The sequence below is a fragment of the Coprococcus sp. OM04-5BH genome (genome assembly GCF_003482105.1).
Taxonomy (GTDB): Bacteria; Bacillota; Clostridia; order Lachnospirales; family Lachnospiraceae; genus Coprococcus.
The window spans coordinates 173,015-288,357 of sequence record NZ_QULM01000001.1 but is presented as its reverse complement, the minus strand read 5'-3'; the positions used below and the strand labels follow the sequence as shown (position 1 = coordinate 288,357).

Annotated in this window: 95 protein-coding genes, 1 other RNA gene and 1 pseudogene (2 of these 97 running past the window's edge); 81 read left to right on the top strand and 16 right to left on the bottom strand. The window is 42.8% G+C overall.

What is annotated here, in order from left to right; all coding sequences use genetic code 11:
- The 12 genes from DXB54_RS01240 to DXB54_RS01190 form a co-directional block, all read left to right on the top strand.
- A protein-coding gene (locus DXB54_RS01240; protein WP_021938189.1) for a type II secretion system protein crosses the window boundary here: on the top strand, positions 1–415 show its 3' portion. It extends 206 nt beyond the left edge of the window; only the last 415 of its 621 coding nucleotides appear in the window; its start codon lies off the left edge, out of view; it ends in the stop codon at positions 413–415.
- A gap of 229 nt (positions 416–644) precedes the next feature.
- On the top strand, positions 645–1,121 hold the full coding sequence (locus tag DXB54_RS01235; protein WP_330426327.1) for an RNA polymerase sigma factor: 477 nt from the start codon (positions 645–647) through the stop codon (positions 1,119–1,121).
- Positions 1,114–2,130 carry a zf-HC2 domain-containing protein gene (locus DXB54_RS01230; RefSeq protein ID WP_021938187.1) on the top strand — a complete coding sequence of 339 codons (1,017 nt, stop codon included), beginning with the start codon at positions 1,114–1,116 and terminating at the stop codon, positions 2,128–2,130. Before DXB54_RS01235 ends, DXB54_RS01230 begins: the two co-directional genes overlap by 8 nt.
- A 211-nt stretch (positions 2,131–2,341) precedes the next feature.
- Positions 2,342–3,679, top strand: a complete 1,338-nt coding sequence (locus DXB54_RS01225; protein WP_118694019.1) for an acetyl-CoA hydrolase/transferase family protein — start codon at positions 2,342–2,344, stop codon at positions 3,677–3,679.
- Positions 3,680–4,137: 458 nt separating this feature from the next.
- Entirely contained in the window at positions 4,138–4,614 is a 477-nt protein-coding gene (locus DXB54_RS01220) for an Hsp20/alpha crystallin family protein (RefSeq protein WP_021938184.1), read from the top strand.
- 47 nt (positions 4,615–4,661) lie between these two features.
- Positions 4,662–4,784 carry a hypothetical protein gene (locus DXB54_RS12140; RefSeq protein WP_021938183.1) on the top strand — a complete coding sequence of 41 codons (123 nt, stop codon included), beginning with the start codon at positions 4,662–4,664 and terminating at the stop codon, positions 4,782–4,784.
- A gap of 417 nt (positions 4,785–5,201) precedes the next feature.
- A complete protein-coding gene (locus tag DXB54_RS01215) occupies positions 5,202–6,755 on the top strand; it encodes a protein kinase domain-containing protein (RefSeq protein WP_118694018.1) in 1,554 nt (517 codons plus the stop codon).
- A 194-nt stretch (positions 6,756–6,949) separates the two neighbouring features.
- Positions 6,950–7,957 (top strand): hypothetical protein, encoded by a 1,008-nt coding sequence (locus tag DXB54_RS01210; protein ID WP_147360996.1) that lies wholly within the window; start codon positions 6,950–6,952, stop codon positions 7,955–7,957.
- A 129-nt stretch (positions 7,958–8,086) separates the two neighbouring features.
- Positions 8,087–9,253 carry an SLC13 family permease gene (locus DXB54_RS01205; protein WP_021938180.1) on the top strand — a complete coding sequence of 389 codons (1,167 nt, stop codon included), beginning with the start codon at positions 8,087–8,089 and terminating at the stop codon, positions 9,251–9,253.
- Positions 9,247–10,077: a DUF6734 family protein gene (locus DXB54_RS01200; RefSeq protein WP_118694016.1), complete on the top strand. Its 831-nt coding sequence runs from the start codon at positions 9,247–9,249 to the stop codon at positions 10,075–10,077. Before DXB54_RS01205 ends, DXB54_RS01200 begins: the two co-directional genes overlap by 7 nt.
- A gap of 333 nt (positions 10,078–10,410) precedes the next feature.
- A complete protein-coding gene (gene fabF, locus DXB54_RS01195) occupies positions 10,411–11,649 on the top strand; it encodes a beta-ketoacyl-ACP synthase II (protein WP_021938178.1) in 1,239 nt (412 codons plus the stop codon).
- Positions 11,650–11,651: 2 nt separating this feature from the next.
- Positions 11,652–13,394, top strand: coding sequence for an acetyl-CoA carboxylase carboxyl transferase subunit (locus tag DXB54_RS01190; RefSeq protein ID WP_021938177.1), 1,743 nt, complete (start codon positions 11,652–11,654; stop codon positions 13,392–13,394).
- Between the two features lie 108 nt (positions 13,395–13,502).
- On the opposite strand, the gene DXB54_RS01185 is transcribed toward DXB54_RS01190, so the two are convergent.
- Complete coding sequence (locus DXB54_RS01185; RefSeq protein ID WP_021938176.1) at positions 13,503–14,495, bottom strand: TrmH family RNA methyltransferase; 993 nt, start codon at positions 14,493–14,495, stop codon at positions 13,503–13,505.
- A gap of 745 nt (positions 14,496–15,240) precedes the next feature.
- On the opposite strand from DXB54_RS01185, the gene DXB54_RS01180 reads away from it, so the two are divergent.
- The 7 genes from DXB54_RS01180 to phnX all read left to right on the top strand — a co-directional run bounded on the left by DXB54_RS01180 (position 15,241) and on the right by phnX (position 25,384).
- Entirely contained in the window at positions 15,241–16,203 is a 963-nt protein-coding gene (locus DXB54_RS01180; RefSeq protein WP_118694015.1) for a beta-ketoacyl-ACP synthase III, read from the top strand.
- 243 nt (positions 16,204–16,446) lie between these two features.
- Positions 16,447–17,157 (top strand): ABC transporter ATP-binding protein, encoded by a 711-nt coding sequence (locus DXB54_RS01175; RefSeq protein WP_118694014.1) that lies wholly within the window; start codon positions 16,447–16,449, stop codon positions 17,155–17,157.
- A 48-nt stretch (positions 17,158–17,205) separates the two neighbouring features.
- Positions 17,206–19,497, top strand: coding sequence for an ABC transporter permease (locus DXB54_RS01170; protein WP_118694013.1), 2,292 nt, complete (start codon positions 17,206–17,208; stop codon positions 19,495–19,497).
- A gap of 298 nt (positions 19,498–19,795) precedes the next feature.
- Positions 19,796–20,587 carry an ABC transporter ATP-binding protein gene (locus DXB54_RS01165; protein WP_118694012.1) on the top strand — a complete coding sequence of 264 codons (792 nt, stop codon included), beginning with the start codon at positions 19,796–19,798 and terminating at the stop codon, positions 20,585–20,587.
- Positions 20,588–20,599: 12 nt separating this feature from the next.
- Positions 20,600–23,242 (top strand): extracellular solute-binding protein, encoded by a 2,643-nt coding sequence (locus tag DXB54_RS01160; RefSeq protein ID WP_118694011.1) that lies wholly within the window; start codon positions 20,600–20,602, stop codon positions 23,240–23,242.
- A 139-nt stretch (positions 23,243–23,381) separates the two neighbouring features.
- Positions 23,382–24,482 carry a 2-aminoethylphosphonate--pyruvate transaminase gene (gene phnW / locus DXB54_RS01155; protein ID WP_118694010.1) on the top strand — a complete coding sequence of 367 codons (1,101 nt, stop codon included), beginning with the start codon at positions 23,382–23,384 and terminating at the stop codon, positions 24,480–24,482.
- Between the two features lie 71 nt (positions 24,483–24,553).
- Positions 24,554–25,384: a phosphonoacetaldehyde hydrolase gene (phnX, locus tag DXB54_RS01150; protein WP_330426325.1), complete on the top strand. Its 831-nt coding sequence runs from the start codon at positions 24,554–24,556 to the stop codon at positions 25,382–25,384.
- A gap of 176 nt (positions 25,385–25,560) precedes the next feature.
- Here phnX and DXB54_RS01145 read toward each other — a convergent pair whose 3' ends face one another.
- On the bottom strand, positions 25,561–25,776 hold the full coding sequence (locus tag DXB54_RS01145) for a cold-shock protein (protein ID WP_021938172.1): 216 nt from the start codon (positions 25,774–25,776) through the stop codon (positions 25,561–25,563).
- A 377-nt stretch (positions 25,777–26,153) separates the two neighbouring features.
- Between DXB54_RS01145 and DXB54_RS01140 the strand changes: the two genes are divergently transcribed.
- The 3 genes from DXB54_RS01140 to DXB54_RS12135 all read left to right on the top strand — a co-directional run bounded on the left by DXB54_RS01140 (position 26,154) and on the right by DXB54_RS12135 (position 30,234).
- Positions 26,154–27,329 carry a SpoIID/LytB domain-containing protein gene (locus tag DXB54_RS01140; protein WP_118694009.1) on the top strand — a complete coding sequence of 392 codons (1,176 nt, stop codon included), beginning with the start codon at positions 26,154–26,156 and terminating at the stop codon, positions 27,327–27,329.
- 198 nt (positions 27,330–27,527) lie between these two features.
- Positions 27,528–28,283 carry a M23 family metallopeptidase gene (locus tag DXB54_RS01135; protein WP_118694008.1) on the top strand — a complete coding sequence of 252 codons (756 nt, stop codon included), beginning with the start codon at positions 27,528–27,530 and terminating at the stop codon, positions 28,281–28,283.
- Positions 28,284–28,455: 172 nt separating this feature from the next.
- Positions 28,456–30,234: a YARHG domain-containing protein gene (locus tag DXB54_RS12135; RefSeq protein WP_118694007.1), complete on the top strand. Its 1,779-nt coding sequence runs from the start codon at positions 28,456–28,458 to the stop codon at positions 30,232–30,234.
- 191 nt (positions 30,235–30,425) lie between these two features.
- On the opposite strand, the gene DXB54_RS01125 is transcribed toward DXB54_RS12135, so the two are convergent.
- Positions 30,426–32,909: a GH36-type glycosyl hydrolase domain-containing protein gene (locus DXB54_RS01125; RefSeq protein ID WP_118694006.1), complete on the bottom strand. Its 2,484-nt coding sequence runs from the start codon at positions 32,907–32,909 to the stop codon at positions 30,426–30,428.
- 410 nt (positions 32,910–33,319) lie between these two features.
- Here DXB54_RS01125 and DXB54_RS01120 point away from each other — a divergent pair, with 410 nt between their 5' ends.
- Positions 33,320–34,006 (top strand): hypothetical protein, encoded by a 687-nt coding sequence (locus tag DXB54_RS01120; RefSeq protein ID WP_021938167.1) that lies wholly within the window; start codon positions 33,320–33,322, stop codon positions 34,004–34,006.
- A 144-nt stretch (positions 34,007–34,150) separates the two neighbouring features.
- Here DXB54_RS01120 and DXB54_RS01115 read toward each other — a convergent pair whose 3' ends face one another.
- Positions 34,151–35,152, bottom strand: a complete 1,002-nt coding sequence (locus DXB54_RS01115) for an aldose 1-epimerase (RefSeq protein WP_118694005.1) — start codon at positions 35,150–35,152, stop codon at positions 34,151–34,153.
- Between the two features lie 259 nt (positions 35,153–35,411).
- Between DXB54_RS01115 and DXB54_RS01110 the strand changes: the two genes are divergently transcribed.
- From DXB54_RS01110 to DXB54_RS01060, 11 genes are all read left to right on the top strand, one after another.
- Positions 35,412–36,425, top strand: coding sequence for a GDSL-type esterase/lipase family protein (locus tag DXB54_RS01110; RefSeq protein WP_021938165.1), 1,014 nt, complete (start codon positions 35,412–35,414; stop codon positions 36,423–36,425).
- Between the two features lie 28 nt (positions 36,426–36,453).
- Positions 36,454–36,933, top strand: a complete 480-nt coding sequence (locus tag DXB54_RS01105) for a DUF4358 domain-containing protein (protein WP_118694004.1) — start codon at positions 36,454–36,456, stop codon at positions 36,931–36,933.
- Between the two features lie 309 nt (positions 36,934–37,242).
- The gene (locus DXB54_RS01100) at positions 37,243–37,809 is read left to right on the top strand and encodes a flavin reductase family protein (RefSeq protein WP_021938163.1); all 567 of its coding nucleotides are present in this window, start codon (positions 37,243–37,245) and stop codon (positions 37,807–37,809) included.
- A gap of 2 nt (positions 37,810–37,811) precedes the next feature.
- Complete coding sequence (ispE, locus tag DXB54_RS01095) at positions 37,812–38,675, top strand: 4-(cytidine 5'-diphospho)-2-C-methyl-D-erythritol kinase (protein ID WP_118694003.1); 864 nt, start codon at positions 37,812–37,814, stop codon at positions 38,673–38,675.
- Between the two features lie 28 nt (positions 38,676–38,703).
- Complete coding sequence (locus tag DXB54_RS01090; protein WP_118694002.1) at positions 38,704–39,366, top strand: GntR family transcriptional regulator; 663 nt, start codon at positions 38,704–38,706, stop codon at positions 39,364–39,366.
- 99 nt (positions 39,367–39,465) lie between these two features.
- Positions 39,466–41,013: a spore germination protein gene (locus tag DXB54_RS01085; protein WP_118694001.1), complete on the top strand. Its 1,548-nt coding sequence runs from the start codon at positions 39,466–39,468 to the stop codon at positions 41,011–41,013.
- Between the two features lie 359 nt (positions 41,014–41,372).
- Positions 41,373–42,635 carry a hypothetical protein gene (locus DXB54_RS01080; protein WP_147360995.1) on the top strand — a complete coding sequence of 421 codons (1,263 nt, stop codon included), beginning with the start codon at positions 41,373–41,375 and terminating at the stop codon, positions 42,633–42,635.
- 117 nt (positions 42,636–42,752) lie between these two features.
- Complete coding sequence (locus tag DXB54_RS01075; RefSeq protein WP_118693999.1) at positions 42,753–43,394, top strand: hypothetical protein; 642 nt, start codon at positions 42,753–42,755, stop codon at positions 43,392–43,394.
- A gap of 161 nt (positions 43,395–43,555) precedes the next feature.
- Positions 43,556–44,617, top strand: coding sequence for a D-alanine--D-alanine ligase family protein (locus DXB54_RS01070; RefSeq protein WP_021938157.1), 1,062 nt, complete (start codon positions 43,556–43,558; stop codon positions 44,615–44,617).
- Complete coding sequence (locus DXB54_RS01065; RefSeq protein ID WP_021938156.1) at positions 44,614–45,039, top strand: DUF1934 domain-containing protein; 426 nt, start codon at positions 44,614–44,616, stop codon at positions 45,037–45,039. Before DXB54_RS01070 ends, DXB54_RS01065 begins: the two co-directional genes overlap by 4 nt.
- 193 nt (positions 45,040–45,232) lie before the next feature.
- A complete protein-coding gene (locus DXB54_RS01060) occupies positions 45,233–45,871 on the top strand; it encodes a class I SAM-dependent methyltransferase (RefSeq protein WP_118693998.1) in 639 nt (212 codons plus the stop codon).
- A 24-nt stretch (positions 45,872–45,895) separates the two neighbouring features.
- On the opposite strand, the gene DXB54_RS01055 is transcribed toward DXB54_RS01060, so the two are convergent.
- Genes DXB54_RS01055 through malQ form a run of 4 tightly spaced genes read right to left on the bottom strand, consistent with a single transcriptional unit; the run spans position 45,896 to position 49,653 of the window.
- Positions 45,896–46,777 carry a CPBP family intramembrane glutamic endopeptidase gene (locus tag DXB54_RS01055; protein ID WP_118693997.1) on the bottom strand — a complete coding sequence of 294 codons (882 nt, stop codon included), beginning with the start codon at positions 46,775–46,777 and terminating at the stop codon, positions 45,896–45,898.
- Positions 46,774–47,340 (bottom strand): hypothetical protein, encoded by a 567-nt coding sequence (locus DXB54_RS01050; RefSeq protein ID WP_021938153.1) that lies wholly within the window; start codon positions 47,338–47,340, stop codon positions 46,774–46,776. Before DXB54_RS01050 ends, DXB54_RS01055 begins: the two co-directional genes overlap by 4 nt.
- Positions 47,341–47,361: 21 nt before the next feature.
- A complete protein-coding gene (locus DXB54_RS01045; protein WP_021938152.1) occupies positions 47,362–48,105 on the bottom strand; it encodes a lysophospholipid acyltransferase family protein in 744 nt (247 codons plus the stop codon).
- A 12-nt stretch (positions 48,106–48,117) separates the two neighbouring features.
- The gene (gene malQ / locus DXB54_RS01040; protein WP_021938151.1) at positions 48,118–49,653 is read right to left on the bottom strand and encodes a 4-alpha-glucanotransferase; all 1,536 of its coding nucleotides are present in this window, start codon (positions 49,651–49,653) and stop codon (positions 48,118–48,120) included.
- A gap of 253 nt (positions 49,654–49,906) precedes the next feature.
- On the opposite strand from malQ, the gene DXB54_RS01035 reads away from it, so the two are divergent.
- Both DXB54_RS01035 and pncB read left to right on the top strand, forming a co-directional pair.
- Positions 49,907–50,782, top strand: coding sequence for a DegV family protein (locus tag DXB54_RS01035; RefSeq protein WP_021938150.1), 876 nt, complete (start codon positions 49,907–49,909; stop codon positions 50,780–50,782).
- A 915-nt stretch (positions 50,783–51,697) separates the two neighbouring features.
- The gene (gene pncB, locus DXB54_RS01030) at positions 51,698–52,912 is read left to right on the top strand and encodes a nicotinate phosphoribosyltransferase (RefSeq protein WP_021937398.1); all 1,215 of its coding nucleotides are present in this window, start codon (positions 51,698–51,700) and stop codon (positions 52,910–52,912) included.
- Here the strand turns inward: pncB and DXB54_RS01025 are convergent.
- Both DXB54_RS01025 and DXB54_RS01020 read right to left on the bottom strand, forming a co-directional pair.
- The gene (locus tag DXB54_RS01025) at positions 52,909–53,556 is read right to left on the bottom strand and encodes a Maf family protein (RefSeq protein ID WP_118693996.1); all 648 of its coding nucleotides are present in this window, start codon (positions 53,554–53,556) and stop codon (positions 52,909–52,911) included. The genes pncB and DXB54_RS01025 overlap by 4 nt on opposite strands.
- A gap of 13 nt (positions 53,557–53,569) precedes the next feature.
- Positions 53,570–54,757 carry a pyridoxal phosphate-dependent aminotransferase gene (locus DXB54_RS01020; protein WP_021937400.1) on the bottom strand — a complete coding sequence of 396 codons (1,188 nt, stop codon included), beginning with the start codon at positions 54,755–54,757 and terminating at the stop codon, positions 53,570–53,572.
- Between the two features lie 862 nt (positions 54,758–55,619).
- On the opposite strand from DXB54_RS01020, the gene DXB54_RS01015 reads away from it, so the two are divergent.
- The 9 genes and pseudogenes from DXB54_RS01015 (at position 55,620) to DXB54_RS00975 (ending at position 62,898) form a co-directional block, all read left to right on the top strand.
- Positions 55,620–56,942, top strand: a complete 1,323-nt coding sequence (locus DXB54_RS01015) for a hypothetical protein (RefSeq protein ID WP_199708716.1) — start codon at positions 55,620–55,622, stop codon at positions 56,940–56,942.
- A 23-nt stretch (positions 56,943–56,965) separates the two neighbouring features.
- Complete coding sequence (locus DXB54_RS01010; RefSeq protein ID WP_118693994.1) at positions 56,966–57,730, top strand: TatD family hydrolase; 765 nt, start codon at positions 56,966–56,968, stop codon at positions 57,728–57,730.
- Positions 57,731–57,751: 21 nt separating this feature from the next.
- Positions 57,752–58,627, top strand: coding sequence for a 16S rRNA (adenine(1518)-N(6)/adenine(1519)-N(6))-dimethyltransferase RsmA (gene rsmA, locus DXB54_RS01005; RefSeq protein ID WP_118693993.1), 876 nt, complete (start codon positions 57,752–57,754; stop codon positions 58,625–58,627).
- A gap of 118 nt (positions 58,628–58,745) precedes the next feature.
- Positions 58,746–59,861 (top strand): DUF6128 domain-containing protein, encoded by a 1,116-nt coding sequence (locus tag DXB54_RS01000; protein ID WP_118693992.1) that lies wholly within the window; start codon positions 58,746–58,748, stop codon positions 59,859–59,861.
- A 35-nt stretch (positions 59,862–59,896) separates the two neighbouring features.
- A pseudogene (locus DXB54_RS00995) lies at positions 59,897–60,379 on the top strand (nucleoside deaminase); the annotation flags it as partial.
- A gap of 181 nt (positions 60,380–60,560) precedes the next feature.
- An RNA gene (ffs, locus tag DXB54_RS00990) (signal recognition particle sRNA large type) lies at positions 60,561–60,824 on the top strand.
- Between the two features lie 200 nt (positions 60,825–61,024).
- Positions 61,025–61,615, top strand: coding sequence for an HD domain-containing protein (locus tag DXB54_RS00985; RefSeq protein ID WP_021937406.1), 591 nt, complete (start codon positions 61,025–61,027; stop codon positions 61,613–61,615).
- A gap of 35 nt (positions 61,616–61,650) precedes the next feature.
- Positions 61,651–62,115, top strand: a complete 465-nt coding sequence (locus DXB54_RS00980) for a hypothetical protein (protein WP_021937407.1) — start codon at positions 61,651–61,653, stop codon at positions 62,113–62,115.
- Between the two features lie 222 nt (positions 62,116–62,337).
- Positions 62,338–62,898 carry a TetR/AcrR family transcriptional regulator gene (locus tag DXB54_RS00975; RefSeq protein WP_021937408.1) on the top strand — a complete coding sequence of 187 codons (561 nt, stop codon included), beginning with the start codon at positions 62,338–62,340 and terminating at the stop codon, positions 62,896–62,898.
- A 57-nt stretch (positions 62,899–62,955) separates the two neighbouring features.
- Here DXB54_RS00975 and DXB54_RS00970 read toward each other — a convergent pair whose 3' ends face one another.
- Positions 62,956–64,023 carry an undecaprenyldiphospho-muramoylpentapeptide beta-N-acetylglucosaminyltransferase gene (locus DXB54_RS00970; protein ID WP_118693990.1) on the bottom strand — a complete coding sequence of 356 codons (1,068 nt, stop codon included), beginning with the start codon at positions 64,021–64,023 and terminating at the stop codon, positions 62,956–62,958.
- 23 nt (positions 64,024–64,046) lie between these two features.
- Complete coding sequence (locus DXB54_RS00965) at positions 64,047–64,298, bottom strand: TIGR03905 family TSCPD domain-containing protein (protein WP_021937410.1); 252 nt, start codon at positions 64,296–64,298, stop codon at positions 64,047–64,049.
- A 266-nt stretch (positions 64,299–64,564) separates the two neighbouring features.
- Between DXB54_RS00965 and DXB54_RS00960 the strand changes: the two genes are divergently transcribed.
- The 19 genes from DXB54_RS00960 to DXB54_RS00870 all read left to right on the top strand — a co-directional run bounded on the left by DXB54_RS00960 (position 64,565) and on the right by DXB54_RS00870 (position 84,945).
- A complete protein-coding gene (locus DXB54_RS00960) occupies positions 64,565–65,311 on the top strand; it encodes a hypothetical protein (protein WP_118693989.1) in 747 nt (248 codons plus the stop codon).
- Positions 65,312–65,455: 144 nt separating this feature from the next.
- On the top strand, positions 65,456–66,481 hold the full coding sequence (locus tag DXB54_RS00955) for a polysaccharide deacetylase family protein (protein ID WP_021937412.1): 1,026 nt from the start codon (positions 65,456–65,458) through the stop codon (positions 66,479–66,481).
- 135 nt (positions 66,482–66,616) lie between these two features.
- Positions 66,617–67,972, top strand: a complete 1,356-nt coding sequence (locus DXB54_RS00950) for a glucose-6-phosphate isomerase (RefSeq protein WP_118693988.1) — start codon at positions 66,617–66,619, stop codon at positions 67,970–67,972.
- Positions 67,973–68,159: 187 nt separating this feature from the next.
- On the top strand, positions 68,160–69,167 hold the full coding sequence (locus tag DXB54_RS00945; RefSeq protein WP_118693987.1) for a glycosyltransferase family 2 protein: 1,008 nt from the start codon (positions 68,160–68,162) through the stop codon (positions 69,165–69,167).
- A gap of 58 nt (positions 69,168–69,225) precedes the next feature.
- Positions 69,226–70,467, top strand: a complete 1,242-nt coding sequence (locus tag DXB54_RS00940; RefSeq protein WP_118693986.1) for a nucleotide sugar dehydrogenase — start codon at positions 69,226–69,228, stop codon at positions 70,465–70,467.
- 84 nt (positions 70,468–70,551) lie between these two features.
- On the top strand, positions 70,552–71,499 hold the full coding sequence (locus DXB54_RS00935) for a glycosyltransferase family 2 protein (RefSeq protein WP_118693985.1): 948 nt from the start codon (positions 70,552–70,554) through the stop codon (positions 71,497–71,499).
- Positions 71,500–71,532: 33 nt separating this feature from the next.
- Positions 71,533–72,663 carry a glycosyltransferase gene (locus DXB54_RS00930; protein ID WP_021937417.1) on the top strand — a complete coding sequence of 377 codons (1,131 nt, stop codon included), beginning with the start codon at positions 71,533–71,535 and terminating at the stop codon, positions 72,661–72,663.
- Between the two features lie 74 nt (positions 72,664–72,737).
- Entirely contained in the window at positions 72,738–73,835 is a 1,098-nt protein-coding gene (glf, locus tag DXB54_RS00925; RefSeq protein ID WP_021937418.1) for a UDP-galactopyranose mutase, read from the top strand.
- Positions 73,836–73,871: 36 nt separating this feature from the next.
- Positions 73,872–74,936, top strand: coding sequence for a glycosyltransferase family 2 protein (locus tag DXB54_RS00920; protein WP_021937419.1), 1,065 nt, complete (start codon positions 73,872–73,874; stop codon positions 74,934–74,936).
- Position 74,937: 1 nt separating this feature from the next.
- Positions 74,938–75,894: a glycosyltransferase family 2 protein gene (locus DXB54_RS00915; RefSeq protein WP_118693984.1), complete on the top strand. Its 957-nt coding sequence runs from the start codon at positions 74,938–74,940 to the stop codon at positions 75,892–75,894.
- A 256-nt stretch (positions 75,895–76,150) separates the two neighbouring features.
- A complete protein-coding gene (locus DXB54_RS00910) occupies positions 76,151–76,423 on the top strand; it encodes a helix-turn-helix domain-containing protein (protein WP_118693983.1) in 273 nt (90 codons plus the stop codon).
- A gap of 54 nt (positions 76,424–76,477) precedes the next feature.
- Positions 76,478–77,263, top strand: coding sequence for a LytR/AlgR family response regulator transcription factor (locus DXB54_RS00905; RefSeq protein WP_118693982.1), 786 nt, complete (start codon positions 76,478–76,480; stop codon positions 77,261–77,263).
- Entirely contained in the window at positions 77,260–78,090 is an 831-nt protein-coding gene (locus tag DXB54_RS00900) for a sensor histidine kinase (RefSeq protein ID WP_118693981.1), read from the top strand. The genes DXB54_RS00905 and DXB54_RS00900 overlap by 4 nt, the downstream gene beginning before the upstream one ends.
- Positions 78,091–78,185: 95 nt before the next feature.
- A complete protein-coding gene (locus DXB54_RS00895; RefSeq protein WP_118693980.1) occupies positions 78,186–80,273 on the top strand; it encodes a DHH family phosphoesterase in 2,088 nt (695 codons plus the stop codon).
- A gap of 1 nt (position 80,274) precedes the next feature.
- On the top strand, positions 80,275–80,727 hold the full coding sequence (gene rplI / locus DXB54_RS00890) for a 50S ribosomal protein L9 (RefSeq protein ID WP_118693979.1): 453 nt from the start codon (positions 80,275–80,277) through the stop codon (positions 80,725–80,727).
- Positions 80,727–82,058 carry a replicative DNA helicase gene (dnaB, locus tag DXB54_RS00885; RefSeq protein WP_021937552.1) on the top strand — a complete coding sequence of 444 codons (1,332 nt, stop codon included), beginning with the start codon at positions 80,727–80,729 and terminating at the stop codon, positions 82,056–82,058. The genes rplI and dnaB overlap by 1 nt, the downstream gene beginning before the upstream one ends.
- Positions 82,059–82,099: 41 nt before the next feature.
- Positions 82,100–83,254: an enoyl-ACP reductase FabV gene (fabV, locus tag DXB54_RS00880; protein ID WP_021937553.1), complete on the top strand. Its 1,155-nt coding sequence runs from the start codon at positions 82,100–82,102 to the stop codon at positions 83,252–83,254.
- A gap of 30 nt (positions 83,255–83,284) precedes the next feature.
- Positions 83,285–83,935 (top strand): HAD hydrolase-like protein, encoded by a 651-nt coding sequence (locus DXB54_RS00875; protein ID WP_118694476.1) that lies wholly within the window; start codon positions 83,285–83,287, stop codon positions 83,933–83,935.
- A 212-nt stretch (positions 83,936–84,147) separates the two neighbouring features.
- Entirely contained in the window at positions 84,148–84,945 is a 798-nt protein-coding gene (locus DXB54_RS00870) for a contact-dependent growth inhibition system immunity protein (protein ID WP_243104717.1), read from the top strand.
- Positions 84,946–85,143: 198 nt separating this feature from the next.
- On the opposite strand, the gene DXB54_RS00865 is transcribed toward DXB54_RS00870, so the two are convergent.
- Both DXB54_RS00865 and DXB54_RS00860 read right to left on the bottom strand, forming a co-directional pair.
- Positions 85,144–85,749: a transglutaminase-like domain-containing protein gene (locus DXB54_RS00865; protein WP_021937556.1), complete on the bottom strand. Its 606-nt coding sequence runs from the start codon at positions 85,747–85,749 to the stop codon at positions 85,144–85,146.
- 101 nt (positions 85,750–85,850) lie between these two features.
- Entirely contained in the window at positions 85,851–87,050 is a 1,200-nt protein-coding gene (locus DXB54_RS00860; protein WP_021937557.1) for a class I SAM-dependent rRNA methyltransferase, read from the bottom strand.
- Positions 87,051–87,314: 264 nt separating this feature from the next.
- On the opposite strand from DXB54_RS00860, the gene DXB54_RS00855 reads away from it, so the two are divergent.
- The 5 genes from DXB54_RS00855 (at position 87,315) to DXB54_RS00835 (ending at position 96,333) form a co-directional block, all read left to right on the top strand.
- Positions 87,315–88,937: a CAP domain-containing protein gene (locus tag DXB54_RS00855; RefSeq protein WP_118693978.1), complete on the top strand. Its 1,623-nt coding sequence runs from the start codon at positions 87,315–87,317 to the stop codon at positions 88,935–88,937.
- 12 nt (positions 88,938–88,949) lie between these two features.
- Positions 88,950–90,449 carry a DNA/RNA helicase domain-containing protein gene (locus DXB54_RS00850; RefSeq protein ID WP_118693977.1) on the top strand — a complete coding sequence of 500 codons (1,500 nt, stop codon included), beginning with the start codon at positions 88,950–88,952 and terminating at the stop codon, positions 90,447–90,449.
- 121 nt (positions 90,450–90,570) lie between these two features.
- Positions 90,571–92,559 carry an excinuclease ABC subunit UvrB gene (gene uvrB, locus DXB54_RS00845; RefSeq protein WP_118693976.1) on the top strand — a complete coding sequence of 663 codons (1,989 nt, stop codon included), beginning with the start codon at positions 90,571–90,573 and terminating at the stop codon, positions 92,557–92,559.
- Positions 92,560–92,579: 20 nt separating this feature from the next.
- Positions 92,580–95,423: an excinuclease ABC subunit UvrA gene (uvrA, locus tag DXB54_RS00840; protein ID WP_118693975.1), complete on the top strand. Its 2,844-nt coding sequence runs from the start codon at positions 92,580–92,582 to the stop codon at positions 95,421–95,423.
- Between the two features lie 235 nt (positions 95,424–95,658).
- Complete coding sequence (locus DXB54_RS00835; RefSeq protein WP_118693974.1) at positions 95,659–96,333, top strand: zinc ribbon domain-containing protein; 675 nt, start codon at positions 95,659–95,661, stop codon at positions 96,331–96,333.
- Positions 96,334–96,583: 250 nt separating this feature from the next.
- On the opposite strand, the gene fba is transcribed toward DXB54_RS00835, so the two are convergent.
- Positions 96,584–97,453 carry a class II fructose-1,6-bisphosphate aldolase gene (gene fba, locus DXB54_RS00830; protein WP_021937563.1) on the bottom strand — a complete coding sequence of 290 codons (870 nt, stop codon included), beginning with the start codon at positions 97,451–97,453 and terminating at the stop codon, positions 96,584–96,586.
- Positions 97,454–97,833: 380 nt separating this feature from the next.
- Here fba and DXB54_RS00825 point away from each other — a divergent pair, with 380 nt between their 5' ends.
- From DXB54_RS00825 to DXB54_RS00790, 7 genes are all read left to right on the top strand, one after another.
- Positions 97,834–100,479: an ABC transporter ATP-binding protein/permease gene (locus DXB54_RS00825; protein WP_118693973.1), complete on the top strand. Its 2,646-nt coding sequence runs from the start codon at positions 97,834–97,836 to the stop codon at positions 100,477–100,479.
- Positions 100,472–100,687, top strand: coding sequence for a hypothetical protein (locus DXB54_RS00820; protein WP_021937565.1), 216 nt, complete (start codon positions 100,472–100,474; stop codon positions 100,685–100,687). Before DXB54_RS00825 ends, DXB54_RS00820 begins: the two co-directional genes overlap by 8 nt.
- Positions 100,688–100,880: 193 nt before the next feature.
- Complete coding sequence (locus DXB54_RS00815) at positions 100,881–101,939, top strand: iron-containing alcohol dehydrogenase family protein (protein WP_442872129.1); 1,059 nt, start codon at positions 100,881–100,883, stop codon at positions 101,937–101,939.
- Between the two features lie 1,386 nt (positions 101,940–103,325).
- The gene (locus DXB54_RS00805) at positions 103,326–104,780 is read left to right on the top strand and encodes a 4Fe-4S dicluster domain-containing protein (protein ID WP_021938439.1); all 1,455 of its coding nucleotides are present in this window, start codon (positions 103,326–103,328) and stop codon (positions 104,778–104,780) included.
- Positions 104,781–105,175: 395 nt separating this feature from the next.
- Positions 105,176–106,849, top strand: coding sequence for an AMP-binding protein (locus tag DXB54_RS00800; RefSeq protein ID WP_118693971.1), 1,674 nt, complete (start codon positions 105,176–105,178; stop codon positions 106,847–106,849).
- Between the two features lie 4 nt (positions 106,850–106,853).
- A complete protein-coding gene (locus DXB54_RS00795) occupies positions 106,854–107,321 on the top strand; it encodes an acyl-CoA thioesterase (RefSeq protein ID WP_021938436.1) in 468 nt (155 codons plus the stop codon).
- Between the two features lie 179 nt (positions 107,322–107,500).
- Positions 107,501–107,971, top strand: coding sequence for a GNAT family N-acetyltransferase (locus DXB54_RS00790; RefSeq protein WP_021938435.1), 471 nt, complete (start codon positions 107,501–107,503; stop codon positions 107,969–107,971).
- Between the two features lie 52 nt (positions 107,972–108,023).
- Here DXB54_RS00790 and DXB54_RS00785 read toward each other — a convergent pair whose 3' ends face one another.
- Positions 108,024–109,370, bottom strand: a complete 1,347-nt coding sequence (locus tag DXB54_RS00785) for an MATE family efflux transporter (RefSeq protein WP_118693970.1) — start codon at positions 109,368–109,370, stop codon at positions 108,024–108,026.
- Between the two features lie 314 nt (positions 109,371–109,684).
- Between DXB54_RS00785 and DXB54_RS00780 the strand changes: the two genes are divergently transcribed.
- From DXB54_RS00780 to DXB54_RS00760, 5 genes are all read left to right on the top strand, one after another.
- Positions 109,685–110,161 carry an LURP-one-related/scramblase family protein gene (locus DXB54_RS00780; protein ID WP_118693969.1) on the top strand — a complete coding sequence of 159 codons (477 nt, stop codon included), beginning with the start codon at positions 109,685–109,687 and terminating at the stop codon, positions 110,159–110,161.
- Between the two features lie 305 nt (positions 110,162–110,466).
- Positions 110,467–113,052 (top strand): DUF4430 domain-containing protein, encoded by a 2,586-nt coding sequence (locus DXB54_RS00775; RefSeq protein WP_158578141.1) that lies wholly within the window; start codon positions 110,467–110,469, stop codon positions 113,050–113,052.
- Position 113,053: 1 nt separating this feature from the next.
- Complete coding sequence (locus DXB54_RS00770) at positions 113,054–114,004, top strand: DUF4430 domain-containing protein (protein WP_021938431.1); 951 nt, start codon at positions 113,054–113,056, stop codon at positions 114,002–114,004.
- 26 nt (positions 114,005–114,030) lie between these two features.
- Positions 114,031–114,915: an energy-coupling factor transporter transmembrane component T gene (locus tag DXB54_RS00765; protein ID WP_021938430.1), complete on the top strand. Its 885-nt coding sequence runs from the start codon at positions 114,031–114,033 to the stop codon at positions 114,913–114,915.
- On the top strand, positions 114,903–115,343 hold the 5' end (the start) of the coding sequence (locus DXB54_RS00760) for an ATP-binding cassette domain-containing protein (protein WP_021938429.1). It continues 2,595 nt past the right edge of the window; the window shows 441 of its 3,036 coding nt (coding positions 1–441); the start codon lies at positions 114,903–114,905; the stop codon falls past the right edge of the window. The genes DXB54_RS00765 and DXB54_RS00760 overlap by 13 nt, the downstream gene beginning before the upstream one ends.

Genomic DNA, 115,343 nt, shown 5'->3' with positions numbered 1-115,343 from the left:
AGAACTTCCGGCAGGAATGAGAAAGCAGGGCTATGGTCTCTGGGTTATGATGTGCCGGGGATCCAAGGCAAATGCACCGGTTCCATATCATGGTAAAAATCTTGGAACTGTATGGTGTGGAGCTGATAAGGGTATCTCCTTTGATGGTGTTGTATCAGACAATGACGGGTCATATTGTCAGGCTCTCGACGATTTTCTTAGAAAAGAAGGTATAGATCTGGATAGTGTGAAGACCCTTAGCAATGGCAGTGAAGGTGGTTGGGACTGGATCATCATTCAGATATGTTACGATAAGAATGGACGTCTGTGTTCAAGAGTTTATTCAGGCTTTAAAAATCAGGATGGTGGTATCAACAAGACACCTGTAACCAACATAGAGAAGAGAATGGGTCGAGGCTGGATCGATATTGAATAGTGTGTAAGTAGATATTGATTATAGAGTATGAAAAAGAGAACGTGATTTTGTACAAAACCACGTTCTCTTTTTCACTATATTATTTTAAATGCTCATAAACTTTAACGTTAAATTATTTTGAAAATATTTGTAACGAATACCCTTAAGTGGCGTCTAATCTATAGGAAGGTCCAAAACATGAAAAACAACAGACAAATTATAGGAGGTGACAGTTCTGGATTATGAAAAATTGTACAATTCATATTACCTTCAGGTTTATTCATATGTAATGACCATTGTGAAGAGCCGTAGTGTCGCCGAGGAAGTTACCCAGAATACTTTCTTTAAGGCAATGACAGCCAGGCGGTCATATGAAGGTAAAGCCAGTGAGCTTACATGGCTATGCAGCATAGCTAAAAATCTGGCAATCGATGAATGTCGCAAAAATTCAAAATTTGCAGAGCTGGATGAGGATACTCCTGAGACGTCAGAGGGTATGGCGGATACCGTAGAGGACAAGGTAGAAGATCAGGACACGGCACTCAGGATACATCTGGTACTGCATGAACTGCAGGAGCCTTACAAGGAAGTATTTCAGCTCAGGGTATTTGGCGAGTTGCCATTTTCACAGATCGGCATGATATTCGGCAAATCAGAAAACTGGGCAAGGGTAACTTACCATAGGGCGAGACTTAAAATAAAGGAAAGGATGGATGATAATGAGTAATACAAATATAGATAATTGTGATATCGTGCAGGATCTCCTGCCATTATATTATGACGACGCCTGCAGTCCTGCCAGCCGTAAAATGGTGGAAGCACATCTGGCAGAATGTGAGAAATGCAGACGTACATACGAGGATCTGAAAAATGACACCCTCGATGAGATACTGAAAGAGGACTCCAGGGGGGTGCTTGAAAGGCATGAGAAAAGTGAAAAGACAGCCGCCTACAAGGCGGGAGTTATCATAGCGGGGCTGTTGCTGATCCCGATACTCATAACATTTATAGTAGGGCTTGTGGGCGGAGTAGGGCTTGATGTGTCTGCTGTGGTCACAGCTTCCATGCTGCTTGTTGCGGCACTTACTGTGGTGCCTCTTGTATCAAAAGAGCGGAGACTTGTGAAGTGTATATTGACAGGCGTTATTGCAATCCTTCTTATATACTTTTTCGTGGATCGTATGAATGGACAGGGTGAATTTATATTGTGGACAGTTCCTACAATATTCGGATTGTCTGTGGTGTTCTTCCCATTTGTCATCCGTGGGGTGGAACTGCCTGCGGTATTGGTTGACAAGAAGGCACTCGTCACCATGCTGTGGGATACCCTGTGGCTATTCCTTACTATAGTTGAGGTGTGCGGACACTCAGGAGATTTCGAGGGCATGAGAGAGGGCTGCATAGTTGCCGCAGTTTTAATGGTTCCTGTGTGGCTTGTATTCTTAGTTGCCAGATATCTCAATATCGGTGTTCTTGCCAAGTCGGGGATCATTGTGTGGATATGCGGCGTCTTTACAGCATTTGCAAATGATATATGCCTGTTCTTCGTATATGGCACTAAGCAGCTCACCATCAGCCACGCTGATCTTTCAGTATGGATCACCGGGGAAAATGTCAATTCAAATGTGTATGTGATCGCATTGATAGTCAGTGGGATAGTGGGTACGGCATTGCTTGTTGCAGGGCTGGTGAGAAGAACTGTTGAAAGAACTAAAAAAGGAATATCAGGCAATTGAATCCGTGCTACTAAATAGACAAGGGGCTGAACAGCAAAGAATGCCATTCAGCCTAGAAATTAAAATGAAGTAAGAACTGGAAACTTTTTCATTGAGATTTACAGAATATCTCTAAAAATGTTGAAATGATATTTGATTTATTTGATAATAGTGATTGAGACTGTTGATGGCGGACAAGTGGTGAAACGTTATTCAATAAAGGGGGATTTATATGTTCGATTTTCAGCAAATGTATAGAGAAAAGCTGCGTACACCGGAGGCTGCGGTGGAGTGTGTCAAGGATGGAGACTGGGTCGACTACACTTCATCCCTTGGAAAGCCTGTACTACTTGACAGGGCACTGGCAAAGCGGAGAGATGAGCTGCACGATGTGAAGATCAGGGGTAATCTGATGGCTGGTCCTATAGAGGTTGCAGAGTGCGATGACAGTCAGGAGCATTTTGTGTATCATAGCTGGCACTGTTCGCAGTACGAGAGAAAGCTGTGCGATGAGGGCAAGTGCTACTATATACCGATGGTATTCCACAACAATGCGGCTTACTATGAGTATTTCCTTCATGTGAATGTGGTCATGGTGTCAGTGGGACCTATGGACAAGCATGGCTATTTTAACTTCTCGGTGAATACCGGTGTGGCTGCCCCTATTGCCAGGAAGGCTGACATAGTCATAGTTGAGGTAAATGAGCACATGCCTAAGATACGCGGTGGATATGACGAGTGTATTCACATATCGGATGTGGATATGATCGTGGAGGGGGATCACGAACCATTTGCCGATGTGAAAACACAGGCACCGCGGGAGGTTGACCGGAAGATAGCGGAGCTGCTCATTCCATATATAGTGGACGGCTCAACGCTGCAGCTCGGTATCGGAGGAATGCCAAATGCGGTGGGTGAGATGCTGGCCCAGTCTGATCTCAAGGATCTCGCCATGCATACAGAGCTCTGCTCGGATGCATATCTAGCCTTGTACAAAGCGGGCAAGCTGACAAATAAATATAAGAACATAGACCGAGGAAAGGGCGTATTTGGCTGTGCCATCGGTTCAAATGAGCTGTATGAGTGGCTGGATGACAATCCGGGAATCGCCGCATATCCCCTTGAGTATGTGAACAGGCCATATGTCATATCGCAGATAGACAACATGGTATCCATAAACAGCTGCGTGGCGGTGGATCTGTACGGACAGGTTGCAGCAGAGAGCAGCGGTTCACGTCAGATCAGCGGAACCGGCGGACAGCTCGATTTTCTGATCGGAGCATCGGGCTCCCGTGGCGGCAAGGCATTTATATGTATGAGTTCCACCCATACCGACAGGAATGGAGTGAAACACTCCAGGGTAAAGCCACAGTTCAATGGAGATATCATCACATCGCCGAGAAGTCAGGTGTATTTCCTGGCTACAGAGTACGGCGTGATAAATCTTGAGGGACGTTCCACATGGGAGAGAGCGGAGGCGCTGATATCCATAGCCCATCCTGATTTCCGGGACATACTGATAAAGGAGGCCCAGGAGAGGAAGATCTGGCGGAGGTCGAATAAGAGATGAGAAGGTTATTTGACATAGACATAAAGGACTACGAAGCGGGCGGGAGCACTATTACAAATTTCCGGGTGGCGGTATTCAAGGCGCAGATGAAACTATAGAGACTTTTGACGAGGCATCTGATTTTATGTGGGATGATGTCATGGGATAGGGGATGCATGTATAGATGCCCGGTATACTATGTCACAGGCAATCATGAATATTGGCTTGAGAAATCTGCATGGCTCGTAACGTTCACACAATTTTCACAAAATAATTAGCACTCACCCCTTGACAGTGCTAATAACTGGTGCTATAACATAGTTAAAGATGAAGGAAGGGATTAGGAAAAGGAAAGAAAGATCCCGGAACTTATCTTAGGAAAACAAAAAGTCTAAGTGCCTTGAGCCATCATAGGATGGCGCAATTTCCGACATTTGACTCAGGTTGAGTTTCATTGAGATTGAAAGGAGAAATGACTTATGTTACCTAGTGTTTTTGGAGAAGATTTATTTGATGATTGGATGGACTACTTCCCATTTGGAAGAGATTTTGACAAGGAATTTAGTAAAGCAATGGCTCCTGCAGAGCATGCACTTTACGGTAAGCATGCAAAGAATATGATGAAGACCGATGTTCGTGAGACCGATGATTCTTACGAAGTAGATATTGATCTTCCTGGATTTAAGAAAGACGAAGTTAAGATCCAGCTTGCAGATGGTTATCTGACTATCGAAGCTGCCAAGGGTCTTGATAAGGATGAAAAGGATAAGAAGAGCGGCAAGTACATCAGGCGTGAGCGTTATGCGGGCAGCATGAGCAGGTCCTTCTACGTTGGCGAAGATGTAAAGCAGGAAGAGATACATGCTAAGTATGATAATGGTATCCTGAAGCTCTCAGTTCCTAAGAAGGAAGCTAAAAAGGCTGTCGATAGCAGTAAATACATTGCTATTGAATAGTTAATATAAAAGTCATCATACGATATAAAAGGAAGGAAGCGATTGTTATGGATAAAAATCCAAAACATCCATTAAAGAAAAAGAAAGCTCATGAAAAGGTAAATGTTGCAGATCACAGCTCAGAAGAGCAGGTATCAACAGGAAAGCATAAGAAGCATGTTTATGAATAGCGTGCGGAATATGCTTCAGATATCATGAACAGTATAAATTACTAAGAGAAGGCGTCATGGCATTAGCTGTGGCGCCTTTTGTTTATTGTAATGATGTCGGAGACATCGTTACGTTGCAGCAACCCTTGCCGTAGGCAATTTTTAATGGTTGCTGCTCCACAGGATGTAATGATGTCGGAGACATCGTTACGTTGCAGCAACCCTTGCCGTAGGCAATTTTTAATGGTTGCTGCTCCACATAAGTTTAGTTGCCCAATTAATTGAAAAAGTATATACGTTATTTCTTATTTATGTTACATTTATAGTGTATAGGCTTATGTCTGTAATGAAGAGTGAAGAAGAGGGAGATAAACCAGGCATAGGCGTGATCATAAAGCAGGGTGTTACAGGCACACTTATTTTAACATCGAGGACAGAATGGGAAACGACAGTTATAAATATCAGGTTGATGAAAGAAAAAAATATCAGAAGATAGAGGCGGTAGAGGATAAATGGATCAGGATACACAAGGATTTTTCACCTTATGTGGACGAGCATATCCTGTTTCGCTGCATGAAAGAGGCATTTAATCTTGTGGATATTGTTATGGGCAACAAGATTTATGGTTTCAAGAATGCAAATACTCCTGCGAATACAGAGAAGACCGATAAGGGAGAACTGTATTTCTACGATAACTTAAAAGACCCCATAAATTATACAGAAGCGAGAACCTTCTACGGCAAGGTGACGATCCTGAAAAGACTAGGATATGCCATACCTGATGAGATAAATGAAATAAGGAAGTTCAGAAATTTCATAGAGCATAATACGGAAACCTTCAATCTTCAGTATTTTGCAGAGACTTATAATTATGACAAGGCAATGGAGCTGATCGCCAATCTGGGCTACACTCTTTATGTGCTTGGAATGTTAAGATATGAGTATATAATCCCGGCAGGAGATATACTTCTGGCTCACAAGGGAGACTATATAGGGAATGGAAATGAATATTATCTCCATGAGATTATATCCTCTTCCGTGTTTTGCAATGTTTTTCTTGGCTATGATGTGAAGAAGAAAAAATATGTCGCTATTAAGGAGATAAAGCAGTACGAGACTCTGGACAATGACAAGGATCTCCTTATGCATATGAATTGTGACAATCTGCCACATGTTTTGGATATAATCAATTACAACAGAACATTTTACATTGTAATGGAATACATCGAAGGCGTATCACTTACAAAGGTGTTGAACGAAGGCGTAGTAACTTATGATTGTGCGGTGTACATGATAAGACAGATTGCCAAGGTCATAGATTATCTCCACAGCCAGCACAGAATGGTGCATGTGGAATTAAATCCCGACAATTTCCTGGTGGATATGAACTGGAAGGTGTATCTGGTGGATTTCGGTGTTACAAAGTCCAAAGAATATATAGCTGCAAATGATCCTTCCTCCATATATATTGCTCCTGAGGTGCTTGAGGGGGGAGTGTATGATCAACGGGCGGATATTTATACATTTGGCATGATGGTACAGGTGATACTGAGGAGGGTTCAGGATTCTGCGGAACATGAGGAAGAGATCTCAGGGTTATTTGACATTACTCGCAGGTGTGTCGGCATTAATCCCTACAGCAGGTATTCCTCTGCAAATGAAGTATGTGGCATGTTATACGAGATCGGTCACAGCCGTACGGCACAGTATGAGAACATGCAGTACGGAAGAGATCAGAATGGCGGATTTCAGACCGGAAAGCCATGGCATGAAAAGACAAATAGTGGGAATACTAACGTTGAAAACACCGAAGGTGGTCAATATCGGCATATGAAGCCACAGTCCGGAAAGACTGGAGAAGAGGGCGGAAATATGACGGTTCAGCAATCTCAAGGGGCTAAATGTCCAAGAAAGATTATTCTTGGTATAATAGTTTTTCTGGTGGCAGCAGCATTATTTGCAGGAGGCATGTTGCTGGGCAGATTTTTATAAAAATAGTGTGCAAAAATATATGAGATAGAGATTTTGATTTGTGGGAAAAACGATCGGAACATGCTTCTTTTGGTTGCAGGATCATGCCAAATAAGGTATCATAGATACAGGTATTTTTATTTCTAAAGACTGTATTTTCATGATAGTAGGAGACAGCCGAATGCCTGCATATTACAATAGATTGGGGACACTGAATGGGCATAATTTATTCATCTCTGAAACGAAAAACAGAAGAGGAACAATCACATTTTGATAGAAGAATTTCACAAATGCTTCCGGTTATGGCAGGATACTGCTATTTTGACATAAAAAATTATGACACTTTTTCGGGTGAATATAATCTGTATATTGATTGGGACATGGAGTTGATGGAGTACCTTGCGTACCCACTTCCTTCTGGTGGATATTTTGTTAAGGTAACATCGGAACAGGCTGATGATTTTAATGAGCTTGGAGAAGGCGTGCCTGTATATATGAAGCTTATTGGGAAAAATGGACAGATTTATTCCTACAGAACCTATCTTGTGTACAGAGGAAGACCCTACAGTATCGAGTTCAGCGGTGCAGAGCTTATCCCATTTGAAGAAAAAATACAGAAGTGCATGATCGGTGGCAGCCAAAGACCTGGCATGAGCATAACCGGCAGCCAGAGATTTAGCATAGGCGGAAGCCAAAGACTTGGCATGGGAGTAACCGGCAGCCAGAGATTTAGCATAGGCGGCAGCCAAAGACCTGACATGAGCATAACCGGCAGCCAGAGATTTAGCATAGGCGGAAGTCAGAGACTTGGCATGGGAGTAACCGGCAGCCAGAGATTTAGTATAGGCGGAAGTCAAAGACCTGGCATGGGAGTAACCGGCAGCCAGAGATTTAGCATAGGCGGAAGCCAAAGACCTGGCATGAGCGTAACCGGCAGCCAGAGATTTAATATGGGCGGAAGTCAGAGACATGGCATGGGAGTGACCGGCAGCCAGAGATTTAGTATAGGCGGAAGTCAGAGACATGGCATGGGAGTAACCGGCAGCCAGAGACATGTTGGCAGTCAGAGACCTACAATTATGGGAAAGCTTCCGGAGGTGTACACGCCGACAGAGGATTGGACCATGATACCTAAGGAGTGGCAGCTTATTAACAGGACAAGAAGACCGGACACAGATAAGGGCGGCAACGCCAGACTTGGATACGGACTTGATTTAATATAACAAAGAGCGGACGGCAATTCTTATGTGATATGTTGTCTGCTTTTTTTTCGCTGTGTATAATAATATTTTAAGGGATAAGGGCATGCCGGTATTTTGTGGGGTATGCAATAAAAACATGGATGGATGATCATGAGACTCAAAAATAGCTTGATAAGTATAATAAAAAAGGAAACGGTACTGTCAATAGCAGTAATTCTGGCAATGATTTCTATGTTTGCAGTACATCCGGACAAAAGGTATCTGGAGTATATAGATTTCAGAACCATATGCATACTATTTGCACTTATGGTAATAGTTGCAGCATTTAAAAGTGTAGATTTTTTTGTGGTGTTGGCGGATAAGCTTACAGGTGCGGTAAAGAAAAAGTGTACTCTTGCCCTTGTTCTTGTGCTTCTATGTTTTTTCGCGTCAATGCTTATAACGAATGATGTGGCGCTCATTACTTTTGTGCCATTTGGTATTATAGTATTTGGAAAGCTGCCGGAGGGAGAGAAAAGATCCTGGATCATTAGGGTGGTAATCATGGAGACTATTGCAGCAAATCTTGGAAGTATGCTTACACCTATAGGTAATCCGCAGAATTTATATCTGTTTGGCATATCGGGAATGAATATAACCGATTTTCTTGAATTGATGCTTCCTTATGCAGTAGTTTCTCTTGTATTATTGCTAGTCTGGATTGCCATATCCGGGTTAAAAGATAAAAAGAGTAAAGGGGCAAATGCGGAAATAAAGCCGATTGGTTCGGTTGGTAGCATGCAGAAAAATAAAGAAATCCTTATAGTGTATCTGGCGCTATTCATGGTTATGCTTCTGGTGGTGGGAAGGATAGTTCCATATCAGGTGGCATTTATCATGGTTTTGTTGTATACGGCTATAAGGCAGAGAAAGCTGCTTCGAGAGGTTGATTATTCTCTGCTTGGGACATTTGCAGCCTTGTTCATATTCATAGGAAACCTTGGGAGAATACCCGATTTGGCTGGCTTCATAGAAAAAATAATGGCTGGGCATGAAGTGCAGTGTGCTGTGGCAGCAAGCCAGGTGATGAGTAATGTTCCGGCGGCAATATTGTTGTCAGGATTCACAGGTAATATAAGGGCTCTTATTGTGGGTACAAATCTCGGAGGACTTGGAACACTTATAGCCTCAATGGCAAGCCTTATAAGCTTCAGATATATTGCGAGAGAGGACAGAAGCATGAAAGGTTCGTACTTTCTTTGGTTCACTCTTGCCAATATAATTTTTCTCTTTATACTCATGATTTTCTATATTTGCAAGGAGAAGGGTATATGTTAGGGTTTCATACACTTTGGACAGCACCATTTTACGTTAAAAATAGTGAGGATACACCATATTCCATGCAGGATTATGAGGTACTTACCATGATACTTTCCGCAATTATGTGGAGGAAGAACAATGGACCTATTGTTCTTTATGGAGATCGCAAAGCATTGGAATATATTGATAGCCTGGGGCTTAGTTTTATCTGGAACGGAGGAATTAAGGAGATAAAAGTTTCGGAGAAAATAGACCCGGGAGTTTTCTGGGCAGCAGCCAAGTTGTTTGCCCTTAAGGAGGTGGAGACACCGGCAGTGATGGTGGATCTGGACCTTATTATATGGAAGCGGATAGTGGACTATGTTGCCGGAACTGATCTGTGTGCCATACACAGAGAGGGATTGTTCCCGGAGGTTTACCCGGATACACATACCCTGAATATGAAGCCCGGATATTCATTTGACCCGGAGTGGAGCGAAGAAGTCATGCCTGTGAATACCTGTATGCTTTATATGGGGGACGGCGATCTCAAGAAGTACTATGTGGATTCAGCTATAGACTTTATGGAGAACTGTAACGAGCACGAGGATAACCTGCACCATATGGTATTTGCCGAGCAGAGACTTCTTGCCATGTGTGCGGAGAAATATGGCAAGGTTGTGTCATCATTTTTTCCTGCTTCAATGGATATTGCAAATCAGGATATATTTACTCATCTGTGGGGCTATAAGAATATCCTCAAGTTCAATTACGAGGAGCGGGAGAAGTTCGTGAAGAAAATGAAGGACAGGATCGTGGCTGAGTGCCCGGAGTGTGGCAACATGATCGCAGATATTAAATAGGATGATCCAATTTCCCGAAAAGTAAAATCTTCAGAATTTGAGGTATATGATAAGAGAATAAATTTGTGAAGTTTATGCATACAGATGTGAAAAAAAGTCTATTTGTACATCATTTTATAAACAAGTGTCTATTAAAATGTAGACTTTTTATGGAAAATTAATAAAAAAAGCCAAACTTTACTTTTAAACCATTTGCAAATGAGGTATAATCATGCTGTTATACTGTCATTTTAAATACAGATTTGGAAGATGTATTGATGTGGCGGAAAAACGATGAAAGAGATAATCCGTATTTTTTGATATAAAATGTAATAAGTAGTAAGGAGAAGATGGATGAAAAGAAGAGTAGTTATTACAGGTATAGGCGCAATAACACCTATTGGTAACAATGTGGAGGAGTTCTGGAATGGACTTAAGGAAGGGCGTCATGGATTTGGTCCTATTACCCAGTTTGACGCTTCAGCTTACAAGTGTAAGGTTGTAGGTGAGGTTAAGGACTTTAAGGCAACAGATTATATGGATCCTAAGTCAGCAAGAAGAATGGCAAGATTTTCACAGTTTGCAGTTAAGGCTTCTAAGGAAGCTATCGAGGATTCAGGACTTGATATGACAAAGGAGGATCCATACAGAGTCGGTACATGTATCGGTTCGGGTGTAGGATCATTACAGGAGCTGGAGAATGCATATGGTACAATCCTCACAAAGGGACCACTTCGTGTAAGACCATTGGTTGTACCTATGATGATCAGTAATATTGCGTCCGGAAATGTTGCGATCCTTTACGGATTGAAGGGCAAGAGTATAGACGTTGTTACTGCATGTGCGTCAGGTACAAACAGTATAGGTGAGGCATTCAGAACAATCCAGTACGGCGACGCAGATGTAATGGTAGCAGGTGGTTGTGAGGCAGCAGTTTCACCTATCGGTATATCAACATTTGACTCACTTACAGCTCTTACATCATCAACAGACCCTGACAGATGTTCAATACCATTTGACAAGGAAAGGAGCGGCTTCGTTCTTGGCGAGGGTGCAGGTATTGTTATTCTTGAGGAGCTTGAGCATGCTAAGGCAAGAGGTGCCAAGATCTATTGTGAGCTTTCAGGATATGGATGTTCGAGTGACGCTTACCATATCACTGCTCCTGAAGATTCAGGTGCTGCTCCTGCAGTTGCAATGTTAAATGCAGTTAAGGACGCAGGTGTTGCTCCTGAGCAGGTTCAGTACATAAATGCTCACGGTACAAGTACACACCTTAACGACCTTGTGGAGACAAGAGCTATCAAGGCAGCATTTGGCGATCACGCAAAGGATATTAAGATCAATTCAACAAAGTCAATGACAGGACACCTTCTTGGTGCAGCCGGTGGTATTGAGTGTGTTGCATGTGTTAAGACAATAGAGGATGGATACATCCACAGAACAAGGGGACTTCATGAAAGCGAGCCAGAGCTTGATCTGGATTACTGTAAGGAGCCATATGAGATGGAAGTTGACTGTTGTATCAGCAACTCACTTGGTTTCGGTGGACACAATGCATGTATTCTTTTACAGAAGTATAAGGAGCAGTAAAGATGTTATTTATAAAGAAGAAAGCAAAGGACGCTGAGTTGGCTAAGGCCAAGGAGGCAGCCAGATTAAAAGCTGAGAGCGAGGCTCAGAATGTAGCGGAGGAGCCAAAGCCTGAGACAGTCACATGTCCTAAATGTGGCAAGGAATTAGATAAGGCAAGAGTAGTTAAGGATAAATATATCTGTTATGAGTGCGGAAGTTATTTCCGTGTAAAGACCAAGAACAGAATTAAGATGGTAACTGACAGCAAGACATTTGAGCCTTGGTTCGAGGATATGCCATATTCAAATCCTCTTAATACAGAGGGATATGAGGACAAGGTAAAGGCAGCCCAGGTTAAGACAAACCTGAGAGAGGCTGTAACAATAGGTAAGGCACTTATCAATGGTGAGCCGGCAGTTGTAGGTGTATGTGACGCAAGATTTCTTATGAGCAGCATGGGCTATGTTGTAGGTGAGAAGATTGTGAAGGCCGTAGAGAGAGCAACAGAAGAGGAGCTTCCTGTATTTATATTCTGCTGTTCAGGTGGTGCAAGAATGCAGGAGGGTATTGTATCTCTTATGCAGATGGCCAAGACATCAGCAGCCATAAAGAAGCACTCAGATGCAGGACTTCTGTATGTGCCGATCCTTACGGATCCTACTACCGGCGGTGTAACAGCCAGCTTCGCAATGCTTGGTGATATTATTCTCGGTGAGCCGGGTGCACTTGTTGGATTTGCGGGTCCACGAGTTATCAAGCAGACTATCGGACAGGAGCTTCCTGCAGGATTTCAGAGATCAGAGTTCCTTGTGGAGCACGGAATTATCGATGGCATCGTAACAAGGGATAAGCTTAAGGATACAATGTACAGACTTATCGTTACTCATAAGAAGAGAAAGGGCTATGCTAACTTCAATACAAATGAGGAAGAGAAGTTTGATATAAGTGAAGTGCTTAAGGAAAGACTTATTTCCGATGAACCTAAGACTCCATGGGAGAAGCTTAAGGGTGCACGTCAGATGAGCAGACCTTCAGGACTTGATTATGCAAAGTACATCTGTGATGATTTTACAGAGATCCATGGTGACAGAACCATGAACGATGACAGAGCTGTCGTAGGTGGTATCGGTCATATAGATGGTCAGCCTGTAACCGTTATATCACAGGTTAAGGGTGCCAGCAGTGCAGAGTGTATGGAGAGAAACTTCGGTATGCCTCTTCCTGATGGATACAGAAAGGCTCTTCGTCTTATGAAGCAGGCTGAGAAGTTCAACAGACCTATCATAACATTTGTAAATACACCTGGTGCATTCTGTGGACTTGAAGCAGAAGAGAGAGGTATGGGTGAGGCTATCGCAAGAAACCTTTACGAAATGTCATCTCTTAAGGTGCCGGTACTTGCGATCCTTATCGGCGAAGGCGGAAGCGGCGGCGCTCTTGCCCTTGCAGTGGGAAATCAGGTATGGATGCTTGAGAATGCTACATACTCAATCCTTTCACCGGAGGGCTATGCTTCTATATTATGGAAGGACAGCAGCAGAGCCGAGGAGGCAGCAGAGGTTATGAAGATCACTGCTCAGGATCTCAAGGGATTAGGTATCATCGAGCAGATAATACCTGAGTATGGCGGAGCAGATGAGCTTTCAGTTCCATACATCGGAGCTTACCTTAAGAAGAATATCAAGGAATTTCTTGAGAAATACAGCAGCATGACTCCGGAGGAGATTGCTGAGGACAGATACAAGAGATTTCGTGCAATGTAAGACTTGAATTGTATAAGACCTGAATGGTAAATAAAATATTGGTTTTACGAAAACTGATATGCAGAAATATCCACGCTTCATATAGAGATATATGGGACGTGGATATTTTTATCTGCCCAATTCCCAAAAAGCTACGGCGGAAGCTGCGGCAACATTTAATGAGTCTACCTGGTGGGACATTGGTATCATGACTGTATAATCACAGTGGGAAATAGTGTAGTCACACAGACCTTCTCCTTCTGTGCCGAGGATGATAGCCAGTTTTTTCTGGGATGTGATCTCCGGGTCATCAATATTTCTTGAATTGTCCCTGAGAGCCATTGCAACAGTTTTGAAGCCCTCATGTTTCAGAAATTCCATGCCTGCCTCCGGCCAGCTCGGTTTATTAGCAGCAAATGATGAAGCGGCATGTTCACCAGGGGCATTGGAAATATGGCAAGGTACATGTTCACCAGGGTTATTGGAAATATGGCAAGACGCATGTTCAGCAGAATCAGTGATATTCGGAACATATTTCTGACATTCAGATGTAGTGAGGTATGTCCATGGAATTTGAAATATGGTTCCCATGCTCACCCGTATGGCTCTTCGATACAGAGGATCAGTACAGCCCGGAGTCAGCAGGATCGCGTCTATGTTCAAGGCGGCAGCAGATCGGACTATGGCACCCATATTTGTAGGATTTACCACATCCTCAAGAACTGCAATTCTTCTTGCACCGGCACACAATTCATGAGCAGTTGGAAGAGGATTTCGTTTCATGGCACACAACATTCCCCTTGTAAGCTTAAACCCTGTAAGTCTGGTGAGGATATCTGAACTGGCTGTATATATCGGCACATCAGGATATTCAGCCTCAAGTCTATGCACAACAGGAAGCCCCTCGCCCTCAATATCCCTCGTATCAATAAGTGCTGATATCGGTTCGTAAGAAAGATCCAGTGCTCTGGTTATGACCTTTGGGCTTTCTGCAATGAAAAGACCGCCATTCGGCTCGTAATATTTAAGCAACTGTACCTCGGAAAGCCGGGCATATACGTCAAGCTCCGGGGCTGAGAAGTCGCGGATTTCGGTTATATTGTTGAATTTATTTTCGCTCATTGTTTTATCCTTTTATTAGTTGAACTATTAATACACGACTCACAAAGAGATTTCGTGCTTGCATTTTGCGTGCGTCATTTGGAAAATTCATTATAATGATTGTGTTTATTATTTTGACTTTGTGTCCGCATGTCATGGATAAGTTTATATTTAGAGAAGGACATTTGTCAATATGAATTAGACTCTGGAGTTGCCTGGAAAATAAGTTGTTTCATGACTTGAATTTGTATTGCTTTAAAACAGGTCACGGAAAATTGCATGGGAAAATGACTTGAATTTGAAATGTTCTTAAACAAGTCAAGAAAAACTGCGTGGAAAAATGACCTGAATTTGAAATATTCCAAAATGAGTCATGAAAAATGACAAAAAAAATTGACCTAAAAATAGCGGAAGACAAAACAAGTCAAAAAAACCAATAAAATAGCGTGCCCTAAAATAGAAAAGTGCAAAAACAAGTCAATTCTCAACCGGGCTACTGGAGTTCATTTGATTTTCGGCTAGTTCCAATCAAAATGTCATCCCCCCATTCCATACTTTACAATCCCCAAATATCTGATATAATAAACAAGATAGACATTTTGATAGAAAATGTCGATTATCTATACTACGTCTCATGGTACAACAAGCTATTACATGTAGTTAATTTAACTATAAGGTGTATTTTTAATGAAATCAACTGGATTTTAAAGTTGAATAGGAAGGTATGGATATAAATTATACACAGAGAATGAGGAGAAAGAGATAAATGGCAGTAAGGATAATCGGAACAGGAAGTTGCCTGGCAGAGAAGGAAGTAACAAATGACGAACTGGCGAAGTATGTTGATACTTCAGATGAGTGGATATCATCAAGGACAGGTATTAAGAAGAGAAGGATAGCCATAGAAGAAACCACAACCAGCATGGCATCGGAGGCAGCCAGAAGAGCACTTGAGATGGCAGGCAGAGATGCATCGGAGGTTGATCTTATTATTGTTGCAACAGTTACACCGGATTACTACACACCATCAGTTGCATGTCAAGTTCAGGCGGAGATCGGCGCAGATAATGCCATTGCCTTTGATGTGAATGCGGCATGTTCTGGTTTTGTATTTGCCCTTAATACAGCAAAAATGTATATCGAAACCGGATATACAAAGAATGCATTGGTCATAGGGGCAGAAACCCTTTCAAAAATAATGGATTGGAATGACAGAGGAACCTGCGTACTGTTCGGAGACGGAGCAGGTGCGGCATATCTTGAAGAGTCCGATATGGGTATCATAAATATCGTCCAGGGCTCCATTGGCAAGAAGGGCATGGTGCTTAACTGTCGTGCAAGAAAGACAAATAATGTATTTGTCCAGGGGGAGATTGAGCCGGACTTCCTTCATATGGATGGTCAGGAGGTATATAAATTCGCCGTGAGACAGTGTCCGAAATGTCTTCTTGAAGCGTTAGAGAAGGCGGACATGACTCCGGAAGATATTGATTACTTTGTGCTCCACCAGGCAAATGTAAGGATAATCCAGTCTGTTGCCAAGCGCCTTAAGGCACCGATCGAGAAGTTTCCTATGACCCTCGACTATACAGGAAACATGTCGGCAGCCAGTGTTCCGGTAATGCTTGACGAACTGGTGAGAGAGAGGGGTATAAAGAGAGGCGACAAGGTGGCTGTCTCAGCCTTTGGCGCAGGACTTACATATGCGGCAGCGATAATTGAATGGTAATACATGATCAGTTGATCTGAGAGACTGTATAGACTTAGTGACACATATCAGATGTGGTGATTAAGTCTGTGCAGTCTTTTTTTATTGCAGCTTTTGTAGCAATATATGCTGAAAATCAGCCTTAAATGATAATATTTACCACCAAGCCAAATATCCGTCTTATCTTATTGACAATCATATTAATATGTGCTATTTAATCATATGAACAATTAAGCAAGCGTTTAAATAAATGGGAGGACATATATGGATAATAATGAATTTATCAAGGTAAGTGGCATCAAAAAGAGCTTCGGTAGTGGTGACAGCAGAGCTGAAGTGTTAAAGGGAGTGGATTTCACTATCAGCAAAGGCGAGTTCTGCGTACTTCTCGGAGCGTCAGGTTCAGGTAAATCCACATTGTTAAATATCATCGGAGGCATCGATTCACCAGATGAGGGATACGTGTCAATAGGTGGTGAGAAGACCGGAGACATGGACGAGAAGACACTTACATTATACAGACGTAAGCACCTGGGATATGTGTTCCAGATGTACAATCTGATACCTAATCTTAATGTTAAGGAAAATGTTGAGGTGGGGGCATATTTAAGTGATGACCCGCTGGACGTGGACGACATACTTAAGACACTTGGTCTTTATGAGCATAGACATAAGCTGCCGAACCAGCTGTCAGGTGGTCAGCAGCAGAGAACCTCCATCGGCCGTGCACTGGTAAAAAATCCAGATATCCTTTTATGTGATGAGCCTACAGGTGCTCTTGATTACAAGACATCAAAGGAGATCCTCAAGCTTATTGAAGATGTAAATAAGAAGTATGGCAACACCATCATAATGGTAACACACAACGACGCAATTAAGAATATGGCAGACAGGGTTATCAAGCTTCGTGATGGTGCCGTACGCCACAATGATGTAAATGAACATAAGGTATCTGCCGAAGATCTGGATTGGTAGAGAAAGAAGCACATTGCAGGAGTTTAATAGAATGATAGGAGATTTTAAATGAAAAACCCTTTAAGGAAAAGATTATTTAAAGAATTTAAAGCAGAAATAGGCAAATATCTTGTCATATTCATTTTCATGACTGCAACAATAGGTCTTATATCCGGTTTTACAGTTGCATCATCAAGCATGAAGATAGCCTATGATAACAGCTTTGAAAAATATAATGTGGAATGGGGACATTTTACTGTCGCTAAAGAGCTGTCTGATGAACTTATATCAGATATAGAGAAAGACAACAAGGTCACCATGATCAGTGATTATTACAAGAACCTTGATACCACACCGGAGGCAGGCGGCAAGAGCCCTGATGATAAGATCAGAACCATCAGATTATATAAAAACAGAGATGTGATGAATAAGATATGCATCATGAAGGGACGCCTGGCAGAGACAGATGATGAGATTGCCATAGACAGAATGTATGCTGTCAATAATGAAATCGAGGTTGGTGATACCATAACAGTTGATGGCACTGATTTCAAGGTTACAGGATATACAGCATTTCCTGATTACAGCTGTCTGTTCCAGGACAACAACGATACAATGTTTGATTCACTGCTGTTCACAGTAGGTATTACAACAGAAAATGCCTATGACAGTCTTGATGAGTCCAAGGAAGTATTCAATTATGCATGGCAGTATGAGAATGAGCCGGCTGACAAGAAGGCAGAAAAGGTAATGTCGGATGATTTTCTTGAGAATATAGTAGGAAAGATATATGCCACAGGTAACAGCTTAGATATATATATTCCAAGATATCAGAACAGAGCCATCAATTTCACCGGAGATGATCTTGGCGGCGATACTGTTATGATGTTTACACTGCTTTATATTGTTATGGTTATCATGGCGTTTGTATTTGCAGTGACAACAAACAACACTATCCTTAAGGAGTCTACAGTTATAGGAACCTTAAGAGCATCAGGATACAAGAAAAGTGAGCTTTTAAGGCATTACATGACTCTGCCGGTTCTGGTTGGACTTGCGGCCTGTGTAACTGGAAATGTCCTTGGATATACATGTATGAAAAAGGTGGGCGAAATGGCTTATTATGGAAGCTACAGTCTTACAACATACGTGACTAAATTTAATCTTACTGTATTCCTGCTTACAACCGTTGCACCATTTGCAATGCTTGTGATCATAAATGCACTGGTGATAAGCACAAAGCTTAAGATGAGTCCACTTAAGATGATAAGAAAGGACATGACAAAATCCAAGAGAAAGAAAGCTGTGAAGCTTCCTCATTTTAAATTCATGAACAGGTTCAGGATAAGAATAATACTGCAGAACATATCCAGCTACCTTACATTATTTGCAGGAATATTCTTTGCTGATGTGCTGCTGCTGTTTGGACTTATGATGACACCATTATTAAATCATTATAAGAAAGAAATCGTAGATACCATGATATGTAAGGAGCAGTATCTCCTTAAGACACCGGTTGAAACTAAGAGTGAAGGGGCAGAGAAGTATGCGGCATCATCGGTTGTCATAGACGATGACAATGAGGAAGAAGTTACTGTATATGGAATATCACCTGACAGCAGATATTTCAAGAAGGATATGAAGGAAGGCGATATTTATATTTCAGAAGGATATGCCAAGAAGTATGGAATTGATGTGGGTGACACCATAAAACTTAAGGACGAGTATGAGGATGGCAAGTACAGCTTTAAGGTTTCCGGAACATATTACTATCCTTCAACTATATCAGTATTCATGCCTATCGAAGATTTCAGAAGCGTATTTGATGTTGATGAAGAATACTTTACAGGATATTTTTCAGATAAGCCCCTTGATGATATAGACAGCAGTTATGTGCTCAGTATTATTGACGAAGCAGCCATGACAAAGGCCTCCAGACAGTTAGAAACCTCCATGGGAAGCATGTTCCAGCTGTTTAACGTATTTGCTATGCTGCTGTTTGCACTGATGGTATATCTGCTTACCAAGATAATCATAGAGAAGAATACAAATTCCATCTCCATGACCAAGATATTAGGTTACACCAACCGTGAGATCAATGGTCTGTATATGACTGCAAATGTATGGGTGGTAATAATCTCAACTCTCATTGGAATATTTATATCTGCTGCTACCATCAAGCCTATATTTTCAGCCATGATGGCAAATTATGTAAGTGGTTATATGGACTGCTATATAGCACCATATATATATCCGTTGATGATCGTCATATCTCTTGTAGTATTCCTTCTGGTTCAGCTTACCCAGATGAAGAAGATCAAGAGTATACCTATGGACGAGGCATTGAAGAATGTAGAGTAGACTAAAAGTAAAAAACTGACTGGACAGGACAGAGACTATATAGTCCTGGTGGCGCATATGGAAGTGTGCCGCCATGGATTATATGGTCTTTTTTCGTCATGCAGAAATTGTGCTTGCACAAATTTCTATATGACATTAAAAGCATGCAAAGAAATCCGTTTTAAAAAATTTTTACTGAAATGTTACATAAATATCAGAACAAATTGATAGCCGGAAAAAATCAGAATGATAAACTTTAACAAGTGGTTGAGAAACAGATCATATATAAATGAAGATTCAGAAAGTTGAGGAGAATAAAATGCTGAAACTGGAACATGTGAAGAAATCTTATGACGGTGTGACCATTCTTAATGATATAAATCTCGAAATAGAGGACGGAGAGATCGTATCAATATTGGGACCATCAGGATGTGGCAAGACTACATTGTTAAATCTCATACTGGGACTTACTGATGCAGACAGTGGCAGGATCATATTTAATGGAAAGGATATTACTGACGTATCAATGGAGAAGAGAGGCTTTAACATTGTATTTCAGGACTATGCCCTATTTCCAAATCTTAATGTTGAGAAGAATATTATGTATGGACTTCGCAACAATCCTGACATCTCATCAAAGGAGGAGGTTCAGGATCTTATAGATCTGCTGGGTCTTAGGGAGCATCTGGACAAGAAGATAGATCAATTATCAGGTGGACAGAAGCAGAGGGTTGCACTGGCAAGAACGCTTGTGATGAAACCTAAGATTTTGCTTCTTGATGAACCGTTGAGTGCTCTTGACGGAGTCATCAAGGAATCTATCAAGGAAAAAATAAAAACCGTGGCAAGAGAGTTTCATCTTACTACGATCATAGTAACTCATGATCCTGAGGAGGCGCTTACCCTGTCAGATCATGTAATGATAATAAACGAGGGAATGATCTCCCAGTATGGCAAGCCTGCTGAGATAGTGAAGACACCGGAAAATGAATTTGTAAAGGAATTTATACTTAGGCAGCTGGAGATCAAGAAAAATAATATCTACTCATTATTTGCCGTTTCAGATGTACTGAGAAATCCGGTCAATACTACTGAAAGATACGCAATATAAGAGGATGTGCAGATGAAAGGAAAAAACAAAGAGATCAAACTGATATTCATAGTTATCAGCATGCTGTTCGCTGGATTTCTGATATATCCTGTGGTGAGACTTCTGCTTAAATCAGTGCTCGGTTCCGGCGGGCTTACCATGGAGCATTACAAGACAGTTATGACAGGCAAGGGCTTTTTTACAGCTCTGGGCAACAGCTTCAAGGTTGCTGGTGTCAGTGCGCTGGTAACAACTCTTATAGCCTTTATGCTGGCATACATCATACATTATTCAGATACACCGGGGATCATCAAGAAGCTGATCAGAGCTGTGGCTGCTCTGCCTATGCTTCTTCCGACACTTACATATGGATTTACGATAATATATTCCTTCGGTAAACAGGGCTTTCTTACGAGGCTGTTTGGAAGACAGTTGTTTGATATATATGGATTTAATGGACTGCTGATAGGATATGTCATATACACGCTTCCGGTTTCGTTCATGCTTATAAACAATACTATGGGATATATAGATAAGAAGTTCATGGTTGTGTCAGGGCTTATGGGTGATAATGCATTAAGTAGGTTTTTCATGACAGTATTCCGCCCCCTTATGGGAACTCTTGCTGCATCTTTTGTCCAGTCGTTCTTTTTATGCTTCACGGACTTTGGTATTCCGGCATCTGTAGGAGGCAAATACAATGTAATAGCCAGCGTCCTCTACACCCAGATGTTAGGGAGTGTACCGGATTTCAATAAGGGAAGCGTTGTGGCGATGACCATGCTGATACCATCAGTGTTCAGTATTCTGCTGCTTAGATTTTTAGACAGATACAATATACGATACAACAAAATATCAACAATGGAATTGAAGAGAAACCGGGTGAGAGATGTTATATGTTCCGTCGTTGGAATAGCTGTATGTATGGGTGTTATATCTATATTTGCAGTTATATTCATCATACCATTCGTACAGGACTGGCCTTACAGCCTGAATTTTTCTCTAAATCATGTAAAGGCTGTGTTAGATGACAGCGCACTGTCCATGGTATATAAGAATTCCGTATTTGTGGCATTGATCACTGCCCTGATTGGAACGCTGGTGGCATATGGCGCAGCTATTGTTACTGCCAGAAGCCAGGTGAGCAGCAAGCTGAAGCAGGTCATAGAGGGAATTGCTCTGGTGACCAACACCATACCTGGAATGGTTCTGGGACTTGCTTTTCTGTTCTGCTTTTCAGGAACAGGACTTCAGAGTACATTTGCAATAATAATCATATGCAACGTGATCCACTTTTTCTCAACGCCATACCTGATGATGAAGAGTTCTCTTCAGAAGATGAACGCATCATGGGAGACTACGGCTATGCTGATGGGAGACAGCTGGGTCAAAACTATCGTAAGAGTTGTGACGCCGAATGCATTCTCAAGCCTTATGGAAGTATTCAGCTACTATTTCATAAATTCAATGGTGACTGTAAGCGCTGTAATATTTATTGCAGGTGCAAGAACCATGGTCATAACTACCAAGATAAAGGAATTTCAATATTATAACAAGTTTAACGAGGTGTTTGTGCTTTCGTTGCTGATGCTTGTGACAAATTTACTGGTAAAGGCTGTATTTCAGCTTTTGGCAAATAAAAAACTACTCAAAGGGAGAAGAAAAATGAAGAAGAACAGATTCAGAGGATTTAAGAGAGTGACAGCGATGATGCTTGCAGGTGTGCTTGGAATTTCCATGCTGACAGCAAGTGGATGTGCAGGAAAGAGTGCAAAGAATGAGCAGGTAATAATTTACTCTAATGCAGATGATGAAGCTATTGAGGCTATGAAGAATGCACTTGACAACAATGGTTACAAGGACAAATACATAATACAGACCTTTGGAACCTCAGAGCTTGGAGGAAAGCTGTTAGCTGAGGGAAGCAATATAGAGGCTGACCTTGTTACAATGAGTACCTTCTATGTAGAGAGTGCCCAGGATGAAAAGAAGATGTTCAAGGATCTTGATTTCGACACTAATGCAATTGATGAATATCCATCTTACTGTACACCTATAACAGCCCAGGAAGGAACAATAATTGTAAATACTGAGCTTATGAAGGAGAATAATCTGGATATGCCTACATCTCTCAAGGATCTTGCAGACAGTAAGTACGAGGGACAGATATCAGTTACAGATATTGCATCTTCATCAACAGCATGGCTGTTAGTTCAGGGACTTATATCAGAGTACGGAGAAGACGGAGCCAAGGACGTTCTTAAGGGTATTTACAAGAATGCCGGCGATCATCTTGAGGAGTCAGGTTCAGGTCCTCTTAAGCTGGTCCGTGCCGGAGAGGTTGCTATCGGATTTGGTCTTCGTCAGCAGGCAGTTGCTGACAAGCAGGCAGGACTTCCTATTGACTATGTAGATCCTGAGGAGGGTAACTTCACCCTTACAGAGTCAGTTGCGGTTGTAGATAAGGGCGATAAGAGCAATCCGGAGGCAATGAAGATGGCAGAGTGTATCATCAAGAACGGCAGAGAAGATCTTCTTAAGTACTACCCAATCCCATTGTATAAGGGCGAGGCAGAGGACAGTGCGAACAAGTCAGGAAATCCTAAGACCTTCCCTGAGAAGCTCACAGTCGATCTATTAAAGAAGCACCAGGCATTATCAGAAGAATGTAAATAAAGTCAGTAGTTTCAAAATTTTAATCGGCTGAGGTTAGAGATTGTGTCAAGTTTTATATGAAAACTTGACATGCAGCGTCAGCCCTTTGCCGAAGGCAAATTTTAAATGGGCTGATGTTCAATAGGAAAGAGGAATTATTATGAATACATACAAATTATTAACACCAGGTCCGCTTACGACCACAGATACAGTAAAGCAGGAAATGCTGTTCGATCATTGTACCTGGGACGACGATTACAAGAAGATCACACAGGAGATACGTTCAAAGCTTTTAAAGCTTGCCCATGTATCAGAGGATGAATACACAGCTGTCCTTATGCAGGGCAGCGGTACCTTCGGGGTTGAGTCTGTCATCACCAGTTCGGTAGGTCCGGAGGACAAGCTACTTATCTGTGCAAATGGTGCATACGGGGAAAGAATGGAAGATATAGCCCGTCATGCAGGGATTACCTATAAGATATATCATCAGGCATATGACAAGGTGCCAAGTGCCGACAGGGTTGCCGAGATATTAGACGCAGATCCTGACATAACCCATGTGTCAATGGTGCACAGTGAGACCACCTCAGGCATACTTAACGATATTGAGTCCGTTGCAAAGGTTGTTAAGTCAAAGGGAAGAGTTATGATCGTGGACGCCATGAGCAGCTTCGGAGGAGTAGATATCCCGGTGGCTGACTGGGGCGTTGACTTCATCATCAGCAGTGCAAATAAATGTATCCAGGGTGTTCCGGGATTTTCATTTGTCATTGCAAAGCTTGATGAGCTTGAGAAATGTAAGGGAAAGGCGAGAAGCCTGTCTCTTGATCTGTATGATCAGTGGAAAACCATGAAGATTGATGGAAAGTGGAGATTTACCTCACCTACACATGTGGTACTGGCATTTGCCCAGGCACTCAGGGAGTTGGAGCAGGAGGGCGGAATAGAAGCCCGTAACAGAAGATACACAGAGAACAATAAGCTTCTCATTAAGGAGTTAAAGGAGCTTGGTATCAAGCCATACATTGATGAAACCCATCAGGGACCGATCATCACAACCTTCTATTATCCTGAGGACGCTCACTTCTCATTTAATGAAATGTATGAGTATATCAAGGAACGCGGATATGCCATTTATCCGGGTAAGGTAACTGAGGCAGATACCTTCCGTATAGGAAATATCGGCGAGATCTATCAGGAGGATATCCTCAAAGTGGCAGGGCTTATAAAGGAATTTCTGCAGGGAAAGAGTGGAAGATAATATGAGCTTGCCGGTGAAATGCCGGCAGATGATGTGAGTATGCCGGATAAAAGCCAGATGGTGAAATGCCGGTGGATGATGTAGAGCAGGCGAGGATAAATGATCGCTGGAAGGATAGTGAGATAAAAATGGGAAAATATAAAGCAGTAATTTTGGACTGGGCGGGAACCACAGTGGACTATGGATGTTTCGCCCCGGTGCAGGCATTTGTAGAGGTGTTTAAGCATTTCGGAATAGCTCCAACCATGGATGAGGTTCGTGAGCCGATGGGAATGTTGAAGAAGGATCACATAAGAACAATGCTTAAGATGGACAGGATATCCGGATTATGGAGAGATAAATACGGCAGATACTGGACAGAGGATGATGTTGAAGCACTTTACGCTCAGTTTGAGGGAAAGCTGTTGGCGATCCTGGATGGATATACCCAGGTGAAACCATATGTGCTTGAGACTGTGGACACTTTAAGAAAAAATGGAATACAGATCGGCTCCACCACAGGCTATACCGATAAGATGATGGATATAGTCGTGCCAAAGGCGAAGGAGAACGGATATGCACCGGACTTCTGGTTCAGCCCGGACTCCGTAGAGGGAATGGGAAGACCTTATCCGTACATGATATTTAAGAACATGGCAGCCATGAAGATACAGAGTGTTGACCAGGTGGTGAAGGTAGGTGACACAGTATCAGATATAAAGGAAGGAAAGAACGCCGGAGTGCTGTCTGTAGGGGTCATTGAGGGAAGCTCAGAGCTTGGACTTACACAGGCAGAGTATGAGGCCTTAAGTGATGTGGAAAGAGACATAAGAGCGCACCATGTAAAGGAAAGATTTCTCGCTGCCGGTGCCGATAAGGTTATCATGAATTTAAGTGAGCTGCCGGCTCTCGTGCTTGATTAAAGTTGACAGGAGATTACACAATATATTTGTATACGCCTGCTTCGCTGTGTTTTTAAAATATTGTGAGGCAGAGCTTAAAGTTGTTTTTATATAATATAAAAGAGCCCACATGACGAAGCAAAAATATGTTTCGTTATGTAGGCTCTACTTGCCTTGTCCCCTTATCAGTCAGGAAACTATTTAACAACAACTACGTTTGTTGCGCGTGACTTGCTCTCATCCTTAGGATCAGCCTCTACATCATAAGTAACCTTCTGACCTTCTACAAGAGTCTTGTAACCGTCACCAACAATAGCTGAGAAGTGAACGAATACATCATTTCCACCATTGTCATTTGAGATAAAACCATATCCCTTTTCTGCGTTGAACCACTTAACTGTACCGTTATTCATTTCGGGTACCTCCTAAAAAATTAGTTGCATGACAGATATGCCATGTTTATGCATGTACTGGACTTTCATATACCTGCACGATGTACCCAATAAATCAAATCTCCCATGACGATATGTCATCGTTTATATATGCCCCTTGAACAAATAAAAAACTACGATCCCGACATTGAACAAAAGCCTGATTTTATCGGAAAACGTGTTCACAGTAAACTAACCTTGAATACATTCACATAATACTTTTGTTTAGGTCATTTGTCAAGAAAGTAATGAGCTTATATGTGGACTGATTATCATATTTATTTTGTGCCGGAATATACATATATCAGGGTTGTCTAAGTGCAGATAAAAGATAAGGGGGCTGTGGCTTGGAGAGGTTCATGAGAGTCGTTATTCTGCTGGTCAGTCTTATTGCGGTTCCATATATTATGTGGCAGGTAATGAGGATAAAGGGAAATAAAAACATCACTGCCCTGGAGAATGTCCAGACAGGAAAGTCGGTAAGTATATTTGAGGGAAATGATTATGCCCTGATGGATGTGGAGGAATATCTGGTGTATTGTCTTCCGGGGATTGTGGATATGGGCATGGATGACGAAATGCTTAAGACCATGGCAATAATAATGAGGACTTCCATATATGGGGAGATGTACCCGGAGCTGGTGTACCAGAGCCCTTACGCTGAGGAGGGTGGAGAGACAGGCCTTGAGGTAGCCACCGGAACCGACAGTGCAATGTACAATCTTATAAGGAACGGAAGCTGCCTGGTAAATGAGGACAGTCTCACTGAGGTAAGGTATGACAAGTCGGAGCTTATGGACAAATGGGGCGGAAGCTATTATACATATATGAACAGGCTGTGCAGTGCAGTGCTTGCCACCAAGGGACAGGTAATATGCTATGAGGGAATGTTCATAGTGCCGGTATATCATCAGGTCAGTGTGGGACAGACTGTGTCGGCACAGGAGATATATGGCAAGGAAATCCCTTATCTTCAGGGCACCGACAGCAAGGAGGACATTACCTGTGATGGATTTTCTGTTACACAGGTGGTTGACGGACTCCGCATAAAGAAGCTGTGTGACCTGTATTGTGAACAGAACCCGGCAGCATATGTTGATTACAGCAAGGACACATCAGGGACAAATGAAGATAGCTCATCTGCAGACGATGAAACAAAAGCAGAAAATGGAAGAGAAACAACAGCAGGTGACAAGACTACAGAAAAAGGCAGTGCCGATAACGTGGATAAAAATACCAATAAGGAGAATGAGATAAATATATTAGAAGCCACGGAGCATGGATTTGTAAAATATGTAAATGTATTCGGGAAGACCATGACAGGACAGACATTTGCAGGGGTAATGGGCTTGCAGTCGGCTAATTTCCACATCGATCAGGTGGACGACGGCTACAGGATCATAACCATAGGAAAGGGAAACAGCCTGGGACTGTCTCTGTGGGGAGGCGAAGCCATGGCAAGGCAGGGAAGAACCTGCGACGAGATCATAAAAAAATATTATGCCAATGTGGATATAGTTGATATGGCACAGTAAAGATTCCCGGATTAGACAATAAACATATGTAAAAAAAACACATGAAATAGAAAGCACATGAAAAAAGCACGTGAAACAAAAAGCACATGAAATAGAAAATATATGAAATAAATAATTGCCCGGATAACGTAATAACAAAATAAATTCTCTGCATAAAATAAAATATTGCCGTCAATAATATGACTGAGGTGATAATTTATGAAGAAATTTATTAGTACGGTGCAAAAAAATATATTCTACGTATCTCTCATTGTGGGAATGATCGCCCTTGTGGGGATAGTGGCTATTTTTGCAAAGAAACGTGGGGATGACAAAACCTCAAAAATGATGAGGGATGATACAGGAGTATCAGAGAAGACAACAGATGAAGAGTTCGGAGCTTACGATTTTGGAGACGAGGATACAATGGGAGAAACATCAAGGGACCGAAGAAGCTATATTGCTGAAACTGAGCAGTCAAAGGCAGTGCAGTCGGCAGTAAGCAAGAACACACAGGAAGCCACGGGAAAGACAGAGAATGATTCAGAGTATGTATTGAATTACGATGGAAGCGAAAGTCTTATGTGGCCTCTCAGAGGAAACATCGTGAGAGAATTCTCAATGGATACTACAGTATACTACGAGACACTCAATGAGTATAAGGTAAGCCCTGAAATGCTTATTGAGGGAAATGAAGACGACAAGATAATCGCCTGCTACAGAGGAAAGATCACAGATGTGGGAAGTGACCCGGTTATCGGAAATTATATCACCATTGATCTGGGTGGAGGCTTCCTTGTAACATACGGATCATTAAAGGATATCACGGCACACCTTGGTGAAGCAGTACAGGCAGGAGATGTTGTGGCAACCTTAAGCACACCTACAAAATACAATACAGAAGAAGGCACTGCACTTTATCTTAAGATCACAAAGGATGGCACACCTGTGGATCCTTTAAGTCTTATAAATTAATATATAGCAGAAATACCATTTGCGCTTTTCACATATATTGCATAAACTGACAGGTTTAGTGCATAATTAAGTGAAAAGCGCTATTTTTTTATTTTTTCAGCATGGTATAATATGTAAGAAATAAGCGATAAAAAATATTTATAGGCTGATGATTATGTGAGAGGTGGAAGAGATGGTTTATTGTAGTGTGTGTGGAAACAGCTTACAGGGAAATGAAAGAACCTGCCCATGCTGTGGTTCCATATTAAACAGTGGCAATACAATAGAAGATACTAATACTATGATGACAGAGGGAGATTATCTGGGCAGAGGTGTGTTCTTAGATAATGAACAGCAGAACAGATACTATGAGCCGGATGAAACCCAGGGATATTCACGGGACTCGGTGACGGTAGCTGCACAGACATACGGCGCACCTTCAGATCGGTCAAGACTCAGACAGTCATTTGACAGGCAGCCGGCTGGGGGAAATGGATACAATATGCCACCTGAGCCACCGAGACCTGGACAGGGATATAACATACCTGAGCCGCCGAGACCTGGACAGGGATATAACATACCTGAACCGCCAAGACCGGGAAACGGATATAATGGACCGGATAGCTCTGAGATGATATATGACCCTCAGCCAACCACACAGGGACGTACATATAATACAAGATCCGAGTACACAAGATCCCAGCGGACATATGATGAACCTACAGGTTCGAGGGACTATGATGAATACGAGCCACCAAGAAAAAATGGCAACAGGAATATGCTCTTATGGTGTATCCTCATGGTGCTGGTAGTTGTGGTGATATCAGGTGGTCTGATCATATATGTGGTCCTTAAAGGTGATAAGAATGGCAACGGAAACAGTGCTTCAACAGAAGAAGCTGCATCAACAGAGGAGTTCCAGGAAGTGGTTGTGAAAGATGCTTTTCAGGACGTTAATTTCAGGGAATATGTTATGAACTATGTGGATACAGACGGAAACGGCAGATTGAACTATGACGAGGTTCAGGCAGTCAAGGAGCTTCAGATAGCCCAGAAGGGAATAAAGGATCTTACAGGGATAAATGTGTTCACTGAGCTTACCAAGCTTGATTGTTCAGGAAACGGTCTAAGGAATATAGATATCAGTGCAAATGAAAATCTCGTGAGCGTGAAGTGTACCGGTAATAATGCTACTACCATATATATAAACGGCAGATATAACATAGGCAGTGATAATGACAATGACGATGTCAAGGAAACCTTCTCTGTAAATGGCAGCAATGAGCTTAAGATAACATATGATACAGGAGTTAAGATTGTCAACGGACAGAGCCAGGAGGTTCTTAATACTGTAGAGAAGCAGACAAAGACAGAGCCAACCACTGAGAAAGCTTCTGAAGAATCCAAGAACAGCGAGCAGAAGAAGGAAAATAAAGAGATAATATCTTACAGCAGTACAAGATATCTTGTGGACACTGATCTTGCAGGCATGAGCGAAAATGATCTCATGTTGGCAAGAAACGAGATATTTGCAAGGCATGGAAGAGGTTTTAAGGATAAGGAAATCCAGGATTATTTCGATGGACAGGAATGGTATAAGAGGATATATGAGCCTGATGAATTTGACACAGGGCTTCTTACAGATGTGGAGATTAAGAATATAGAGTTTATAAAGGTATATGAAAGTATAATTCAGAATGATTATGATGTTACATACTATGAGTGTACCTATGAAACACCGGATACCAACAGAAGATTTACCCTTACGGCCTATGACAGCTATTCGGGAGAACTTACCGAGACTGATCAGGACGGAAATATTATATCAGACGGAGCATTTACCAAGGTGGCAATGAACCACTACAGAGTTGTAATGGGGGGAAGAACCTATGATTTCTACACATACATAGGCTCCCACAATAAAGAGTTATACATAGTGGAGGATGACCACACCACATATTCAGCTTACTAATTATATATACCATAACAGCGATAAAACACGATTTGCGGGTTTTGTCCGCTGATTGGCAGTCATTAAATGCCAATGTTGCATTTTCCTCGGTGCTATAAAAAACCCGGAAAACAGATTTTTAAAATCTGGCTTCCGGGTTTTCCTTTACCTTGAGAAGTTATCTCTCGGCTTTATAGTTCTATATGAGTTTATTAGCCCATTACAACCTCAACACTGTGAGCCTTGCCATCACCGAATACAGGGAGGACATTGCCGTCGATAGCGGCGCCATCAACAGTAACACTCTTGATACCCTTGTTTACGTGATCCGGGTTAGTAACCTTAATGTCGTATGTTGCGCCACGGAACTGACGTGTAGCATTAAGTCCATCCCAGGCAGCAGGTATTGAAGGATCGATCTTAAGACCATCGAAGTCTGCTGAGATACCTAAGATGTACTGTGAAATAGCTACCATGTTCCAAGCAGCAGTACCTGTGAGCCATGAGTTCTTACCCTGACCGAAGTGGTTGCCAGGCTTGCCGATATCTGAACCAGCGTCCTTACCACCGATCATCTGACCATATACATATGGCTCAGTCTTGTGGATATCTGATGTCTCCTCAGTGAAAGCAGGAGCGATCTCTGAGTAGTACTTGAATGCCTGATCTCCGGCACCTGCGTAAGCAGCAGCACAGATGATCCATGCATTGTTATGTGTGAATATACCGGCATTCTCCTTGTATCCACCTGGGTATGTTGAGATCTCACCATACTGGATGTAGTACTTTGTAAATGCTGGATTGTTAAGTACAAGTCCGTGCTGTGTATTAAGTCTCTCGTCAATAGCAGCAAGAGTCTTCTTATCGCAGCCCTGATCCTTACCGATGTCTGACATGATAGCGAAGCCCTGTGGCTCGATGAAGATCTGTCCTTCTTCACATTCCTTAGAACCCATCTTCTCGCCGTTTGCGTCGTAAGCTCTTAAGAACCAGTCGCCGTCCCAAGCTGACTCCATGATGTTGGCCTTCATCTTATCGATCTCAGCCTGAGCAGCCTCAGCCTCAGCGTCCATTCCAAGGTGCTTAAGGATTGCAACGTAGTTAGGACCTGCATATGTGAAGAGGGTAGCAACCATAACTGACTCAGCAACCTTTGAGTAGCCGCCCTCAGCAGCAAACTTAGGGTTTGTATATGTCTGGAAGCTTTCACCAGGTGTATCTGAGAAGCATGAAAGGTTGATACAGTCATTCCAGTCAGCTCTCATTGCAAGTGGAAGTCCGTGTGGTCCAAGGTTATTAACGATCTTGTAGAATGAAACCTTTAAGTGATCAAGCATTGGCTTAGCAAGTGACATATCATTGTCATATGGAACCATCTCGTCAAGGATTGCCCAGTCACCTGTCTCCTTGATATATGCTGATACTGAAAGGATGAGCCATAATGGATCATCTGAGAAATCACCACCGATATCTGCATTACCCTTTTTGGTAAGTGGCTGGTACTGATGGTAACATCCACCGTCAGGGAACTGAGTTGAAGCGATATCTATGATTCTCTGTCTTGCTCTGTCAGGGATCTGATGAACGAAACCAAGAACATCCTGGTTAGAATCTCTGAATCCCATACCACGACCGATACCTGACTCGAAGTATGAAGCTGAACGCGAAAGGTTGAATGTAACCATACACTGATACTGGTTCCAGATATTAACCATACGGTTTACCTTGTCATCAGGAGTATTTACATTGAGGATACTTAAGAGCTTGTCCCAATGTGCCTTGAGCTCTGCGAGACCTGCCGCAACCTTCTCAGGTGTGTTGTACTTCTCCATCATCTCAAGAGCCTTTACCTTGTTGATAGTCTTGCCGTCAGCCTCGAACTTCTGGTCAACTGGCATTTCAACGTAACCAAGGATGAATACAAGAGTCTTTGTCTCGCCCGGAGCAAGAGTGATCTTCTTGTAGTGTGAAGCGATAGGTGACCAGCCATCTGCAAATGAGTTGTTAGCCTTGCCTGCCTCAACTGCCTGTGGATTGTGGAATCCATTGTAGAGACCGATGAATGAGTCTCTGTCTGTATCGTAACCGTCGATTTCGTCATTTACTGTGTAGAATGCGAAATGATCACGTCTGTCTCTGTACTCTGTCTTGTGGTATACAGTTGAACCGACAACCTCTACACGGCCTGTACTGAAGTTTCTCTGGAAGTTTGTGCAGTCATCCTGTGCGTCCCAGAGACACCACTCTGCAAATGAGAAGAATGAGAATGTCTTCTCCTCTGAGCCTTCATTTGTAAGAACAACCTGCTGAACTTCTCCTGCGTAGTTCTGAGGAACGAAGAATGTAACCTCTGCCTTTAAGTCGTTCTTCTTACCGGTGATGACAGTGTAACCCATACCATGACGACACTCATAAGAATCAAGCTCTGTCTTAACTGGTGACCAGCCCGGATTCCAGATTGTTCCGTTCTCATTGATATAGAAATAACGACCCCCCATATCTATAGGAACATTGTTGTAACGGTATCTTGTGATTCTACGAAGACGTGCGTCCTTATAGAATGAATAACCTCCCGCAGTATTTGAAATGAGTGAAAAGAAATCCTGAGTTCCAAGGTAGTTGATCCAAGGATAAGGAGTTCTAGGAGATGTGATGACATACTCCTTTTTGGCATCATCAAAATAACCAAATTTCATGTAGCTTATACCTTCCTTTCGCTTAATTATGTACTGTTTAATATTGGCTGAACATGTATCTATCCCTTTTGCATAGCCATATGAATTTATTATACATGATAAAAGTATAAAAAACAACAAAGGAACTGGGAAATTAAGACCGATTTTCGTATTATGCTACAATGGTTATTGGATGATATGCGGTTATTACTGGTAAATTGGTACAAGCAGGATCTTTGATATATGGAATTTTAAAATTTGTGCAATATAGTCAGTGGAGGTTGGTAACTTTGATGTTTTTTATACAGTACTTTATAATGCTTGAATATTCAGACATTTTCTGATAAAATGATAGCACCATTCACAAAATTTTCACGAATTCAAGAATGAGAAGTATATTAGTAAAGGATAATCAGGGAGGAGAAATAGGTATGAATTGTCCAAATTGCGGTAATAACATGGATCAGCCAGGTCAGTGCCCGGTGTGCGGCACTATGGTGGGAGGATATAATCTTGCACAGGATATGCCTGTACAGCCACAGCCGGATATGCAGAATCAGGGATTTGATCCTTCATTCGGAGGAGATATGGGAGTATATCAGATGGATCCGAGTATGACAACAGCACCGGCTAAGAAGTCACCGGTTGGTAAGATAATCGCTATCATTGCTATTGTTGCAGTGATTGCAGTGGGTGCATTTCTTGTGATCAAGTTTGTTGGCGGTGGAAACGGTAAGAGCCAGGTTGAGGCATTCTTAAAGGGTCTGTCAAACATGGATGCAGACGCTATTGCCAAGACAGTGGATCCTGATGTGACAGACGATGAGGAGATTGACTCATTAACACAGTCATTTGCCCTTATGGAAGGTATGGGAATTGAACTTGAGATTACATACGATATCGGTGATGCAAAGAAGGGTGATAAGACACTTATAGAGTCTATTAAGGATGAGCTTTATGACGGCGAGGATGTAAAGATCTCAGCAGCTTATGTATATGACTGTACAGTAAATGTAAAGGCAAGCTACATGGGTGAGAGCCAGGATGAAGACGAGAATATGCAGCTTGTTGCCTACAAGAAGGATGGCAAGTGGTATGTAGGCGGAACCGCTGAATAAGCCGGAGCTGGTTCAGACAGGTTGCAAGCTTATACCTGAAAAGGTTTAGAAAAGTTAATAAGATCAATAAAAAGGCACAGCCGCCGGATAATTATTCCGCAGGCTGTGCCTTTTGTAACGATGTCACAGACATCGTTACAATAATTACATACAGAAAATTCTTTCCTTTAATGTCTTGCTCTCACCCGGAACCAGTTCCACGTAGCCTGTTACGGCAGGATCAGCATCAAGGTTTGGAGCGTCAATGAGCCAGCTCATTGGTTCGGGACAGAAGAAGCCCTTATCTCCGTTGTAGTTCCACATGATCCAGAACTTCATGACATCGCTTACTTCATAACAGATACGCTTGCCGCTTACCTTATCGGTAACAACAACTCCGTAGAAAGGCTTGCCGTCTAACTCGCCCATCTCGGCAGTGTACATATCGTTGTCGATATCCTGGAGAACAGGAACCATATCGCCCTCCTTGTACATCTGGTCGTAAGCAGTGAAAGGAAGGTGCTTAAGCGTTGGGATACAGTGCTCGTCAAGCTCCCACTTGTCGCCTACAGGAACACGGAGTCTTACATTGGCACCGGCACCATCTGATGTGAAAGGTCCCTTGATGGCTATGTGGTTACATACACCATAAGGCATCTGCTTGTCTGAAAGATTTGTAAGGGTAAATTCATAGTTCATTCCCCCGGGGGTGAGAGTGAATGTGAAGTCTGCCCTGAATTTTACTGGGTATGTTTCAAAGAACTCGTCGTTTTCATCATATACATAGAAAGTCTTCGCAACAGCGTTGTCACCATCAGTTGTAACACTGTCTATGTTGTGGGTTCTTAGGTGCAGAAAACCATGAAGGTGGTTGCCAAGCGGATCATTGCATGGAAAATGGTATATTGCGTCAGAGGTCTTAAGATTGCCATGAGATAATCTGTTAGGAAGATAAAGAGTAGGCATACCCCATATTTCTGCCTGAGACTTAAGGACTTCCGGTGTAAGCGCAGGATCATTTCTAAAGAAATCAACATCCATGGCTGTGTTTTCAAGCTTCATTATGTTACTTCCGATAAATGGTGCGATAAGTGCGTGGTAATCACCTGCACGGAGCTCTATGGCTTCAGCCCCCTTATAATCAATTACTTCTGCAATAGTTGACATTTCGTTCCTCCTGATTGTGTGTGTTATATATACATAAAAATACTATCACGATATGGTTTTCATGTCTAGTTTATACGGCAGAAAAGGCAGGAAAAATTTCGCATTTTTGGCTGTGTAATTATGTTGTAAAATGTTATATATTTAATGTACCAACCTTGAATTGTTCATAATGGTGTGATAAAATTCATACGTTGATGTATACAAGAATAAATTTGTTTGATATATTGTATCAAGTTTTATATGGTAAGAGGGAAAAAAGATGGTTGATAAGAAAAATCCCAATTATATCAGGCGGCAGAGAGCGATAGCAAGAAGAAAGAGACAGATAAGGATCCGAGTTGCTACTGTTACGGGAATATTTGTTTTGTTTGCTATAATAATATTTGCAACAAAATACAAAGGCGACTTTAAGAGAATATTTGGGGGCGAAAGTGCTGATAAGACTACAGAAGCCGTAGATAATAAGAAAGGAGATACAACCTCTGAGGCAGCTACAGGCAGTGAGGATACTACAGGAGAAGCTGTAACGGACGGCTCAGACGCTTCCACAGAGGAGCAGACAGCCGGTGTGGATGTTGCTGAAGCTGCCAGGGCTGATAGTATTAATGTAACAAATCCTGACCTTTCATCAAAGGGCAGCGACTGGTATGACGATGCTATATTTGAACCGGGAAATGTAACTGATGATGCATATTTTGACAAGGTTGCTCTTATCGGTGATTCAAGAACAGAGGGATTGGCGTTCTACTGTGATGTGAATAACTGGGCTATCATGGCTGACAAGGGACTTACAGCCAGCAAGGCTCTCGAGAATGATATTGTCAAGCTTGCAAACGGTACCACGGTAACACCTATAGAGGCTTTGGGATACAAGGAATATAAGTATATATATATCGGCTTCGGAATGAATGAGCTGGGATGGTTATATCCTGAGGTATTTATTGATGACTATAAAACATTTATAGAAGAGGTTAAGAAAGTACAACCGAATGCAGTTATCATGGTTGAGAGTATTCTTCCGGTATCTGCGTCTAAGTCAGCGTCAGATGAGAACATCAATAATTCCAAGATAACCACATACAACGGAATGCTCCTTGATATGTGTAAGGAGTTTGGAGATGTAATATATCTGGATACGGCATCTGCCGTAACAGTTGATGGTGCACTCCCGGAGGAGGCAAGTACCGATGGAGTACATTGTGATAAGAATTACAATGAGAAGATACTGGAGTATATAAGAAAGAATACTTATGTGCGAAAGACTGCTCAGTAAATTATATTTTTAAAGAGGTATAAGAAAGATGAAGAAGAAATTACTTGTTTGCCTTGCTATGGCAATGTGTCTTGCAGGATTTGCAGGCTGTGGATCAAAGGAAGAGAAGAAGACAGATGATGTATCAATGGACATTCACTCAGTAGCAAAAGAGATAGTTGATAACGGCAATTTCACAGATATAGCTGAGATCAACAAGGATAAGGGGATTTCCCAGTATTCAGTTGGTGACGCAGAGATAGCTGACGCTGTTACGTATTTCTCATCAGGTGCTACAGCAGAGGAAGTCGTTATATTTGAGGGAGCTACAGATGCAGATGCAGATAAGCTCCTTACAGCGGCAGAAGAGAGAAAAGAAGATGATTATAAGACCTGGCAGGATTACAAGCCTGAAGAGGTATCAAGAGTTGACAAGGCAGTCATCAAGAAGAGCGGCAAATACGTGGTATTCTGTATCGCTGATGACAAGGATGCTGTTTCAGCGGTTATAGATAAGTACTTTAAGTAAGTGGATTATACATGATGGGAGTAAAAGGGGGGCATATATATACCTCCTTTTACTATTTAATTCAGAAATTATGCTTGCCCATTGATATTTTTGTGACACAAGTGGAAAGATGTGAGTACTATATATAAGAAGTGTGTGCATATTATTTGCCGGCGTGAATAGGATAAAAAACAGAGAGAATCGAATATTTGGGTAATATACCATAGCCGGCACTTGATCATATAGGCCACCGGGGAAGCCTGGGGGCTGTACATACAGGTGCACAATGTAATCGGAATATTAAAAATAAGATCAGGAGGAACTTAAGACATGGGAAAGGAATTATTTAAACCGGGAAATATGTTATATCCATTGCCGGTGGTGATGGTATCATGTAAGAGGGAAAATGAGAAAGCAAATATTGTGACTATTGCCTGGGCAGGAACAGTGTGCAGCTCGCCTGCAATGGTGTCCATATCTGTACGCCCTGAGCGTTATTCATACGATATAATAAAGGAAACAGGAGAGTTCGTTATCAATCTTGTAACTGAAGATCTTGCTTATGCTACAGATTATTGTGGTGTCAAGTCCGGAAGAGATGTAGATAAGTTTAAGGAGATGAAGCTTCATGAGTGTCCTGGCGTGAATGTCAAGGCACCGGGAATTGCTGAAAGCCCTGTAAATATCGAGTGCAAGGTTAAACAGGTGATCCCTCTTGGAAGTCATGACATGTTCCTTGCCGAGGTTGTGGGCGTCCAGGTCGATGATAAATACATGGATGAGACAGGTAAGTTTAACCTTAATTCCACAGGACTTGTGGCATATTCCCACGGAGAATATTTTAACCTTGGTGAGAAGATCGGAAAGTTTGGTTACTCAGTGAAGAAGAGAGGATAAAGATGAAGCTTGAGTTATATGCACATGGCAAGATAAATCTTGGGTTGGATGTTATAGGCGAAAGACCTGACGGATACCATGAGGTGAAGATGATAATGCAGACTGTGGAGGTCTGTGACAGGCTTGAATTCGAAGACATTGATGAAGATGTGATACAGTTGAAGTCTGATGCTGCATTTCTTCCACTGGATGGGGACAACCTCATCTGTAAGGCATGCAGGCTCATGAAGGATGAGTATGATATAAAAAAAGGTGTCCGCATAAGTCTTGAGAAGCATATTCCTGTTGCTGCCGGTATGGCAGGGGGAAGCGCGGACGCAGCAGCGGCTTTGGTTGCCATGAATGAGATATTTGCCCTGGGATTAAGTCGGGACAGGCTTATGGAGCTTGGAGTGAAGCTTGGAGCAGATGTACCTTATTGTATAATGAAAGGAACTGCTCTTTCAGAGGGAATAGGTGAGAAGCTTACAGAACTTGCACCAATGCCTGACTGCTATATACTTATTGCCAAGCCGGGGATAAGCGTGTCCACTAAGGAAGCCTATGGTGGACTGGTGCTTGATGAGCATACATTACATCCGGATATTGACGGCATGGTGGAAGCCATTAAAGCAGGTGACCTTAAGGGTGTTACGGACAGAATGGGAAATGTCCTTGAACCGGTGACCGCAGGAAAGCATGAGGAGATAGATATCCTTGAGGCAGCCATGAAGGACAGAGGCGCGTTGAATGCCATGATGACAGGAAGCGGACCTACTGTGTTCGGAATATATGATGATAAAGCTAAAGCAATGGATACGGTAAGATATATAAAGGAAAATGACCAGGCAAAGCAGATATTCCTTGTGAAGCCGTATAATGTTTAGGTAAGTGTTCTAAGGAGGAAAACGTAGGATGGAATTAAAACTGGATATGAGTAGTTATCTTCCTTTAAGAGAGGTTGTGTTCAGGGCTTTGAGGGACGCCATAGTCCATGGTGAGTTTGAACCGGGGGAAAGGCTGCTGGAAGTACCCCTTGCAAATAAACTGGGAGTCAGCAGAACTCCTGTCAGAGAGGCCATAAGAATGTTGGAGCTTGAGGGTCTCGTGGTAGTAGTGCCGAGACGAGGCGTAGAGGTGGCAAAGATCACAGAAAAAGATCTGTGCGATGCTCTTGAGATAAGAATGGCTCTGGAGGAGCTGGCAGTAGGACTTGCCTGTGACAGGATTACTGAAGAAGGCAGAGAAAAATTACAGGAAGCCTGTGTTCTATTCAAGGAGGCTGTTAATTCCAAGCAGGTTCCGGCTATTGTAGAGAGCGACGAAGCTTTTCATGATGTAATATTCGAGGCTACCAACAATTCAAGACTTGTAAATCTTGCCCAGAATCTTCGTGAGCAGGTGTACAGATACAGAGTTGAGTATGTTAGAGACTTTGATTATCATGATAAGCTGGTGAAAGAGCATGAGGCAATAACCAATGTTGTTCTTACGGGAGACAAGGAGCTGGCAAAGCAGCTTATAAGACAGCATATATACGATCAGGAACAGACAGTAATAAAGAATATAAGCCAGTGAGAATAAAAAGTTTAATAACAGAATAAAAAATATTTAAAGACAGATACTAAATTTAGGATTTAGTATCTGTTTTTTAATTTTAATGTAAGGAGGCTTCATATGGAAACGTCGATCCGGAAAAATAAAGATATAAGCTCCATAGACGGAGGCTCTCTATATATAAGTAAGGATATCCGGGAGAATGTAGCCAGAATCGAGGGTATATTCTCCGGCTGCGGGGATGTGGTTAAGAAAAAGCTCCATCTTCCTATGGCAGGGGGCGAGGGAGATATTTATATTCTGTATATAGACGGACTCTGCAACAATGAGTTTGTATCGGAGACCATAATAAAGCCCCTTACCTGGGAGTGGCGTGACAATGTTTCGCCGGATCTTATGAACCTTATATGGGAATACGGTGCCCAGACGGCGGATATAACAAAGGAAGATAATTTTGACAATGCTGTGTGGGCGGCCATGAAGGGGGACACGGCAGTATTTGTATCCGGGGCAACAGAGGCTCTTATAGTATCCACCAAGAAGTTTCCCCTTCGTGGAATAGATGAAAGTAGTGTGGAGAGTGGAATGAGAGGTGCCAGAGACAGCTTTAATGAAGGCTTTCGTACCAGCACTGCCCTCATAAGGCGAAGGATAAGGGATACAGGACTTAAGGTGGAGCAGGGAGTTATAGGAAGAAGAAGCAGGACGGATTATGCCCTTATGTATATAGAAGATCTGGCAGAAAAAGAGCTTCTTGATGGTATAAGGGAGAGGATATCTGCCTATGAGATAGACGCTATCTACGACAGTGCCATGGCGGAACATCTGATGGAGAAGAAGTGGTATAATCCCTTTCCCGTATTCCAGTCAACCACCAGACCGGATAAGGCGGCGGCAGCTATTGCTGACGGAAGAGTAGCCATAGTCTGCGATAATTCCCCTGAGGTACTGCTTGTTCCTGCCACTATGAATACACTGTTCCAGACTGCCGATGATTATTACAACAGGTGGCCTGTGGCGGTATTTGCCAGGATCATCAGATATGCGGCGGCATTTATAGCCATATTTCTACCGGGTATATATATTGCCCTCACCTGCTTTGAAAGGGAAATGCTTCCGGACAAGCTTTTATATGCCATTGCAAATGCCCGAAGCAATCTTTCCTTTCCTATTGTAGTGGAGGTCCTTATTATGGAGCTTTTGTTTGAGCTTCTTCGGGAGGCAGGTATAAGGCTTCCTGAAAAGCTTGGAAATACCATTGGTGTTGTTGGGGGGCTTATTGTGGGGCAGGCTGCTGTAGAAGCTGGGATTGTATCTACCATTGTGGTGATCGTTGTTGCCCTCACTGCCATAGCTTCATTTGCAATTCCCAATGAAGCCTTTGCTTCTATATTCAGATTGTTTAAATTTGTCGCCATAATATTCGGTGCACTGTTTGGTATATTCGGCTGTTACATTCTTATGATGTTCCTCATTGTTTATCTGTCCGGTATTGAGAGCTTCGGTGTACCTTACCTGTCCCCTCTTATATCTGACAGATGTGACACTCAGGCGTACAAGGATTTCGTTCTTCGTGCTCCTATCATCTCTATGTTTTTCAGACCGGAATTCGCAGACAGGCGTCAACGGGTCAGACTGCGTAGACGGTCAAAGGGAGGTAGTAAGTGAGCTATTTTAGAAACAAAGCAACTCTTGGGTTAGGATTTGCGGCGGCTTTTCCTCTGACAATATATTTTTTTCTCATTTTCTTTGGCAAAAATCATGGAAATTGGTTAATTATATCACTTTTATCAATGCTATGCTTCGCGTTGATTTATGTGAGCATACAACATATTGTGTATAAAAACCTTGAAAAAATAGAACTTTCAGAAAAGAAAAATAACAACAAAAAAGTAAAAAACAGAATTAAATCACTTATTTGTTGGAATAATGTGACGAGAAGTGTCATAAAAGCTGCATTTTTAATGTACATCCTGAAAAAACTCTTAAATCATATGTTTGAAAATAAAAGCCTCGTATATCCCGGTATGTTGGCTGTATTTTTTCTGGCTGTGTATCTGGCTGTGAAGGGAAAGAAGGCGTTTCACAGCTTTAGCTCGGTGGTATTTCCCCTTATGGCGATCTGTATAGGAGTTGTAGTTATAGAAATCATCCTGACAACAGAATATAAAGGGGAAAATGACATTTTGGCAATGATGTCCATGAGCCGTGAAAACGGTCTGTGCATCGCAATAATCCAGGCAATAAAGCAAGGGTACGGGTGTTTTTTTGTCTTTTGTATAGGTGAAGCAATTATGTTTATAGGCTACAGAAGCAGGGGTGGACTGAAAAGATATGTCAGAAACAGCCTGATAATACCTGTTATTTCCGGGATAATTGTATCTCTTTTGGTGATAAATCTTCTGGGACAGGAAAGCCTGGCAAACGGCACAAAGACACCACTAAATATAGTATCGGCACTTATCCTGCCGGGAAGCAGGAGCACAAACCTTTCGGCACTGTTCATGTATCTTACGGTTGTGTGGTGTATAGGGATCATTTCATCCTTCCTGTTGTTCATAAGGGAAAGCATGGATTGGAGGGGTGAAGGCGTGAACGACACTGAAATGACCGCGAACAACAAGAAGAAGGCTGGCTGGGTACCGCTTTTATTGATAGTAGGATTGTGGATAGTTCTGGAGATATCCGGGAATAATTTTGACATAAAGATTTCTTACCTGTTTCTGGTATACCTGGGAATCATAGATCTTCCCATGTCTGTACTGATACCATGGATAGCCGTGAGAGACAGGCCGGACATGAGAGGCATGGCATCATCCATACTGACAGTATTTATGGTTTGTGTGTTGACGGTGTGTATGGCACTGGTGTTTACCGGCTGCGGCGGTAAATCAGTGGAGCAGGTGGATTATCTGAGAGTTATCGAGATAGATAAGAAGGGCGATGAGTACGCACTGACATTTGTATCTGAGGAGCTTGATGACTCTGAGAACAGATTGGTGAAAGAGTCGGTATATGAAACCACCAGTAAGAGTATCAACAGTGCGGTGGAGAAGTACAACAGGGGGCATGTGAGAAGTCTTGATATGAGCCATATTGAATATATCGTAGTGGCTTCCGAGAATGATGTAGACTACGCGGTCTCCGAGGCACTAAAGGCTATACCTAAGAATTATATGAAGCTTGTGGTGTGCAGTAACCTTAAGGAGAAGGCAGGGGACTCTGGAATAAGGGAGTATCTTGAGAGCCACTATGAGGGAAGAGTCGTGGCAGCAATAAAGAACGACTGACAGAAAAGGCCGAGAGTTAAAATCCGGCATTTTATATGTCGAGGAAAAGCTATGGCATACATTTGCCGATGGTCAGGTTTAGAAAAGATTGATGTTCAATGAAAGGAAGCTGTGATTATGTGGAGAATGATAAGAGCCGGTATATTGGGGGTTTTGTTCGGGGTTGTGGGTGGTGCCCTGGTGGGACAGATAAGTTATGGAAAAAAAGTCTATGATGATCTGAAAAATAAAATGGCAGAGACAGTGGGCAGTATAAATAGTGTGAACAGTGCAAATGGTGTGGACAGTGCCGAGGTTTCTTCCTACTATGATAATATAGATGAGATTGCGGGACTTCAGGATATTCTTGACAGCGAGGTGAGATATGAGGAGACCGCAGACCCGGAAGAGATCAAGCAGTTAGAGCAGAAGAAGGCCATAATGATAAGGGTTCTGGCTGAGGATGGGGATCTGGGACTGGGAGACGATTACAGACAGTTCTGCAGCGGGGCAAGGGAATATGTTATGACCTGCCTTGCATCAGAGCTTGGTACGGATTATCAGGATAGGCTTACCAAGGATGAAATGAGAAAGACACTTATAATGAAGTTCGAGTATCTTGCAAAAAGTGCAGAAGAATATGCAATAGAGTACGGTATAAACGTAGAGTGTAAGCCGGTATTCGAGTATAAGTACATGCCGGCGTGCAGTGTAAATGGTATTCAGTATGAGGCGGGCTACTATGAAACACTTATGTTAAAGCTTGTGCTGTCGAAATAGCCTTGATATACTATTGACAGTTTCCTGGATGTTATAAATCAGGACAGTGATGGAACAGAAAAGGAACTTTATTGTATATTTTTCCCTATTGTGGTATAATCCAAGGCAGTTTAGGCAGGTAAGCCGGATGAATATACCATAATTAAAAGGAGCTTGTAAAAATGGCTAAGAAGGAATTATTAGTAATCTTCGGAGGACGCTCATCAGAGCATGATGTAAGCTGTGTATCAGTACAGACCGTTGCAAAGGCATGTGATCTGGAGAAATACAATATGACACTTGTGGGTATTACAAAGGATGGAAGATGGCTTCTTGCTGACAGTATCGACAGTATTGCAGACGGAAGCTGGGAGAACAGTAAGGTATCAGCAATCCTGTCACCTGATACATCAAGAGAATTGTTACTGAGATCAGAGGAGGGTATAATCTCTAAGACTATAGATGTTATTTTCCCTGTACTTCACGGAATGTTTGGTGAGGACGGTACAATACAGGGATTATTTGAAATGGCACACATACCTTATGTGGGCTGTGGAGTTATGGCGTCAGCGGCGTCAATGGATAAGTTCTTCACAAAGGTTATCGTTGATCACCTTGGAGATGTGGATCAGGCTAAGTTCGTTCCTGTTCTTGCCGATGATTTTGATGATATCGAGGCTGCCATGGACAGAGTTGAGGCAGGAGTTCCATATCCTGTATTTGTAAAGCCGTCTAAGGCAGGTTCATCAAAGGGTGTGTCAAAGGCACACAACAGAGAAGAGCTTAGGGATGCACTGGATGAGGCTGTGAAGTATGACAGCAAGATCCTTGTGGAGGAAACTATCGTAGGAAGAGAGCTTGAGTGCGGAGTACTTGGATATGGCAAGAATACCAAGGCTTCATGCGTAGGAGAGATCCTGGCAGCAGCCTCAGCAGATTTCTATGATTTTGACGCGAAGTACAATAATGCAGACAGTAAGACAGTTATCGGAGCTGATATTCCTGAGGAGAAGGAAGCAGAGATACAGCAGAAGGCTGTAAGGATATTCAATGCCCTTGACGGCTTTGGTCTTTCAAGAGTTGATTTCTTCCTTGAAAATGAAACCAACAGGGTTGTATTTAACGAGATAAATACACTTCCGGGCTTCACATCCATCAGTATGTATCCAATGCTCTGGGACGCAGAGGGATATGATATAGAAACTTTGGTAAGCACTTTAATAGAAATGGCAACAGAAAGATGATAAAGGATGTTAAGATAAGGCTTGTGGGAGTCAGGGAGCTTCCTGACGCAGCAGAGCCGGAGGTAGTTGAGCTGGAGACCACCGGGCAGTACTATGTTAAGGATGACATGTGCTATGTGAAGTATGATGAATACTTTGAAGGTGAGGATGAGCCGGCGAAAAATCTTCTGAAGTTTAATAAAAAGAGTATGAATATGGTTAAGAAAGGACCTGTAAGCACCATGATGGAATTCGTCAAGGGCAAGAGCGCGTCTGTTTACTATGATACTCCGGTAGGTCCGGTGAATATGTTCATAACAACAAAAAGCTATAAGGTTAATGAGCATGACAAGGGTGTGAAGGTGGATATTGACTATCTTATAGACTATAAGATGGATTATATAACCAAGAGCAGCTTGGCACTTGAAGTTACATATCTGTAGATATATTGGAATACTTGAAAATGAAAGCCCTTCAATTATAATGTATTTGAAGGGCTGAAATTTTGTTTATTGTAATGATGTCTCTGACATCGTTACGCTGCAGCAACCCTTGCCGTAGGCAATTTTAAATGGTTGCTGCTCTATTTATTGTAATGATGTCCGTTTGCCGGATGTTTAAGAGAAGGGAATTTATATGGATAAATACGACAAACAGTTTGATGATTTCCTCTGCATAAGGACTATGGAGGATATGGTGGAGGATATTGAGCAGAAGCTTGACGAGACAGGGGACAGCCTGTATCAGGCTACATATTATAAGGATCTGGTGAAGCTGTTTAATGAGGTTCCCATGGAGCCGGAGGATACACTTGTGGACTATGGCTGCGGTCTGGGCAGAGTACTTTTCTATGCAAATAACCGTCATTACTGCAAGACTACCGGTATAGAGGGAAATGCAGATATATACGGAAAGCTTATGGAGAATGTAAAGGGCTATCAGGGAACCTTCCTCGAGCAGGAGGACAGAATGAAGTTCTACAATGTAAGTGCTCTTGACTACCAGATCTCCCCGGAGGACAACTACTTTTATTTCTTTAACCCATTTTCCCATGAAGTGTTCAGGGAAGTAATAGAAAAGATCATGGAGTCGGCGAAGGCACATCCAAGAGATATAAATCTGCTGGTTTATTATCCGACATATCAGTATCTCCGGGTCATAAGAGAAAGCAAGATGTTCATACAGAAGAAGTTCATAAAGCTCTCAAACTATGAGAAGGATCATGATGAGAAGGTGATCGTGTACCACCTGTCAAAGGGCTTCCTGGGATTGTAGGGTAGATCAACAGCCTTTGTGAAATTAAAGTGCTCTATATGATTGCCTTAATGCAATGGCCAGAAGCACAAATGAGGTTGCCACGGTGATATATGCGGTCACCGGTGTGTTGAACATAATGTCCGGCATAAGGTATGAGAAGGTATTTATAGATATGTGAAGTATTATGGATGGCAGGATGGAGTTTGACCATATTGCCATAAGAGCAAATATTATGCCCATTGGAAATGCATAACAGAACTGGACCACATTGGCGTGGTAGGCACCGAATAAAAGTGCTGTGAAGATAACTGCTACAAGCTTTGGAGCAGTTATTTTTTTGTCTTTCTTCTCTCCGTTCCATAGCCTTAACATTTCCTCCGGCTTAAGGGTGAAATCAAAGGTCTTAGGGGAAAATATATTAAATGCAAATGCCAGTCCAAGGCCTCGAAACGCCAGTTCTTCACCTACAGGGGCAAGGAGGATGACGGTAAGGATCTGGAGAAAACCGTTATCTGCAGCGAAATTGTCGGCAACCATTCTGTTGTAGTCATCCAGGACATGTGGGAAGTTGTACTGGATACAGTATAATATTCCTGTGACAAATGCCTGGAACAGGAAGCCGCACATTATAATGGCAAAAAAACGAAGGGGAACCATGACAGGTTCTCCTTCGAATAATAAAAGCTTATGCTTATGTCTGTCGTCAGATATATCCACAGGCTTCACCAGTTTGTAGTAGCCGTATCCGAACAGAGCTATGTATAAGGCATAGGCAAGAAAAGATATGTATGGTGTCAGATGAGTGCTGCTGTCGTTACATATACTGTATACGAGTGCGCTTGAGATAGCCTGGAGCATGATACATGCCACAGGAACAAGACACATATATATGAACATAGCAACGTTAAATCTGTACTTCATCATAAATTCTGGATCTTCTTTGCCCTTTCCTTTTCTTTCTTTGCTTTAGCCTTGGCAGCAGCCTTCTCTTCCTTGCTTAACTCTTGAGCCTTAACCTCTTCGTTGTACATGTTCTGGTACTTACGCTGCTTTGCACGCATTTTTGATCCAAGAGACTTCTTCTCTTTTGGATTTTCTACGATCTTACCACGGACGTTCTTAACTTCAGTGATATATATACCTGAAACCATGGCTTTAACCTCGCCTCTTACAGGCATTACATCGTAAATTCCGTCGTCACAGATAAGGTTCATGATCTGTGGACCGATCTTAGCCTTTACGATAGGAAGCTTGGCCTTCTGGTAACGCTTAGGGGTCTGCTGCATTACCATCTTAGGTAGTCCCGCGTCCTTCATTGGCAGCATTTTTTTATCAATAACCAACATTGTAACTTTCTGAGCCTGTTCTCTTATGGCGTCCTTCTGGACCTGCTGTTTCTTCTGAAGACGTTTGCCTATGAAGTACAGCACACCCATGATGATCATGGCAACAGCCACGATAATGAGCATGATTATCCACCATTTCATAATTTGTGTCCTCCTAAAAATTTACTTCTTTTTCTCTGTCAGAGGAAGATTTTTGTCTCTCGCACTCTGAATAATGCCAGGTATTGTTTCAAGCACCGCTTTCCTTTCCTTTGGTGTGATACCTGTTATGGAGATAGGGTCGCAGATCTCGATCACAACCTTATGACCATGTATAAGATGGTGTTTATTTGCTTCCATCATCTTGTCTGTTCCACATATGGATACAGGGACGATCTTGACGCCCGCCTTCTGGGCGATCTTATATGCACCGTCTTTGAATGGAAGCAGCTCTTCACCTTTGTTTCTTGTTCCCTCAGGAAATATCATCATGGATTGTCCTGATTTCACTACGTCGGCAGACTGGAGAATTGTCTCAAGTCCTTTCTTGATGTCTGTTCTGTCAAGGTATGTACAGCCCATGTCATCCATGTAATGGGTGAGTAAAGGCACCTTCTTGATGTTGTCCTTGGACATGAATGCCAGGGGAACACCGAAAGCGTTGTGGCAGCACAGGATGTCGAACAGTCCCCGGTGGTTTCCTACGAATAGGACAGCCTCATCCCTGGGGAGCTTCTCCTTGCCTATAACTGTCATCTTGCAGCCTGACAGGAACAGGACCATACTAAAAAATCTGCGTACAAGTCCGTATGCCTTTAAATATGCCTTCTGAGGATCCTTCTTCGCCACATGACTGATGTACAGATGATATGGGAAGCAGAGGATTATACCCAGTATGGCAGGTATTGCCGCAATAATTGTTCTCATATATAACTCCTTTTACTGGTCTCTGCCGTAGAGGTTTACTGTCTCCGCAAGCCTTGCAGCCAGATGGTCACTTAAGACATCCTTTTTGAAACGCCATGCCCAGTTACCTTCACCTACACCAGGGGTGTTGAGTCTTGCCTCAGAACCCAGACACAGAACATCCTGCATTGGCACGATGGCCATATTTGCAACGGAACCGAAGCAGGCGCGGATCATAACCCAGCATATATCGCTGGCGTCTGTGCTGTAGTATCTTCTGAGCTTATCCTTGGCAGCCTCATGTACCTTTGTGTACCATCCAAGGGTTGTATCGTTGTCGTGAGTTCCTGTATAGCATACACAGTTTTTTATGAAATTGTGTGGCAGGAAATCATTGTCGTTGATATTCTCAAATCCAAACTGGAGTATCTTCATGCCCGGAAGATTGAAGGCGTCACGGAGCTTGATAACAGGCTCGTCGATCTCCCCCAGATCCTCTGCGATAATGTGCATGTCTTTACCTAAGGCAGCCTCCAGATGTTTGAAGAAATCTCTTCCCGGAGCCTTCTTCCATTTACCGTTTACGGCAGTTTCCTCACCGTAAGGGATAGCCCAGTACTTGTCGAAGCCACGGAAGTGGTCGATCCTTAAGAAATCTGTGATGGTGAGCTGGTATTTCACACGCTCTATCCACCATGCATAGCCTGTATCCTTGTGCTTCTTCCAGTTGTAGAGCGGATTGCCCCATAACTGTCCGGTAGCTGAGAAATAATCAGGTGGAACTCCGGCAACCTCTGTTGGATAGCCCTTTGAGTCCAGCAGGAACAGATCTTGGTTGCACCATACATCGGCACTGTCCCATGCAAGGAAGATAGGAGCGTCACCTACTATGCTGATGCCATTTTCATTTGCATATTCCTTGAGAGCGGTCCACTGTCTGTGGAACAGGAACTGTATGAACTCGTAGTACTCAATATCTGTCTTAAGCTCTTTGATCCATTTTGTCTTCTGGGCAGCGGTAGGAGCCTTGAGTGTATCCTCCCACATGTACCATGGCATACCCTTATGGTAGTCCTTGCCTGCCATGAACAGTGCATAATCTGCCAGCCAAAATGTGTTCTTCACGAAGGCTCTGTACTCTGTCATGATCTTCTTGTCAGCGGACATCTTGTCCTCATAGTCCTTATCTGCAAATCTCTCAAAGGCTGTTCTTAACATCTCTGTCTTAAACGGAATGAGATCTCCGTAGGAAACCTTTTCAGGGTTCCATTCCGGCATATCTTCGAAGTCATCTTCGGTAAGAAGTCCAAACTCCATCAGCTCTTCAAGATCTATGATAAGAGGCTGACCTGCAAAGGCAGAGAAAGGCTGATATGGAGAGTCTCCAAAGCCAGTATGTCCAAGCGGAAGAACCTGCCACAGGTTGATCTTGGATTTCTTCAGGAAGTCTATGAAATCGTAGGCACCCTTGCCTAAATCGCCTATACCGTATCTACCCGGAAATGATGTGGGATGGCACAGAATTCCGGCATACCTCTTAGGCTTTTGTTCAACATTGTTTTCCAGCATATTTTTTTCCTCTCTTATGTTATGGCGTTTCTATTGTGCAATTGCCTGCAGAAACACACAATCATTGTATATTATACAAAAAAAATAGGATTATTACAATGTTTATTATTATTCTGAGGACTGTATGCAGGCTGTTGGGTGTAAGTATAAAGAAATCCTAAAAACAGCAAAAATTATTGACATTACACTTATCCTTAATTATGATGAAATTTGTATATATTTTAGAAAATAGAGGAAGAAGAGGTTTTACCTTATGAGCAAGATCAAGATTATAACTGACTCGGCAAGTGATATACTTCCGGAGATAGAGAAGGAACTGGATATAGAGATACTTTCATTTTCAGTGGTAATAGGCAACAGGGAATTTACCAGCAGAGTGGATTTCGACAATGCGGGATTTTATGAGCTTATGCACAGATATGACGAGATTCCTAAGACCTCCCAGATCACAAGCTATAGCTTCTGTGAGGTTTACAAGAGATTTTATGAGGAAGGTTACACTGACATTGTATATGTAAGTATAAACAAGGAAGGTTCAGCCACATATAACAATTCCGTGATGGCTATAGAGGACTTCTATGATGAAGTGCCGGAGGCAAAGGGCAGATTCAATATCTACTGCTATGACGGTATCGGATACACAGGAATGTACGGCTATCCGGTTATGGAGGCAGCCCGTATGGTGAAGGCGGGAGAAGATATTGACAGTATAAATGCCTACCTTAAGGACATACTTGGTAAGAGAAGGATTTATTTCGGTATATATAATCTTAAGTATGCTGCCAAGTCAGGACGTATACCTACAGCGGCAGCACTGGTGGGTGACGCGCTGGGCGTGAAGCCTGTTATGAGGATATGTGACAATACCATAGCAACAGCAGCCAAGTGCCGTGGCGAGAAGAAGCTTGTCTCAAAGATAGTGGAGATGACCATGGCAGATATTAAGCCGGGTTCATCATATCAGCTTGTGTATGGCATGGATACAGTATGCCGCGATGAGCTTGAAGCAAAGATGACAGAGAAGATGGGATACGGCCCTACAGATTATTTCCAGATAGGAGCAGAGATTGCTTCCAATGCCGGTGAGAAGGTTGTCGGTGTGATATTTACCGTGAGGGACGATCTGTAGAAAGTGATCCGAAAAATAAGATACATAAGACGAATACCCTCAGTGGGATATCCCGTTGATGTTCGATCAGTTGTGTCAAGTTTTATATGAAAACTTGACATGCAGCGTCAGCCCTTTGCCGAGAGGAGGTACCCATGCATCGTAGATGCATATAAAATGGTACCGACGATATGCCGCCGAGAGATTGTGCCCATGCGTTGAAAACGCATATTTGAATGGCACAATCGACCTGCCGCCGAGTGTAAACGAGGGGGCGTTACCCAGAGATTGTGCCCATGCGTTGAAAACGCATATTTGAATGGCACAATCGACCTGCCGCCGAGTGTAAACGAGGGGGCGTTACCCAGAGATTGTGCCCATGCGTTGAAAACGCATATTTGAATGGCACAATCGACCTGCCGCCGAGTGTAAACGAGGGGGCGTTACCCAGAGATTGTGCCCATGCGTTGAAAACGCATATTTGAATGGCACAATCGACCTGCCGCCGAGTGTAAACGAGGGGGCGTTACCCAGAGATTGTGCCCATGCGTTGAAAACGCATATTTGAATGGCACAATCGACCTGCCGCCGAGTGTAAACGAGGGGGCGTTACCCAGAGATTGTGCCCATGCGTTGAAAACGCATATTTGAATGGCACAATCGACCTGCCGCCGAGTGTAAACGAGGGGGCGTTACCCAGAGATTGTGCCCATGCGTTGAAAACGCATATTTGAATGGCACAATCGACCTGCCGCCGAGTGTAAACGAGGGGGCGTTACCCAGAGATTGTGCCCATGCGTTGAAAACGCATATTTGAATGGCACAATCGACTTGCCGCCGAGTGTAAACGAGGGGGCGTTACCCATAATGGGAGGGGGCAATACCTATGAAGGCAAATTTTAAATGGGCTGATGTTCAAATGATGGAGGAACAGTTATGCATCAGATTATAACAAGTCTGCTTGAGACAGATATGTACAAATTCAGTATGGGACAGGCTATATATCACCAGTTCAGTGAGTATAAGACCACCTGGAGTTTCAAGTGCAGGAATACAGATGTGCATTTTACTGATGAAATGGTAGATGAGATAATAAGACAGATAAAGCTCTACTGTAAACTTAATTTCACAGAGGAAGAGCTGGAGTATCTGGACGGTATAAAGTGGATCAAGGGCTCTTATGTGGATTTTTTAAGACTGTGGAAGCCGAGATTCGAGGATTTCGAGATCACAAAAGACGCTGAGTGCGGACTTGCCATAGAGACAAAGGGCACATGGCTCAACACATCAATGTACGAGATACCTACCCTTGCCATAGTCAATGAGGTTTACTTCAGGATGAACTACAATTATGACAGGCTTAAGAAGTCATTTGAAGACAGGCTGAACGAGAAGATAAGAAGAGTCACCACAGGTGAGCTTAATCTTGGGGCTTTCAGTGAGTTCGGTCTCAGAAGAAGGCTCTCTGCCGAAGCACAGGAGATGGCGGTAAAGGTACTGGCTGAGCACAGTTACCCTGCTTCCAAGTTCGTAGGTACAAGTAATGTGTACCTGGCGAAGAAGTTCGGGCTTACACCTGTTGGAACCATGGCTCATGAGTGGATAATGTGCGTGGGACAGGGAAATCACAAGCATAATCCCGCTTACTCCAACTGGTATTCTCTTGATGCATGGGTTAAGGAGTACGGCGTGTTAAATGGTACAGCCCTCACAGATGCCATAACCACAGATTGCTTTCTTAAGGACTTCCAGCTTACCTATGCCACACTGTTCAGCGGTGTAAGGCATGACAGCGGAGATCCGTATGAATGGGGAAATAAAATGATAGCTCACTATGAGAAGCTTGGAATAGATGCCAGAACCAAGACCCTGTTGTTCAGTGATAACCTGGACTTCGAGAAGGCCTCAGCCATACATGATTATTTTGTAGGAAAGATAAAGGTGGCATTCGGTATAGGAACATATATCTCCAATGATACCGACGAACCACCTCTTAATATAGTAATGAAGACCACAGCCTGCAACGGCATGGATGTGGCGAAGATCTCAGATACGCCGGGAAAGGGAATGTGCAAAAATCCCGATTATGTACACTATCTCAACAGATGTATCAAGTGGCGTATGGAGAATGATAATAATACAGCAAATTAATTAATGAGAGCGTTCAGCTCGTGATAAAGCCTGGAAAGAGGGAGACCTACCACATTGTTGTAGTCTCCTTCTATTTTTTTGATGAACAGACCACCCTGGGTCTGGATGCCATAGCTTCCGGCTTTGTCATCCACATCACCTGTTGATATGTACCAGGAGATCTCCTCCGGTGTCATAGGATAGAATGTGACCTGAGTGCTTTCATAGAAGGTCCTGCTGTGCCCGCTGTGTCCGTCAAAATAAGCAATGCTCACACCGGTATACACGTTGTGGGTCTGACCGGAGAGGCTGCTTAAGGTGTTGTATGCGTCATTATGGTCATGGGGCTTCCCGAGGATACGGCCGTTTAATGAAACAACTGTATCGGCACCGATAACAATAAATGGTGTATCAGAAGTCAGGGGACCGAAGGTGGAGACCGCATCAGGATCATTAAGTAACAGTGATCTGTCCACTGTTATCCTTGCAAATACGTCATCCGCCTTTCTCTTCGCCAGTGTCATGACATATTCTGATGGCGCAAGGACTTCGGTGTTCTCGTCACACATGCTCTTTATAACTATGTATTTATATCCGCCCTGGGACAGCAGCTCCCTGCGTCTCGGAGAGCCGGATCCCAGTATTATAGGTATATTTGTTATCATAATATCTGTCCTTTTACTTGCACATCCTGATAGCCTTCTCGAAACGAGGAAGAGCTCTTTCAACCATTTCCGTTGTTGTACAGTAAGCCAATCTCATATGTCCCGGACACATGAAGCTGTCACCCGGAACAAGTATAAGGTCAAGCTCGTGGGCTGTCATGTTACAGAACTCATTTGCATCGGCGATAGGAGTCTTAGGGAACATGTAGAAGGTTCCGCCCGGCTCAACACACTCGTAACCCATGGCTGTAAGCTCCTTGTAGAGGATGTTCTTGTTCTTCTCGTATATTGAAAGATCGGATGTAAGGTCAAGAACCTCAGCAACTGCAAGCTGTATAAGGCTGGCAGGGCAGTTGTGGCCTGTAAATCTTGAAACCTGACCGCACATGTTGATTATAAGCTCTGCGTCCTTGCAGGCAGGATTTACGGCAACGTAGCCTATTCTTTCGCCAGGAAGTGAAAGGGACTTGCTGAATGAGTAACAGCAGATACTGTTGTCGTAGAACTTTGATATGAAAGGTGAATCGGTTCCTGCAAATACAATCTCTCTGTAAGGCTCGTCGGAGATGATATAAATATCATGACCGTACTCTTCCTGCTTATCCTTTAGAATCTGGGCAAGTCTTGTGATGGTCTCTGTTGAGTAAACAATACCTGATGGGTTGTTAGGAGAATTGATAAGTATAGCCTGTACATTAGGGTTCAACATCTCCTCGAAAGCATCGAAGTTGATCTGGAATGAGGTGATGTCCGCAGGTACAACCTTAAGGACTGCTCCGGTTCCGTCTACATATGGTATGTATTCAGGGAAGTAAGGGGCAAATGTAATTACCTCATCTCCCGGCTCTGTTACACATCTGATAGCGTGTGCAAGGGCCCCGGCGGCACCAGATGTCATGAAGATATCCTCTAGCTTGTAGTTCATGCCGAATCTTCTGTTGAGGGAGTCAGCAACTGCCTGTCTTACAGATGGGATAGTAAGTGTAGGGCTGTATCCGTGAAGGGCTACAGGATCTGTTTCCTTGATGATCCTTAACATAGCTTCTGTAAATTCTGGCCTTGTAGGTACGGATGGGTTTCCTATGGTGAAATTATATACATTCTCAGCACCTATCTCGGCAGCTCGTCTGCCGGCGTACTGGGCAAATTCTCTTATTATGGATGTGTTCTTGGTCATTGCTGCATATTTTTTTGAAATCATTGTGCGTCCTCTCCTTTATGTAAATGTTAGAAAAAGTATACTTCTATTGTTAAGAAAACGCAAGCATGTGGTACTTGGCTCGTTGCCATAACAGCGATAAAACACGCTTTGCAAGTTTTATCCGCTGATTAGCAGTCGCCAAATCCGATCATGCAAGCATATCGTACTTGGCTCGTTGTCATAACAGCGATAAAACACGCTTTGCAAGTTTTATCCGCTGATTAGCAGTCGCCAAATCCGATCATGCAAGCATATCGTACTTGGCTCGTTGTCATAACAGCGATAAAACACGCTTTGCAAGTTTTATCCGCTGATTAGCAGTCGCCAAATCCGATCATGCAAGCATATCGTACTTGGCTCGTTGTCATAACAGCGATAAAACACGCTTTGCAAGTTTTATCCGCTGATTAGCAGTCGCCAAATCCGATCATGCAAGCATGTCGTACTTGGCTCGTTGCCATAACAAAAAAAGGACGATAAACCGGGGAAAGATTTATCGCCTTTTTGTATGTGCAATGGTTTCAACAACACCACTGCGTATAAAAAAATGAGGGGAGAGAGGATTCAAATAAATGAAAAACTCTTTACAATGATTACTATACAGATTATTTGTGTACAAATTGTGTTCAAATAATTTAGTATTTATAAAAATACTTGTTAAAATTCTTATAAAAATATTAAGACATCTTAATATTTGCCTTTGAGTGGTTAAAAAAAGGTATTTGAGCGTGGATATATGTGTGAGTGAAAAGCCATGGTGCAGTTGCCGGGGACATTTTTTTCTTGTTTTTCCCGGGGAAATCTATACAATAGGAATGAAGGCCATATTTATAGAGCATATATGGGTGAAAGGAATTTTATCATGATCAGAAACGAAAATAATATAAATAAAGATAAAGCAGATAACAACAGAATAAACATCAACAGATCCAACTGGAACAAGATGTTGGTGGCAGGTGCCATAGCAGGCTGCGTAATCTCCGGGGCAGCATTTTCAGGAAACGGTTTAAACGGAGTATATGCGGAAGAGAGCATAACCGACAGTGAAAGTACGGCAGCGGAGACCGATGCAAACTGTGATGAAGGTATAACTGCCAAGACCGATGCAATAGGTGATGAAAGTCTGATTGTTGAGGATGATATGTCTCAGGTTCAGGCGTCCGGTATAATCATTGATGCGGCACACTTCGGTGATGAGGAATTTGCCGGGTATCTTAAGGAGAACTTTGATAAGGACGGAAACGGATATTTTGACTCTGCCGAGCTTTCAGAGGTTAAGGCCATAGATGTAAGTGACGTAAGCGGGATAGAAGAGGTACAGGGACTTGACCTGTTTGCCGGTCTTCAGGAGCTGGACGTGAGCAACACGGATATTTCTTATATAGATGTGTCAAAGAACAGTGAATTAAAGAAATTTGACTGCAGCAACACAGGACTTGAGGTCTTAAATGTGAAGAGCAACAGCAAGCTGGAGGTCCTAAGCTGTAACGATATCGGGCTTAACAGCCTTGATGTTACAGCAAATACTTCCCTTTACGAGCTTTGGTGCAGGGGAAATGAATTCAAATACATAGATGTAAGCTACTGTAAGGAGGGCATTAAGGTTTATGCTGACAGTGACTGTCAGGTGTATCGTTCAAAGGAAGGATTGATAAAGGTTGACGGCGTATGGTCATATTATGTGGACAATAAGGTTGACACAGACTATGTAGGGCTGGTAAAGCACAGCTCCGGTTCATGGTATTATGTAAGAAACGGTGTGATAGATTTCGGGTACACAGGCCTTGTGAAGCACAGCTCAGGAACCTGGTACTATGTGGCAAACGGTAAGATGTCAACAACCATGACAGGTCTTGTGAAGCATAGCTCAGGAGCCTGGTATTACGTGGCAAAGGGTAAAATGCAGTCCTCGTACAAGGGCTTTGTAAAGCATAGTTCAGGAGCATGGTATTATATTGAAAACGGCAGATGGCAGAGTTCCTTCAAGGGACTTGCAAGGCATACCACCGGAGCCTGGTACTACGCAGTAAACGGCAAGATATTATTCTATTACGAGGGAATAGTAAGACACGGCGGAAGCTCCTATTATGTGAAGAACGGCAAGCTCCAGTCAGGCTTCACCGGAAATGTAATAATAGGCGGACGAGGCTTTCGTGTGGTAAAGGGAAAGGTTATAACAAAATAATACATAAACCGAGGTATATAAAAATGATATTTGAGACCCATGGTCATTATGATGATGAGAAATTTGATGAGGACAGAGAAGAATTATTTGCCAGGTTTAGGGAGGAAGGAGTAGAGCTTGTTATGAATATCGGAGCGGATATGACAAGCTCAAGAAATTCCTGTAAGCTGGCGGAGAAATATCCCTTTGTCTATGCGGCGGTGGGGGTTCATCCAAGCGAGCTTGAGGGACTTACCGAGGCTGACATGGAGGAGCTGCTTGCAATGTCCCGCCTTGACAAGGTTAAGGCAATAGGTGAGATCGGACTTGATTACTACTACGGCAAGGACAACAAGGAAGAACAGATAAAGTGGTTTGAGAGACAGCTTGAGCTGGCGGCCGGGGTGAAGCTTCCGGTGGTGATACACAGCAGGGACGCGGCAGCAGACACCCTTAACATACTTAAAGCTCACGGTGATATTGAGGGCGGTGTCATCCACTGTTTCTCCTATGAGACAGAAATGGCAAGAGAGTATCTTGACATGGGATATTATCTTGGCATAGGCGGTGTTGTAACCTTCAAGAACAGCAGGAAGCTCAAGGAGGTTGTTGAGTATGCACCTCTTGACAGACTGGTGCTGGAGACCGACTCCCCATACCTTGCACCGGTGCCTATGAGAGGAAAACGAAACAGTGCCCTTTACATTCCATATATAGCAGAGGAGATTGCAGCTATTAAGGGAGTAGACATTTCAGAGGTGTATGAACAGACATTTGCAAACGGCAAGGCTTTGTACAGGATAAAATAAAACTATAAGATAGGAAGATGTATGAGAAAATTAAGTGATCCACAGGTAACCATAGAAACCATAAAAAAATATGAATTTGCATTTCAGAAGAGATTTGGACAGAATTTCCTGATAGACGAGCATGTGATAAATAAGATCATTGCGGCAGCAGATATAACCAGGGAGGACACAGTACTGGAGATCGGTCCGGGAATAGGAACCATGACCCAATATCTGGCAGAGAGGGCCGGAAGAGTATTTGCAGTGGAGATAGACAAAAATCTTATCCCTATCCTGGGAGAGACCTTAAGTGAGTACGACAATGTTACAATTATAAATGATGATATCCTCAAGGTTGACATTAACAGGATCGTGGAAGAGGAAAATGGCGGCAGACCTTTGAAGGTTGTTGCAAATCTTCCCTACTACATTACAACCCCTATAATTATGGGACTGTTTGAACAGCATGTGCCGCTGCTCAGCATAACGGTAATGGTGCAGAAAGAGGTTGCCGAGAGAATGCAGGCAGGACCGGGAACTAAGGACTATGGCGCACTGTCACTGGCGGTTGCCTACTATGCAAAGCCTTATATTGCTGCAAATGTTCCTCCTAATTGCTTTATTCCGAGACCTAATGTAGGATCTGCGGTCATAAGGCTCACAAGATATAATGAGCCGCCGGTACAGGTTTGCGATGACAGGCTTATGTTCAAGCTTATCAGGGCGTCCTTCAGCCAGAGGAGAAAGACCCTGCAGAACGGTATCGCCAATTCCGGTGAGCTGGACTTCACTAAGGAGGATGTTAGAAAGGCTCTGGCTGCCATGGGGTTAAATGAAAATATACGTGGAGAGAATCTGGGGCTTGAGGAATTTGCCAGGTTAAGCAATATGTTGGGAGAAAACTGTCCCGAAAAGTAAATAATCGCGAAATGTTTCAGGGAATATAAAGTCCCCCGGGTCATATATTATCTATATATAGAGAGCTATTTTATATAGATTTTAGATGGACTGATGCTCAATGAAAGGGAGATAATTTATGATCAACTGGAACAGATTTATTTCATATATATATAGATATCACAACGGAAAAAAGTGTGACAACGCAGGTTTTGCAAAGGTTTCAAGGGATGGGGACAGATGCAGCATAAACATAGGGCTTCGGGACATAATGGATTCTTCAAGATCCTGTTACAATGTGTACCTTTATATGGAGACCCAGAACATGGGGAGCGAGGGACCGGCACGGGCAAATATCGTCTACATACCTAAGCTACAGTATATCGGAAAGATGTGCATGAGCAGAGGAAGAGGTACCGGGCAGTTCCTGGACGCCTGGGACAATATAGGGGGAAGTCACAGACCGGTGATGGCGTTCAACGGAATATATATATGCCGGGATGACGGCTCCGATATATTCTGCTCCTCCTGGACGGACAATAATTGTGATTACACGGCACCGAGATATGAGGACATGCCGGCATCTGAGCATGCAAACCATGAGGATATGCCGGCACCTGAGCATGTAGGACATGAGGATGTGCCAATACCGGGACATGCAGATCGTGGTGACATAGTACACAGTGAAATGGCTCAGAGCGGTTCGGAGCAAATAAAAGATGATGATCACATAGTGGCGGCGGAGAAACTGCGACATGAAGAGGTTGTCGAACATGGAGGGGCTGCCCCAGACATGGCTGGGACTGTGCTTGACAACATGACTTCTGTGAATATGGCACAGATGGACATGGACAACAGGATCTCTGCGGTGGAGAGACTTATGAATACTAAGGATAAACTGCCGGATATCGTGCCTACATTTTTTACCGGGGATACCGGAGATTCGGCAGTGCTTAATTGTGTAAAGATCACTCCTAATGACATAGGGCTTCTGGATATGAATAATTGGAAGCTGGGGATCAACAGTTTTCTGACCCATGGCTATTACAGCTACAGGTACATACTGCTTGGCAGGCTCGTTTTTGACCAGAACAATATGAATGATAAACGATATGTGATCGGAGTGCCGGGAATATACAGCTCAAGGGAGAAATACCTGGCGGATATATTTGGATTTGGCAGGTTCATCATGGCTGATAAAAATGACAGAAAGACCGGCAGGTTCGGTTACTGGGTCACAGATGTGGCTGTGTGACCGCCGGAGCATACACGAGAGAGGAAATATAAGATATGGACGATAATAATAATCCGGAGCATATAAAATACATGAAGAAAGCTTACGCACAGGCGTTACATGCCTATGAGAACGGAGATGTGCCAATAGGCTGTGTAATAGTCCATGAGGGCAGGATAATAGCCCGTGGCTATAATAAGAGAAATCTTAAGAAGACCACCCTTGCCCATGCTGAGATACTTGCCATTGAGCAGGCGTCAAGGAAGCTTGGGGACTGGAGACTTGAGGAATGTGTTATGTACGTTACTCTTGAACCCTGCCAGATGTGTGCCGGAGCCATCGTTCAGGCAAGGATACCGGAGGTGGTCATAGGATGTATGAATAAAAAAGCAGGCTGTGCCGGATCCATAATCAATCTCCTGGACATGAAGCAGTTCAATCATCAGGTTAAAACTGTCTACAATGTCATGGAGGACGAGTGCAGTGCACTTATGAAGAGCTTCTTCGCGGACCTGAGAGCCGGACGCATAGGAAAGAAGCCGGACGATGAAAAAAGATTGGTATGTCAGCCGGTGAAAAGATCGATGTGTCAGATGGTGAAAAAGACTGATATGTCGGCGGAGGAAGAGGCAGATGTTTCTGCAGGAAAAAAAGGTTGACGGTTTTTGATCTGTCTTATATAATTCATAGGTAATTTAATTTAATATGTTTTCAAAGTTTCCATGCAACCGGGGAGGTAGCGGCGCCCTGTACCTGCAATCCGCTATAGCGGGGGTGATGGTCTTTTTGAGGGATGTCTATTGTAGAGCTGCCCTAAGTAAGTGATGTTGATGTCTGGGTCTTGCGCAACAGGACTCTTCGAACCGTGTCAGGACGGAGACGTAGCAGCACTAAGAGGAATCTCCTGTGTGCCGTGAGGGTGCCTGGGCTGAGTTAACTGCTGAGGTAACGTTTATGATAGCTTTTCGAGATAAGACCGCATGGATTTTTATATTTCAAAAAAATGCAGTAAATAATTCATAAAAAATGAAAAAAATAATAGTAAAAAAACACAAATGATGTTATGATAGGACATGATACTTTCTGTTAGTGTTTAGTAAATTTTAACAACAGAGAAAAGGTCATGGAAGATTTGACATGATTGAGAAGTAACACCAATATAGGTTCAAGGGGCGACTTTAAAGATGAATTATGCGGAAGTAATAGAGTTTGTTAGAAAACAGACCGCCGAGAACGGCAGACCACCAAACTATCCGTTCAGAAGCAGGTTTGAGCATACTATGAGGGTTTATCGTTGGGCTATTAAACTTCAGTCAAAACTTGGGGGCGACCTGGATATAATAGTTCTTGCCGCATTACTCCACGATATTGGCTGGGACGAAGTCAGACCGCATGGCGAGGTCGGAGCAGAGATTGCTGTTGATTATCTCGACAGCCTGGGCGTAGATCCGGAGAAGATTGCCAAGATCGGAGAAATCATAATGATGCATTCCGATAAGGATACAGAGGCAGAGTTGTCTCTGGAGTGCAGGATCGTGATGGATGCTGACTTGTTAGACGAGGTTGGGGCTGTAGGCATTTTATGGGATGCCATGGCAACAGCTCAGGAAGACGAAGCGAGTTACAAGAGAGCATATTACAGGATTAAGAATTTTTACAGGATCAATAAGCCTAAGATAAAGCGTTGTAAGACTGACGCAGGCCGGGTTGAGTATAACAAGCGCATGCAGCTCATAGAAGAATTTATATTCCAACTGGAAAAGGAATTGTTCTAAATAAAATAGTTAAGAGAATATAGGTGGGTGAAATTATGAACAAGATAATTAAGGTTATTATCGCTATTATTATTGCAGGTGCAATCCTGGCAGGTGTGTATTTTGTTCTTCCTGAAACTTCTCAGATGTATATTAAGGGAATGATACAGTACCACTTTGATGATGATGCCAAGACACATGTGGATAAGATAAAGGCTATCAAGATGCCGGATACAGATGTTACTTTCGGCGATGGTCTTGAGAAGGCTTGCAAGAGTACAGCGTGGTACTATGAGGAGGGAGCCACAGATACATGGGTTGTTACATTCTATGGTTCCAAGATTAATATCAATCTTACAGGAGATGGATATGATAATGTATATACAGAGAAACCTATAAAGATTACATTTTCCGTAAGAAAAGATAAGAATGTTGACATTACCATTAATATTGGTGGTGAAGTGATTACAGACAAAGATAAATGCAAGGCTATATATGGAAGGATTGCCAGAGCTTCTTAGTTGATTTGACTGAAGTCGGTTGTATATGGTTCTGGAAGATTTCGTATGAAAATCGGCAGAATTTGTTTAAAACAGGTTGGTTAAGTTCAAATAATGAGAAATGCATATTGACAAAGTGAAAGTAAAAGGATACCATTTTCTCAAGCTGGTATTGTCATAGTGCGGCTTACATGGAGTATAAGAGACAGATACGATATATGGTTGTATAGAAAGAGGTTGAATATGTCAAAAACAAAAACAATTATGAAAGAATCCATTATCGACGGTGCTTTCGCAGTATTCAGAAAGTATGGCTATGAGAATCTCAATGCAAGAAGCCTTGCTAGAGAAATGAATTGTTCTACTCAGCCAATATATGTCAATTTCAAAGATATGGATCAGGTTAAGAAGATTGCCAGAAAGCTGGCGGCAGAGAGATATCAGGAGATACTCGGAGAAGCTGAGAAGAAGTATAAGAAGCTCACCTACAGTAACTATTATCTGGGAATTGTGAAGCTCGCAGCTTATGAGCCGATGCTGTTCAAGTATTATTACATTGATCATCAGGAGCTTGGAAAAAAGGCCTTCAACGATTATGGCAGAGAGACATTTGTTGAGCTTAATAAAGAGTATGGTTTAAAGGGCAAGGCAGCAGGAAAGGTAAGCAAGAACCTGTTCAACTGTGTTGTTGCCTATGGTATGCTTGTAACTCTTGGATATACAGATTTCGACGAGACAGAAGCATTAGAGGCAGTTAAGAGGTACTTTGTTCAGTCAACAGAGAAGTACGGTTTTACTGAATAAGATCTGGTCAATAAAAAACTCATCCGTAAGGATGAGTTTTTTTATGCTCTATTTTGATTAATTCCCGGCAAGCTCATTTATCATATTCATTATTATGCCTGTAGAATCCGCAAGTTCGCTCTTGTTCATAGTCTCTATATATTCATTCTTATGTTCATAAACATAAGAAATGCCCTTAAGAAGAGTTTCCTTGTTGAGGTTTTCCTCTTCTATTACATAGCTGTAACCGCTCTTCTTAAATGACTCAGCATTTAATATCTGATCACCACGGCTTGCTGCGGCCGACAGCGGAATGAGAATATTCGGTTTTCTCAGTGCAAGAAGCTCACATATTGCATTTGCACCGGCACGGGATACAACAATATCGCTTAAAGCCAGGAGACTTGCAAGCTCCTTCTTAATATATTCATACTGTACATAACCCTTCTTATTCTTAAGGGACTCATCAAGATTTCCTTTTCCGCACAGGTGGATCACATTAAACTTCTCAAGTATGGCGTCAAGATTTTCTCTTATACAGTTGTTGATGGCTACGCTTCCTGTACTACCGCCGATTATGAGCATTACCGGCTTCATGTCTGTGAAACCACAGAAGGTCAGGGCGAATGCTGAATCTCCGGAGAACAGTTCTTTTCGGATAGGAGTTCCGGTTACAATAGCCTTTCCCTCAGGGAACAGAGCCTTGGTTTCAGGGAAGTTGCAGCATACTCTTGAAGCCTTTGGCAGCGCAAGCTTATTTGCCAGACCCGGTGTCATATCGGACTCGTGAATGATGACGGGTATATGTCTGCTGTGGGCTGCAAATACTACAGGTACGGTTACGAAACCACCCTTTGAAAATACTACATCAGGCTTAAGCTCCTTCATAAGTTTTTTTGCTTCAGACATTCCCTTAAGTACACGGAAGGGATCAGAAAAGTTCTTCATGCTGAAATATCTTCTTAACTTACCTGAAGATATGCCGTGATAAGATATTCCCATATCCTCTATAAGCTTTTTCTCCATGCCATCATATGATCCTATATACTGGATGTCATATCCGGCAGCTTTAAGCTCAGGAATCAGTGCTATATTAGGCGTTACGTGACCGGCAGTTCCGCCGCCGGTGAGTACTATTCTCTTCATATTGCTATTGCCTCCCTATATTGTTACGCGAGCTTCTGTTCTTTGTACTGCTTAAGAGCCTTTGCAAGCTGGTCAGGACAGGAGGTAGGTCTTGGACCGCATTTTATACCTTCAAGTCTGTCAATGACATCATCAACCTTCATGCCTTCAACAAGCTTTGAAACACCCTGCGTATTGCCGTTGCAGCCGCCTACAAAATGTACGTTGTGTACAGTGTCCTCAACAACATCAAATGAAATTTCCATGGAACATGTTCCTTTTGTCTTGTAATTCATATCAGTACCTCGCTTTTTTATATTTGTCCGTATGTAAATATGTGATTTTTTATTTTGAAACAAAGGGTTCATCTCTTGCGCTCCCTTTATAATATACAAAATATATCACTAATTAGCGATATTTGTCTATTGAAAAATGTTGATAAATAAAAAACTTCACACATATAATTATCCTAACAAAAGATAAGTGCCCGAAAGGAAATTATATATAGTATATGCGCAAAACTATATTTTAAAATGGTCAGAATTATAAAGGAGGATATTGTATGTTGGATAATATTTTAAATCATAATTTATTTTTATACATAATATCTGCCACGGGAGTGTTAGGTATTGCGATACGGCTTGTGGTAAATGGATATATGAAGGGGCTCGTCAGAGGGGCGAAGAATATGGAGGCAACCAGAAAGAGACCGCTTATGGATATAAGAAAGAAGTTCGGTGACATGTGTGTACTGGATGTACATATTGCAGACGCAAGATCCTGGGTAAGAACCTATACGGACCGCCTTAAGATAGGACATGTATCTGTTGGGCTGCTGTCATCATTTGCCAGGTCGCTTATAACCATGGCACTTGGCATGACGGTATTCTCAGGGTTGTACAATTATTACCATGGGACGGGATTTAATGAGACCCTGCTTAATATGATGGCGTGTACGGTTACGGTAACATCGATGCTTGTGGTGGAGAGGCTTACGGATTACAGCATAAGAAAGGATATACTGGATTCGGAGCTGTCTAATTACATTACAAATGTAGCTGTGAAGAGATACAGAAAACGGGACAGAACCGTGGACAGTGTATTTGTCAAGACTGACGAGGAGGCATGCGAGACCATAGACATGACGGAGGATGACAGGGTTCATCAGGTGGACGCCAAGGCAAGGGCGGAAACAGACTCCAACAATGTTGACCGTGAGGAGGTAGCGAAGTGGAAGGACAGAAAGGCGGCGGGAACGGAGATAAACGACGAACTGTTTGAGCAGCTTTTGTCGGGTATCATCGGATGACCGGAATGTTTTATTTGCAAATGATCGCCGGATATGGCAGGGACAGGCAGTGATCCGGCAAATACAGAAACATGTACATTTGGCAGGTATAAAAGAAGGTAGTGATGAATATGTAATAAAGAGAATAATTTAAAGAGAAATAAGTTGAAAGGAAAATCATTAAGCAGAAGTATAGGCAGACGTTTAAATAAATATGTGGTGGTCACCAGACATGGTGCCGGTATAAAACCCGGGAGAGACACATATTTTGTGGGTGTTGGTATTGCATTGGTGGTGATACTTCTTGTGGTATGGCTTATAAGCTGTCTTGCGGGATGTGGAAACGGGAACCATCGGGGTGATAACAGCACTGCCACATGTACTGACAGTGACAGAGACGGAGATGACGTCACGTCAGGGGACGAGGGGGAGACTTCAACTGAGGCACTGCCCCGGAAGGATATCCAGGATTACAGGGACTATGACAGTCTGTCCCACAAGAAATATTCCTGGTACATAAAAAGAAATTCTGATCACGGACAGAGCGGCTGTGATGATCAGATACCTATAGAGAAATATGAGGGCTACTATGTGGACAGAGATGTAGATGAGACGGAAAAGGTCATGTATTTCACTTTTGACTGCGGCTATGAAAATGGTTACACGGAGCAGATTCTTGATATGTTAAAGAAGCACAATGCAAAGGCGTGTTTCTTTGTCACCCAGACCTATATTAGGGACAATGCCGAGATTGTAAAGAGAATGAAAGAGGAAGGCCATCAGGTGGGAAATCACACGGTTACACATCCGTCCATGCCGGAGATCTCTGTGGAAAAACAGATAAAGGAATTGCGGGATTGTGAAGAATATATGAAGGAAGCTACGGGCTACGACATGGATCTGTATTTCAGACCGCCGAGTGGAGAGTACAGTGAGCAGTTATTACAACTTGCTTCTGACTTGGGTTACAGAACTATTTTCTGGAGTATTGCGTATCTGGACTACGATGTGAACAAGCAGCCCGGTGCTTCCTATGTTATAGATCATTTCAAAAAATATCATCATAATGGTGCGTTTGTGCTTATGCATAATGTGTCATCTTCGAATGCGGAAGCTCTTGATACGGTTCTTACGGATCTGGAAACCCGGGGGTACAGATTTCCTTCTCTTGACGAAATGTTTACCAAATAGGAAATAAACAGTTGATAATAAAGTTTTCATTTGATAAAATGAAAGCTGTCGAATTTAATATGCATGAATGCATGCGTATTGTTTATATTAATTGTAAAAAATTATTATAATAAAAATACAAAGGAGATAGGACAAATGGCAAAGACAGTAAGTTTCGATTTTAAGAATGCTGCATCTATGGCTACAGCAGAAGAGATTGCCGCTATGAACGAGTGTGTTACAGCAGCAAAGGCAACTCTCGTAAATAAGACAGGTGAAGGAAATGACTTCCTTGGTTGGATTGATCTTCCGGTTGACTATGATAAGGAAGAGTTTGCCAGAATTAAAAAGGCTGCAGCTAAGATCCAGGCTGATTCAGATGTATTAGTAGTAATCGGTATCGGTGGTTCATACCTTGGCGCAAGAGCAGCTATCGAAGCTTTAAGACATAGCTTTTATAACTCAGTAAGCAAGGAGATCAGAAAGACTCCTGAGATCTATTATGCAGGAAGCAATATCAGCAGCACATACATGGCTCACCTTCTTCAGGTGATCGGCGACAGAGACTTCTCTATCAACATCATCTCAAAGTCAGGTACAACAACAGAGCCTGGTATCGCAGCAAGAATCTTCAAGAAGAAGCTTGTTGAGAAGTATGGCAAGGAAGAGGCTGCCAAGAGAATATATGCAACTACCGATAAGGCAAAGGGAGCATTAAAGACTCTTGCAACAGAGGAAGGCTATGAGACATTTGTAGTTCCTGATGATGTCGGAGGACGTTTCTCAGTTCTTACGGCCGTTGGTCTTCTTCCTATCGCAGTAAGCGGAGCTGACATTGATAAGCTTATGGAAGGTGCTGCTTCAGCAAGAGAGGATTGCCTTGCACAGGACTTTGACGAGTCAGACGCAATGAAGTATGCAGCAGTAAGAAATATCTTATACAACAAGGGTAAGTCAATAGAGATCTTAGCTAACTTCGAGCCTGCACTCCACTATGTATCAGAGTGGTGGAAGCAGTTATACGGAGAGAGTGAGGGTAAGGATGGCAAGGGCTTATTCCCAACAGCTACAGACTTCACAACAGATCTTCACTCACTTGGACAGTTCATCCAGCAGGGTTCACAGAACCACTTTGAGACTGTTATCAATGTTAAGAACCCAACATGCGAGATCGTTATGGAGGCTGAGGACTCAGATCTTGACGGACTTAACTACCTTGCAGGTAAGACGGTTGACTTTGCAAATAAGAGTGCAATGAACGGAACCATCCTTGCACATGCAGATGGCGGAATACCTATCATCCAGATCGATATAGACAGAATTGACGAGTTCACACTTGGCGAGCTGTTCTACACATTTGAGTTCGCATGTGGTGTAAGTGGATATGTACTTGGTGTAAATCCATTCAACCAGCCGGGTGTTGAGAGCTACAAGAAGAACATGTTTGCATTACTTGGCAAGCCGGGCAGCGAAGAGTTAGGCAAGAAACTCCTGGCAAGAATCAACAAGTAAATTTAAAATATTATTAAAGATATTTAAAGATAGTAGTTAAAAACAGGATTATGTGTCAAAATCATATTATATGACGAAATTGACAGGTAATCCTGTTTTAGTTTATAAAAATTCCCTTCGTTGACACTATATTGAAACTATTATATAATGAAGTGATATTGGGCTTTTCAAAGGAGCATGATTTATAATGGATAAGATTTTATCAGTTATTGTGCCTGCTTATAATTCTGAGGACTATATAGAAAGATGTCTCTCACCATTTGTCAGGGCAGACGCAGAGACCAGAAAGAAGCTGGAGATCATAATTGTAAATGATGGCTCCACAGACGGGACAGAAAAAATGGTTGAATCCTATGTTGAGAAGTATCCTTATATGTTCAAGCTGTGCAATAAGGAAAACGGAGGACATGGATCGGCAATCAATCATGGAGTTAAGTATGTTGCCGGAAAGTATTTCCATGTGGTGGATTCCGATGATTGGATGAATCTTACTGAAATAAAAGGATTTGTCAGGTTCTTAGAGGAACATGATGTGGATGTGGTTGCCAATAGTTTCCTGTGCGTTGCAGACGGAAGCTTTAAAGTTATTGACAAGAGACCATGTATAAGTGATGATAGATATGCAAGGAAGGAAATTCTCTGGGAAAAGGTGGCTGCGGAGACAGAACTTATAAGGATCCACGCCATAACCTTTAAAAGGGAGTTTTATCTGGGACACAATATCTATCTGGACAGTCTCAGGTATTACGATGACTTTGAGTATACCCTGTTCCCGATGGCTTATGCTCGTAAGGTGGCTTTTTACGAGCCTTATGTTACAAGCTACAGGCTGGGAAGATCAGGGCAGAGCGTAAGCATAAGGAGTATGCAGAAGAACAGAGATAACCATATGAAGGTTATTGAGAGTCTGCTTAAGTTTTATGACGGCTGCAGTGATGCGCCTGAGAGTATCAGGACTTATCTTGCAATGGGTATCTCCAAGATAGTGGAGAACCAGTTCCAGATATATATAAGCCTTGGGAATAAAAAAGGCATAAAGCAGGAGATGATCACATTTGACAAAATGCTTCTTGACAGATATCCGGATGTATATAATGCGGTGAGCAAGAAGTCCATATGGATGTTGAGACGGACAGGCTACAATATCCTGCCGGTGGGATATCTTGTATATAAGCTGGTAAAGAGAAATCAATAAATTGAAGCAAATTAACTAATACTGATAATATACTATTAATGAAAAGAGGAATGAAACGATGAAACAGTATAAGATCGCAGTTGCGGGAACAGGTTATGTAGGCCTTTCAAATTCTGTACTTCTTTCACAGAACAACAAGGTTACTGCAGTAGATATAATCGAGGAGAAGGTTGCAATGCTCAACGCCAGAAAGTCTCCTATCGTAGATAAGGAGATCGAGGAGTATCTGGCAACAAAGGATCTTGATCTTACAGCAACAACAGACGGAAAGAGTGCATACAGTGACGCAGATTATGTAATAATCTCAACACCTACAAACTATGATCCTAAGAAGAATTATTTTGACACTTCATCTGTTGAGGCGGTAATCGACCTGGTTTCAGAGGTTAATAAGAACGCAGTTATAGTAGTAAAGTCCACAGTTCCTGTAGGATACACAGAGGGACTGTGCAAGAGATACCCTGATATGAATATCGTATTCTCACCTGAGTTCCTTCGCGAAGGAAGAGCTTTATACGACAACCTCTATCCTTCAAGAATAATCGTAGGTGTACCTAAGGAGAGAGAAGATCTTAGGGATAAGGCAGTGACATTTGCAGAGCTGTTAAAGCAGGGAGCCATCAAGGAGAACATTGATACACTGTTCCCATCAGCAACAGAGGCTGAGGCTGTTAAGTTATTTGCAAATACTTACCTTGCCATGAGAGTTTCATTCTTCAATGAGCTTGATACTTATGCAGAGATGAAGGGACTCGATACAAAGTCTATCATCGATGGTGTATGTCTTGACCCAAGAATCGGTTCACACTACAACAACCCTTCATTTGGATATGGCGGATATTGTCTGCCGAAGGATACAAAGCAGCTTCTGGCAAATTACAATGATGTTCCTAACAATATAATGGGTGCTATCGTTGAGTCTAACAGAACAAGAAAGGATTTCGTTGCAGAGAGAGTTCTTGAGAAGGCAGGTTACTACGGAACAGGCACATCAGGAAGAGACGGCACACCTGGCAAGGATTGTGTCATCGGTATCTACAGACTTACAATGAAGGCAAATTCCGATAACTTCCGTCAGAGCTCTATCCAGGGCGTTATGAAGAGGATCAAGGCCAAGGGTGTTGAGGTCGTTATATTCGAGCCAACACTTAAGGAGGATGTATTCTTCGGAAGCAAGGTCATCAGAGATCTTGATGAGTTCAAGAAGGTGAGTGATGTTATCATTGCCAACAGAATGGCAGATGAGCTTGATGACGTTGAGGATAAGGTATACACAAGAGACTTATACACAAGGGACTAATTAAAAAGTCCCTGATATAGGATCGGTATACGGATGATTGACAGACCGGTAAGGTTTGTTCAGGTTTCACGGCAGGAGGTTACCATGGCTAAGGTATCAGTAGTTATTCCGGTTTATAATGTGGAAGATTATCTGAGACAGTGTATAGAAAGTGTGTTAAAGCAGACACTTAAGGATATAGAGATAATCTGTGTGGACGATGGTTCCACCGACAGCTCTCTGTCCATCCTTGAGGAATATGCGGCACAGGACAATAGAATAAAGATCATAAAGCAGGCAAATGGCGGTGCCGGTGCTGCAAGAAACAACGGATTAAGGAATGCTACGGGAGATTACCTTTCATTCCTTGATTCTGATGATTTCTTTGAGCCGGATATGCTGGAGGAGGCATACAATAAGGCTGAGAAGTACAAGGCAGATTTCGTGGTATTTAATTCAGACCAGTATCATATGGACACCCAGAAATTTGTGGAGGTCCCATGGGTACTCAGAAAGAAGGATATTCCACCATATATGCCATTTTCATACAGACAGCTTACAGACAATGTATTTAAGACATTTGTAGGCTGGGCATGGGACAAGCTCTACAACAGACAGTTTGTGCTTGAGCATGACCTGTGGTTCCAGGAACAGAGAACATCAAATGATATGCTGTTTGTATTCTCTGCACTGGTGGTGGCCAAGAGGATAGCCATAAATGACAGAGTTCTGGCTCATCAGAGACGAGGCGGCGGTGCTTCACTCTCAGTGACCAGAGAGAAGTCATGGCAGTGCTTCTATGAGGCATTAAAGGCACTTAAGGCAAGACTTGTAAAGGAAGATATTTACTGGGAGCTTGAGAAGGACTATGTGAATTATGCGCTGCATTTTTCGCTGTGGAATCTTAATTCCCTGGCTGAACCTACTCATACAATGCTTGAGAAGAAGCTCAAGGAAGAGTGGTTTGAAGAATTAGGTATAAAGGGTAAGCCGGCGTCATATTTCTACAATAAGAAGGAATATGAACAGTATGCGGCATTGATGAAATTATAAGGAATTAGAATATGTACAAAGGAGCAATGGGGAATGAGTAAGGTTTCGATTATTTTACCTATATATAACGTGTCTGAGTATCTGCACGAGTGTCTTGACAGTGTTGTCAGACAGACATTAAAGGATATAGAGATAATCTGTGTAAATGATGGTTCTACAGATGATTCACTTGATATTATAAATGAATATGCAGCAAAGGATGACAGGATTGTAGTCATCACAGGTCCTAACGGCGGTTATGGCAAGGCTATGAACAAGGGTCTTGATGCTGCTACAGGAGAGTATGTTGGTATAGTTGAGCCTGACGATTATGTGGCTCTTACAATGTTTGAGGATCTCTATAATATTGCAAAGGAGAAGGATCTTGACATTGTAAAGGCTGACTTCTACAGATTTGGAAGAAATGAGAAGGGTGACATGAGCATGACTTATGTTCCTCTTGATTCTAAGAAGGAGAGATATGGCGAGTTGCTTCATCCAAACCAGGATCCAAGTCTCATAAAGTTTGTTATGAACACCTGGAGCGGTATATATAAGAGGGCCATGTTGGAGAAGTACCACATCAGACACAATGAGACTCCCGGAGCTTCATTCCAGGATAACGGCTTCTTCTTCCAGACAACAGTCCGTGCAGAGAGAGCCATGATAATCAACAAGCCTTACTACAGAAACAGAAGGGATAACCCAAATTCTTCCGTAAAGAACAGGGAGAAGGTTTACTGTGTAAATGTTGAGTACGACTTCATCAAGGATTACCTTATGAAGGATAAGGAAATATGGGAGACATTTAAGGATATGTATAGCTGGAAGAAATACCAGAACTGCATATTCACAATAAACAGAATTGGTGATGAGTTTAAGAGAGAGTATGTGCACAGAATGAGCAAGGAGTTCAAGCGTGCATATTCACAGGGTGAGTTCAGCCAGGAGACCTTCAGTCCTCTTGAGTGGAGCAGACTCACAATAATCATGGATAATCCTGACGATTATTATACTCTCTATGTTTTAAACAGCGGTAATGGAGACGCGAAGAAGCTTCAGAAGGAGCTTTCATCAGCAAAAAGAGAGCTTAATGACATTAAGGGCTCTACAACCTACAAGGTTGGACGTGCCATCATGAAGGTTCCATGTGCCATTAAGAGAAGAGTTAAAAGAAATAAATAAGACATTTGATGTTTAATGCTTAAGAGCTGAAGCAGACTATAGATTGCTGATGTAAGAAGAAGGAGTACAAACACATGAAGAAATACGATTATGTAATGGTAGGAAGCGGATTATTTTCCGGTGTATATGCCTATGAGGCAAGAAAAAAAGGAAAGTCAGTACTGGTTGTGGAGAAGAGAGACCACATAGGTGGAAATGTGTACTGTGAGGACGTGGAAGGAATACATGTCCACAAGTATGGCGCCCATATCTTCCATACCAGCAATAGAAAGATATGGGACTATGTAAACAGTCTCTGTGAGTTTAACAGATATACAAACAGCCCTGTTGCAAATTACAAGGGTGAAACATACAACCTTCCGTTCAACATGAACACCTTCAGCAAGATGTGGGGAATATCCACACCTGAAGAGGCAAAGGCTATAATCGATGAGCAGAAGAAGGTTATAACAGGTGAGCCTAAGAACCTTGAGGAGCAGGCCATCAGCCTTGTGGGAACTGATATATACGAGAAGCTTGTTAAGGGCTACACAGAGAAGCAGTGGGGAAGAGACTGCAAGGATCTTCCTGCGTTCATAATCAAGAGACTTCCTGTAAGATTTATATATGACAACAACTACTTTAACGATCTGTATCAGGGTATCCCTATCGGAGGCTATAATGTTATCATTGACAAGCTCTTTGAGGGCTGTGACATTGAGACAGGCGTTGATTATCTTGAGAACAAGGCACACTACGACGAGCTTGGAGAGACCATTGTTTATACAGGTCCTATAGATGAGTACTTCGGCTACAGCCTCGGCAAGCTTGAGTACAGAACCGTAAGATTTGAGACAGAGGTTCTTGACAAGGAGAACTATCAGGGTGTTGCTGTTATGAACTATACGGACAGAGAGACACCATATACAAGAATTATCGAGCACAAGCATTTTGAATTTGGAACACAGCCTAAGACTGTAATTTCAAAGGAATACTCAACAGAGTGGACAGAGGGCATGGAGCCTTACTACCCTGTAAATGATGAGAAGAATGCTGCTCTTTATAAGAAGTATCAGGAGCTTGGCGAGAAAGAGGCAGATGTAGTATTCGGCGGACGTCTTGCAGAGTACAAGTATTACGATATGGATAAGGTAATAGAATCAGCACTTAAGGCAGCAGAGGCTATTAAGTAATAAACCGGGCTGACGTTTTGTTAAGGAGTATTTTATATGGCTAAGGTTTCTGTAATCCTTCCAATATTTAATGTGGAAAATTATTTAAGAGAAGCTCTGGACAGCGTATGCGGACAGACCCTTTCTGATATAGAGATCATATGTGTAAATGACGGCTCTACAGATTCTTCTCTTGACATTATAAGAGAATATGAAGCCCGTGATAACAGGATAGTGGTGATCACAGGCCCTAACGGCGGTTACGGCAAGGCTATGAACAAGGGACTTGACGCAGCTACAGGCGAGTATATCGGTATACTTGAGCCTGATGATTATGTAGTACCTGAGATGTACGGTGAACTTTATGATATAGCTGTGAAGAATGATCTGGATTTCGTTAAGGCGGATTTCTACAGATTTACCAGGAATGAAAATGGTGAGGAAAATCTTACCCTTGAGAAGATAGGCAAGAACTTCAATAAGTACAACATAATTCTTCATCCATGTGATGATCCTATGTGTGTGAAGTTCACATTGAATACCTGGACCGGAATATATAAGAGAGCTTTCATAGAGGAGTTTCATATAAGACACAATGAGACACCGGGAGCCTCATTTCAGGACAATGGTTTCTTCTTCCAGACATTTGCATATGCAAGAAGAGCCATGATCGTTGACAAGCCATATTACAGAAACAGAAGAGATAATCCTAATTCCTCTGTTATGAGTAAGACCAAGGTATACTGCATGAACATTGAGCATGACTATATCAGGGCACTTCTCATGCGTGACAGAGAGGTATGGGAGAAGTTCAAATATGTTTACTGGTACAAGAAATATATGAACTATATGTTCACCTTCCAGAGAATCGGGGATGAGTACAAGAAGGAATACCTGACCCGTATGCAGTTGGAATTTAAGCGTGCAAGGGATAAGGGCGAGCTGAGCAAGGATGTGTTCAGCGAGCTGGAATGGAACAAGATCAACAGCCTGATAAAGAATGTGAACAGCTACTATGATACCCTTCGTTCGGCGAAGTTCTTCAGAAAGATCGTTCCTTATATTCCGAAGCCTGTTAAACGTGGCATATTGAAGGTTATGTCTTTGAGAAAGGGCAGGTAGTATGTATTCTAAGAAAGTGTCAATAATAATTCCTGTGTACAACGTGGTGAAGTACCTTGATAAATGTATTGAGAGCGTATGTGCACAGACAGAAAAGAATATAGAGATAATACTTGTGGATGACGAGTCGAATGATGGATCCATAGATGTATGCAGACGTTGGGCAGAGAAAGACGACAGGATAGTCCTTATTGAACAAAAAAATGCCGGAGCCGGTGCTGCGAGAAATACAGGACTCCGTGCTGCAAAGGGAGAGTATCTCCTGTTCCTTGATTCCGATGATTTCTTCGAGCCGGACATGGTGGAGGAAGCATTGAAGAGCATTGAGGAAGTAAATGCAGACTTTGTGGTATTTGGATCTGATACCTATTACATGGACAAGGATGAGTTCATCAGAAATCCGTGGGTGCTTAATAAAAAGCATGTGCCACCGTATATGCCATTTACCCACAGAGAGCTTACAGACAATGTATTCAAGGTATTTGTAGGTTGGGCATGGGACAAGTTATACAGGACAGAATTTGTCAAGGCACATGATCTGTACTTCCAGGAGCAGCGTACTACAAATGACCTGTTGTTTGTATTCTCCGCATTGGTTCTTGCCAAGAAGATCACTGTAAATGATAAGGTGCTTGCCCACCAGAGACGTGGTGGCAAGGAGTCATTGTCTGTTACGAGGGAGAAGTCATGGCATTGCTTCTACGACGCACTGACAGCCTTGAGGGACAGGCTTGTGGCTGAGAACATATACTGGGAGCTGGAGCAGGATTATATCAATTATGCCCTGCACTTCTCATTGTGGAACCTGAGGACACTGGCAGAGCCGACCCATACAATGTTAAGGGAGAAGCTGGTGGATGAGTGGTTTGAAAGCCTTGGTATAAAGGGAAAGCCGGAGAGCTATTTCTATAACAAGGGTGAGTATGCTGATTACCTTGAGCTTATTGGAGAGAAGTAATTCAGTATAACCTGAATGACGTATGAAGATTATTTGCATGAAAATATAATATATATAGATGAGGACAGGGACACATCACGGTATCTGAGGATATGGATATGGTGTATTATTCCATGAATTGTCTTTAACACAAGAGAGCTGCAGCCGATTACTGCGGCTCTCTTGTGCGTTATCTGGAGAATTACAAAAGTTATCTGTAAACCTGTTTATGTCGGGTAACAATCTTTGTAGAATTTCATCTATGGAGGAGAAACGTATGGATAGCACTAATTCAGAAAATTACAGAGTAAAACAAAAATACAGGATCCTTGGATTGAATATTGCTTATTACAGAAAGATGAGAGGTATGACCCAGAGCGATCTTGCAGAGCAGCTGAATATAAGCAGAGAGCATCTTGCAGCCATCGAGGCTCCGAATATTGTAAGAGGAATGTCCATGGACGTGTTGTTTAATATATCAGATGCTCTTGGAGTAGAGGAAACAAGGTTGTTAGAAATGCATATGCTGAATAGCAGGGAGGAACAATAGTCTGTACTGATATGTAAGACATCACGATCCCGGATACTATTAGGGGGAGAAAAAGTGTTTTTTATTGGGATTTGTGATGATGAGCTGTCAACCTGCAGTATGCTTGAGACAGAGATAGCAAGCATATGCTGCCAGTTCGGTAACAGGGTTGATATAGAGGTCTTTTATTCGGGGAGAGATTTAATAAAGTATTTGCAGCAGGGCCATTTAATGGATCTGCTTTTTTTAGATATAATGCTGCCGGATATTGACGGAGTGGAGATCGGAAGCATCATAAGGATGATGAAGTGCAGGACATTACAGATAGCATATATTTCATCGGATGTTGGCAGGACCATGGAGTTATTTGCTGTAAGACCCATGAGGTTTCTTGTGAAGCCACTGGGACGGATGGAATTGGTGAGTACTATATGTGATTCATACAATTACTATCTTGAGGACAGGCAGTGCTTTCCCGTCCGGAACAGGGAGGGCAGCTTTAATATACGTTTCGGAGATATTATCTATTTTGAAAGTGATCGGAAGATCGTCAAAGTCTATACTGTGGACAAACTGATCTACAGGTATTATGGCAGACTGGAGGACTCCCTTGTGAGGCTTCCCGGTTCATTCAGCCATATCCACAAATCCTATATAATCAACAGAGAACACATAAAATTTAATAGGGCGGGGCAGGTTACAATGACAAATGAGATCACTCTGCCGGTGAGCCGTTCCAGACGCAGTGCCTTTAAGCGGCAGCTTATGGCAGACGAACTGAGAAGTGCAGGCAGACTGACTACCGGACTGGACGAACCGGGAAATACAGAAATACTGCCTTCCGGAAGGGAGGTACGATGATAGCAATGGGGTGCGGCTGGTGGATGATATTATATGCCAATATGCTTCTTGATTGCTGTTTCATCATGCATATATTACGGATGAAGATGAAGAACCGGGAATTGAGGCAGAGTAATCATGACCTTAAGGATAATGTGGAGGATTACCGCCGGGAGCTTAAGGATAATGTGGAGCTTCAGGCGGAGATGAGTATAGTAAGGCATGACTTCATCCATCATATAAATGAGATCGAAAGACTGGCATACTGTGGTTCCAGAAATCAGGTGCTTCATTATCTGGAGGGCGTCAGGGAAATGGTGGAGGATACCAGAAAGAGAAATGTAACAGAGTACGCAGGCATAAGCAGTGTGGTGGATATCTTTATAGCCAGAGCCAGGAGGCTAGGGGCGGCGGTTGTCTGTGATATACAGCTTCCAAAGGACTGGGATTATGGGAGACAGGAATTCAACACCGTTATAGGAAATCTTTTTGAAAATGCACTGAGGGCAGTGAAGGACATGGTGGGAGAGAAAAATGCAGCCCTGCCAGATGATGCTGCAGGGTGGCAGAATGTAGACCTGCCAGATGATGTTGCAGGTAAACGGCCCTGGATAGAGGTCAAGATATTTTATCACAAGGGGGCTCTCTATATCCTTGTTAAAAACAGCTATCTGGGTGACGTGATAAGGGGAGATAATGGGTTTGTCACCACCAAGGAGAGCAGAGCAGGAGCCCGGCATGGACTGGGACTTAAGAGTGTGGGAAGGATAGTAAGGTCTCACTCGGGGGTCATGGATGTGACGGCGGAGAAGGGAGTTTTCTCCGTGAGCATAATGATGTACATGTGAGGAATTTTTATTGTTTAATAATAGTATTTTCTCTTGCCAAATGTTATAATATCAATATCTATGCGTATACATAGTGAGAAGGAGATTTCACAGATATGAATACAAGACAACAGATAGACAGCAGATATGAGACATATTTGAAGATACCTCTGGTGCTTATACCGGTATTTTTGATCATGACAGGATGTATTCTTGCTATAGATGTATTCCCGGGGGTGATCGCAGGTGCATGTACCCTTATCTACATCGCGGTTATAGGAATGGCATATTTCCGGTACAGATCCACCATAGATGAGGCATTCTTTGAATTTGCCATGGAACATGGAAAGGTTCAGAAGGAGCTGTTAAAAGAGTTCCCTATACCATATGCTCTTCTTAATAAAAAGGGCAAGTTCATGTGGGTAAATGATGATTTCTCACGCATAACCGGAACCAGTAAGAGAAAGCTTCTAAGGAGTAATATAATGCAGGTGTTTGAGGGGATAGAGCTTGACATGCTTCCTCAGGGAGACACCGTGAATGACCTTGATATCGAGTATGATGACAAGGAATATCGTGCAGAGATAAAGACAGTAAAGATCAATACCAACAATGAGAGTCTTGAGGAGATCGGAGACAACAGGGCATCTCAGGAGGGCGAAGCCAAGAAACAGGATACCAGTGATGAGTATATTGCTTTCTATATGTTTGACATGACTGAGATAAATGCGATTAAGAAGGAGAACACAGAGCAGAAGCTGGTGGCAGGTCTCATCTATATTGACAACTATGATGAGATATTTGATGATCTTGAGGAAGTAAGACATTCACTTCTTATCGCTCTGGTGGACAGAAAGATAAACAAGTACATGGCGAATGTTGACGCCATCGTTAAGGCCCTTGAGAAGGACAAATACATGTTTGTAATGCCTCAGAAGTATCTTCCGCAGCTTAAGGAGAATAAATTCGCACTGCTTGATGAGGTTAAGGCCATCAATATCGGAAATGACCTTCCTCTTACCCTAAGTATAAGTCTTGGAACAGATTACAACAGCTTCATAGAAAACTTCGAGGCTGCCAGGTCTGCAATGGAGCTTGCCCTTGGTCGTGGAGGTGACCAGGCTGTACTTAAGTCAGCAGACAGGATAACATATTACGGTGGCAAGAGCCAGGGAACAGAGAAGTCCACAAGGGTAAAGGCGAGAGTTAAGACTCTGGCGTTCCGTGAGCTTCTTGAAACAAAGGAAGATGTAATAATAATGGCACATCAGGATCCGGATATGGATGCATTTGGCTCGGCCATAGGCGTGTACAGAATGGTAACAGCCATGAACAAGCCGGCTCATATCGTTATAAATGAAGTATCCTCAGCCATAAGTCCTATATTTGGTAATTTCACAGGAAACGGTGTTTACCCGTCGGATATGATAATAGACAGCAGCCAGGCTCTGGAGCTTATCCGACCGGAGACAATGCTTGTTGTAGTTGATGTAAACAATCCGGCTATCACCGAGTGTGAGGAGCTTATAGGCATTGCCAAGACGGTGGTTGTATTCGACCATCACAGACAGGGCAAGAACGTCATAGCAAAGGCAACACTTTCCTACGTGGAGCCTTATGCTTCATCCGCCTGCGAGATGCTGGCGGAAATGCTTCAGTACATGGACGAGAAGATCAAGCTCCGTCCGTCAGAGGCAGACGCAATGTATGCAGGAATACTTATAGACACAGACAATTTCCTTACAAAGACCGGTGTAAGAACCTTCGAGGCAGCAGCATACTTAAGGCGAAGCGGTGCCGATGTTATGCGTGTAAGGAAGATGTTCAGAAGTGATATCGAGACCTACAGACAGAGGGCTGACGGTGTAAGAAACGCAGAGATGATCCTTGGAGCATTCGCAGTCTCGGTGTATGAGCCTAAGGATGGACCTGAGTCACCTGTCGTAATGGTTGCCAAGATTGCAAATGAGCTGCTTAACATCGCCGGTGTGCGTGCTTCATTTGTAGTTGCACAGATGGGAAATGACGTTAAGGTCAGTGCAAGGTCCATAGATGATGTAAATGTCCAGATAATAATGGAGAAAATGGGCGGTGGCGGTCATGCAAATATCGCTGCGGCAGTATTTAAGAATTCCACAACAGCAACAGTCAAGCTGAAGCTGATTCAGATATTGGAAGAGATGTACAAGGAAGGAGATCTTTAAGATGAAAGTAATATTACTTCAGGATGTTAAAGCCCTTGGTAAGAAGGGTGATATGGTAAATGTCAGTGACGGACATGCAAGAAATTATATAATCCCAAGAAAGCTTGGAATGGAGGCAACACCAGCCAACTTAAATGATTACAAGTTAAAAAAGGCTCATGAGGCTAAGGTGGCAGCAGAGAACCTTGCGGCAGCAAAGGCTCTTGCAAAGCAGCTTGAGGAGGAGAAGGTTGAGGTTGCCATTAAGGTAGGCGAGGGCGGAAGAGCCTTCGGTTCAGTTTCCTCAAAGGAAATAGCTGAGGCTATCAAGACACAGCTCCACCATGATATTGACAAGAAGAAGATCGTGTTGAAGGAGCCATTCAAGTCTCTTGGATCATTTTCAGTAAAGATAAAGCTCCATCCTGAGGTGCAGGGCGAGCTGAGAGTAAATGTAGTTGAAGGAAAAGCCTGATGGAAGACGCTTATATAAGAAAAAAGCAGCCTTATAACATGGAGGCTGAGCAGTCAGTTATAGGTTCAATGCTTATGGACAGAGATGCCATAGCAACTGTGAATGATATGCTGACCAAGGATGATTTCTATAATGCCCAGTACGGACTGCTGTTTGAGCATATGTCTGCACTGTTCAAAGAGGGCAAGCCTGTTGATATAGTAACCCTGTCCAACAGACTTAAGGAGAATAACGTGTCAGAGGAGATCGCCGGAATGAAATATATCGGCGATATACTTGATTCTGTTCCTACCTCGGCAAATGCGAAATATTATGCTCAGATCGTAGCTGATAAGTCACTGCTTCGTAAGATGATAAAACTTAATGAAGATATAGAGAAGGATTGTTATCTGGATACAGATGATGTGGACGGACTTCTTGAGAAGGCTGAACAGGGAGTGTTCCAGCTTATAAAGGAGAGGAACGGCGGAAGTGATTTCACCCAGATCGACAAGATCATAATTGATGTTATCGACCAGATAGAGGCGGCTTCCAAGATGAACACCAGAGTTACCGGTATCCCTACAGGATTTATTGATCTGGATAACATGCTTACAGGTCTTCATGGCTCAGAGCTTATTCTTGTGGCAGCGAGACCTGCCATGGGTAAGACAGCATTTGTCCTTAATATCGCCCATGAGGTTGCGGTCAAGAAGAAGAAGACCACGGCAATATTCAGTCTTGAGATGTCAAAGGAACAGCTTGTAACAAGAATGATAGCCATGGATTCGCTGGTCAATTCCCAGAAGATCATGACAGGACAGCTTGCTGAGGACGAGTGGGACAAGATCGCAGACAGTACGGAGACTATTGCAGAGGCACCGCTTTTCATAGATGACAATTCAGCCATCACCATTGCGGATCTTCGTTCAAAGTGTCGTAAGCTGAAGCAGAACAATGATCTCAGCCTTATTATAATCGATTACCTGCAGTTGATGAGTACCACAAAGCATGTGGAGTCGAGACAGCAGTTTATCTCAGACATGTCGAGATCCCTGAAGGTTCTGGCAAGGGAGCTGGATGTTCCTGTTATCGCACTGTCACAGCTTAACCGAGCCGTTGACTCAAGACCGGATCACAAGCCTGTGCTGGCGGATCTCCGAGAGTCCGGTGCCATAGAGCAGGACGCCGACGTGGTAATGTTCATTTACAGAGATGATTACTACAATCCGGACACCGAGAAGAAGGGAATCGCGGATATAATCATAGCTAAACAGAGAAAGGGTTCCGTAGGTTCCGTGGAACTGGTATGGCTTCAGGATTACACGAAATTTGCAAATAAAGAGCACTAAACGGCTCATACATAGAACATGAAGTAAGAAGGAGAACAAAAATGGTAGTAGAACCAAGAGTGAAAGATTTTATATGTACAACAGCTCATCCCGTAGGATGTGCCGCAAATGTTAAGAACCAGATTGAATATGTCAAGAGCAAGGGCAAGGCAGAGGGACCTAAGAAGGTACTTGTTATCGGTGCTTCCACAGGTTATGGTCTTGCTTCAAGAATTTCTGTGGCATATGGTTACGGTGCAGATACTCTCGGAGTTATGTTTGAGAAGGAGTCAAACGGACGTCGTACAGCGTCAGCAGGCTTCTACAATACGAGAGCATTTGAGGAGCAGGCACATAAGGATGGTCTCTATGCCAAGTCAATAAACGGCGATGCATTCTCAGTGGAGATTAAGGAGCAGGTTATCAACACCATCAAGGAAGACCTGGGCAAGGTAGATATGATCGTGTACAGTCTTGCAGCACCAAGAAGGACAATGCCTGACGGCACAAGATACACATCAGTTCTTAAGACTGTAGGTGAGGAATATTCAAATAAGACTCTTGTGTTAAAGGACAATACCATCACAGAAGCACATATTTCATCAGCTACAGAGGAAGAGATAAATGCCACAATAAAGGTTATGGGTGGTGAGGACTGGATAGACTGGATGAAGGCGCTTAACGACGCAGGAGTTCTTGCTGACAAGGTTATCACAGTTGCTTATTCATACATAGGTCCAAAGATCACATTCCCTATCTATGCAGAGGGCTCTATCGGACAGGCCAAGAAGGATCTCTACAAGTCCTGCGACATTATAAATGAGAGATGGCCACAGATAAAGGCTAAGGTTGCTATAAATAAGGCACTGGTAACACAGTCAAGTGCAGCCATTCCTATTGTACCTCTTTACATTACACTTCTCTACAAGGTAATGAAGGACAAGGGACTTCATGAGGGCTGTATTGAGCAAATGCAGAGACTCTTCATGGACAAGATCCTTGATGACAGCCAGGTTGATGAGAATGGATTTGTCCGCATGGATGACTGGGAGATGAGAGACGATGTTCAGAGTGTTGTTGCCGAGCGTTGGGATACAGTTTCAAATGACAATGTTAAGGAGATCGCTGATATAGACGGCTACTGGGAGGACTTCTACAACATGTTCGGTTTCAAGATCGACGGTGTGGACTACTCAGCAGATGTGGATATTATGTAGTTAATAAATATAATGAACGAGGGCAGGATAATGTACAGATATTTCTTATTTGACCTGGATGGAACTTTGACGAAGTCAGAAAAGGGAATATTTAATTGTATAAAATATGCTTTGGACTGGGCAGGTATTCCATATCCAGATGAGGCGGTATTCAGAAGCTTTATCGGACCTTCACTTTATGATTCATTTACAGATAAATTCAACATGGACAACGACATGGCACTTAAGATGGTAGCCAAGTACAGGGAGCGTTACAATGTCACGGGACTTTTTGAAAATGAAGTCTATGACGGAGTATACGACATGCTTGAAAGCCTTAAGGCTAAGGGCTGTACCCTTGCGGTGGCTACCAGCAAGCCTACGGAACCGACCTTAAGGATACTTGATAAGTTTGGCCTTTCAACGTATTTTGATGTGGTAGTCGGCAGTAATCCTGACGGTACAGGCTCTGAGAAGAAGCTCATAATAAGTGCCGTGGTGGAAAAGCTTCAGAAGCTTGATGGCTTCGACAAGTCGGCAGCGGTAATGGTTGGCGACAGATTTTATGACATAGAGGGCGGAAAAGCCTGTGGAATTGACACGGTGGGGGTTCTCTATGGGTACGGCAGCGAAGAAGAGTTCCGTGGCGCCGGGGCAACACATATTGTGGCAAGACCTTGTGATGTGGAGAAGCTTGGATAGAAGGAATGGCGGTAGCCCGGTGTGAGACTTCGAAATGAGAAGGAGATATTTACATGTCAGTTCATTCATATCCATTGTTGGTGTCATTGTATAAAGGAGAGGGGCGTATATTAATTGTCCCGATAATTGACCATGTTGCAGGATATTCTGTTTAGGCAGATTGGTACGAAAATATTCCGGATACTGCTAATGCAAGAGAAATTGGAGAATGTGTGCTTCGTGCAGTGGAGTATATCGGAAATAGTCCATTATCTTCTGCAAATCCTAAGGAAAGAGAAGCTAATGCGGCGTGGAAGAAAAACAGCAGATATAAAAGCAAAACTGCGTTTTGGAAAAATAACCATTATGTGCGAATAAACATAACCGAAAGTAACCAGTGTATTGTTTATTCAATGAAGAGATCAGAAAAACATCAGGGAACATATGATGAAATTATTAAGGAAGTTGTTCTGCCTATGGACACAGATACAGAAGAGATAGGGAAATCTGTCATTGATGTGTTTGCAGCGTCTGAGAGTTATTATGGGAGTAAAAAAGCCTATAAGGTAAAGGACAAAAGAACAATCTCGTTATTGGATGAAAAGAAAATCGTTATTAACTCGCGATGGGACGATAAGTGGGTAGATTTTCAAGATGGTGGAAGTGCAGAGATTTATCAATTATACAAATATGTAGCAGATGATGGTGACGTACTTGCATGTATATATTGGGGAATTGCACCGGAGCTTGATTGTGATATGAGCCGGGACAATGTTATGACATCATGGAAAAGACTATACGGAAAAGTGGATGTTTATGAATATAAGCTTGTGACTGGCAGCATATTCAGTACTTGTGCTGAAATGGAAAATGAAGATGTTCATAAGATTTCATATTATGTGCAAATGATGGACGACTTACTATTGGAATGTGGGTTAGAGATACTTAAGGAAAATGTATCTGGGAAACAAGTAAGTCAATTTATAAAATTTTTTAACGATGTGATAGTAAGTAGTAAGATTTCAGATTAAAGCATAAAGCGCAAGATGGTAGTACAGATACATTGCGATATGTGCAAAGACTGCAAGACCATAGTGAGAAGCTATATAGTTGAGGATACTGATAAGAAGTGGCTTAAATAAAAGACAGAAGAATATTCGTGGTTTTACATTTGCAGAGATAAAAAAATCAGCAGTTCATATCGGACTGCTGATTTTTTGGTTTCTACTTTATGAATCATAATCCGGCAGATCGTTGAAGAACATGTACATTGCATTGGTGTTACGCTCCAGTGCTGCCATTGTTGAAGGCAGTGGAACTGCAATGAGATCGTTGAACTCAAATTCTCCAAGCTCCGGTCTGATCTTATATCCCAGGTTTCTCTCATTTAAAGAGAAGTCTGCGTTAAATTCATAATTGTTGCCTCTTGCATCAAGGCGGACCCATCTTTTAAGGTTTGGCTCATATACTGCATTAAGAGCATGAAGTGCCAGCTTGTTTGACGAAGAAAAATGCTTGATACGCTGATAGCAGAAGCCTGTATAAATTCCATTTGCACGCATAAGTGCAGCAAGAAGATTTGCCTTTGCGTAGCTCATTCCTGTTTTCTTTTCAAGGACATCTGAGGCTGAGATGGTTATGATATCATCCTTTGTGTCCCATGTGTGATAAATCTCGTCTCTCACAAAATAATAAATCTTTTCAATTTTGTCGATTGGTTCAGTTAACCCCTTTGTTAATTCAAAAGCCTTAGCTTTCACAGCAGGGTCATCATAATTCACGTACTTATCGAATTTTAAATAAGATGCGTCCTTGTTGCGTTGAATTAAATCCATTGTTGTAATCCCTCCGGTTTTCAGTATATCTCCCCAAAGTGCAGGTGAAATATTTGCACTTAATATACCGTATCAACTGATATTAAATTATAAATCTTTATTTAATGTTCAGACACTACCTGGAATATGTAGAATTTCAAGTAGTAAGATTCGTCTGCAGCCCATAATATAGGGTGATCAGGTGCCTGAGTACGGAACTCGACCTGACGAAGTCTCTTTCGTACATTTGCCGCTGCCTGTCCGATGGTTTTGGTGAACAGCTCATAATCCATAAAATGTGAACATGAACAGGTTGCAAGAAATCCACCTTCCTTTACAAGCTTCATTGCACGAAGATTTATCTCACGATATCCCTTTATGGCGTTTTTAATAGAGTTTCTTGACTTGGTGAATGCCGGCGGATCGAGAATGACCACGTCAAACTTCTCGCCTTGCTTCTCCAGCTCCGGGAGAAGATCAAATACGTCAGCACACTTAAATGAAACTGTATCACTGAGGTTATTTAGTTCAGCATTTTTAATTGCCTGATCAACTGCAAGCTGTGAAGCGTCTACTCCCAGTACGCTTGCTGCTCCCGCGATCCCGGCATTTAATGCAAATGATCCTGTATGTGTAAAACAGTCAAGAACCTTGGCTCCCTTACATAATCTCTGTATGGCCAGCCTGTTATATTTCTGGTCAAGGAAGAAGCCGGTCTTCTGACCATCCTTCACATCAACCATGTAACGGACTCCATTCTCGACGATCTCTACATTGGTGTCGAATTCATCACCGATGAAGCCCTTATATCTTTCCATTCCCTCATTGAGACGTACCTTTGCATCACTTCGCTCATATACACCCTTGATAATTATACCATCATTCTTAAGGATAGTTTTTAAACGATTTATTAACAAAGTTTTAACACGATCCATACCGAGAGATAATGATTCAACTACCAGTACATCCGAAAATTTGTCGATGACTATTCCCGGCAGGAAATCAGCCTCGCCAAAGACTATTCGACAGCTGCTGGTATCCACAGTTTTCTTGCGGTAGTCCCATGCGGCCTGTAGACGTTTTGCGAAAAATTCTTCGTCGATCTCCTGATCCTCGTTGCGGGTCAACATTCTGACGGTGATCCTGGAATTGGTATTTATAAATCCCTTTCCCATGGGATATCCGTCAAAGTCTTTTATGATGACAATGTCCCCATTTTCGAAGCTTCCCATTATGGAAGCAATTTCGTTGTCGTAAATAAAGGCTCCGCCTGCTTTTATGGTGCGGCCTTCACCTTTTTTTAATGTTACTATTGCACTCATTTCGTCATAACCTTTCCTTATGTGGAAATTTAAAAGTTGTGAAGATCCGAAAAAATACACAACAAGGTAATTCTATCACAAATAATGACGGATTTACATACAATTATGCTGTTTTGAAAAAAATATGAGAAAATTTCGCATTCCTTTTCATTTGCGTATAAGGTATAATTTACATAGTGGCTGCCTGGTGAAATTGATTTTTATGACAGGTGAAACTATATCAGAGAAAACGTACATATTACGAAGACGAAAGGAGCGGATCTGATGAGAAAGAATATAATACAAATGACCAAAAAGGGCGTTGTTTATGCGGCAACAGCGGCTACCATAATGAGTTCTACATTGTTCTCAGGAGTAACATTTGCCAAGGAGGGCAGCGGACAGCCGGTGGCAGTTGAAACTCAGGTAACAGCAACTTCAGGCGACGCGGCAAGGAGCAGCGTATCATACTCCGGGCTTGTGAAAGAGGGCTCATATTACTACCTTTATGACGAGTATGGCAAGATGGATCTTGATGGCTGGGTAGAGCTTGACGGCGTTGAATATTATCTGCAGGAAAGCAATAAGTATGCGGTAATAAGGATATATGACCCTTCAGCGGGAACCTGCTCTGATTATAATGCTAAAACAGGAAAGTTTGATCAGAGAAAGAATGCTCTGGTTAGACTGGTGGATAACAGGTATTATAGATTTGATGGAAATGGCAAGCTGGAAAAGCAGTCCGGCTGGTATACCGTAAATGGTTCAAAGATGGCGTACAGAGGAGCAGATGGTGGTATAAATGCATTTGCAGAGAAGTCTGGGGCAAGATGGGTATACAAGGAGTTCAACAATGCTGTTTTTAACGGCGATTACAAGATTGTCACCAGCCGCTGGAGACAGATAAAGGAGAACTATTATTTCTTCAACAGTGCCGGTGAGAACACAAGAATATACTATCCATCAGGCAGAAAGTGCTACGACTATTCAGCGGGCAGATGGGTGAGACGCAAGAATTCCATCTGTACCCTTTACAACAACAAATACTATTATTTTGATGCTTCGGGCACGAGAGTTACCACAGCAGGCTGGAAGCAGCTCAGTGCAAAAGAATATGTGTATGTGTGCAGCAGCAGCCATGTAACATCAAGGATGGCGAAGAGCGGCAGCGTGTGGTCATTTACCAGTTGGAACAACGGCAAATGGGGCAAGGGAAGCTCAGGCTGGAAGACAATATCAGGAAATATATTCAACATAAACAGTGCTGGCAAGTCAACCGTTGCATATTATGGTTCCAGCAGAACCTGCTACACCGGGGACGGAACTTCAATGAAGCAGGTGAAGAATGACACTGTTGAGATCATGAGTCGTGTGTACTACTTCATGTCAAATGGCGTGAGAGGAAACAAGGCAGGCTGGTACACCACAAATGACGGAAGAAGGATATACTGTAACGCGTCAGGTGTAGTTACCAAGACAGAAACAGGCATAAAGATCGACCTTGGAAATGGCAGGAGCACCACAGTAAACGGACATTATGATTACGAAATGGCATACGAGCTGGTGGATATGCTTAATGCATACAGAAGGCAGAACGGACTGTCAGCTTTAAGCATTGACGAGGATCTTATGGCGTGTGCAGATGTGAGAAGTGCCGAGATATCGTATTCCTTCAGCCACACAAGACCAAACGGTGAGATGTGTTTAACCGCCAGCGGTAAGATGGGCGGCGAGAATATTGCCGCCGGTTACAGAGGTGCGGACGCAGTAATGGAAGGCTGGAAGAATTCTCCGGGACATAATTCCAACATGCTTGATTCCGATTGGAAAATCATAGGAATTTCAGTATTTATCAGGGATGACGATCCAAACTACTACACATATTACTACGTTCAGAATTTTGGATAATAAGGTTAGGAAATGAAATCTGTATCAGTTTATGCGATCACTAGACAACAGAATATGGAACAGCTACAGAAGCTGGAGCGGCAGTTGTCAGGCAGAGAACATTTTCTGAGGCTTCGGGAATGGGAGCTTGACAGTATGAGGGCACTGGTTAAACAGCTTGAGTTACACATGCAGAAGGTGTCTGCCCTCAGGTTCTTCTATTCATTCCAGATACCGAGACTGGGAAAGGAATTTGACCTGATCCAGATCAAGGACGAGCACATTGTAAATATCGAGCTTAAGAGCGGTGCGGTGTCCGACGAAATGATAAAAAAGCAGTTGATACAGAACAGGTATTATCTGTCAGTTCTCACCAGACCCATATATTCCTACACTTACATAAGCAGTGAAAACAGATTGGTACGCCTTACAAATCATGACCATATTGTGGAGGCGGACTGGGAAAGCCTGTGCGATATCCTGGGCAGGGACAGCAGGGATTATCAAGGTGATATTGAAGAGCTGTTCAAGGCGGAATATTATCTTATATCGCCCCTTACAGATCCGGTGAAATTCCTGAATAAAGAATATTTTCTTACCTCACAGCAGAGGGATATAAGGCGGCAGATACTGAGGAAAATAAGAGCAGAACATTCGGGATATTTTCTGTTTACGGGACTTCCGGGAACAGGAAAAACCCTGCTTTTATACGATATCGCAATGGGGCTTTCCGACAGGCGTAAGGTGTGTATGATACACTGCAGCGAGGCGGGAAAGAAATGGGAGATATTACATGAGCGATTACATAGGATAGATTTTCTTTCGGATAGTAGGCTTTTGGATGATGGGGATGACGGGATAGAAGTGATACATGATGGGAAAGACATATTTGCCGAGTATAGTGCCGTGTTGGTGGATGAGGCACATTTGCTGTCTGTGGAGAAGCTGAGATTTATCTTAAGGTGTGCCGGTGACCGGCCGGTGATATTCTCCAGTGATTCTGAGGACATGATCTCGCCTTATGAGCTTGACCGGGGCAATCTTCATGTGATCGAGGGACTTCCGGGGATTCAGATATTCCGTCTGACTAACCGTATCCGCACAAATGCAGAGCTGTCATCATTTATTCAGAATATTATGCATATTCCTGCCGGAAGACGGCTTAAGGAATATCCTCATATAGAGGTCGTCTATGCAAATGATGATGGTGAGGCTGCCAATCTTCTTGAAGACTATAGAGGACGAGGGTACTGGTATAAGGCTGATGGTGGAAATTCCTATGGCAGCAGAAATGTGGAGCCTTCCGGTGGAGTGGACAGTCTGGTGGTGGTTATGGATGACCATTATTACTATGACGAGGAGGGATATCTCAGGAGCCTGGAAGCGAAAGACAAGGCAAATGTCTTTAATGTAAGAAGCCTGTTCCACTATCTTAACCAGGCAAAGGAGATCCTGGCTATCGTTGTGAAAGGAAATCCGGATGTGTATGCCGGACTGATGAATGTGCTGCAGGGGAAGAGGGAAAAATATTGATTGAATAAAATAAGAAACTTAAAAGTACAGAACAAACATTCGATTTGCTCTGTACTTTTTTTATTATGAATGATATACTAAATCAGCAACAATACTAATAATAAATTAGAGGTTGAGATATATGGATCATTTTGAATTGGTATCGCCATATGAGCCAACCGGTGACCAGCCCCAGGCAATCGAAGAGCTGGTGCAGGGATTTAAGGAAGGCAATCAGTTCCAGACACTGTTAGGTGTTACCGGATCAGGTAAGACATTTACCATGGCGAATGTTATTAAACAGCTTAATAAGCCAACACTGGTGCTTGCCCATAATAAGACTCTGGCGGCACAGTTGTATTCGGAATTTAAAGAGTTCTTTCCTCATAACGCGGTAGAATATTTCGTTTCTTACTACGATTACTACCAGCCGGAGGCGTATGTGGCGTCAACGGATACCTATATAGCCAAGGACTCATCCATAAATGACGACATAGATAAGATGAGACACAGTGCCACAGCCGCCCTTATAGACAGGAAGGACGTAATAGTTGTTTCCTCGGTTTCATGTATATACGGTATCGGTGATCCTGATGAGTACAGAAATCAGATGTTGTCATTCCGTGTGGGCATGATAAAAGACAGGGACATGGTGATAGACGAGCTTACGGATATCCAGTATTCAAGAAACGATATGGATTTTCAGCGAGGAACCTTCAGAGTAAGGGGGGACGTGCTGGAGATCATGCCGGTATCTACATTTGAAGACGGAATAAGGATAGAGTTCTTCGGGGATGAGATTGACAGGATATGCGAATTTGACCCTCTTACAGGGGAGGTCAGGAGAAGTCTGAATTTCACCTGTATATTCCCGGCGTCCCATTATGTAGTAGGTCAGGAGAAGCTTAACAAAGCCCTTACCCGTATTGAGGCAGAGCTTGCAGAGCGGGTCAGATATTTCAAGTCACAGGATAAGCTTATCGAGGCACAGAGAATAGAAGAAAGAACCAATTTTGATATAGAGATGATGAGGGAGACAGGATTTTGCTCGGGAATCGAGAACTATTCAGGCCCTTTGTCAGGCAGAGAGACCGGGGAGACACCAAGCACGCTGTTGGATTTCTTCGGTGATGATTTTCTGCTTATTGTGGACGAATCTCATATAACCATACCCCAGGTAGGAGGTATGTATGCAGGAGACAGATCCAGGAAAATGAATCTGGTGGATTACGGCTTCAGGCTTCCGTCTGCCCTGGATAACAGACCGCTCAATTTCCAGGAATTTGAGAGCAAGCTGGATCAGGTTATGTTCGTGTCTGCAACACCTTCAAAATACGAAGAAGAACATGAAATGAAAAGGGTAGAGCAGATAATCCGTCCTACAGGACTTTTAGATCCACCGGTGGAGGTAAGACCTGTAGAGGGACAGATAGATGATCTTCTTACAGAGGTATTCAAGGAAACCGAGAAGGGAAATAAGGTACTGGTAACTACCCTTACCAAGAGGATGGCAGAGGATCTTACAGATTATATGAGGGAAAATGGCGTTAAGGTCAAATATCTCCACTCTGACATAGATACCATGGAACGAGTTGAGATAGTGAGAGATCTGCGAATGGGTGTATTTGACGTTCTGGTGGGCATAAACCTCTTGAGAGAGGGACTTGATATTCCGGAGATAACCCTTGTGGCTATTCTTGACGCAGACAAGGAGGGCTTCTTAAGATCTGAGACCTCACTGGTACAGACCATAGGACGAGCTGCCAGAAACAGCGAGGGCCACGTTATAATGTATGCGGACAGTATTACCAAGTCCATGAAATATGCATTGGATGAGACAGCAAGAAGACGTGAGATCCAGGACGCTTACAACAAGGAGCACGGCATAACTCCAAAGACCATTGTCAAGGAGATCAGGGATCTCATAAGCAATGAGGTGGCAGAGGATGTTCCACGTAACGACAAGAAGGATATCGAATCCATGACCAGAAAGGAACTGGAGACAGAGATAAAGAAGCTTACCAAGAACATGAACATTGCCGCAGCCGACCTGAACTTTGAGGCGGCAGCAGAGCTTCGTGACAGAATAAGAGAGCTGAAGGTTGCCCTTAGGGACTATGATAAGGATTAATGTTAAAGAAGGATAGGAAAATGAGCGAAAGAAAGTACATTACAATAGAAGGAGCGAGGGAGCACAACCTTAAGAATATAAGCCTTAAGATACCAAGGGACAAATTTGTAGTTGTCACAGGACTCTCAGGCTCGGGAAAATCTTCGCTGGCGTTTGACACCATATATGCCGAGGGACAGAGAAGATACATGGAATCACTGTCTTCTTACGCAAGACAGTTCTTAGGACAGGCAGAGAAGCCTGATGTGGACAAGATAGAAGGTCTGTCACCTGCCATATCCATAGATCAGAAATCTACAAATAAGAACCCGAGATCCACAGTGGGAACAGTTACAGAGATATATGATTATTTCCGATTATTATTTGCAAGGGTTGGAATACCTCACTGCCCGAAGTGTGGCAAGGTAATAAGCCGTCAGTCCGTAGATCAGATGGTAGATGAGATAGTCAAGCTCCCTGAGAGGACAAAATTTATGGTACTTGCACCTGTGGTAAGGGGCAGAAAGGGAGAGCATGTCAAGCTCCTGGAGCAGATCAAGAAAAGCGGTTTCGTGAGAGTTGTTATAGATGACAGCCAGTATGAGCTGTCGGAGGAGATCAAGCTTGACAAAAACAAGAAGCACAACATAGATGTGGTAATAGACCGTCTTGTTATAAGACCGGACATTGAACGCAGACTTGTAGATTCCGTGGAGACAGCCCTTAAGATGGCAGAGGGACTTATGAAGATCGAGATCATGGAGACAGACGGCAACAACAGGGTCATCAATTTCTCTGACAGTTTCTCATGTCCTGACTGTGGAATAAGCATTGATGAGATAGAGCCGAGAAGCTTCTCATTCAACAATCCGTTTGGCGCATGTCCGTGCTGTGCGGGACTGGGATTTAAGATGAGATTCGACCCGGATCTTATGATACCGGATGACAAATTATCCATAAATGAGGGTGCCATTGTCGTGATGGGATGGCAGTCCTGTAATGATGGCAAGAGCTTCTCAAATGCAATACTTCGTGCTCTGGCGGCAGAGTATGGATTTTCGCTGGATACTCCGTTCTGCCAGTACAGCGATGAGATAAAGAACCTGCTTATATACGGCGAGGGTTCAAGACCGGTGAAGGTCCATTATAAGGGACAGCGTGGAGAAGGAGTCTACGACATTACCTTTGAGGGACTTGTGAAGAATGTTGAGAGAAGATACAGAGAAACCGGCGGCGAGACCATGAAGGCTGAATACGAAACTTTCATGACCATCACTCCATGTGAGGAGTGTCATGGCAAGAGACTTAAGCCTACAGCTCTGGCGGTTACGGTAGGTGGCAAGAATATTTCAGAGCTTACGGAGATGTCCATAGAGGATCTTAGCAGATTCATGGATGGACTGGAGCTGGATGAACGTCAGAAGCTTATAGGAAGTGCCATTTTAAAGGAGATCAGATCAAGACTTCACTTCCTTATAAATGTGGGACTTGATTATCTGGCATTGTACCGGGCAACAGGAACCCTTTCAGGCGGTGAAGCCCAGAGAATAAGGCTTGCAACCCAGATAGGTTCAGGACTGGTGGGCGTTGCCTATATACTGGATGAGCCGAGTATCGGACTTCATCAGAGGGACAATGACAAGCTGATCGCAGCTCTTTGTGAGTTGAGAGATCTTGGAAATACCCTTATCGTTGTTGAGCATGATGAGGATACCATGCGTGCGGCAGACCACATAATCGATATAGGACCTGAAGCCGGGGAAAATGGTGGATATGTCATTGCCGAGGGAACTGCCGAGGAGATAATGAAATGTGAGAATTCCATCACCGGTGCATACTTAAGCGGAAGAAAGAAGATAGAGGTTCCGGCGGAACGCAGGAAGCCTACAGGATGGCTCACAGTTAAGAACGCATATGAGAATAACCTTAAGCATATAGATGTTGATTTCCCACTGGGAGTCATGACTTGTGTTACAGGAGTGTCAGGTTCAGGAAAGAGCTCATTGGTAAATGAAATATTGTACAAGAAGCTTTCAAGGAGGTTGAACCGAAGCAGGGTCAAGGCGGGAAAGCATGACCATATAATAGGATACGACCAGCTTGATAAGGTTATAAATATTGACCAGTCACCTATAGGAAGAAGTCCAAGATCAAACCCTGCCACATATACAGGAACCTTTGATCTCATAAGAGATTTATTTGCCGGGACAAAGGACGCAAAGGCAAGGGGCTACAAGAAGGGCAGGTTTTCATTTAATGTGTCCGGCGGAAGATGTGAGGCATGTAAAGGCGATGGTATCATCAAGATAGAAATGCATTTCCTCCCCGATGTGTATGTCCCTTGCGAGGTATGTAAGGGCAAGAGATACAATCGTGAGACTCTGGAGGTTAAGTATAAGGGCAAGAGCATATTTGATGTTCTTGATATGACTGTGGATGAGGCTTGTGAGTTCTTTGAAAATGTACCTTCGATCCTCAGGAAGATATCAACCTTAAAGGATGTGGGACTTGGATATATAAAGCTTGGTCAGCCCTCCACAACTCTGTCAGGTGGTGAGGCACAGCGTATCAAGCTGGCAACGGAGCTGTCAAGACGCGGCACAGGAAAGACCATATATATACTGGATGAACCTACCACAGGACTTCATTTTGCTGACGTGGACAGACTGGTTGATATCCTCAGAAGATTAAGTGAAGGTGGAAATACGGTTGTGGTTATTGAGCATAACCTTGATGTCATAAAGACTGCGGACTATATTATTGATATGGGGCCGGAAGGTGGAGCCAAGGGTGGAACAGTTATCGTCCAGGGAACTCCGGAGGAAGTTGCCAAGTGTAAGAAGTCCTACACAGGTCAGTACCTTAAGAAATATCTTAAAAAGTAGAAGCTGAAGGTGTGCTTTAAAAGTAAAAAATTGAAGAGTACTTAAAAAGCAGAAACATAAGGGAAGTCTGGAAATAAGGGGGATATCTTAAGAGTAGAAACTTAAACAATATGTCAAAATTAAAAAATTGCAGATAAATAGCATGAATAATGTTATAATGTATCTTTAAGGGAACTACCGGAAGAGGTAAATTACAAATTGCCTGATGTTCAATAAACGGAGGACATGATAAATAATGAAATGTATAAAATGCGGCAAGGAGATAGATAATAAATCCACAGCCTGTGAGTATTGTGGCATGCTGTTTACTCCTGTTATGAAGAGAAAAATGCTTGAAAGAGAGCAGCAGCTTGAGGAATATAACAAGCAGATGGCAGCTTACAATAAGCAGTTGAAGAAGGGAAAGATCAAAGAGGAAATACCAGAAGACATAAACGACACACAGACCTTAAGGCTTGAGGATTGTCCTGTGGTGGGACAGCCGGAGGATGACTATGACGGAGAGAGCAGGACTATTGTCTTAGACAGAGAGGAAGACAAGCCGGTGGCTTCGTACATGCCGAATTTCTTTGGAATTATAGGCAGCATAGCATTTGCAGTGTCATTGTTCCTGCCATACAGCAAAGGCCTGGAAAAGCTTACGGATACAGCGTTGTATGCATTTCTCGCGGCGGCAGTGGTTGTTCTGGTGGCGTCATTTGTCAACAATTTAGTATTTGAGATCATTGAACTTGTTGTCTCTATATTCCTTGGAGGCTGGTGGATAGCCATGGATATAGCCAAGGGCATGATAGGAAGTGAGGGCATGATTCTTATGTACGGAGGCTATATAAATCTTGCAGCATCGGTAATACTGGTTCTGTCGGGAATCATCTGGATGCTTATCACACATATCAGCGATGACCAGTGATATTAACCGGGACACAGAGCAGTTAAGAAGAATATACAGATAAGTTAAGAAGAATGTGCATATAACTAAAAATGAACAAATCTTCCCGGATACAAATGTCCGGTTAAAAAATGAAAGTTGATCTATAAAAACAGGAGCCTGATATCACGGAATAAATCTGTGAATATCAGACTCCTGTTTTTATCTGACATCAGGGCGCGTCCACATATATGGAATGCCGATGCCGGAATGTTTGATCAGATAAATTTAATTAGTCGTTAGCCTTACCAACTGATCCGAATAATTCCATCTTCTCCTTAACTGTAGCCTTAATTGCCTCAGCACCTGGAGCAAGAAGCTTTCTAGGATCGAATCCCTTACCTTCAAGATCCTTACCAGCCTCGATGTACTTTCTTGTAGCTTCCTGGAATGATAACTGGCACTCTGTGTTTACATTGATCTTTGAAACGCCAAGTTCAATAGCCTTCTTGATCATGTCAGCAGGGATACCTGTACCACCGTGAAGAACTAATGGCATGATGCCTGTCTTCTGCTGGATAGCGTCAAGTGTCTCGAATGAAAGACCCTTCCAGTTTGCTGGATACTTACCATGGATGTTACCGATACCTGCAGCAAGCATATCTACACCGAGATCTGCAATGGTCTTGCACTCTTCAGGATCTGCGCACTCGCCCATACCAATAACACCATCTTCTTCACCACCGATAGAACCAACTTCACACTCGATTGAGAGACCAAGCTGATGAGCTACATTAACAAGCTCTGTTGACTTAGCAAGATTCTCCTCGAATGGATAGTGTGAACCATCGAACATGATTGATGTGAAACCAGCCTTGATACACTTGTAACATCCTTCGTATGTTCCGTGATCTAAGTGAAGAGCAACAGGAACTGTAATTCCTAATTCCTCATCCATAGCCTTAACCATAGCTGCTACTGTACCGAATCCTGTCATGTACTTGCCGGCACCCTCTGATACACCTAAGATAACAGGTGACTGAAGCTCCTGCGCTGTTAAGAGGATTGACTTTGTCCACTCAAGGTTGTTGATGTTGAACTGACCTACTGCATAATGACCAGCTTTGGCTTTCTTTAACATTTCTGTTGCTGAAACTAACATTGTAAATGTCCTCCATTTGTTATTAAATTTTCTGAGATGAGGGGATATTGCAGACATTATTTTGCTGCCCACCTCACCACATTCTGCCACAATTATACCTTATAAACCTATAAAATAAAAGTGCTTTTACTAAAAAGATTTCCCCGGTAACAAAAAGAATTATCAAGAACGGCTGCCGCCTTGATATAAAACAAAATCTGCAAATGTGCATTATATTAAACATTTATAAATTAAAAGTCGCTTACATTGAAATGAAAAAATATAAGTGGTATCATTTGCATGATAGATTGTCATTTGAAAATTATAACTACGTGGATTTATGAATGACAGGTATATGCGGATAATAGTTTTGTATTTATTTAAGAAAAAGGAGACAGCGAATGCTTCAGCTAAAAGAAATTGTTAAAGACTACCGGACCGGCGATGAAGTTGTGAAGGCTCTTAAGTGCATATCCATAAACTTCAGGAAAAATGAGTTCGTGTCCATCCTGGGACAGTCGGGATGTGGTAAGACTACCCTTCTTAATATAGTAGGTGGTCTGGATCAATACACCAGCGGAGACCTGGTGATCAATGGCAAATCAACAAAGTCCTTCAAGGCAAGGGACTGGGATTCTTACAGAAACAATTCCATCGGTTTTGTATTCCAGAGTTACAATCTTATACCACACCAGTCAGTTCTCTCAAATGTTGAGCTGGCACTTACACTTTCAGGTGTATCAAAGGCAGAACGCAGAAAGAGAGCAAGGGAGGTTCTGGAGAAGGTAGGTCTTGGAGATCAAATGCATAAGAAGCCTAACCAGATGTCAGGTGGACAGATGCAGCGTGTTGCAATAGCCAGAGCCCTTATAAATAATCCGGATATACTTCTGGCAGATGAGCCTACAGGAGCCCTGGACTCAGAAACCAGTATTCAGATTATGGAGCTTTTAAAGGAGATTGCCAAGGACAAGCTTGTCATAATGGTAACTCATAATCCGGAGCTTGCGGAGACATACTCCACAAGAATAGTAAAGCTTCTTGACGGTAATATAATAGATGACTCAAATCCATTTTCAGATGAGGATGAGGCAAGGGAGGCAGAAGGAGATTACAAGCCGAGAAAGACTTCCATGTCTGTATTTACAGCATTTTCATTGAGTCTTAACAACCTTATGACCAAGAAGGGAAGAACTTTTCTGACAGCATTTGCAGGAAGTATAGGAATAATAGGAATAGCTCTGATCCTGTCTCTGTCATCAGGTTTCCAGAGATATATAAATGATGTTCAGGAGGAGACGCTGGCGTCTTATCCTATACAGATAACCAAGAAGGCCGTGGATTACGGCGACATGATAAAGGAAATGACCGGAAATAACGGCGGCGAGGAAGCCAGAAAACACGACGATGATCTGGTACACTCCGGAGATATCATGGGAGATATGCTCATCTCCATGGTGGCAGAGGTCAAGGATAACGATCTTGAGACCTTTAAAGAATATATCGAGGACGAGGCAAATGGCTTCAAGGATCTCACCAGTGACATCAGCTATACCTATGACACCCCAATATATGCATACAATGAAAGTGCAGTGGGCGGTATCAAGCAGGTAAATCCAAGTACCCTTATGAATGATATGGGCTTTGGTGGAATGATGGACACCCAGGAATCGGTTTCAGGGCTTATGTCAGCATTTACCTATGGCTCGAACTCTTCAGATATGTGGACCCAGATGATGGACAATCAGGAGCTGTTGTCACAGCAGTACGATGTGCTGGCAGGACATTGGCCTGAGAACAAGAACGAGGTAGTCCTTGTTGTAGATAAGAATAATGATATCAGTGATTATGCCCTGTACAACCTTGGTTACAGAGACTCAAGGGAGCTCGGTGACATAGTGGCAGACGTTCTGGCAGGCGGTAAGGTTCCTGATATGGAGGAGATGACATTTACCTATGATGATCTTCTTAAACTTAAGTTCAAGATTGTACTTCCTACACAGTTCTTCCAGAAGAATGAAGACGGAACATACACAGATATGAGCACAGATGAGGATTTCCTGAATGATGTTGTTCATAATGGCATGGAGGTCAAGGTTTCCGCTGTTATCAGACAGTCAGAGAAGGCTTCATCAGCACCTATCCAGCCGGGCTACATCGGATACACCTCAGAGCTTGCAGAGTATATTGTTACAGAAAACGAGAAGGCTGAGATCATTCAGGATCAGCTTGCAGATCCTGACAAGGATGTGATCACAGGTCTTCCATTTGCGAATGGTGAGGAGATCACCATTGACGATGTGGATATGGATCAGATAATGTCTGAGCTTGCTTCATCAGGTCAGATGACAGATGAAATGCAGCAGATGTTTGCAGATATGACAGAAGACCAGATATTCGACATGTTAAAGCAATACGGATATTTCAGCCAGTCAACCTCAACCTATGATGACAATATGTCCATGCTTGGCTACAGTGAGCTGGCAAAGCCTGCGTCCATCAGCCTGTACTGTACGGAATTTGCCGATAAGGATAAGCTTACAGAGCTCATCGACAAGTACAATGACGAGTATCCGGATAAGGAGATAACCTACACAGATTATATCGGTATTATGCTGTCATCTGTGACCAAGATCATCGATGCTATAACCTATGTACTTATAGCATTTGTGGCTATTTCCCTTATAGTTTCATCTATCATGATAGGAATTATCACCTATATATCAGTGTTAGAGCGTACAAAGGAGATCGGTATCTTACGAAGTATCGGTGCTTCAAAGAAGGATATCTCACGAGTATTTAATGCGGAGACATTTATTATTGGTCTGTTCTCCGGAATAATAGGTATTGGTGTGACCATGCTGATCAATATTCCTATAAGTATGGTTATTGAGAAGTATATTAATGTGCCGGGAGTTTCATCACTTCCTTGGAAGGGTGGACTTGCACTGGTTATCATCAGTGTGATCCTGACATTGATCGGTGGACTTATACCATCAAAGATGGCAGCCAAGAAGGATCCGGTCATAGCACTCAGAAGTGAATAAAATTTATCAGAATATAAAGTATAATAACAGCTGGTGGTTCGTAGAGAATGGCAAGGTCAATTTCGCAGCAGAGACACTGATCAAGTACAACAATGTATGGTACTATGTGAAGAACGGTAAGGTTGATTTCAGTTACACAGGCTATGTTACATATACAAATGGACACAGATATTACGTTAAAAATGGCAGAAAGGTAAGCAGAGCATAATGTTTATGATTGCTTTTCTGATATAAAAGGGAAAAGACCATCATTGGTGGCTGTCTGTATCCCTGCAATAAAAATTCCGGTGTTTTGTGCACCGGAATTTTTGTATATATAAATTTGTGTAAATCGACACCACGCACCTGTAATATCTGATATAATGGTGTCTGTATCAGGGTAATATGGAAGGGAGGAAATTATTATGGCAGGAAGTCATATTGCTATACCAACAATTCTTAAGATAGGAAAGGGGGCTCTTAATGATCTTGGCACATACCTTGCAAATGCAGGTATGCACAATGCAGTTATTTATTTTGGAAACGGACTTATTGACATGTTCGGAGCGGGAGTTATGGGCTCTCTTAAGGAGAAGGATATAAAGGTTCTGGAATACAGGGAGTTGGATACGGTCAATATAAATGACATTATTGAGCTGGCATTTAACATAGATGCAAAGGCACAGGCTATCGTAGGTATCGGTGGGGGAAAGGTTATAGACGCGGCGAAATATGCGTCATATTTAAGAAAGCTTCCGTTTATAAGTATTCCTACATCTTCATCATCTGATGGGTTTTCCTCTGCCAGTGCTTCCCTTATTGTCAATGGCAGGAGAACTTCAGTGCCTGCAAGAATGGCATACGGTATCATTGCAGATACGGAGATAATAAAGAGTGCACCGGACAGGTTCATATATTCAGGCATAGGTGACATGGTGTCAAAGATCACAGCCCTCTATGACTGGTTATTTGAGTCCAGCAACGGCTACAGCGAGATGAACGACTTCGCTGTTATGATCGCCAAGAAGGCTGTGAACAGCTTTGTCCGTACACCATTTGAAACTATACATGATGATCTGTTCCTCAAGGAGCTGTTAGACTCCCTTGCCATGAGTGGAGTTGCAAATGAGATCGCCGGCGGCAGTACACCTACCTCGGGCAGTGAACATCTCATATCCCATGCACTGGATAAAATGCTTGAGAAACCGCAGCTTCACGGCATCCAGGTGGGCATTGCCACATACATTATGGCAGTGGTTCAGGATCACAGATATGTCAGGGTAAATGCGATATTTGAGAAGACCGGCTTCTGGGATTATGTAAGTACCCTTGATCTTAAGAGAGAGGATTTCGCTGCGGCTATAGATATGGCACCATCCATCAAGCCGCACAGACACACTTATCTCCATGAGCAGCAGTACAGGGATAAGGCAAAAGAAGTCCTTTATAATGACGAAGTGCTTAAGAAGGTTTTTGATTAAAGTTAAAAAAATGTTTGGATCAAATCCACTAATCAGGATACATGATTTTGTATTTGATTGGCAGCCATTTAAGAATAAAATATTGATTTTTTTGAACATTTTTACCGGTATGTGGTGGCACGGTTCATATATAATGTATAAGCACATACATAGTGAATTTTTCGTTATGAGGCTTGACCTTGCTACCGGCACAAAGCCCATGTTTGAGGAGGAGCCTTCACGAACGAAGAGAGTGATTATGCATGGCTCCGACGATATGTCATAGAGAGGGACCCACGAAGTGGGAGAGTTGGCTATGACCTACTATTTGAGGAGGAGCCTTCACGAACGAAGAGAGTGATTATGCATGGCTCCGACGATATGTCATAGAGAGGGACCCACGAAATGGGAGAGTTGGCTATGACCTACTATTTGAGGAGGAGCCTTCACGAACGAAGAGAGTGATTATGCATGGCTCCGACGATATGTCATAGAGAGGGACCCACGAAATGGGAGAGTTGGCTATGACCTACTATTTGAGGAGGAGCCTTCACGAACGAAGAGAGTGATTATGCATGGCTCCGACGATATGTCATAGAGAGGGACCCACGAAATGGGAGAGTTGGCTATGACCTACTATTTGAGGAGGAGCCTTCACGAACGAAGAGAGTGATTATGCATGGCTCCGACGATATGTCATAGAGAGGGACCCACGAAATGGGAGAGTTGGCTATGACCTACTATTTGAGGAGGAGCCTTCACGAACGAAGAGAGTGATTATGCATGGCTCCGACGATATGTCATAGAGAGGGACCCACGAAATGGGAGAGTTGGCTATGACCTACTATTTGAGGAGGAGCCTTCACGAACGAAGAGAGTGATTATGCATGGCTCCGACGATATGTCATAGAGAGGGACCCACGAAATGGGAGAGTTGGCTATGACCTACTATTTGAGGAGGAGCCTTCACGAACGAAGAGAGTGATTATGCATGGCTCCGACGATATGTCATAGAGAGGGACCCACGAAGTGGGAGAGTTGGCTATGACCTACTATTTGAGGAGGAGCCTTCACGAGCGAAGAGAGTGATTATGTATGGCTCCGACGAGTTTGGGCGACTGCTGGTTAATAAGCTGGTCGAGCCGAGTAGAAAAATGAACAAGTATGGCGTTACATTATATATGAAGCCGTGCGTACATACTTCCCAGACAAGCGTTTAATGATAAATTTTATCTTTTTAACCCTGGGCAGCCACTACCATAGCAAAATAACAGCTGATACAGGAGAATTACCAATATTTATTAAGGTATATTATATAGATTTCATCACGAAAATGTGTTATACATAGAGATGATGAGAAAAAGTATCTTTAGGGTGTACAGGGGATACATGGAATAGGAGTTTTTTATGATTACTAATGACGCAACAATACTTACAGTAAAGCATGAGGTTTTGTATGAAGTAGCGAAGCTTGCATACGAGGGGAAGCTTGAGGAGGAGAGAGACAATCTTCCTTATAAGATGATCCCCGGACCACAGCCGCTGTTCAGGTGTTGTATATACAGAGAAAGAGAAAATATAAGACAGAGGATACGTCTTGCAGAAGGCAAGGCTCCGGGACCGGAGGACGACGGAAATATAGTCCAGGTCATCAACTCAGCATGTGAAGGCTGTCCTATCTCAAGATATGTAGTAACAGATAACTGTCAGAAGTGTATGGGAAGAGCGTGTCAGAGAGCCTGTCGTTTCGGTGCCATAAGCATGGGAAGAGACAAGTCCTATATAGACCCTTCAAAGTGTAAGGAGTGTGGACAGTGTGCAAAGGCATGTCCTTACAATGCCATAGCAGAACTTATGAGACCATGTATGAATAGCTGTCCTGTAAATGCCATATCAGTATCAGACAGCGGTGTTGGTATTGCGGTTATAAATGAAGAAAAATGTATCAGATGTGGAGCATGTATCCATAAATGCCCGTTCGGTGCCATAGGCTCCAAGACATTTATCGTAGATATCATCAAGGCAATGCAGGCAGGAAAGCGTGTGTATGCCATGTTCGCACCGGCTACCATCGGACAGTTTGGTGCAGATATAACCCTTGCAAGTTGGAGAACAGCCCTTAAGAAGATAGGCTTCCACGATGTAGTGGACGTCAGCCTTGGCGGTGATATGACGGCAATGGCAGAGGCAAAGGAATGGATCGAGGCAATAGAGCATGGACAGAGAAAGTCAACCTCATGCTGTCCGGCATTTGTCAATCTTATAAAGAAGCATTACTCAGAGCTTTCAGACATTATATCCGAGACAGTGTCACCAATGTGTGCAGTGTCAAGATGGATAAAAGATAAAGACCCTGAGGCAGTTACAGTATTTGTAGGTCCATGTATCGCCAAGAAGGAGGAGACTACAAGAAAAGAGTCAAATTCAGCAGACTATGCCCTTACCTATGGTGAGATAAGAGCCATGCTCCGTGCAAAGAGTGTGAAGCTTGAGCCGGAGGAGGATACAGAGGCACAGGCGTCAGTATTCGGTAAGAAATTTGCAAATGCAGGTGGTGTTACCGCAGCAGTTGTGGAGAGTATGAAGGAGCTTGGATACGAGGCTGACGTGGATGTATGCAAGTGTAACGGCGTTGAGGAGTGTAAGAAGATGCTCACTCTTATGAAGTTTGGAAGACTTCCACAGAACTTCATGGAAGGTATGATCTGTGAGGGCGGCTGTGTAGGCGGACCGTCAAGACACAGGTCAGAGCAGGAGACCAAGAGAGACAGGAACGCAGTCCTTGATAAGGCTGAAGAGAAGAATATCTCTGACAGCTTAAGTACCCATGAGGCGGGAGAAACTTTCATGGTAAGAGCGTAAGGACGGCGTAATATCCACATCAGATTGGATTAAAGTATTGAAGATACCAAGATATGATGTGGTAGATGTGCAGAGAAAAAAGCATTTGCAGTAATTATATAGAAATATCAAAATCCCGGAAGATTGATCCGCAGAAGATGGGTCATTTTTCCGGGACTTTTTGTTATGGCAACGAAAAAGTTGAACATTATTATATGTGAGCATTTTTCAACTGTTGATCCGCAGATAAAGATTTTACATGTTTTAACATTTTTGTAAAAATTCTTGACAGGAAAGATTTATATGCTATTATAATGCATGTGGTATTGAAAACCACATGTGGAGTTTATTAAAAACTCAAAAAACAGACAACAATACTTTAAAATATAGAGAGAAGAATTACTGGAGGATTTTATATGTCAACAGGTATGAGACCGGAAGAAGGAATAGCAGGAAAGTTCATAAGTGCTTCCCTTGATGACAACAATGTATTAGAGAAGATCGAGTTCACGAATAAGGATGACTTCAACTTTGGATTTGACGTTATGGACGCACTTGCAGAGAAGAAACCGGACGACAGAGCACTTATTTACGTTTCAAAGAATAAGGAAGAAAGAATATTCACCTTTAAGGAGATGAAGGAGTACTCCAACAGAGCTGCAAATTACTTCGTGAAGCACGGAATTAAGAAGGGCGATAAGGTAATGCTGGTCCTTAAGCGTCATTATCAGTACTGGATCACAATGATCGCACTTCATAAGTTAGGAGCTATTGCAATCCCTGCAACAAATATTCTTAAAGCTTCTGATTATGCATACAGAATTGAAGCAGCCAATATCAAGGCAGTTATCTGTACATCAGATGACAAGATTCCTGACGCCATGGCTTCAATAGACCCTGATAACAAGCTTATTAAGATGATCGTAAACGGTGAGAGAGAGGGCTTCCTTTCATTTGACCAGGGAATAATGGAAGAGAGCACAGTATTCGAGAGACCTACCGGTGAGGATAAGGTTATGGCTCATGACGTGCTTCTCATGATGTTCACATCAGGAACAACAGAACATCCAAAGCTTGTGTCACACAACCATCTGTACCCACTGGGTCACTACATAACAGCAAAGTACTGGCACACAAACAGAGCAGGCGAGGTTCATCTTACAGTTTCGGATACAGGCTGGGGTAAGGCACTCTGGGGCAAGTTATATGGACAGTGGCTTTGCGAGACAACAATATTTGTATATGATTTCGACGTGTTCAGTGCCGATAACATCTTCAAGCTTATTGAGGAGTACCACATCAACACATTCTGTGCACCACCGACACTCTACAGAATCCTGGTTAAGATGGACATGAGCAAATACAATCTGTCTTCTCTCAGATACTGCACAACAGCAGGTGAGGCACTTAACCCTGAGGTATTCTACAAGTTTAAGGAATTAACGGGATTTACAATTTACGAAGGATTTGGACAGACAGAGACAACACTTACAATAGGAAACCTTGAGAACACAACTCCAAGACCGGGTTCAATGGGTAAGGCAAGTCCACTTTACGATGTAAGGATAATGAGACCTGACGGAACATTTGCAGAGGCAGGTGAGACAGGTGAGATTGTTATCAACATTGAAAATGGTGAGCCGGACGGACTCTTCATCAGATACGAGAACGATCTTGAGAGAACTGCCGAGATAAAGAGAGACGGATACTATCACACAGGTGATACAGCATACAAGGATGAGGATGGATACTTCTGGTTCGTAGGCCGTGTTGATGATATCATCAAGGTTGCCGGATACAGAGTAGGACCTTTCGAGATTGAAAATGAGATCATGAGGATTCCATATGTACTTGAGTGTGCAGTTACATCGGTTCCTGACAGCACAAGAGGTCAGGCGATCAAGGCTACAGTTGTACTTACCGAGGGAACAGTAGGAGATGAAGCGTTAAAGCGTGACATGAAGCGTTACTTCAAGGAGAACATTGCAAGCTACAAGAGACCTAGGGTTATTGAGTTTGTTAAGGAAATGCCTAAGACCATCAGTGGTAAGGTAAGAAGAGTCGAGATCAAGGAAAAGGATTGGAAATAATATTATGATAGCAATAGAGGACATTGATAAGATAGAGCCGTATGTAAGACCGGTATTTTACTATGAAACAGATAGAATGGGTATAGTACACCACTCCAACTATATAAGATGGATGGAAGAAGCCCGTATGGACTGGATGGATAAGATTGGCTGGAATTACAAACACATTGAGGATGAGGGAATAATCATTCCTGTACTTGGAGTGTCAACCCAGTACAAGACCATGAGCAGATACGGAGATACAATAGAGATCCACACCTATCTGTCAGAGTACACCGGCGTAAGAGTAGGATTTTTCTATGAAATATGCGACAAGGAAACCGGTGAACTGAGATGTCTCGGTACATCATCCCACTGCCTCTTGGACAGTGACAACAAGATCCTGTTCATGAAGAAGCAGTACCCTGAGGAGGATAAGCTGTTCAAGGCACTCTTAAAGGAATATAAGGAAAAGCACGAGAAGAAAAAATAATACGGTTATAGTCGGAAAATAAACAGTGCGGGCATGCAGAGCATTAAAGATCATAAAAGATTATAAAAGGTCATTAAGATAAGCCTGTACAGTAAAAGTCCCGATGACTGGATATGTAATGGATGATACAATATATCCGGTCATTGGGATTTTTTATTTAATAGAAAGAAGGAACAAAGATGAACATCAGAAGGGCAAATGATAAGGACATACCGAGACTTATTGAATTATTACAACAGGTCCTTGAGATACATGCAGGTATCAGACCGGATATCTTTATCTCCGGAACAACCAAGTATACCCATGACGAGCTGCTTAAGATGACATTAGATGATGAAAAGCCCATATATGTTGCGGTAGATGAGGATGACAGATGTGTAGGTTATGCCTTCTGCCAGTTGAGAGAACAGCCATTTTCAAATAATATGGTGCCGTTTAAATCTCTTTTCATTGATGATCTCTGCGTTGACTCAGATATCAGAGGACAGCATGTGGGAGAGCATTTGTTTGAATTTGTGAAGAGCGAGGCGAAGAGGCTTGGCTGTTACGAGGTCACGCTTAATGTGTGGACAGGTAATACATCAGCAGAGCATTTCTATGAGAAAATGGGAATGAAGACAAAGGAAAGACAGATGGAGTATATTTTATAGTGAAAATAATCCGGGTGCAACGGTTCGTTGCACCCGGATCTGATGTAATGGCTTAACTGATTATATGATGGTTAAGCCATTTTCTTGAATGGAAACGGATTGTGAAGATTATCGCTCTGAGGGTCCAGTCAGCGAACATTCCGATCCACACTGCAATAGGACCGAAGCCCCATACACGGCACAGGTATATACACAGGATAACACGGCAGAGCCACATGGTCAGACATGAGGTGATCATGGAGAATTTAACGTCTCCGGCGGCTCTCATGCCGTAGGCAGGGATAAATGAAAGTACCCAGGAAATTGGTTTGGTAATGGTGATAAATACTACCATATTAAAGCAGAGCTGAGCACTTTCGGCTTCCATACCGCCTATCCTTGTTATTGGTTTTGTAAGGGCAAGAACAAGGAGACAGCTAAAGATTATGGCAGCTTCTGCCAGCCATGAAAGCTTCTTAACATAGTATACAGCCTCGTCTTTTCTTCCGGCTCCAAGGCACTGACCTACAACTGTCATAAGTCCGATACCTATTCCCATGGCGGCAACACCATTTAACATCTCAAGGATATTTGTCATTGCCTGGGCAGCGATGGCTACGGTACCAAGGGTAGACACGGTGGACTGGATAGCCAGCTTGCCGAACTGGAACATGCTATTCTCGATACCCGAAGGTATACCTATATATAATATCCTTCTTATTGTAGAGGAGTCCGGGCGTATGGACAGGTAGTTACGCACGGCAATAGGTTCTTTTTCATTTCTTAATTTCCATATTACTACAACCGCACAGAAAATACGTGAGAACAGGGTTGATATGGCGGCTCCCGCAACGCCCATGTTAAGGACGAAGATGAGCAGTGCATTTCCCCCGATGTTTAAAAAATTGGAAATAACCGAGATCACCATAGGTCTTCTGCTGTCGTTCTGGGCTCTCATAATGGAAGCACCTGCGTCATACAAACCGATAAATGGGAATGATAACAGGGTGAACAGGAAATAAACCTGTGAATTAGCCATGACATCGGCTTCCACCTTGCCGAATATAAGCTTGAGTAACGGCACCCTGAATACAAGGCAGATAAGGGTTAAGGCAACGGAGAGTACAGTCATTACCAGTAAAACCTGTCTTGCGGAGTGATTGGCACTTTTTTCATTGTGGCTTCCCAGGTAGTGGGAGCAGAGGATGGCACCTCCGGCAGCCAGGGCTGACAGAGCCTGTATTACAAGGACATTTATGGAGTCCACAAGGGATACTGCGGATATGGCAGCAGAGCCTACGTTACTTACCATCATGGTATCTACCGTACCCATGAGGCAGGAGAGAAGCTGTTCCACGATTATGGGAACCAGAAGCTTCTTAAGATCTAAGTTACTGTATAAATGGTCGGAATTTTTCATTTGCATATATCTTCTTTCACGTAGTACATTTTTTTGAGTTGTATATTTTTTTGGAGGTACACTTTTTGAGGTATACCGGCTTCACGTATCAGCCAGAGGTATTATAGCACCGCTTTGCAAATATGTGCATTGAAAATCAAAAACATGTTACTAACATAAAAAATTGACAATTAACAAAAAGAATGTTAGTGAGCAGAAAAAAATGTTATTATTGAAATAGATTATTTTTTTATGAAGGAGTTAAGGTTTTGATCTTTAGGGGACTTGAGGTTTATGCCCCTAAGATAAAGATTGTTTAATAAGGAGAAAACATTATGAGGATGTACTTTAAACAGAGGCTGTTTTCATGGTTTGACAGTTACGACATCTATGATGAACAGGGAAATACAATCTATGTAGTAAAGGGACAGTTGTCCTGGGGACACTGCCTTAAGATATTTGACCCATGGGGAAATGAGGTAGGAACCGTAAAAGAAAGAGTGCTGACATTACTTCCAAAATTCGAGGTATATCTGGATGGACGGTACCTGGGATGTATACAAAAGGAATTTGCATTTTTCAGACCTCGGTATAACATTGATTACAATGGCTGGAATATTGACGGAAACTTTTGGGAATGGGATTACAGGATAACAAATGCAAACGGAACCGAGATTGCTTCCATATCCAAGGCGCTATTTCATATGACGGATCAGTATGTGATGGATGTATACAATCCGCAGGACGCCCTTATTGTACTTATGTTTGTTCTTGCAATTGACGCGGAGAAGTGTTCAAGAAACAACAACTAGAAATATTCAGAGAAACAAGGGAACTAAATAAAACAGAAGAAAATAAGCACTGAGAAAACAAAATAAATGGACATGCTGATTTGCCAGATTGACATGTTTTCCCCTATTTGTTAGTATTACTGTTGCAGAGTCCTGGGGGTTTATGCCCAGAAAAAGAGAAGTGCGGTGAGAATCCGTCGCAACAGCCATTACTGTATCTGGTTAAACGTAAAAATGCAGGTGTCATAGACATCCGCAAGCGTTGCAGCCACAAGTCAGATCGCTTGCTCTGCTCTCTCATATAAAATACGAAAGGGGAAATGACCATGAAGAAGAGATTTATTGCAACATGTATGGCGATGTGCATGGTGGCAACAACAGTGGCACCTATATCAGGTGTGAATTTCGGCGTATCATCAGTATATGCCAGTGAGGCAACTCCGGGAGATGCCAGCATCACAGTAAAGGTCGGTGTACATGATTACACAGCCGTAGACGCAGGGATTAAGGACGCTTCCAAGGACGGAAAGATTCTTGAGACAAAAGTAGAGGTGCCAAAGGGTACTTCAACAAAGGATGTTATAGAAAAAGCCTTTGAAGATAATGATATCCAGTATGATATGACAGAAAGCGGCTATGTGTCAGAGATCAACAATCTTTCAGCAGAAGACGCCGGTGGATATTCAGGATGGTGCTTAAGCTATAACAACGACGATTATGCCAATGGTGGGGTGTCAGCAATCACTTTATCAGACGGTGACACATTATCATTTGACTATTCAGTTAATGTGGATACAATGACAGACGACATAGGTAACGGCTGGTATGGAAATCCATATTTCAAAGAAATCTCAGTGGGTGGAAAGACCCATGAAATGACCAAGGAATATTCATATTCTACCGGTGCGGTATATAAGATAGACGGAGAAGTTACAGAAGACAAGGGTACAGCAGATGACCCATTCGAGCTTACATATATACTTCCGGAAGATACAGATATAACAACAGTAGAGACAGATTATGTTACAAGTCTTAACAGTCATTACGCAATAGTAGACGGACTTGAGAACATGAACGACTTCACAGGCGGTATTGATTTCTCAGTATCATCATTAGGTGGTAAATACAAGTCATACTACCATGTGAATGTTGTACTTTCAGATGTAGACGCAGAGGCTTCAAATGTATATGAGGATGTACTTGCAGGAGCAGAGAAGTTAGTTTCATCAAGATGTGAGGAAACAAATCCTACATTTGAAAATGAATGGGAGATCATTGATCTTGCCAGATACGGTTATACAAATGTTCCTATGTATGAAACCTACTATGCTTCAGTAGAGGAGAAGGTTAAGGAAACAGGTGCTATTATACATAAGTATAAGGCAACTGAGAATGAGAGAACAATCCTTGCTCTTACAGCACTCGGTGTGGACTGTACAGATGTTGCAGGCTACAATATCATTGAGCCGTTATATGATGTAAGCTATGTAAAGAAACAGGGCTTAAATGGCAGCGTATTCGGACTTCTTGCACTGGACGCAGCAAAAGCACCTGACAGCCTTGAAGAAGGCGGAGCAAGCATTAGGGAGCAGTTGATCCAGGAGATACTTACAGCAGAGCTTTCTACAGGTGGTTGGACATTCTTTGGAGCGGCAGATCCTGATATGACAGGTATGGCTATCCAGGCACTTGCTCCATATTACAATACAAATACAGACGTTAAGGAAGCAGTAGACAGAGGTCTTGATGTACTTTCAAATAAGCAGAGAGACGATGGTGGATTTGCAAGCTGGGGTTCAGTAAACTCAGAGAGCGCTGCTCAGGTTGTAACTGCCCTTTCAGCTCTTGGAATTGATGCAGATACAGACCCAAGATTTGTGAAGAACGGCATATCAGTATTAGATAATCTCATCAGCTTCAAGGATGAGGCGACAGGCGGATTCCGTCATATTAAGAAAGATCAAAATGGTAATGTGTATGGTGAAAATGCTATGGCAACACAGCAGGGAACATATGCATTGGTTGCTTACTACAGATATAAGCATGGCATGCCTGCACTTTATGACATGTCAGACGCAGATTGGAAGCTTGGTATGAAGGCTCCTGCCAAGGTAGAAGTTGCAAACGCTTCAAAGGGTGTAAAGATCAGTTACAGTGCAGTTGACGGAGCAGAGAGATATAAGATCTACAGAAAGGCTGAGGGCGAGACATCATGGAAGCTCTTCGGTACAACAACAGCTTTAAGTGCAGTAGATAAGACAGTTGTAAGTGGTGTTAAGTACACATACACAGTAAGAGGTATAAAGGGTTCAGAGCAGGGCAAGTATGATCAGACAGGTGTAAGCGTATTATACCTTGCACAGCCTGTAGTAAAGGCAGAGAACAAGATTTCAGGAATCAATGTTACATGGAACAAGATTGACGGTGCAGAGTCTTATTATGTATATAGAAAGGCAAATGGTGCCAAGAGCTGGACAAGAGTTGCAACTGTTAAGGCAGGCAAGTTAAACTATGCTGATACAAAGGTATCAGATGGCGTAAACTATGTATATACAGTAAGAGCCGTATCAGGAAGCACACTCAGCACATATACATCAGGTCTTTCAATTAACAGAGTAAGCAGAGCTAATATTGCAAAGGTTGAAAATGTTGTTGCCGGAACAGCAAAGGTTACAGTATCAGTTGTTAAGGCATTCTCAGGATATCAGCTCCAGTACGCAACAAAGTCGAACTTCAGTGACGCTAAGACATTAGGTGTATCAAACGGAACAACACAGACAGTTGTAAGAAATGTTTCAGGTCTTAAGAAGGGTACTACATATTATGTAAGGATACGTGGTTATAAGAAGTCAGGAAATACTATAAGCTACGGTGCATGGAGTACTGCAAAGACAATAAAGATCAGAAGATAATATGAATTTTATAAAAAAGAATTTGAAAAAAATTCTTGGGCTTACGGCAGTTGCTGCCATACTGGTATTTGCATTCTGGTATGGCGGTAATGCGCCGGGCTCCAGAGGATTTTCAGTAAAACAAAACACTTCGGAAACATCAGATACCGGAAGCGACGAAGCAGAAGCCGTAGATGGCGGGTATTATGATGAACAATATGTGGATGAGGATGGAAATCCGGTAAGGAAGAAGAAAAGCTCCGACGAAGCAGATGATGCCACAGAGAACTTCGCAGGTACCGGTACAGGTGAAGCTGTAGAGGTCGGTGGCGGAAGTAACGGAAACGGTAATGGTTCCGGCAGCGGAGATATTGGTGATGGCTCCGACAAGGGAAAAGGTTCAGATGATGGCAGCGATTCCGGCAATGGATCGGGTAATGGCAGTGGCGATGGTTCCGGTAACGGACCAGGCAAGGGTGACAATACGGCAGATCCGGGCAAGAAGGATGAACCTACAACAGAAGCCCCTACAACGGAGACCCCTACAGAGGAACCAACCGAGGATGAGATAATAGGATATTGCAGCATAAGTATAAGCTGTAAGAATATCCTTAATAACATGGATCTTGTGGACGAGAACAAGAAGGCCTATGTTCCGGCAGACGGAGTGATACTGAAGAAAACAGAAGTTCCTATCAGACATGGGGATACTGTTTTTGATGTGTTAAGAAGGATCACCAAGGAAAAGGGAATACAGATGGAATATTCTTATACGCCGATGTACGGTTCCATGTACATTGAGGGAATAGGCAATCTGTACGAATTTGACTGTGGAAACCTGTCGGGCTGGATGTACTCCGTAAACGGAGTGTTTCCGGGCTTTGGGTGTTCGAAATATGTGCTTAACGGCGGCGAGGTCATCCGGTGGCTGTACACCTGTGATCTGGGCGGAGACGTAGGTAATCCTTACTAAAAGGATTTTTCAAATAAGGATATCAGATGAAGGAAAAGGTAAAGAAAAAAGATACATTTTCAACCTGTCATCCCATTGTTAATCTGATTTATTTCATATGTGTAATAGGATATGCCATGGCATTTACTGATCCAGTATGCCTTGGCATATCTTTTATAGGTATGTTTATTTATCTTGTTATGCTTAAGGGAGGCAGCGGTGTAAAGAAGAATTTAATATATATGCTGTTTCTGGTGGTGATAACCGCCGGGATAAATATGGCATTTTCCCATCAGGGTGTTACCATACTGTGTTATCTTCCTTCTGGAAATCCCCTGACTCTTGAGAGTATCCTCTATGGAATAGGAATAGCCTTCATGATAGTTAGCACCATAGGCTGGTTTTCCTGTTTTAACGAGGTCATAACCTCCAACAAGATGATATATCTGTTTGGAAGCCTTGCCCCCGTATTGTCCCTTCTTATTTCCATGGTTCTGAGATTTATCCCTGAATGTGCAGATAGATATAGGGAAGTGTATGGGGTTATAAAGGCGTCCGGTTACGCCGGCTCCGGAAAACATTTTAAGAGACTTAAGACCGGCATAAAGGTAAGCTCCGTGGTAGTAACCTGGGCACTGGAAAGGGCGGTTGTCACGGCAGACAGCATGTTAAGCAGGGGCTACGGACTTAAGAAGAGAACTGCGTATTCACTGTTTGTCTGGGATGGCAGGGACACGGTATCCCTGATATACCTTCTGATAACAGGAATATATGTGTTAGTCGCAGCCGCAAATGGTACCTTCAGGTTCTGGTATTATCCGGCAGTTACAGGAATAAAGCTCACCCCTTACCGCCTGTCGGCATATATTATGTATGCTCTGATGGTGGTCTGCCCACTTATAGTAAAGAAAGGAAAGAAATGGATATTTTAGACGTTCAAAAGCTTACATTCGCATATCCGGACACCACAGCAGAATATGGTGGCGTCTATCTTGAGCCTGCCCTTAAGGAGGCTTCCTTTTGCGTGGCACAGGGTGACTTTCTGGTGATCCTCGGCTCTTCGGGTTGTGGAAAGACCACATTGTTGAAGCTCTTAAAGCCTGTGCTTGCTCCCCATGGAAAGAAGTCCGGAAGCATATTCTTTAATGGAGCTGACATAGAGTCATTGTCTTATGAAGAGCTGGCTTCCGACATAGGCTTTGTAATGCAGGATGTAAATGCACAGCTTGTAACGGATGAGGTGTGGCATGAGCTGGCATTTGGACTGGAAAGTCTTGGCTGCAGCAATTCTATGATAAAGAGACGTGTTGCCGAGATGACTTCTTTCTTCGGACTATCCGGTATATTCCACAAGAAGGTG

Excerpts from the sequence above, each read along its gene's own strand:
- DXB54_RS01125 (WP_118694006.1), bottom strand. The coding sequence starts at position 32,909 with ATGAAATTTGGTTATTTTGATGATGCCAAAAAGGAGTATGTCATCACA.
- uvrB (WP_118693976.1), top strand. The coding sequence starts at position 90,571 with ATGGATCATTTTGAATTGGTATCGCCATATGAGCCAACCGGTGACCAG.
- DXB54_RS00835 (WP_118693974.1), top strand. The coding sequence starts at position 95,659 with ATGAAATGTATAAAATGCGGCAAGGAGATAGATAATAAATCCACAGCC.
- DXB54_RS00930 (WP_021937417.1), top strand. The coding sequence starts at position 71,533 with ATGAGTAAGGTTTCGATTATTTTACCTATATATAACGTGTCTGAGTAT.
- DXB54_RS01105 (WP_118694004.1), top strand. The coding sequence starts at position 36,454 with ATGAAGAAGAAATTACTTGTTTGCCTTGCTATGGCAATGTGTCTTGCA.
- DXB54_RS01145 (WP_021938172.1), bottom strand. The coding sequence starts at position 25,776 with ATGAATAACGGTACAGTTAAGTGGTTCAACGCAGAAAAGGGATATGGT.
- DXB54_RS01210 (WP_147360996.1), top strand. The coding sequence starts at position 6,950 with ATGGGCATAATTTATTCATCTCTGAAACGAAAAACAGAAGAGGAACAA.
- DXB54_RS01185 (WP_021938176.1), bottom strand. The coding sequence starts at position 14,495 with ATGAGCGAAAATAAATTCAACAATATAACCGAAATCCGCGACTTCTCA.
- DXB54_RS00775 (WP_158578141.1), top strand. The coding sequence starts at position 110,467 with ATGAAGAAGAGATTTATTGCAACATGTATGGCGATGTGCATGGTGGCA.
- DXB54_RS01120 (WP_021938167.1), top strand. The coding sequence starts at position 33,320 with ATGAATTGTCCAAATTGCGGTAATAACATGGATCAGCCAGGTCAGTGC.
- pncB (WP_021937398.1), top strand. The coding sequence starts at position 51,698 with ATGCATCAGATTATAACAAGTCTGCTTGAGACAGATATGTACAAATTC.
- DXB54_RS00985 (WP_021937406.1), top strand. The coding sequence starts at position 61,025 with ATGAATTATGCGGAAGTAATAGAGTTTGTTAGAAAACAGACCGCCGAG.
- DXB54_RS12140 (WP_021938183.1), top strand. The coding sequence starts at position 4,662 with ATGGATAAAAATCCAAAACATCCATTAAAGAAAAAGAAAGCTCATGAA.
- rplI (WP_118693979.1), top strand. The coding sequence starts at position 80,275 with ATGAAAGTAATATTACTTCAGGATGTTAAAGCCCTTGGTAAGAAGGGT.
- fba (WP_021937563.1), bottom strand. The coding sequence starts at position 97,453 with ATGTTAGTTTCAGCAACAGAAATGTTAAAGAAAGCCAAAGCTGGTCAT.
- DXB54_RS00975 (WP_021937408.1), top strand. The coding sequence starts at position 62,338 with ATGTCAAAAACAAAAACAATTATGAAAGAATCCATTATCGACGGTGCT.
- DXB54_RS01050 (WP_021938153.1), bottom strand. The coding sequence starts at position 47,340 with ATGAAATGGTGGATAATCATGCTCATTATCGTGGCTGTTGCCATGATC.
- DXB54_RS01065 (WP_021938156.1), top strand. The coding sequence starts at position 44,614 with ATGATAAAGGATGTTAAGATAAGGCTTGTGGGAGTCAGGGAGCTTCCT.
- DXB54_RS00875 (WP_118694476.1), top strand. The coding sequence starts at position 83,285 with ATGTACAGATATTTCTTATTTGACCTGGATGGAACTTTGACGAAGTCA.
- DXB54_RS01115 (WP_118694005.1), bottom strand. The coding sequence starts at position 35,152 with ATGTCAACTATTGCAGAAGTAATTGATTATAAGGGGGCTGAAGCCATA.
- DXB54_RS01010 (WP_118693994.1), top strand. The coding sequence starts at position 56,966 with ATGATATTTGAGACCCATGGTCATTATGATGATGAGAAATTTGATGAG.
- fabV (WP_021937553.1), top strand. The coding sequence starts at position 82,100 with ATGGTAGTAGAACCAAGAGTGAAAGATTTTATATGTACAACAGCTCAT.
- DXB54_RS01080 (WP_147360995.1), top strand. The coding sequence starts at position 41,373 with ATGTTGGCTGTATTTTTTCTGGCTGTGTATCTGGCTGTGAAGGGAAAG.
- DXB54_RS00950 (WP_118693988.1), top strand. The coding sequence starts at position 66,617 with ATGGCAAAGACAGTAAGTTTCGATTTTAAGAATGCTGCATCTATGGCT.
- DXB54_RS00800 (WP_118693971.1), top strand. The coding sequence starts at position 105,176 with ATGTCAACAGGTATGAGACCGGAAGAAGGAATAGCAGGAAAGTTCATA.
- DXB54_RS00940 (WP_118693986.1), top strand. The coding sequence starts at position 69,226 with ATGAAACAGTATAAGATCGCAGTTGCGGGAACAGGTTATGTAGGCCTT.
- DXB54_RS01075 (WP_118693999.1), top strand. The coding sequence starts at position 42,753 with ATGTGGAGAATGATAAGAGCCGGTATATTGGGGGTTTTGTTCGGGGTT.
- DXB54_RS00965 (WP_021937410.1), bottom strand. The coding sequence starts at position 64,298 with ATGAATTACAAGACAAAAGGAACATGTTCCATGGAAATTTCATTTGAT.
- DXB54_RS00780 (WP_118693969.1), top strand. The coding sequence starts at position 109,685 with ATGAGGATGTACTTTAAACAGAGGCTGTTTTCATGGTTTGACAGTTAC.
- DXB54_RS01225 (WP_118694019.1), top strand. The coding sequence starts at position 2,342 with ATGTTCGATTTTCAGCAAATGTATAGAGAAAAGCTGCGTACACCGGAG.
- rsmA (WP_118693993.1), top strand. The coding sequence starts at position 57,752 with ATGAGAAAATTAAGTGATCCACAGGTAACCATAGAAACCATAAAAAAA.
- DXB54_RS00915 (WP_118693984.1), top strand. The coding sequence starts at position 74,938 with ATGTATTCTAAGAAAGTGTCAATAATAATTCCTGTGTACAACGTGGTG.
- DXB54_RS01220 (WP_021938184.1), top strand. The coding sequence starts at position 4,138 with ATGTTACCTAGTGTTTTTGGAGAAGATTTATTTGATGATTGGATGGAC.
- uvrA (WP_118693975.1), top strand. The coding sequence starts at position 92,580 with ATGAGCGAAAGAAAGTACATTACAATAGAAGGAGCGAGGGAGCACAAC.
- DXB54_RS00900 (WP_118693981.1), top strand. The coding sequence starts at position 77,260 with ATGATAGCAATGGGGTGCGGCTGGTGGATGATATTATATGCCAATATG.
- DXB54_RS01070 (WP_021938157.1), top strand. The coding sequence starts at position 43,556 with ATGGCTAAGAAGGAATTATTAGTAATCTTCGGAGGACGCTCATCAGAG.
- DXB54_RS01085 (WP_118694001.1), top strand. The coding sequence starts at position 39,466 with ATGGAAACGTCGATCCGGAAAAATAAAGATATAAGCTCCATAGACGGA.
- DXB54_RS01110 (WP_021938165.1), top strand. The coding sequence starts at position 35,412 with ATGGTTGATAAGAAAAATCCCAATTATATCAGGCGGCAGAGAGCGATA.
- DXB54_RS00795 (WP_021938436.1), top strand. The coding sequence starts at position 106,854 with ATGATAGCAATAGAGGACATTGATAAGATAGAGCCGTATGTAAGACCG.
- DXB54_RS00960 (WP_118693989.1), top strand. The coding sequence starts at position 64,565 with ATGTTGGATAATATTTTAAATCATAATTTATTTTTATACATAATATCT.
- DXB54_RS01035 (WP_021938150.1), top strand. The coding sequence starts at position 49,907 with ATGAGCAAGATCAAGATTATAACTGACTCGGCAAGTGATATACTTCCG.
- DXB54_RS01175 (WP_118694014.1), top strand. The coding sequence starts at position 16,447 with ATGGATAATAATGAATTTATCAAGGTAAGTGGCATCAAAAAGAGCTTC.
- DXB54_RS01100 (WP_021938163.1), top strand. The coding sequence starts at position 37,243 with ATGGGAAAGGAATTATTTAAACCGGGAAATATGTTATATCCATTGCCG.
- DXB54_RS00970 (WP_118693990.1), bottom strand. The coding sequence starts at position 64,023 with ATGAAGAGAATAGTACTCACCGGCGGCGGAACTGCCGGTCACGTAACG.
- DXB54_RS01090 (WP_118694002.1), top strand. The coding sequence starts at position 38,704 with ATGGAATTAAAACTGGATATGAGTAGTTATCTTCCTTTAAGAGAGGTT.
- DXB54_RS00850 (WP_118693977.1), top strand. The coding sequence starts at position 88,950 with ATGAAATCTGTATCAGTTTATGCGATCACTAGACAACAGAATATGGAA.
- DXB54_RS01200 (WP_118694016.1), top strand. The coding sequence starts at position 9,247 with ATGTTAGGGTTTCATACACTTTGGACAGCACCATTTTACGTTAAAAAT.
- ispE (WP_118694003.1), top strand. The coding sequence starts at position 37,812 with ATGAAGCTTGAGTTATATGCACATGGCAAGATAAATCTTGGGTTGGAT.
- glf (WP_021937418.1), top strand. The coding sequence starts at position 72,738 with ATGAAGAAATACGATTATGTAATGGTAGGAAGCGGATTATTTTCCGGT.
- DXB54_RS01190 (WP_021938177.1), top strand. The coding sequence starts at position 11,652 with ATGTTATTTATAAAGAAGAAAGCAAAGGACGCTGAGTTGGCTAAGGCC.
- DXB54_RS00785 (WP_118693970.1), bottom strand. The coding sequence starts at position 109,370 with ATGAAAAATTCCGACCATTTATACAGTAACTTAGATCTTAAGAAGCTT.
- DXB54_RS01230 (WP_021938187.1), top strand. The coding sequence starts at position 1,114 with ATGAGTAATACAAATATAGATAATTGTGATATCGTGCAGGATCTCCTG.
- DXB54_RS01215 (WP_118694018.1), top strand. The coding sequence starts at position 5,202 with ATGGGAAACGACAGTTATAAATATCAGGTTGATGAAAGAAAAAAATAT.
- DXB54_RS01060 (WP_118693998.1), top strand. The coding sequence starts at position 45,233 with ATGGATAAATACGACAAACAGTTTGATGATTTCCTCTGCATAAGGACT.
- DXB54_RS00825 (WP_118693973.1), top strand. The coding sequence starts at position 97,834 with ATGCTTCAGCTAAAAGAAATTGTTAAAGACTACCGGACCGGCGATGAA.
- phnW (WP_118694010.1), top strand. The coding sequence starts at position 23,382 with ATGAATACATACAAATTATTAACACCAGGTCCGCTTACGACCACAGAT.
- DXB54_RS01160 (WP_118694011.1), top strand. The coding sequence starts at position 20,600 with ATGAAAGGAAAAAACAAAGAGATCAAACTGATATTCATAGTTATCAGC.
- DXB54_RS00935 (WP_118693985.1), top strand. The coding sequence starts at position 70,552 with ATGGCTAAGGTATCAGTAGTTATTCCGGTTTATAATGTGGAAGATTAT.
- malQ (WP_021938151.1), bottom strand. The coding sequence starts at position 49,653 with ATGCTGGAAAACAATGTTGAACAAAAGCCTAAGAGGTATGCCGGAATT.
- fabF (WP_021938178.1), top strand. The coding sequence starts at position 10,411 with ATGAAAAGAAGAGTAGTTATTACAGGTATAGGCGCAATAACACCTATT.
- DXB54_RS00855 (WP_118693978.1), top strand. The coding sequence starts at position 87,315 with ATGAGAAAGAATATAATACAAATGACCAAAAAGGGCGTTGTTTATGCG.
- DXB54_RS01045 (WP_021938152.1), bottom strand. The coding sequence starts at position 48,105 with ATGAGAACAATTATTGCGGCAATACCTGCCATACTGGGTATAATCCTC.
- DXB54_RS01000 (WP_118693992.1), top strand. The coding sequence starts at position 58,746 with ATGATCAACTGGAACAGATTTATTTCATATATATATAGATATCACAAC.
- DXB54_RS00770 (WP_021938431.1), top strand. The coding sequence starts at position 113,054 with ATGAATTTTATAAAAAAGAATTTGAAAAAAATTCTTGGGCTTACGGCA.
- DXB54_RS12135 (WP_118694007.1), top strand. The coding sequence starts at position 28,456 with ATGGTTTATTGTAGTGTGTGTGGAAACAGCTTACAGGGAAATGAAAGA.
- DXB54_RS01170 (WP_118694013.1), top strand. The coding sequence starts at position 17,206 with ATGAAAAACCCTTTAAGGAAAAGATTATTTAAAGAATTTAAAGCAGAA.
- DXB54_RS00805 (WP_021938439.1), top strand. The coding sequence starts at position 103,326 with ATGATTACTAATGACGCAACAATACTTACAGTAAAGCATGAGGTTTTG.
- DXB54_RS00910 (WP_118693983.1), top strand. The coding sequence starts at position 76,151 with ATGGATAGCACTAATTCAGAAAATTACAGAGTAAAACAAAAATACAGG.
- DXB54_RS01015 (WP_199708716.1), top strand. The coding sequence starts at position 55,620 with ATGATCAGAAACGAAAATAATATAAATAAAGATAAAGCAGATAACAAC.
- DXB54_RS01025 (WP_118693996.1), bottom strand. The coding sequence starts at position 53,556 with ATGATAACAAATATACCTATAATACTGGGATCCGGCTCTCCGAGACGC.
- DXB54_RS00865 (WP_021937556.1), bottom strand. The coding sequence starts at position 85,749 with ATGGATTTAATTCAACGCAACAAGGACGCATCTTATTTAAAATTCGAT.
- DXB54_RS01165 (WP_118694012.1), top strand. The coding sequence starts at position 19,796 with ATGCTGAAACTGGAACATGTGAAGAAATCTTATGACGGTGTGACCATT.
- DXB54_RS01135 (WP_118694008.1), top strand. The coding sequence starts at position 27,528 with ATGAAGAAATTTATTAGTACGGTGCAAAAAAATATATTCTACGTATCT.
- DXB54_RS00895 (WP_118693980.1), top strand. The coding sequence starts at position 78,186 with ATGAATACAAGACAACAGATAGACAGCAGATATGAGACATATTTGAAG.
- DXB54_RS01140 (WP_118694009.1), top strand. The coding sequence starts at position 26,154 with ATGAGAGTCGTTATTCTGCTGGTCAGTCTTATTGCGGTTCCATATATT.
- DXB54_RS00860 (WP_021937557.1), bottom strand. The coding sequence starts at position 87,050 with ATGAGTGCAATAGTAACATTAAAAAAAGGTGAAGGCCGCACCATAAAA.
- DXB54_RS00790 (WP_021938435.1), top strand. The coding sequence starts at position 107,501 with ATGAACATCAGAAGGGCAAATGATAAGGACATACCGAGACTTATTGAA.
- DXB54_RS01180 (WP_118694015.1), top strand. The coding sequence starts at position 15,241 with ATGGCAGTAAGGATAATCGGAACAGGAAGTTGCCTGGCAGAGAAGGAA.
- DXB54_RS00945 (WP_118693987.1), top strand. The coding sequence starts at position 68,160 with ATGGATAAGATTTTATCAGTTATTGTGCCTGCTTATAATTCTGAGGAC.
- DXB54_RS01205 (WP_021938180.1), top strand. The coding sequence starts at position 8,087 with ATGAGACTCAAAAATAGCTTGATAAGTATAATAAAAAAGGAAACGGTA.
- DXB54_RS00920 (WP_021937419.1), top strand. The coding sequence starts at position 73,872 with ATGGCTAAGGTTTCTGTAATCCTTCCAATATTTAATGTGGAAAATTAT.
- DXB54_RS01020 (WP_021937400.1), bottom strand. The coding sequence starts at position 54,757 with ATGATTTCAAAAAAATATGCAGCAATGACCAAGAACACATCCATAATA.
- DXB54_RS01055 (WP_118693997.1), bottom strand. The coding sequence starts at position 46,777 with ATGATGAAGTACAGATTTAACGTTGCTATGTTCATATATATGTGTCTT.
- dnaB (WP_021937552.1), top strand. The coding sequence starts at position 80,727 with ATGGAAGACGCTTATATAAGAAAAAAGCAGCCTTATAACATGGAGGCT.
- DXB54_RS00765 (WP_021938430.1), top strand. The coding sequence starts at position 114,031 with ATGAAGGAAAAGGTAAAGAAAAAAGATACATTTTCAACCTGTCATCCC.
- DXB54_RS00980 (WP_021937407.1), top strand. The coding sequence starts at position 61,651 with ATGAACAAGATAATTAAGGTTATTATCGCTATTATTATTGCAGGTGCA.